The organism is Pseudomonas sp. GW456-L12, assembly GCF_059424045.1.
The window spans coordinates 21073-134686 of the sequence record NZ_JBWKZA010000015.1 but is presented as its reverse complement, the minus strand read 5'-3'; the positions used below and the strand labels follow the sequence as shown (position 1 = coordinate 134686).

The 113614-nt window shown below is 62.5% G+C and carries 103 protein-coding genes, 1 other RNA gene and 4 pseudogenes (1 of these 108 cut by a window edge); 43 read left to right on the top strand and 65 right to left on the bottom strand.

Translation table 11 applies throughout. The annotated features are described in order from the left end of the window. Positions 1 to 1691: the 3' portion of a penicillin acylase family protein gene (locus AC07Y9_RS19525; RefSeq protein WP_102678879.1), read on the top strand. Its footprint begins 721 nt before the window's first position; the window shows 1691 of its 2412 coding nt (coding positions 722-2412); the start codon falls outside the window, past its left edge; it ends in the stop codon at positions 1689 to 1691. A 153-nt stretch (positions 1692 to 1844) separates the two neighbouring features. On the opposite strand, the gene AC07Y9_RS19520 is transcribed toward AC07Y9_RS19525, so the two are convergent. From AC07Y9_RS19520 to AC07Y9_RS19485, 8 genes are all read right to left on the bottom strand, one after another. Then, complete coding sequence (locus AC07Y9_RS19520; RefSeq protein ID WP_023967929.1) at positions 1845 to 2735, bottom strand: ABC transporter permease subunit; 891 nt, start codon at positions 2733 to 2735, stop codon at positions 1845 to 1847. Further along, complete coding sequence (locus AC07Y9_RS19515) at positions 2732 to 3613, bottom strand: ABC transporter permease subunit (RefSeq protein ID WP_169916015.1); 882 nt, start codon at positions 3611 to 3613, stop codon at positions 2732 to 2734. Before AC07Y9_RS19515 ends, AC07Y9_RS19520 begins: the two co-directional genes overlap by 4 nt. A gap of 35 nt (positions 3614 to 3648) precedes the next feature. Then, complete coding sequence (locus AC07Y9_RS19510; RefSeq protein ID WP_007928322.1) at positions 3649 to 4791, bottom strand: ABC transporter ATP-binding protein; 1143 nt, start codon at positions 4789 to 4791, stop codon at positions 3649 to 3651. A gap of 74 nt (positions 4792 to 4865) precedes the next feature. Beyond that, positions 4866 to 5960 (bottom strand): polyamine ABC transporter substrate-binding protein, encoded by a 1095-nt coding sequence (locus tag AC07Y9_RS19505; RefSeq protein ID WP_009051375.1) that lies wholly within the window; start codon positions 5958 to 5960, stop codon positions 4866 to 4868. Between the two features lie 186 nt (positions 5961 to 6146). Continuing rightward, positions 6147 to 7241, bottom strand: coding sequence for a polyamine ABC transporter substrate-binding protein (locus tag AC07Y9_RS19500; protein WP_053263034.1), 1095 nt, complete (start codon positions 7239 to 7241; stop codon positions 6147 to 6149). A 186-nt stretch (positions 7242 to 7427) separates the two neighbouring features. Then, positions 7428 to 8792, bottom strand: coding sequence for an aspartate aminotransferase family protein (locus AC07Y9_RS19495; protein ID WP_087092489.1), 1365 nt, complete (start codon positions 8790 to 8792; stop codon positions 7428 to 7430). A 57-nt stretch (positions 8793 to 8849) separates the two neighbouring features. After that, the gene (locus AC07Y9_RS19490) at positions 8850 to 10208 is read right to left on the bottom strand and encodes a glutamine synthetase family protein (protein ID WP_007928318.1); all 1359 of its coding nucleotides are present in this window, start codon (positions 10206 to 10208) and stop codon (positions 8850 to 8852) included. A gap of 30 nt (positions 10209 to 10238) precedes the next feature. After that, on the bottom strand, positions 10239 to 11036 hold the full coding sequence (locus tag AC07Y9_RS19485; RefSeq protein WP_053263036.1) for a gamma-glutamyl-gamma-aminobutyrate hydrolase family protein: 798 nt from the start codon (positions 11034 to 11036) through the stop codon (positions 10239 to 10241). 268 nt (positions 11037 to 11304) lie between these two features. Here AC07Y9_RS19485 and AC07Y9_RS19480 point away from each other — a divergent pair, with 268 nt between their 5' ends. Both AC07Y9_RS19480 and AC07Y9_RS19475 read left to right on the top strand, forming a co-directional pair. Beyond that, a complete protein-coding gene (locus AC07Y9_RS19480) occupies positions 11305 to 12681 on the top strand; it encodes a glutamine synthetase family protein (protein ID WP_087092490.1) in 1377 nt (458 codons plus the stop codon). Between the two features lie 211 nt (positions 12682 to 12892). Then, positions 12893 to 13528 carry a TetR/AcrR family transcriptional regulator gene (locus AC07Y9_RS19475; protein ID WP_102678880.1) on the top strand — a complete coding sequence of 212 codons (636 nt, stop codon included), beginning with the start codon at positions 12893 to 12895 and terminating at the stop codon, positions 13526 to 13528. A 65-nt stretch (positions 13529 to 13593) separates the two neighbouring features. Here AC07Y9_RS19475 and AC07Y9_RS19470 read toward each other — a convergent pair whose 3' ends face one another. The 10 genes from AC07Y9_RS19470 to argE all read right to left on the bottom strand — a co-directional run bounded on the left by AC07Y9_RS19470 (position 13594) and on the right by argE (position 24045). Further along, positions 13594 to 13809: a TOBE domain-containing protein gene (locus tag AC07Y9_RS19470; RefSeq protein ID WP_007928303.1), complete on the bottom strand. Its 216-nt coding sequence runs from the start codon at positions 13807 to 13809 to the stop codon at positions 13594 to 13596. A 107-nt stretch (positions 13810 to 13916) separates the two neighbouring features. After that, complete coding sequence (gene ssuB / locus AC07Y9_RS19465) at positions 13917 to 14723, bottom strand: aliphatic sulfonates ABC transporter ATP-binding protein (protein ID WP_102678881.1); 807 nt, start codon at positions 14721 to 14723, stop codon at positions 13917 to 13919. After that, positions 14720 to 15508 carry an aliphatic sulfonate ABC transporter permease SsuC gene (ssuC, locus tag AC07Y9_RS19460; RefSeq protein WP_102678882.1) on the bottom strand — a complete coding sequence of 263 codons (789 nt, stop codon included), beginning with the start codon at positions 15506 to 15508 and terminating at the stop codon, positions 14720 to 14722. Before ssuC ends, ssuB begins: the two co-directional genes overlap by 4 nt. A 9-nt stretch (positions 15509 to 15517) precedes the next feature. Next, complete coding sequence (ssuD, locus tag AC07Y9_RS19455) at positions 15518 to 16666, bottom strand: FMNH2-dependent alkanesulfonate monooxygenase (protein WP_102678883.1); 1149 nt, start codon at positions 16664 to 16666, stop codon at positions 15518 to 15520. Positions 16667 to 16691: 25 nt separating this feature from the next. Then, positions 16692 to 17660 carry a sulfonate ABC transporter substrate-binding protein gene (locus AC07Y9_RS19450; RefSeq protein ID WP_009046094.1) on the bottom strand — a complete coding sequence of 323 codons (969 nt, stop codon included), beginning with the start codon at positions 17658 to 17660 and terminating at the stop codon, positions 16692 to 16694. Between the two features lie 89 nt (positions 17661 to 17749). Continuing rightward, complete coding sequence (gene ssuE / locus AC07Y9_RS19445) at positions 17750 to 18343, bottom strand: NADPH-dependent FMN reductase (protein ID WP_102678884.1); 594 nt, start codon at positions 18341 to 18343, stop codon at positions 17750 to 17752. Between the two features lie 316 nt (positions 18344 to 18659). Then, entirely contained in the window at positions 18660 to 19298 is a 639-nt protein-coding gene (locus tag AC07Y9_RS19440; protein WP_007928285.1) for a peroxiredoxin, read from the bottom strand. 272 nt (positions 19299 to 19570) lie between these two features. Beyond that, the gene (locus tag AC07Y9_RS19435; protein WP_087092494.1) at positions 19571 to 20944 is read right to left on the bottom strand and encodes an OprD family porin; all 1374 of its coding nucleotides are present in this window, start codon (positions 20942 to 20944) and stop codon (positions 19571 to 19573) included. A gap of 508 nt (positions 20945 to 21452) precedes the next feature. Then, a complete protein-coding gene (gene argA, locus AC07Y9_RS19430; RefSeq protein ID WP_007928273.1) occupies positions 21453 to 22751 on the bottom strand; it encodes an amino-acid N-acetyltransferase in 1299 nt (432 codons plus the stop codon). 145 nt (positions 22752 to 22896) lie between these two features. Next, positions 22897 to 24045, bottom strand: coding sequence for an acetylornithine deacetylase (gene argE, locus AC07Y9_RS19425; RefSeq protein ID WP_037035237.1), 1149 nt, complete (start codon positions 24043 to 24045; stop codon positions 22897 to 22899). A gap of 159 nt (positions 24046 to 24204) precedes the next feature. Between argE and AC07Y9_RS19420 the strand changes: the two genes are divergently transcribed. Further along, positions 24205 to 25572 carry a CYTH domain-containing protein gene (locus AC07Y9_RS19420; RefSeq protein WP_102678885.1) on the top strand — a complete coding sequence of 456 codons (1368 nt, stop codon included), beginning with the start codon at positions 24205 to 24207 and terminating at the stop codon, positions 25570 to 25572. An 85-nt stretch (positions 25573 to 25657) separates the two neighbouring features. Here AC07Y9_RS19420 and AC07Y9_RS19415 read toward each other — a convergent pair whose 3' ends face one another. Beyond that, entirely contained in the window at positions 25658 to 26128 is a 471-nt protein-coding gene (locus AC07Y9_RS19415; protein WP_007928270.1) for an Lrp/AsnC family transcriptional regulator, read from the bottom strand. Between the two features lie 124 nt (positions 26129 to 26252). Between AC07Y9_RS19415 and AC07Y9_RS19410 the strand changes: the two genes are divergently transcribed. The 4 genes and pseudogenes from AC07Y9_RS19410 (at position 26253) to AC07Y9_RS19395 (ending at position 30158) form a co-directional block, all read left to right on the top strand. Further along, entirely contained in the window at positions 26253 to 26573 is a 321-nt protein-coding gene (locus tag AC07Y9_RS19410) for an ACT-like domain-containing protein (RefSeq protein ID WP_009046101.1), read from the top strand. A gap of 126 nt (positions 26574 to 26699) precedes the next feature. Beyond that, on the top strand, positions 26700 to 28478 hold the full coding sequence (gene tfpB / locus AC07Y9_RS19405; protein ID WP_102678886.1) for a type IV pilus assembly ATPase TfpB: 1779 nt from the start codon (positions 26700 to 26702) through the stop codon (positions 28476 to 28478). Positions 28479 to 28550: 72 nt separating this feature from the next. Then, a pseudogene (locus AC07Y9_RS19400) lies at positions 28551 to 29303 on the top strand (HAMP domain-containing protein); the annotation flags it as partial. Next, entirely contained in the window at positions 29295 to 30158 is an 864-nt protein-coding gene (locus tag AC07Y9_RS19395) for a methyl-accepting chemotaxis protein (protein WP_404943233.1), read from the top strand. The pseudogene AC07Y9_RS19400 and the gene AC07Y9_RS19395, both read left to right, overlap by 9 nt. A 56-nt stretch (positions 30159 to 30214) precedes the next feature. Here AC07Y9_RS19395 and AC07Y9_RS19390 read toward each other — a convergent pair whose 3' ends face one another. Beyond that, positions 30215 to 30664, bottom strand: coding sequence for a hypothetical protein (locus AC07Y9_RS19390; RefSeq protein ID WP_256580873.1), 450 nt, complete (start codon positions 30662 to 30664; stop codon positions 30215 to 30217). Positions 30665 to 30690: 26 nt separating this feature from the next. Continuing rightward, the gene (locus tag AC07Y9_RS19385; protein WP_256580874.1) at positions 30691 to 31194 is read right to left on the bottom strand and encodes a hypothetical protein; all 504 of its coding nucleotides are present in this window, start codon (positions 31192 to 31194) and stop codon (positions 30691 to 30693) included. Between the two features lie 187 nt (positions 31195 to 31381). On the opposite strand from AC07Y9_RS19385, the gene AC07Y9_RS19380 reads away from it, so the two are divergent. Further along, entirely contained in the window at positions 31382 to 31696 is a 315-nt protein-coding gene (locus tag AC07Y9_RS19380) for a DUF2388 domain-containing protein (protein WP_007928261.1), read from the top strand. 77 nt (positions 31697 to 31773) lie between these two features. On the opposite strand, the gene gcvP is transcribed toward AC07Y9_RS19380, so the two are convergent. Then, a complete protein-coding gene (gene gcvP, locus AC07Y9_RS19375; protein WP_102678888.1) occupies positions 31774 to 34647 on the bottom strand; it encodes an aminomethyl-transferring glycine dehydrogenase in 2874 nt (957 codons plus the stop codon). A 174-nt stretch (positions 34648 to 34821) separates the two neighbouring features. On the opposite strand from gcvP, the gene AC07Y9_RS19370 reads away from it, so the two are divergent. The 3 genes from AC07Y9_RS19370 to AC07Y9_RS19360 all read left to right on the top strand — a co-directional run bounded on the left by AC07Y9_RS19370 (position 34822) and on the right by AC07Y9_RS19360 (position 37950). Further along, the gene (locus AC07Y9_RS19370) at positions 34822 to 35964 is read left to right on the top strand and encodes a DegT/DnrJ/EryC1/StrS family aminotransferase (protein WP_101336234.1); all 1143 of its coding nucleotides are present in this window, start codon (positions 34822 to 34824) and stop codon (positions 35962 to 35964) included. 384 nt (positions 35965 to 36348) lie between these two features. Next, positions 36349 to 37032, top strand: coding sequence for a hypothetical protein (locus tag AC07Y9_RS19365; protein ID WP_007928255.1), 684 nt, complete (start codon positions 36349 to 36351; stop codon positions 37030 to 37032). 210 nt (positions 37033 to 37242) lie between these two features. Then, positions 37243 to 37950 (top strand): hypothetical protein, encoded by a 708-nt coding sequence (locus tag AC07Y9_RS19360; RefSeq protein WP_102678951.1) that lies wholly within the window; start codon positions 37243 to 37245, stop codon positions 37948 to 37950. 98 nt (positions 37951 to 38048) lie between these two features. Here the strand turns inward: AC07Y9_RS19360 and gcvH are convergent, their stop codons facing one another. The 8 genes from gcvH to AC07Y9_RS19320 form a co-directional block, all read right to left on the bottom strand. Beyond that, entirely contained in the window at positions 38049 to 38432 is a 384-nt protein-coding gene (gene gcvH, locus AC07Y9_RS19355) for a glycine cleavage system protein GcvH (protein ID WP_009046109.1), read from the bottom strand. Between the two features lie 51 nt (positions 38433 to 38483). Continuing rightward, positions 38484 to 39566: a glycine cleavage system aminomethyltransferase GcvT gene (gcvT, locus tag AC07Y9_RS19350; RefSeq protein WP_085532918.1), complete on the bottom strand. Its 1083-nt coding sequence runs from the start codon at positions 39564 to 39566 to the stop codon at positions 38484 to 38486. A gap of 156 nt (positions 39567 to 39722) precedes the next feature. Continuing rightward, complete coding sequence (locus AC07Y9_RS19345) at positions 39723 to 41339, bottom strand: ABC transporter permease (protein ID WP_102678889.1); 1617 nt, start codon at positions 41337 to 41339, stop codon at positions 39723 to 39725. Between the two features lie 94 nt (positions 41340 to 41433). Next, positions 41434 to 42435 (bottom strand): extracellular solute-binding protein, encoded by a 1002-nt coding sequence (locus tag AC07Y9_RS19340; RefSeq protein WP_053263050.1) that lies wholly within the window; start codon positions 42433 to 42435, stop codon positions 41434 to 41436. Positions 42436 to 42635: 200 nt separating this feature from the next. Continuing rightward, on the bottom strand, positions 42636 to 43853 hold the full coding sequence (locus tag AC07Y9_RS19335; protein ID WP_173679762.1) for a 2-octaprenyl-3-methyl-6-methoxy-1,4-benzoquinol hydroxylase: 1218 nt from the start codon (positions 43851 to 43853) through the stop codon (positions 42636 to 42638). Between the two features lie 121 nt (positions 43854 to 43974). Next, positions 43975 to 45162 carry a 2-octaprenyl-6-methoxyphenyl hydroxylase gene (gene ubiH, locus AC07Y9_RS19330; RefSeq protein ID WP_007926748.1) on the bottom strand — a complete coding sequence of 396 codons (1188 nt, stop codon included), beginning with the start codon at positions 45160 to 45162 and terminating at the stop codon, positions 43975 to 43977. Beyond that, on the bottom strand, positions 45159 to 46493 hold the full coding sequence (pepP, locus tag AC07Y9_RS19325; RefSeq protein WP_087092504.1) for a Xaa-Pro aminopeptidase: 1335 nt from the start codon (positions 46491 to 46493) through the stop codon (positions 45159 to 45161). The genes ubiH and pepP overlap by 4 nt, the downstream gene beginning before the upstream one ends. A 27-nt stretch (positions 46494 to 46520) precedes the next feature. After that, positions 46521 to 47078: a YecA/YgfB family protein gene (locus tag AC07Y9_RS19320; protein ID WP_007926743.1), complete on the bottom strand. Its 558-nt coding sequence runs from the start codon at positions 47076 to 47078 to the stop codon at positions 46521 to 46523. A gap of 140 nt (positions 47079 to 47218) precedes the next feature. On the opposite strand from AC07Y9_RS19320, the gene AC07Y9_RS19315 reads away from it, so the two are divergent. The 4 genes from AC07Y9_RS19315 to AC07Y9_RS19300 all read left to right on the top strand — a co-directional run bounded on the left by AC07Y9_RS19315 (position 47219) and on the right by AC07Y9_RS19300 (position 48692). Next, positions 47219 to 47428: a TIGR02449 family protein gene (locus AC07Y9_RS19315; RefSeq protein WP_007911197.1), complete on the top strand. Its 210-nt coding sequence runs from the start codon at positions 47219 to 47221 to the stop codon at positions 47426 to 47428. Further along, entirely contained in the window at positions 47425 to 47748 is a 324-nt protein-coding gene (locus AC07Y9_RS19310; protein ID WP_007926742.1) for a cell division protein ZapA, read from the top strand. Before AC07Y9_RS19315 ends, AC07Y9_RS19310 begins: the two co-directional genes overlap by 4 nt. 24 nt (positions 47749 to 47772) lie before the next feature. Continuing rightward, positions 47773 to 47951, top strand: a non-coding RNA gene (ssrS, locus tag AC07Y9_RS19305) — 6S RNA. 135 nt (positions 47952 to 48086) lie between these two features. After that, positions 48087 to 48692 carry a 5-formyltetrahydrofolate cyclo-ligase gene (locus AC07Y9_RS19300; RefSeq protein ID WP_102678891.1) on the top strand — a complete coding sequence of 202 codons (606 nt, stop codon included), beginning with the start codon at positions 48087 to 48089 and terminating at the stop codon, positions 48690 to 48692. A 34-nt stretch (positions 48693 to 48726) separates the two neighbouring features. Here the strand turns inward: AC07Y9_RS19300 and AC07Y9_RS19295 are convergent, their stop codons facing one another. After that, positions 48727 to 48873 (bottom strand): hypothetical protein, encoded by a 147-nt coding sequence (locus tag AC07Y9_RS19295; protein WP_007926740.1) that lies wholly within the window; start codon positions 48871 to 48873, stop codon positions 48727 to 48729. A gap of 195 nt (positions 48874 to 49068) precedes the next feature. Between AC07Y9_RS19295 and AC07Y9_RS19290 the strand changes: the two genes are divergently transcribed. The 4 genes from AC07Y9_RS19290 (at position 49069) to AC07Y9_RS19275 (ending at position 54593) form a co-directional block, all read left to right on the top strand. Then, entirely contained in the window at positions 49069 to 49518 is a 450-nt protein-coding gene (locus AC07Y9_RS19290; protein WP_053263055.1) for an EVE domain-containing protein, read from the top strand. Positions 49519 to 49795: 277 nt separating this feature from the next. Beyond that, entirely contained in the window at positions 49796 to 50761 is a 966-nt protein-coding gene (locus AC07Y9_RS19285) for an HlyD family secretion protein (protein ID WP_102678893.1), read from the top strand. After that, positions 50758 to 53478 (top strand): ribosome-associated ATPase/putative transporter RbbA, encoded by a 2721-nt coding sequence (gene rbbA / locus AC07Y9_RS19280; RefSeq protein WP_102678894.1) that lies wholly within the window; start codon positions 50758 to 50760, stop codon positions 53476 to 53478. The genes AC07Y9_RS19285 and rbbA overlap by 4 nt, the downstream gene beginning before the upstream one ends. Continuing rightward, positions 53478 to 54593: an ABC transporter permease gene (locus AC07Y9_RS19275; RefSeq protein ID WP_102678895.1), complete on the top strand. Its 1116-nt coding sequence runs from the start codon at positions 53478 to 53480 to the stop codon at positions 54591 to 54593. Before rbbA ends, AC07Y9_RS19275 begins: the two co-directional genes overlap by 1 nt. Before the next feature lie 118 nt (positions 54594 to 54711). Here AC07Y9_RS19275 and AC07Y9_RS19270 read toward each other — a convergent pair whose 3' ends face one another. Further along, a complete protein-coding gene (locus tag AC07Y9_RS19270) occupies positions 54712 to 55119 on the bottom strand; it encodes a flagellar basal body-associated protein FliL (RefSeq protein ID WP_007926735.1) in 408 nt (135 codons plus the stop codon). Positions 55120 to 55277: 158 nt separating this feature from the next. On the opposite strand from AC07Y9_RS19270, the gene AC07Y9_RS19265 reads away from it, so the two are divergent. Together AC07Y9_RS19265 and glpT are read left to right on the top strand one after the other, a co-directional pair. Beyond that, positions 55278 to 56255, top strand: coding sequence for an NADPH:quinone oxidoreductase family protein (locus tag AC07Y9_RS19265; protein ID WP_092419266.1), 978 nt, complete (start codon positions 55278 to 55280; stop codon positions 56253 to 56255). 274 nt (positions 56256 to 56529) lie between these two features. Beyond that, on the top strand, positions 56530 to 57879 hold the full coding sequence (gene glpT, locus AC07Y9_RS19260) for a glycerol-3-phosphate transporter (protein WP_007926732.1): 1350 nt from the start codon (positions 56530 to 56532) through the stop codon (positions 57877 to 57879). Here the strand turns inward: glpT and AC07Y9_RS19255 are convergent. The 6 genes from AC07Y9_RS19255 to AC07Y9_RS19230 all read right to left on the bottom strand — a co-directional run bounded on the left by AC07Y9_RS19255 (position 57876) and on the right by AC07Y9_RS19230 (position 63972). Then, positions 57876 to 58523, bottom strand: a complete 648-nt coding sequence (locus tag AC07Y9_RS19255) for a gamma-glutamylcyclotransferase (protein ID WP_102678896.1) — start codon at positions 58521 to 58523, stop codon at positions 57876 to 57878. The two genes, glpT and AC07Y9_RS19255, sit on opposite strands and share 4 nt — an antisense overlap. Before the next feature lie 212 nt (positions 58524 to 58735). Further along, positions 58736 to 59704 (bottom strand): CDP-6-deoxy-delta-3,4-glucoseen reductase, encoded by a 969-nt coding sequence (locus AC07Y9_RS19250; RefSeq protein WP_007926728.1) that lies wholly within the window; start codon positions 59702 to 59704, stop codon positions 58736 to 58738. Then, on the bottom strand, positions 59704 to 61170 hold the full coding sequence (gene ubiD, locus AC07Y9_RS19245) for a 4-hydroxy-3-polyprenylbenzoate decarboxylase (RefSeq protein WP_053263060.1): 1467 nt from the start codon (positions 61168 to 61170) through the stop codon (positions 59704 to 59706). Before ubiD ends, AC07Y9_RS19250 begins: the two co-directional genes overlap by 1 nt. A gap of 140 nt (positions 61171 to 61310) precedes the next feature. Continuing rightward, positions 61311 to 62570 (bottom strand): transcription termination factor Rho, encoded by a 1260-nt coding sequence (rho, locus tag AC07Y9_RS19240; protein ID WP_007926725.1) that lies wholly within the window; start codon positions 62568 to 62570, stop codon positions 61311 to 61313. Positions 62571 to 62817: 247 nt separating this feature from the next. Further along, positions 62818 to 63147 (bottom strand): thioredoxin TrxA, encoded by a 330-nt coding sequence (trxA, locus tag AC07Y9_RS19235; protein ID WP_003206727.1) that lies wholly within the window; start codon positions 63145 to 63147, stop codon positions 62818 to 62820. Positions 63148 to 63273: 126 nt separating this feature from the next. Continuing rightward, positions 63274 to 63972, bottom strand: a complete 699-nt coding sequence (locus AC07Y9_RS19230; RefSeq protein ID WP_016703203.1) for a FadR/GntR family transcriptional regulator — start codon at positions 63970 to 63972, stop codon at positions 63274 to 63276. A 254-nt stretch (positions 63973 to 64226) separates the two neighbouring features. Here AC07Y9_RS19230 and AC07Y9_RS19225 point away from each other — a divergent pair, with 254 nt between their 5' ends. The 5 genes from AC07Y9_RS19225 to ppx all read left to right on the top strand — a co-directional run bounded on the left by AC07Y9_RS19225 (position 64227) and on the right by ppx (position 68793). Continuing rightward, positions 64227 to 65012 (top strand): transporter substrate-binding domain-containing protein, encoded by a 786-nt coding sequence (locus AC07Y9_RS19225; RefSeq protein ID WP_025807077.1) that lies wholly within the window; start codon positions 64227 to 64229, stop codon positions 65010 to 65012. A gap of 21 nt (positions 65013 to 65033) precedes the next feature. Next, entirely contained in the window at positions 65034 to 65702 is a 669-nt protein-coding gene (locus tag AC07Y9_RS19220) for an amino acid ABC transporter permease (RefSeq protein WP_053263061.1), read from the top strand. Beyond that, positions 65699 to 66349, top strand: a complete 651-nt coding sequence (locus tag AC07Y9_RS19215; protein ID WP_007926721.1) for an amino acid ABC transporter permease — start codon at positions 65699 to 65701, stop codon at positions 66347 to 66349. The genes AC07Y9_RS19220 and AC07Y9_RS19215 overlap by 4 nt, the downstream gene beginning before the upstream one ends. Continuing rightward, positions 66336 to 67073, top strand: a complete 738-nt coding sequence (locus tag AC07Y9_RS19210) for an amino acid ABC transporter ATP-binding protein (protein WP_102678897.1) — start codon at positions 66336 to 66338, stop codon at positions 67071 to 67073. The genes AC07Y9_RS19215 and AC07Y9_RS19210 overlap by 14 nt, the downstream gene beginning before the upstream one ends. 217 nt (positions 67074 to 67290) lie before the next feature. Then, on the top strand, positions 67291 to 68793 hold the full coding sequence (ppx, locus tag AC07Y9_RS19205) for an exopolyphosphatase (RefSeq protein ID WP_007926717.1): 1503 nt from the start codon (positions 67291 to 67293) through the stop codon (positions 68791 to 68793). Between the two features lie 101 nt (positions 68794 to 68894). On the opposite strand, the gene ppk1 is transcribed toward ppx, so the two are convergent. Both ppk1 and hemB read right to left on the bottom strand, forming a co-directional pair. Then, positions 68895 to 71114 (bottom strand): polyphosphate kinase 1, encoded by a 2220-nt coding sequence (gene ppk1, locus AC07Y9_RS19200; protein WP_009046131.1) that lies wholly within the window; start codon positions 71112 to 71114, stop codon positions 68895 to 68897. 18 nt (positions 71115 to 71132) lie between these two features. Then, a complete protein-coding gene (hemB, locus tag AC07Y9_RS19195) occupies positions 71133 to 72146 on the bottom strand; it encodes a porphobilinogen synthase (RefSeq protein ID WP_102678898.1) in 1014 nt (337 codons plus the stop codon). A gap of 207 nt (positions 72147 to 72353) precedes the next feature. On the opposite strand from hemB, the gene AC07Y9_RS19190 reads away from it, so the two are divergent. After that, positions 72354 to 72986, top strand: coding sequence for a DedA family protein (locus AC07Y9_RS19190; RefSeq protein ID WP_007926712.1), 633 nt, complete (start codon positions 72354 to 72356; stop codon positions 72984 to 72986). Here AC07Y9_RS19190 and AC07Y9_RS19185 read toward each other — a convergent pair. Beyond that, positions 72967 to 73467: pseudogene (locus AC07Y9_RS19185) on the bottom strand (sterol desaturase family protein); the annotation flags it as partial. The gene AC07Y9_RS19190 and the pseudogene AC07Y9_RS19185 sit on opposite strands and share 20 nt — an antisense overlap. Positions 73468 to 73664: 197 nt before the next feature. On the opposite strand from AC07Y9_RS19185, the gene elbB reads away from it, so the two are divergent. Beyond that, on the top strand, positions 73665 to 74333 hold the full coding sequence (elbB, locus tag AC07Y9_RS19180) for an isoprenoid biosynthesis glyoxalase ElbB (protein WP_007926709.1): 669 nt from the start codon (positions 73665 to 73667) through the stop codon (positions 74331 to 74333). A gap of 47 nt (positions 74334 to 74380) precedes the next feature. On the opposite strand, the gene AC07Y9_RS19175 is transcribed toward elbB, so the two are convergent. The 5 genes from AC07Y9_RS19175 to AC07Y9_RS19155 form a co-directional block, all read right to left on the bottom strand. Further along, the gene (locus tag AC07Y9_RS19175; RefSeq protein ID WP_102678900.1) at positions 74381 to 74836 is read right to left on the bottom strand and encodes a YaiI/YqxD family protein; all 456 of its coding nucleotides are present in this window, start codon (positions 74834 to 74836) and stop codon (positions 74381 to 74383) included. Positions 74837 to 74940: 104 nt separating this feature from the next. After that, on the bottom strand, positions 74941 to 76839 hold the full coding sequence (locus tag AC07Y9_RS19170) for a cytochrome c/FTR1 family iron permease (protein WP_102678901.1): 1899 nt from the start codon (positions 76837 to 76839) through the stop codon (positions 74941 to 74943). 261 nt (positions 76840 to 77100) lie between these two features. Further along, complete coding sequence (locus tag AC07Y9_RS19165) at positions 77101 to 77733, bottom strand: LysE family transporter (RefSeq protein WP_007926706.1); 633 nt, start codon at positions 77731 to 77733, stop codon at positions 77101 to 77103. A 238-nt stretch (positions 77734 to 77971) separates the two neighbouring features. Continuing rightward, on the bottom strand, positions 77972 to 78553 hold the full coding sequence (locus AC07Y9_RS19160) for a mechanosensitive ion channel family protein (RefSeq protein WP_007926705.1): 582 nt from the start codon (positions 78551 to 78553) through the stop codon (positions 77972 to 77974). After that, positions 78553 to 80463, bottom strand: a complete 1911-nt coding sequence (locus tag AC07Y9_RS19155; RefSeq protein ID WP_053263068.1) for an ATP-binding cassette domain-containing protein — start codon at positions 80461 to 80463, stop codon at positions 78553 to 78555. Before AC07Y9_RS19155 ends, AC07Y9_RS19160 begins: the two co-directional genes overlap by 1 nt. Positions 80464 to 80513: 50 nt before the next feature. Here AC07Y9_RS19155 and AC07Y9_RS19150 point away from each other — a divergent pair, with 50 nt between their 5' ends. Continuing rightward, complete coding sequence (locus tag AC07Y9_RS19150) at positions 80514 to 80978, top strand: TIGR02444 family protein (protein ID WP_085532892.1); 465 nt, start codon at positions 80514 to 80516, stop codon at positions 80976 to 80978. On the opposite strand, the gene AC07Y9_RS19145 is transcribed toward AC07Y9_RS19150, so the two are convergent. After that, the gene (locus AC07Y9_RS19145) at positions 80975 to 82150 is read right to left on the bottom strand and encodes an AlgP family protein (RefSeq protein ID WP_102678902.1); all 1176 of its coding nucleotides are present in this window, start codon (positions 82148 to 82150) and stop codon (positions 80975 to 80977) included. The two genes, AC07Y9_RS19150 and AC07Y9_RS19145, sit on opposite strands and share 4 nt — an antisense overlap. A 193-nt stretch (positions 82151 to 82343) precedes the next feature. Here AC07Y9_RS19145 and AC07Y9_RS19140 point away from each other — a divergent pair, with 193 nt between their 5' ends. Further along, on the top strand, positions 82344 to 83009 hold the full coding sequence (locus tag AC07Y9_RS19140; RefSeq protein WP_102678903.1) for an FKBP-type peptidyl-prolyl cis-trans isomerase: 666 nt from the start codon (positions 82344 to 82346) through the stop codon (positions 83007 to 83009). 62 nt (positions 83010 to 83071) lie between these two features. Here AC07Y9_RS19140 and AC07Y9_RS19135 read toward each other — a convergent pair whose 3' ends face one another. From AC07Y9_RS19135 to AC07Y9_RS19100, 8 genes and pseudogenes are all read right to left on the bottom strand, one after another. Then, a complete protein-coding gene (locus AC07Y9_RS19135; protein ID WP_007926697.1) occupies positions 83072 to 83530 on the bottom strand; it encodes an Rsd/AlgQ family anti-sigma factor in 459 nt (152 codons plus the stop codon). 208 nt (positions 83531 to 83738) lie between these two features. Further along, positions 83739 to 84260 carry a disulfide bond formation protein B gene (locus AC07Y9_RS19130; protein ID WP_053263071.1) on the bottom strand — a complete coding sequence of 174 codons (522 nt, stop codon included), beginning with the start codon at positions 84258 to 84260 and terminating at the stop codon, positions 83739 to 83741. Positions 84261 to 84424: 164 nt separating this feature from the next. Further along, a complete protein-coding gene (locus AC07Y9_RS19125; RefSeq protein ID WP_102678904.1) occupies positions 84425 to 85663 on the bottom strand; it encodes a heme biosynthesis protein HemY in 1239 nt (412 codons plus the stop codon). Beyond that, complete coding sequence (locus tag AC07Y9_RS19120) at positions 85660 to 86799, bottom strand: uroporphyrinogen-III C-methyltransferase (RefSeq protein WP_053263073.1); 1140 nt, start codon at positions 86797 to 86799, stop codon at positions 85660 to 85662. The genes AC07Y9_RS19125 and AC07Y9_RS19120 overlap by 4 nt, the downstream gene beginning before the upstream one ends. 17 nt (positions 86800 to 86816) lie before the next feature. Then, on the bottom strand, positions 86817 to 87584 hold the full coding sequence (locus AC07Y9_RS19115; RefSeq protein ID WP_009046145.1) for a uroporphyrinogen-III synthase: 768 nt from the start codon (positions 87582 to 87584) through the stop codon (positions 86817 to 86819). Continuing rightward, positions 87581 to 88522, bottom strand: coding sequence for a hydroxymethylbilane synthase (gene hemC / locus AC07Y9_RS19110; RefSeq protein WP_007926692.1), 942 nt, complete (start codon positions 88520 to 88522; stop codon positions 87581 to 87583). The genes AC07Y9_RS19115 and hemC overlap by 4 nt, the downstream gene beginning before the upstream one ends. Before the next feature lie 140 nt (positions 88523 to 88662). Continuing rightward, on the bottom strand, positions 88663 to 89409 hold the full coding sequence (locus tag AC07Y9_RS19105) for a LytR/AlgR family response regulator transcription factor (protein WP_016703190.1): 747 nt from the start codon (positions 89407 to 89409) through the stop codon (positions 88663 to 88665). Beyond that, a pseudogene (locus AC07Y9_RS19100) lies at positions 89406 to 89810 on the bottom strand (sensor histidine kinase); the annotation flags it as partial. The gene AC07Y9_RS19105 and the pseudogene AC07Y9_RS19100, both read right to left, overlap by 4 nt. Positions 89811 to 90001: 191 nt before the next feature. On the opposite strand from AC07Y9_RS19100, the gene argH reads away from it, so the two are divergent. Continuing rightward, entirely contained in the window at positions 90002 to 91396 is a 1395-nt protein-coding gene (gene argH, locus AC07Y9_RS19095) for an argininosuccinate lyase (RefSeq protein ID WP_009046147.1), read from the top strand. Between the two features lie 71 nt (positions 91397 to 91467). Here the strand turns inward: argH and AC07Y9_RS19090 are convergent, their stop codons facing one another. Then, the gene (locus AC07Y9_RS19090) at positions 91468 to 92124 is read right to left on the bottom strand and encodes a glutathione S-transferase family protein (RefSeq protein ID WP_102678905.1); all 657 of its coding nucleotides are present in this window, start codon (positions 92122 to 92124) and stop codon (positions 91468 to 91470) included. Positions 92125 to 92249: 125 nt separating this feature from the next. Here AC07Y9_RS19090 and AC07Y9_RS19085 point away from each other — a divergent pair, with 125 nt between their 5' ends. The 3 genes from AC07Y9_RS19085 (at position 92250) to AC07Y9_RS19075 (ending at position 96004) form a co-directional block, all read left to right on the top strand. Further along, positions 92250 to 92546: a hypothetical protein gene (locus tag AC07Y9_RS19085; protein ID WP_007926685.1), complete on the top strand. Its 297-nt coding sequence runs from the start codon at positions 92250 to 92252 to the stop codon at positions 92544 to 92546. Between the two features lie 186 nt (positions 92547 to 92732). After that, complete coding sequence (locus AC07Y9_RS19080; protein ID WP_007926676.1) at positions 92733 to 92978, top strand: TIGR02647 family protein; 246 nt, start codon at positions 92733 to 92735, stop codon at positions 92976 to 92978. 176 nt (positions 92979 to 93154) lie between these two features. Continuing rightward, the gene (locus AC07Y9_RS19075) at positions 93155 to 96004 is read left to right on the top strand and encodes a class I adenylate cyclase (protein ID WP_102678906.1); all 2850 of its coding nucleotides are present in this window, start codon (positions 93155 to 93157) and stop codon (positions 96002 to 96004) included. Between the two features lie 17 nt (positions 96005 to 96021). Here the strand turns inward: AC07Y9_RS19075 and rnk are convergent, their stop codons facing one another. The 3 genes from rnk to cyaY all read right to left on the bottom strand — a co-directional run bounded on the left by rnk (position 96022) and on the right by cyaY (position 97153). Beyond that, on the bottom strand, positions 96022 to 96435 hold the full coding sequence (gene rnk, locus AC07Y9_RS19070) for a nucleoside diphosphate kinase regulator (protein WP_007926672.1): 414 nt from the start codon (positions 96433 to 96435) through the stop codon (positions 96022 to 96024). Positions 96436 to 96582: 147 nt separating this feature from the next. Then, positions 96583 to 96816 carry a DUF1289 domain-containing protein gene (locus AC07Y9_RS19065; RefSeq protein ID WP_062824264.1) on the bottom strand — a complete coding sequence of 78 codons (234 nt, stop codon included), beginning with the start codon at positions 96814 to 96816 and terminating at the stop codon, positions 96583 to 96585. 4 nt (positions 96817 to 96820) lie between these two features. Next, positions 96821 to 97153, bottom strand: a complete 333-nt coding sequence (cyaY, locus tag AC07Y9_RS19060; protein WP_007926670.1) for an iron donor protein CyaY — start codon at positions 97151 to 97153, stop codon at positions 96821 to 96823. 239 nt (positions 97154 to 97392) lie between these two features. Here cyaY and lptM point away from each other — a divergent pair, with 239 nt between their 5' ends. The 6 genes from lptM to AC07Y9_RS19030 are packed head-to-tail and all read left to right on the top strand — an operon-like array spanning position 97393 to position 101979. Then, complete coding sequence (gene lptM, locus AC07Y9_RS19055; RefSeq protein WP_007926668.1) at positions 97393 to 97545, top strand: LPS translocon maturation chaperone LptM; 153 nt, start codon at positions 97393 to 97395, stop codon at positions 97543 to 97545. A gap of 9 nt (positions 97546 to 97554) precedes the next feature. Continuing rightward, on the top strand, positions 97555 to 98802 hold the full coding sequence (gene lysA / locus AC07Y9_RS19050; RefSeq protein ID WP_007926666.1) for a diaminopimelate decarboxylase: 1248 nt from the start codon (positions 97555 to 97557) through the stop codon (positions 98800 to 98802). 4 nt (positions 98803 to 98806) lie between these two features. After that, positions 98807 to 99637: a diaminopimelate epimerase gene (dapF, locus tag AC07Y9_RS19045; RefSeq protein ID WP_102678907.1), complete on the top strand. Its 831-nt coding sequence runs from the start codon at positions 98807 to 98809 to the stop codon at positions 99635 to 99637. Positions 99638 to 99650: 13 nt separating this feature from the next. Then, entirely contained in the window at positions 99651 to 100376 is a 726-nt protein-coding gene (locus tag AC07Y9_RS19040) for a DUF484 family protein (RefSeq protein ID WP_009051448.1), read from the top strand. Positions 100377 to 100378: 2 nt separating this feature from the next. Continuing rightward, the gene (gene xerC, locus AC07Y9_RS19035) at positions 100379 to 101275 is read left to right on the top strand and encodes a tyrosine recombinase XerC (RefSeq protein ID WP_087087575.1); all 897 of its coding nucleotides are present in this window, start codon (positions 100379 to 100381) and stop codon (positions 101273 to 101275) included. Further along, complete coding sequence (locus tag AC07Y9_RS19030) at positions 101275 to 101979, top strand: HAD family hydrolase (protein WP_102678908.1); 705 nt, start codon at positions 101275 to 101277, stop codon at positions 101977 to 101979. Before xerC ends, AC07Y9_RS19030 begins: the two co-directional genes overlap by 1 nt. 102 nt (positions 101980 to 102081) lie before the next feature. Here AC07Y9_RS19030 and sutA read toward each other — a convergent pair whose 3' ends face one another. The 4 genes from sutA to glnK form a co-directional block, all read right to left on the bottom strand. Further along, positions 102082 to 102405 (bottom strand): dormancy-specific transcriptional regulator SutA, encoded by a 324-nt coding sequence (sutA, locus tag AC07Y9_RS19025; protein WP_007926654.1) that lies wholly within the window; start codon positions 102403 to 102405, stop codon positions 102082 to 102084. Positions 102406 to 102507: 102 nt separating this feature from the next. Next, the gene (locus AC07Y9_RS19020; RefSeq protein WP_007926650.1) at positions 102508 to 102933 is read right to left on the bottom strand and encodes a secondary thiamine-phosphate synthase enzyme YjbQ; all 426 of its coding nucleotides are present in this window, start codon (positions 102931 to 102933) and stop codon (positions 102508 to 102510) included. Positions 102934 to 103143: 210 nt separating this feature from the next. Further along, positions 103144 to 104481, bottom strand: a complete 1338-nt coding sequence (locus AC07Y9_RS19015) for an ammonium transporter (RefSeq protein WP_007926649.1) — start codon at positions 104479 to 104481, stop codon at positions 103144 to 103146. A 35-nt stretch (positions 104482 to 104516) separates the two neighbouring features. After that, complete coding sequence (gene glnK / locus AC07Y9_RS19010) at positions 104517 to 104855, bottom strand: P-II family nitrogen regulator (RefSeq protein ID WP_002555808.1); 339 nt, start codon at positions 104853 to 104855, stop codon at positions 104517 to 104519. 416 nt (positions 104856 to 105271) lie between these two features. On the opposite strand from glnK, the gene AC07Y9_RS19005 reads away from it, so the two are divergent. Together AC07Y9_RS19005 and AC07Y9_RS19000 are read left to right on the top strand one after the other, a co-directional pair. Further along, a complete protein-coding gene (locus AC07Y9_RS19005) occupies positions 105272 to 105532 on the top strand; it encodes an accessory factor UbiK family protein (protein ID WP_087087570.1) in 261 nt (86 codons plus the stop codon). A 189-nt stretch (positions 105533 to 105721) separates the two neighbouring features. After that, positions 105722 to 106573 (top strand): annotated as a pseudogene (locus AC07Y9_RS19000) (YifB family Mg chelatase-like AAA ATPase); the annotation flags it as partial. A gap of 499 nt (positions 106574 to 107072) precedes the next feature. On the opposite strand, the gene AC07Y9_RS18995 reads toward AC07Y9_RS19000, so the two are convergent. Continuing rightward, positions 107073 to 112427 (bottom strand): RHS repeat-associated core domain-containing protein, encoded by a 5355-nt coding sequence (locus tag AC07Y9_RS18995; protein ID WP_102678910.1) that lies wholly within the window; start codon positions 112425 to 112427, stop codon positions 107073 to 107075. Positions 112428 to 112438: 11 nt separating this feature from the next. Then, positions 112439 to 113614: hypothetical protein (locus AC07Y9_RS18990; protein ID WP_494990496.1), on the bottom strand; the 1176-nt coding region annotated here is incomplete at its 5' end.

Below are 113614 nucleotides of genomic sequence, written 5' to 3'. Positions count from 1 at the left end.
CCCTGGCCGACGCCGGCCTGCCGCAATTCGAGGGCAGCAACGCCTGGGCGGTGTCCGGCAGCCGCACCAAGAGCGGCAAACCGTTGCTGGCCGGCGACCCGCACATCCGCTTCGCGGTGCCGTCGGTGTGGTACGAGGCCCAGCTGTCGGCACCAGGCTTCGAACTCTACGGTCATCACCAGGCGCTGGTGCCCTTCGCCTTTCTCGGCCACAACCTGGACTTCGGCTGGAGCCTGACCATGTTCCAGAACGACGATCTGGACCTGATCGCCGAGAAGGTCAACCCGAACAACGCCAACCAGGTCTGGTACCGCGGCAAGTGGGTCGACCTGGTCAACAGCGAGCAGCAGATTGCGGTGAAGGGCCAGCCGCCGGTCACCCAGATCCTGCGCCAGTCGCCCCACGGGCCGATCATCAACGATGTGCTCGGGGCCAATGCCGGCAAGACGCCGATCGCCATGTGGTGGGCCTTCCTCGAAACGCCGAACCCGATCCTCGACGGCTTCTACCAGCTCAACCGCGCCGACACCCTGGCCAAGGCCCGCAGTGCCGCGTCCAAGGTCCAGGCGCCGGGCTTGAACATCGTCTGGGCCAACGCCAAGGGCGACATCGGCTGGTGGGCCGCGGCACTGCTGCCAAAACGCCCGATCGGCGCCAAGGGCACGTTCATCCTCGACGGCAGCACTTCGCTGGCAGATAAGGAGGGCTTCTACCCGTTCAGTGCCAACCCGCAGGAAGAAAACCCGGCGCGCGGCTATATCGTTTCGGCCAACTTCCAGCCGGTCTCACCCACCGGCATGGAGATTCCCGGCTACTACAACCTCGCCGACCGTGGCCAGCAACTGGACCGCCAGCTCGGCGACAAGAGCGTGAAATGGGATATCGACGCCAGCCAGAAACTCCAGCTGGGCACCACCACCGCCTATGGCCCGCGCCTGCTGGCGCCGCTGCTGCCAATCCTGCGCGAAGTAGTGAGCGACCCGCAGGAGCTCAAGCTGGTGGAGCAACTGGCGCAGTGGAAAGGCGACTACCCGCTGGACTCCACCAGCGCCACCCTGTTCAACCAGTTCCTGTTCAACCTCACCGACGCGGCCTTCCATGACGAGCTGGGCGACGCCTTCTTCGACACCCTGCTGTCCACCCGGGTGATCGACGCCGCGCTGCCACGCCTGGCCGCCTCCGCCGACTCGCCGTGGTGGGACAACCGCAACACCCTGGGCCACGAAAGCCGCGCCGACACCGTCAGGGTCGCCTGGCGCGCCAGCCTCGCTCATCTCAAGGCGACCTTTGGCGACGACTCGACGAAATGGCTGTGGGGCCAGGCGCATACCCTGACCCACGGTCATCCGCTGGGCCTGCAGAAGCCCCTGGACCGGGTGTTCAACGTCGGCCCGTTCGCCGCACCGGGCACCCACGAAGTGCCGAACAATCAATCGGCCAAGATCGGCCCGGCGCCCTGGCCGGTGACCTATGGTCCGTCCACCCGGCGCCTGATCGACTTCGCCGATCCGGCCCACAGCCTGAGCATCAACCCGGTCGGGCAAAGCGGCGTGCTGTTCGACAAGCACTATCAGGATCAGGCCGAGGCTTATATCGAAGGGGTGTACCAGCAGGCGCACTTCAACGAAGAAGAGGTCACGGCCAATACCCACAGCACTCTGAAGCTGTTGCCCGCGCGGACGGCGCAGTAACCCCTGTGGTGAACGACGCCTGACCCGCAGCAGCCAGCTTGGCTGGCGATCCAGTCGACGCGGCACTCAAGGCCGGGGCCACCCCCGAAAACGACATCGCCCCTGAACAGGGGCGATGTCTTGTCGCGGTCAACGCCTTGCGGCTGGCGCGTATCAGGCCGCTTCCGGGGCCTGTGCGCGGCGCACGTCCGGCTGTTTCCAGGAATCGGCCGCGGCCTCTTCGATGGCTTGCTGGATGGCGCGCTTGCGCCGCTCTTCGGCCTGGCGGCTGAAGTACCAGACCAGGAAGGTCACCAGCGACACCGCCAGCAGGATCAGGCTGGCCACGGCGTTGATCTCCGGTTTCACCCCCAGGCGCACCGCCGAGAACACTTCCATTGGCAAGGTGGTGGAGCCCGGGCCGGAGACGAAGCTCGCCAGCACCAGGTCGTCCAGGGACAGGGCGAAGGACATCATGCCGCCGGCCGCCAGCGATGGCGCGATCATCGGGATGGTGATCAGGAAGAACACCTTCCACGGCCGCGCGCCGAGGTCCATGGCCGCCTCTTCGATGGACAGGTCCAGCTCGCGCAGACGCGCCGACACCACGACCGCCACATAGGCCGCGCAGAACGTGGTGTGGGCGATCCAGATGGTGACGATGCCGCGTTCCTGCGGCCAGCCGATCATCTGCGCCATGGCCACGAACAGCAGCAACAGCGACAGGCCGGTGATCACTTCCGGCATCACCAGCGGCGCGGTGACCAGGCCGCCGAACAGGGTGCGGCCCTTGAAGTGGGTGATACGGGTCAGCACGAAGGCCGCCAGGGTACCCAGGGCTACCGCGGCGATCGCGGTGTAGCAGGCGATCTCCAGGGAGCGCACCACCGAGCCCATCAGTTGCGAGTTGTCCAGCAGCCCGACGTACCACTTCACCGACCAGCCGCCCCAGACCGTCACCAGCTTGGAGGCGTTGAACGAGTAGATCACCAGGATCAGCATCGGCAGGTAGATGAACAGCAGACCCACCACCAGCATCAGGTTCGAGAAACTGAAGCGCTTCATTCCTTGCCCTCCATTTCTTTGGCCTGACTGCGGTTGAAGAGAATGATCGGCACAATCAGGATCGCCAGCATCACTACTGCCAGGGCCGATGCCACCGGCCAGTCACGGTTGTTGAAGAACTCTTGCCAGAGCACTTTACCGATCATCAGGGTTTCCGGACCGCCGAGCAGTTCCGGGATCACGAACTCGCCCACCACCGGGATGAACACCAGCATGCAGCCGGCGATGATGCCGTTCTTCGACAGCGGCACGGTGATTTTCCAGAAGCTGTTGAAAGTGCTCGAACCCAGGTCCGAAGCGGCTTCCAGCAGGCTGGTATCGTGCTTCACCAGGTTGGCGTAGAGCGGCAGGATCATGAACGGCAGGTACGAATAGACCACGCCGATATACACCGCCAGGTTGGTGTTGAGGATCTGCAGCGGCTCATCGATCAAGCCCATGCTCATCAGGAAGCCGTTGAGCAGGCCGTTGTTGCTGAGGATGCCCATCCAGGCATAGACGCGGATCAGGATCGCGGTCCAGGTCGGCATCATGATCAGCAGCACCAGCACGGTCTGCAGCTCTTTGCGGGCGCTGGCGATGGCATAGGCCATCGGGTAGCCGATCAGCAGGCACAGCAGCGTGCTGAAGAACGCCATCTTCAGCGAACCGAGGTAGGCGGCGATATACAGTTCGTCGTCGCCGAGCATCGCGTAGTTGCCCAGGTTGAGCAGCACCTGCAGCTTCTGGTCGATGAAGCTGTAGATCTCGGTGTACGGCGGAATGGCCACGTCCGCTTCGGCGAAGCTGATCTTCAGGACGATGAAGAACGGCAGCATGAAGAACAGGAACAGCCAGAGGAACGGAACCCCGATGACCATCTGACGGCCACCGGGAATTATTCGATTGAGGCGGCGCTTGAGCTTTCGCATGTTCATGAGCGCAGTACCACGCCGCTGTCGTCTTCCCACCAGACGTACACCTGGTCGCCCCAGGTTGGACGCGCGCCGCGACGCTCGGCGTTGGCCACGAACGACTGCACCAGCTTGCCGCTCGGCAGCTCGACGTAGAACACCGAGTGACCGCCCAGGTAGGCGATATCGTGCACCTTGCCGCTCGACCAGTTGTATTCGCAGGTCGGCATGTCCGGGGTCACCAGGAGTTTTTCCGGGCGGATGGCGTAGGTCACCGACTTGTCCTGCACCGAGGTGCTGATGCCGTGGCCCACGTAGATGTTGCGGTCCAGGTCCTTGCAGGTGATGGTGGCGTGGCCTTCGGCGTCGTCGATCACTTCACCTTCGAAGATGTTGACGTTGCCGATGAATTCGCAGACCAGGCGGCTGGTCGGGGTCTCATAGATGTCGATCGGACTGCCGATCTGGGCGATCCAGCCCAGGTGCATGATCGCGATGCGCTCGGCCATGGTCATGGCCTCTTCCTGGTCGTGGGTCACCATCACGCAGGTCACGCCGACCCGCTCGATGATCTCCACCAGCTCCAGTTGCATCTGCGAGCGCAGCTTTTTATCCAGGGCGCCCATCGGTTCGTCGAGCAGCAGCAGTTTCGGTCGCTTGGCCAGGGAGCGGGCCAGGGCCACGCGCTGGCGCTGGCCGCCGGAGAGCTGGTGCGGCTTGCGCTTGGCGTACTGGCTCATTTGCACCAGCTTGAGCATCTCGGCCACGCGGGCATCGATCTCGGCCTTGGGAATCTTGTCCTGCTGCAGGCCGAAGGCGATGTTCTGCGCCACAGTCATGTGCGGGAACAAGGCATAGGACTGGAACATCATGTTGATCGGCCGCTCGTAGGGCGGCATGTCGGTGATGTCCACACCGTCCAGGTAGATGCGCCCCTCCGTGGGCCGTTCAAACCCCGCGAGCATCCGCAGCAGGGTGGACTTACCCGAGCCAGAACCGCCGAGCAGGGCGAAGATCTCGCCTTTCTTGATTTCCAGGGACACGTCGTCCACGGCAATCGTCTCGTCGAACTTCTTCGTGACCCGGTCGATCTTGACCAACACCTGCTTCGGTGTCTGGTCGCCCTCGAGGGCTTTCTTGTAGGCGCCGGAGGCAACTGCCATTTACGAAACTCCCAGAAAAAAAGAGTGCAGTTCGCCCAAGGCGGGCGAACCCAGGATAGTTTGAGCGATTGACGCTATTTGCCCGACTTGACCTTGGTCCAGCTGCGGGTCATGAGTCGTTGGATCTTGGGCGGCAACTCTGAGTTGACGTACAGCTTGTCGACAATCTCCTGCGCCGGGTAAACGGCTTCGTCCTTGCGGACCGACTGGTCCATCAGCTCGCCCGCCTTGGGGTTCGGGTTGGCATAACCGACGGAATCGCTGACCTGGGCGATCACCTCAGGCTTGAGCAGGTAATTGATGAAGGCATGGGCCTGCTTGACGTTACCGGCGTCCTTGGGAATGGCCAGCATGTCGAACCAGAGGTTGCCGCCTTCCTTGGGAATCACATAGGCGATTTCGATGCCCTTGCCGGCTTCGGCGGCGCGCGCCTTGGCCTGGAACACATCGCCGGAGAAACCCGCGGCCACGCAGATTTCGCCATTGGCCAGGTCGGAGATGTATTTCGAGGAGTTGAAGTAGGTCACATAAGGCCGCACTGCCAGCAACTTGGCTTCGGCCTTCTTGTAGTCGTCGGGGTTCTGGCTGTTGGGGTCCAGGCCCATGTAGTTGAGCACCGCCGGGAGCATTTCATCGGCGGAGTCGAGGAAGGCCACGCCGCAGCTCGACAGCTTCTTGATGTTTTCCGGCTCGAACAGCATGGCCCAGGAGTCGATCTTGTCCACGCCCAGCGCGGCCTTGACCTTCTCGACGTTGTAGCCGATGCCGTTGGTGCCCCACAGGTAAGGCACGGCGTACTGGTTGCCCGGGTCGTTTTTCTCCAGGCGCTTGAGCAGCACCGGATCGAGATTGGAATAGTTGGGCAGCTGTGCCTTGTCGAGCTTCTGGAACGCCCCGGCCTTGATCTGCTTGCCCAGGAAGTGGTTGGACGGCACGACCACGTCATAACCGGTACGACCGGCGAGCAACTTGCCTTCCAGGGTTTCGTTGGAATCGAACACGTCGTACAGCGGCTTGATGCCGGTGGCCTTTTCGAAGTCCGCCAATGTGCTCTGACCGATATAGTCAGACCAGTTATAAATATGCACGGTCGGCGCGGCATAAGCGCTGACGGCCAGCGTCAGCCCGGCGCCCACCAGCATGGCTTTGCGAAATAAAGAAATAGGCAAGTGGAGGTCCTCTCAACAATTGGGCCTGAGTTGCCCGCACTACATGACAGCCAAGAGCTGCCCAGCAACAAAACCGGCGCGCAACTTACCTTCGATAAACCGATCCAGCAAAACTTTCTGTCATTTAATTGCACCGCTGACCGCCCTCGCGGGGACGACAGCCAGCGGTTGCTGCCTCAAACCGGTTTATTTGCCGGATTTGATCTTGGTCCAGCTGCGGGTCAACTCACGCTGGGTGGCGGCCGGCAGATCGGCGATCGCATACAGCTTGGCCTGCACGTCTGCTGGTGGGTAGATGCCCGGATCGCTGGTGATGTCTTTTTCTACCAGTGCCGTTGCGGCGGCGTTGCCGTTCGGGAAACGCACGGCGTTGGTGATGCCGGCCATGACTTCAGGCTTCTGCAGGAAGGTCATGAACTTGTAGGCGCCCTCGACGTTTTCCGCATCCTTGGGGATAGCGACCATGTCGTAAAAGGTGCCGGCGCCTTCTTTCGGAATGACGTAGCTGACTTTCACCTTGTCGCCGGCTTCGGCGGCGCGGGACTTGGCCTGCTGCACGTCACCCGAGTAACCGACCGCTACGCAGATGTTGCCGTTGGCCAGGTCCGAGATGTACTTGGAGGAGTGGAAGTAGGTGATCGAAGGACGGATCTTGAGGAACAGCTCTTCGGCTTTCTTGATGTCGTCTTTCTTCTGGCTGTCGGTCGGCAAGCCCAGGTAATGCAGCGCGACCGGGATCATTTCGGTTGGCGAGTCGAGGAAGCTCACGCCGCAGCCCTTGAGCTTGGCGATGTTCTCGGGCTTGAGCAGGGTGTCCCAGGAATCGATCTTGTCGACGCCCAGCGCAGCCTTGACCTTCTCCGGGTTGTAGCCGATGCCGATGGAACCCCACATGTATGGGAAAGCGTGCTTGTTGCCCGGGTCACTGACCGAAACCGCCTTGAGCAGATCCTGGTTCAGGTTTTTCCAGTTGGGCAACTTGGAGACATCCAGCTCCTGATAAACACCGGCCTTGATCTGCTTGGCCAGGAAGTTGTTCGACGGCACGACCACGTCGTAACCGGACTTGCCTGCCAGCAGTTTGGCTTCCAGGGTCTCGTTGCTATCGAAAACGTCGTAGACCACCTTGATCCCGGACTCTTTCTCGAAGTTCGCGATGGTGTCAGGTGCGATGTAGTCGGACCAGTTGTAAACGTGCAGCACTTTGTCGTCTGCCTGGGCCACTGCCGCCATCGCGCCCATCAGGGACATGGCGAGGAGGGTCTTGCCAGCTTTCTTCATACCTATTGCCTTCATGCGTCATGCTCCAATTATTCTTTTTAACCTTGTGTTCAGCGACCGGTTGCCAGGCAACTAAAAACAGGCGGTAGTCTGGCAAGTTCCAAGGCGGGCTTTCAACAGAAGCCCCCATCCTTTATGGCCGCCCCGAGCGAAGTACCGCGGGGTACTCCGCTCAGAGCCTAGCACTTAGCCCTGTAACGCACTCAAGGTCAGGTCCAGGCACTTGCGGGCCTTGCTCACCAGCTCATCGATCTCCTCCTTGGTGATCACCAGGGGCGGAGCGATGATCATGGTGTCGCCCACGGCGCGCATGATCAGGCCATTGTCGAAGCAGAACTGCCGGCAGATCATGCCGACGCCTCTTCCGACATACCGCGCACGGGTGGCCTTGTCCTGAACCAGCTCGATGGCGCCCAACAGGCCGACTCCGCGAACCTCACCCACCAGCGGGTGATCGTTCAGTTCCCGCAGGCGTTTCTGCAAATACGGTGCCGTTTCTGCCTTGACGCGCTCGATAATTTTTTCGTCGCGCATGATGCGGATGTTTTCCAGGGCCACGGCGGCGGCCACCGGGTGCCCGGAATAGGTGAAACCGTGGTTGAAATCGCCGCCCTCGTTGAGCACCGCCACCACTTCGTCGCGCACGATCAGGCCACCCATGGGGATGTAGCCGGAGGTCAGGCCCTTGGCGATGGTCATCATGTCCGGCTTGAGGTCGTAGAAATCGCTACCGAACCACTCACCGGTACGCCCGAACCCACAGATCACCTCGTCGGCGACGAACAGGATGTCGTACTTGGCGAGGATTTCCTTGATCCGCGGCCAGTAGCTTTCCGGCGGCACGATTACGCCGCCCGCGCCCTGGATCGGCTCGGCGATGAAGGCACCGACGTTATCGACGCCGACTTCGAGAATCTTCTCTTCCAGCTGGTTGGCCGCCCAGATCCCGAACTCGTCCGGGGTCATGTCGCCGCCTTCGCCGAACCAGTAAGGCTGCGGGATATGCACGATGCCCGGGATCGGCAAGTCGCCCTGTTCGTGCATATAGGTCATGCCGCCCAGGCTCGCGCCAGCCACGGTGGAGCCGTGATAGCCGTTGACCCGGCTGATGATGGTTTTCTTCTTCGGCTGGCCCTTGATCGCCCAGTAGTGGCGAACCATGCGCAGCATGGTGTCGTTGCCTTCGGAGCCCGAGCCGGTGAAGAACACATGGTTCATGCCCTTGGGGGCCACATCGGAGATGGCCTTGGCCAGTTCCAGCGCCGGCGGGTGGGCGGTCTGGAAGAACAGGTTGTAGTACGGCAGCTCGCGCATCTGCTTGCTGGCGGCGTCGGCCAGTTCTTCGCGGCCATAACCGATGGCCACGCACCACAGCCCGGCCATGCCGTCGAGGATCTTGTTGCCCTCGCTGTCCCAGAGATAAACGCCCTCGGCGTTGGTGATGATCCGCGGGCCCTTCTCCTTCAACTGCTTGAAGTCGCTGAACGGGGCCAGGTGGTGCTCGCTGCTGAGGGTTTGCCACTCACGGGTTTGCGGGTTGTTGCTGGTCATTGGAACTCTCCTGATTTTCCGGTGAGGGCGCCGCCGGTGACGGCGGCGCCCCGCGCATCAGACGGCGAAGAGCAGGAATTCCCGCTCCCACGAACTGATGACGCGCTTGAAGTTTTCATGCTCGGCCCGCTTGACCGCGACGTAGCCAGTGATGAATTTCTTGCCCAGGTACTTCTCGATGGTCTTGCTGTTTTCCATGCGCTCCAGGGCGTCCTCGATGGTCAACGGCAGGCGCAGGTTGCGGCGCTCGTAACCGCGGCCGACCACCGGCGCGCTCGGGTTGTGGCCTTCGACCATGCCGATGAACCCGCACAGCAGGCTGGCGGCGATGGCCAGGTAAGGGTTGGCGTCGGCGCCCGGCAGGCGGTTTTCCACCCGGCGGTTCTGCGGCCCGGCATCCGGCACACGCAGGCCCACGGTGCGGTTCTCTTCGCCCCACTCCACGTTCACCGGTGCCGAGGTGTCCGGCAGGAAGCGGCGGAACGAGTTGACGTTAGGCGCGAACAGCGGCAGCAGCTCGGGGATGAACTTCTGCAGGCCGCCGATGTGGTTGAGGAACAGCTGGCTCATGGTCCCGTCTTCATTGGAGAAGACGTTCTTGCCAGTCTCGATGTCGATGATGCTCTGGTGCAGGTGCATGGCGCTGCCCGGCTCGCCGGTCATCGGCTTGGCCATGAAGGTGGCAGCCACCTCGTGCTTGAGCGCGGCTTCGCGCATGGTGCGCTTGAACACCAGGATCTGGTCGGCCAGGGACAGGGCGTCGCCGTGACGGAAGTTGATTTCCATCTGCGCCGTGCCGTCTTCGTGGATCAGCGTGTCGAGGTCCAGTTCCTGCAGTTCGCACCAGTCGTAGACGTCCTCGAACAGCGGGTCGAATTCGTTGGCCGCTTCAATGGAGAACGACTGGCGACCGGTTTCCGGGCGCCCGGAGCGACCGACCGGTGGCTGCAACGGGTAGTCCGGGTCGTCGCTGCGCTTGGTCAGGTAGAACTCCATCTCCGGCGCCACGATCGGCTGCCAGCCGTGGTCGGCGTAGAGTTTCAGGACCTTCTTGAGCACGTTGCGCGGCGACAGCTCGATCGGGTTGCCCTGCTTGTCGTAGGTGTCGTGGATCACCTGGGCGGTCGGCTCGATGGCCCAGGGCACGAGGAATACCGCGTTCTGGTCCGGGCGGCAGACCATGTCGATGTCGGCCGGGTCCAGCAGTTCGTAATAGATGTCGTCTTCGACATAGTCGCCGGTCACCGTCTGCAACAGCACGCTCTCGGGCAGGCGCATGCCTTTTTCGGCGATGAACTTGTTGGTCGGCGAGATCTTGCCCCGGGTAATCCCGGTCAGGTCGCCAATCATGCATTCGACTTCTGTGATCTTGTGGTCTTTCAACCAATCGGTGAGCTGGTCGAGGTTGTTACTCATAAATGCCTCTAGGCGTGAGTTTCCTGGCTCTTATAAGCCAGGTTTTTGTGACGCATTGGCGTCGCGTTGAATGACCCGCTTGCGACAGGCATCGCCAAATGCCTGGAAGATGGCGAGGTAGTGAGGGTTAGAGCTTACCTGCCATTCGGGGTGCCATTGCACCCCCAAAGCAAAAGCCTTGCCTCCCTCGATCGGCGCCCCCTCGACGGAGAAGGCTTCGATCAACCCGTCGGGTGCCAGGGCCTCTATCTTCAGGCCCGGCGCCAGACGTTCAACGCCTTGGCCATGAATCGAATTGACTTCAATCTGCGCCGGCAGGCCGAGCCCGGCCAGCACCCCACCCGGCTGCACATGCAGCGCATGGGCCGGAGCGTATTGCACTTCCACTGGCTGGCTATCGTCCTCACGGTGGTCCATGAACGGACCGGCTTCGTGGACCCGCTGATGCAGGCTGCCGCCGAAGGCCACGTTCATTTCCTGAAAACCGCGGCAGATCCCCAGTACCGGAACCCCGGCCGCCACCGCGGCGCGGATCAGCGGCAGGGTGCTGGCATCACGGGCAGGGTCATGCGCGGTTCCCGGCGCGCTGGCGGGACCGCTATAGTGAAAAGGTTCGATATTGGAGGGTGAACCAGTAAAGAGGATGCCATCCAGACCGTCCAGAATATCGGACGGGCTCAGAATATCGGCCAGGGACGGGAGGATCATGGGCACGCCCTTGGCTGCTACTGCCACTGCGCGGACGTACTTGTCGCCACTGATGTGATAAGCATGCAGACCGATCTGCCTGGAGCAGGCGGTGACGCCGATTAACGGCAGGCGAGACATGAAACACCCCGGTATTATTGCTGTTATGGGTTTAAATCGAGCTTAGCCTTGTTCATTTTTTTACACAACACCCCCGTAAAAAATACAACACGGCCCGCTCAAGGCTGCGGCGGCCAAGCCCTCCGAAGCCAGAAAAGCGCCCCAAAAATGCCCCACAGGCGCTTTTTTAGGGCAAAAAAGGCCTCGCTTGACTTCGGCATGCCGTTCGGGTTGACTGAAACCTGAAAAGATCAATGATTGATATTTTTAACAACAAAGGTGTTGCATCATGTCGGTACCCCCGCGTGCCGTTCAGCTTAACGAAGCGAACGCGTTCCTTAAGGAACATCCTGAGGTTCTGTACGTTGACCTTCTGATTGCGGATATGAATGGTGTGGTGCGCGGCAAGCGCATCGAACGCACCAGCCTCCACAAGGTTTACGAGAAAGGCATCAACCTGCCGGCCTCTTTATTTGCTCTGGATATCAATGGCTCGACGGTGGAAAGCACCGGCCTGGGCCTGGACATCGGCGACGCCGATCGAATCTGCTATCCAATCCCCGATACCCTGTGCAATGAGCCCTGGCAGAAGCGCCCCACCGCGCAACTGCTGATGACCATGCACGAACTCGAAGGCGACCCCTTCTTCGCCGACCCGCGCGAAGTGCTGCGTCAAGTCGTTGCCAAGTTCGACGAGCTGGGCCTGACCATCTGCGCGGCTTTCGAGCTGGAGTTCTACCTGATCGACCAGGAGAACGTGAATGGCCGGCCACAGCCGCCACGCTCGCCAATCTCCGGCAAGCGCCCGCATTCGACCCAGGTCTACCTGATCGACGACCTCGACGAGTACGTCGACTGCCTGCAGGACATTCTCGAAGGCGCGAAAGAACAAGGCATCCCGGCCGACGCCATCGTCAAGGAAAGTGCTCCGGCGCAGTTCGAAGTGAACCTGCACCACGTCGCCGACCCGATCAAGGCTTGCGACTATGCGGTACTGCTCAAGCGTCTGATCAAGAACATCGCCTACGACCATGAGATGGACACCACCTTCATGGCCAAGCCTTACCCAGGCCAGGCGGGTAATGGTCTGCACGTCCACATTTCGGTCCTGGACAAGGACGGCAAGAATATTTTTGCCAGCGAGGATCCCGAGCAGAACGCCGCACTGCGTCACGCGATCGGCGGTGTGCTCGAGACCCTACCGGCGCAGATGGCTTTCCTCTGCCCGAACGTCAACTCCTACCGTCGTTTCGGCGCGCAGTTCTATGTGCCGAACTCGCCGAGCTGGGGCCTGGACAACCGTACCGTGGCCATCCGCGTACCGACCGGTTCTTCCGACGCCGTGCGCATCGAACACCGTGTCGCCGGTGCCGATGCCAACCCGTACCTGCTGATGGCTTCGGTGCTGGCGGGCGTGCACCACGGTCTGGTCAACAAGATCGAACCGGGCGCGCCAACCGAAGGCAACTCCTACGAGCAGAACGAGCAGAGCCTGCCGAACAACCTGCGCGATGCATTGCGCGAGCTGGACGACAGCGAAGTCATGGCCAAGTACATCGATCCGAAATACATCGATATCTTCGTGGCCTGCAAGGAAAGCGAGCTGGAGGAGTTCGAGCACTCGATCTCCGACCTCGAGTACAACTGGTACCTGCACACCGTGTAAGCGGCTGCAGCAAAAAAACGCCACCGGCCGCAAAGGCCCGTGGCGTTTTTTTATGGCCGCCTTGCGGCGGATCGCGGGCAAGCCTCGCTCCTACAGGATCGGAGCGTATGCCATTTCCATCTTGCAGGAGCGAGGCTTGCCCGCGAAGGCGTCCTGGCAGACAACACCCGACACGCCTCGTACAATGCCCGCTGCCCCGCAGGAGACTCCCATGACACGCGTAGCCACCCCCCGCAAACCCCGCGCACGCAGCCAGGCCCGGATCGACTCGATACTCGATGCCGCCCGCACCCTGCTTGCCGCCGAGGGCGTGGCCAGCCTGTCGATCTACAGCGTGGCCGAGCGCGCGGAGATTCCGCCCTCCTCGGTCTACCACTTCTTCGCCAGCGTTCCCGCCCTGCTCGAAGCCCTGACCGCCGACATCCACGCCGCGTTCCGCGCCTGCCTGCAAGAGCCCATCGACCACACCGCCCTGAGCAGTTGGCACGACCTGTCGCGCCTGGTCGAACAGCGCATGCTCGCCATCTACAGCGCCGACGCCGCGGCCCGCCAGTTGATCCTGGCCCAGCATGGCCTCACCGAGGTCACCCAGGCCGACCGCCAGCACGACATCGAACTGGGCGACCTGATGCACAAGCTGTTCGACCAGCACTTCCAGCTGCCAGCGCTGCCCGCGGACGTCGATGTATTCGCCCTGGCCATGGAGCTGGGCGACCGCGTCTACGCGCGCTCGGTCCAGCAGCATGGGCAGATCACCGAGCGCATGGCCGAGGAAGGCATGCGGGTGTTCGATGCCTACCTGGGGCTGTACCTGCCGCCTTACCTGCCCAAGCGCCCTGCCCTGTAGCCGTCAGCGCCCACAAAAAAGCCCCGAAGGGCTCACGCCGTCCGGGGCCGGTTGTCGCGCACCGGTCACAACTTGGCGATCGATACCTCGGTGGATTTCACGAACGCGATCACTTCGCTGCCGATCGCCAGCTCCAGCTCCCGCACCGAACGGGTGGTAATCACCGACGTGACGATGCCGGAGGCGGTCTGCACGTCGATTTCCGAGAGCACGTCGCCTTCGACGATTTCCTTGATGGTGCCTTTGAACTGGTTGCGAACGTTGATGGCCTTGATAGTCATACGATTTCTCCTCGGGTCGAAATAAGCGGCACGTTTCAAGCGGCAAGCTGCAAGTAAAAGCACTCGACTCCTTCTTGCAGCTTGCAGCTAAAAGCTTGCCGCTGCTTTTATTGCGCCCAGCGCAATTGCGTGGGCAAGGGTGAAACGGGTTCCGGCTCGGGCGGCGACCCGGGCAGCGACAACACGCGGTTGAGTACTTCGGCTTCCAGCGCCGCCAATCGATGGGAGCCACGCACCCGTGGGCGCGGCAGCTCCACCAGCAGGTCGAGACCGACCTCGCCTTCTTCGATCAGGATCACCCGGTCGGCCACCGCCACCGCTTCGCTGACGTCGTGGGTCACCAGCAGGACAGTGAAGCCATGCTGCTGCCACAGGCGCTCGATCAGTTGCTGCATCTCGATCCGGGTCAGGGCATCCAGCGCGCCCAGAGGCTCGTCCAGCAGCAACAGGCGTGGCTGGTGAATCAGCGCCCGGGCCAGGGCCACCCGCTGCTTCTGGCCACCGGACAAGGCGGCCGGCCACTCGTTGGCGCGATCAGCCAGGCCCACCGCCTCCAGGGCTTCCAGGGCCTGGGGGCGCCAATCGCCCTTGAGGCCCAGGCCGACGTTGTCGATGACCTTCTTCCAGGGCAGCAGGCGCGCCTCCTGGAACATCAGGCGGGTGTCCTCGATGGCCTGGCCCAGCGGCGCGGCACCGGCCAGCAGTTCACCGCCGGTGGGTTTGTCGAGGCCGGCCAGCAAGCGCAGCAAGGTACTCTTGCCGCAACCGCTACGGCCGACCACCGCGACGAATTGCCCGGCCGGAATATGCAGGTCGATCTCGCGCAACACCTGGCGCGAACCGAAGGTCTTTTGCAGCTTGCGCACCGCCAGCGGAATACCGCGCAGCAGGCGTGGAGGTTGTTGAGCCGTCATTGCGCACCTCCCCTCGCCACTTGATAGGCCGGATGCCAACGCAGCCAGGCACGCTCCAGGCCGCGCGCGGCGAGGTCCGCCAGTTTGCCGAGCACGGCATACAGGACGATGGCCAGCACCACCACGTCGGTCTGCAGGAACTCCCGGGCGTTCATCGCCAGATAACCGATGCCGGAGCTGGCGGAGATGGTTTCCGCGACGATCAGCGTCAGCCACATAAAGCCCAGGGCAAACCGCACGCCTACCAGGATCGAAGGCAAGGCGCCCGGCAGGATCACCTGGCGGAACAGGGCGAAGCCGGACAGGCCATAGCTGCGCGCCATTTCCACCAGCGCCGGGTCGACGTTGCGGATGCCGTGGTAGGTGTTCAGGTAGATCGGGAACAGAGTGCCCAGGGCCACCAGGAAAATCTTCGCCGACTCATCGATGCCGAACCACAGGATCACCAGGGGAATCAGCGCCAGGTGCGGCACGTTGCGGATCATCTGCACCGAGCTGTCCAGCAGGCGCTCGCCCCACTTCGACAGGCCGGTGATAAAGCCCAGGGCCAGGCCAATGCCGCCGCCGATCAGGAAACCGATCGCCGCGCGCCAGCCGCTGATAGCCAGGTGGGTCCAGATTTCGCCGCTGCGCACCAGGCCGATCCCGGCTTCGATCACCGCGCTGGGTGCCGGCAGGATTCGCGTCGACAGCCAGCCGGCCGAGACCGACAACTGCCATACCGCCAGTAACAGCAGCGGCAGGGCCCAGGGCGCCAGGCGATGGAACAAGGTTTGTCTGTTCATGGCCACGCCTCAGCTCTGGGACGCAGCTTTGGGGATGATGTCGTTGGCGACCATTTCGCCGAACGGGCTGACGTAGCCGGCGCCCCTGGGCAGCTCGGGACGTTCGATATCCAGGTGCGGGAACAGCAGTTCGGCCACCCGGTACGACTCTTCCAGGTGGGGGTAACCGGAGAAGATAAAGGTGTCGATACCAAGGTCCGCGTACTCCTGCATCCGCGCCGCCACGGTCGGGCCATCGCCGACCAGCGCGGTGCCCGCGCCGCCCCGTACCAGGCCGACACCGGCCCAGAGGTTGGGGCTGACTTCCAGCTTGTCACGGCGCCCGCCGTGCAGGGCCGCCATGCGTTGCTGGCCGACCGAATCGAAGCGCGCCAGGGACGCCTGGGCGCGGGCGATGGTGTCGTCGTCCAGGTGGGAGATCAGGCGCTCGGCCGCCTGCCAGGCCTCGGCGTTGGTTTCGCGCACGATCACATGCAAACGAATGCCGAAGCGCACACTGCGTCCCTGCTTGGCGGCCTTGGCCCGGACCTGCTCGATCTTCTCGGCCACCGCGGCCGGTGGTTCGCCCCAGGTCAGGACCATGTCCACCTGCTCGGCGGCCAGGTCCTGCGCGGCTTCCGAGGAGCCGCCGAAGTACAGCGGCGGACGCGGTTGCTGGATCGGCGGGTAAAGCAATTTGGCGCCCTTCACGCTGATGTGCTGGCCGTCGTAGTCGACGGTTTCGCCTTCCAGCACCCGGCGCCAGATGCGGGTGAACTCCACCGAAGCCTGGTAGCGCTCTTCATGGCTGAGGAACAGGCCGTCGCCGGCCAGCTCGTCCGGATCGCCGCCGGTCACCAGGTTGAACAGCGCCCGGCCGCCAGACAGGCGATCCAGGGTTGCCGCCTGGCGTGCCGCCACCGTCGGAGAAATGATCCCGGGGCGCAGGGCGACCAGGAATTTCAGGCGCTGGGTCACCGGGATCAGCGAGGCCGCCACCAGCCAGGAATCCTCGCAGGAGCGCCCGGTGGGGATCAGCACGCCACCGAAACCGAGGCGGTCGGCCGCCTGGGCGATCTGCTGCAGGTAGCCGTGGTCGACGGCGCGAGCGCCTTCGGCGGTGCCAAGGTAGTGGCCGTCGCCGTGGGTGGGCAGGAACCAGAAAATATTGAGGCTCATGGAGTTGTCTCCTAAGGGGATCGAGTTACGGCGCTTTGGCAACGGCGGCTGGAGGCGTCCAGATCACGTCTTTGATGCTCAGGGGTTTGGGAATCAGCTTGAGCTGGTGGAAGCTGTCGGCGATTTTCTGCTGGGCCGCCACCACGTCCGGGGTCAGGAAGTGCGCGCCATAGCCCTGGCGTTTCACCGAGGTCAGGGTGATGTCCGCCGGCAGGCCGAGCAGTGGCGCCACCTGCTGGGTCACCTCGTCCGGGTTGGCCTTGGACCACTCGCCCACCGCGCGCACTTCTTCCACCAGGGTCTTGATCACTTCGGGGTGCTGCTGCGCGTAGGGTTTGGTCGCCAGGTAGAACTGGTGGTTGTCGACGATGCCGCTGCCGTCACGCAGGGTGCGGGCTTGCAGCTGCTTCTCGGCCGCCGCCTGATAGGGGTCCCAGATCACCCAGGCATCGACGCTGCCACGCTCGAAGGCGGCGCGGGCATCGGCGGGCGGCAGGAATACGGTCTGGATGTCGCTGTACTTGAGGCCGGCGTCTTCGAGGGCGCGGACCAGCAGGTAGTGCACGTTGGAGCCCTTGTTGAGGACCACCTTCTTGCCCTTGAGCTCCGCCACCGACTTGATCGGCGAATCCTTGGGGACCAGGATCGCTTCGCTGGTCGGCGCCGGTGGCTCGTAGGCCACGTACAACAGGTCGGCACCGGCGGCCTGGGCAAATACGGGAGGAGTCTCGCCGGTGACGCCGAAATCGATGGAGCCGACGTTCAGCCCTTCCAGCAACTGCGGGCCACCGGGGAACTCAGTCCATTGCACCTGCACGCCCTGCTCCGCCAGGCGCTTCTCCAGCGAGCCCTTGGCCTTGAGCAGCACCAGGGTGCCGTATTTCTGATAGCCGATACGCAGGGTTTCGGCCGCTTGGGCTTGAACGATGGCGCCGAAGGACACAGCCGCAGCAAACAGAGCGACCAGACCACGACGCAAAATCACAGGGCGCATGGCGCTCTCCTTTTTGCTGTTGGGTTTTGGCTGCACCTGCTAGGCCGTTGGCGGCTAAGTAAGGCCAGTACTTCAGATTCGGGTAGGACTCAAATGCTCCAGCGAGCACTCAACAAACGGTCATTCAACAGATTCGGGTCCAGCGGCTTGGGACGCCGCGCCATGGCGCTGTGGAACTGTTCCAGGGCTTCGCGCAGACGCTGCTCCAGCGCCGGCGCCAGCTGCGCCTGGGCGTTGCCTTCGCCGTAGGCGATCTGGCTGTCTTCGGCGAAGATGCCCTGGAGCATCTCCTGGGCCTTCAGGGCCGACAGCACCGGCTTGAGTGCGTAGTCCACCGCCAGCATGTGGGCGATGCTGCCGCCCGTGGCCATCGGCAGCACCACCTTGTGGTTCAGGGCGCGTTCCGGCAGCAGGTCGAGCACGGTTTTCAGCGCACCGGAAAACGATGCCTTGTAGACCGGGGTGGCGATCAGCAGGCCATCGGCCTGTTCGATCTGTTGCAACAGGTCGATCACCATCGGGCTGTCGAAGCGCGCGTGGAGCAGATCCTCGGCCGGGAAATCCCGGACCTGATAGTCGACCACTTCCACACCTTGTTGCTGCAACCAGCGTTTGGCGTGTTCCAGCAGCACCCCGGAGCGGGAGCGTTGGCTGGGACTGCCACCGAGTGAGACGACCAGCATGCAGAGGTTTCCTTTAGCGGTAATGGGCGATTCGCGGTTTGCGATCTCGCTGAGCTGAGCAGACCTTAACAGCCTATTTATATATCCATAAATCTTATTTTTTCATTTGTTTATTCTTTAAATGAATATAAGAAAAGCCATTTTCCAGGCAAAAAAATAGGCCGTCGAAACGGCCCAAAAACCCCTGCTTTGTGGATACATCAATCTTTGTAGGAGCGAGCTTGCTCGCGAAGCGGCGTACCTGACACGCCGTGTTGACCCCATCGCCAGCAAGCTGGCTCCTACAGCAACACGCCGCCGCGTAATCGAAAACGGCTTAGCGATTCGGCTGTGGAGTCAGGCGCAGGTAGGGTTTGACCGCGCGATAGCCTTTGGGGAAGCGTTTCTTGATTTCCTCTTCGTCCTTGAGCGACGGCACGATCACCACTTCATCACCGTCCTGCCAGTTGGCCGGGGTGGCCACCTTGTAGTTGTCGGTGAGCTGCAGCGAGTCGATCACCCGCAGGATCTCGTGGAAGTTGCGCCCGGTACTGGCCGGGTAGGTGATGGTCAGGCGCACCTTCTTGTTCGGGTCGATGACGAACAGCGAACGCACGGTCAGGGTGTCGTTGGCATTCGGGTGGATCAGGTCGTACAGGTCCGAGACCTTGCGGTCGGCGTCGGCCAGGATCGGGAAGTTGACGAGGGTGTTCTGGGTTTCGTTGATGTCCTCGATCCACTTGTGGTGCGAGTCCACCGGGTCCACCGACAGGGCAATGGCTTTCACGCCGCGCTGGGCGAACTGCTCCTTGAGCTTGGCGGTGAATCCCAGTTCGGTGGTGCACACCGGGGTGAAGTCCGCCGGATGGGAAAACAGCACGCCCCAACTGTCGCCGAGCCACTCATGGAAGCGAATCTTGCCGGCACTGGAATCCTGTTCGAAGTCGGGGGCGATGTCGCCAAGTCTGAGGCTCATGTTGCTGCTCCTGTGAGTGCGTTATGAGCCCTACTGTGCCTGCGCCTGGGAATATTTAAAAAGAATAAATATCGATTTATTTAGACTGTAAAGGAATATTAAAAATCTCTTCACTGGATTCGCGCACGCCCAGGGCACACCATCCTCGACAAGGTTCGAGAAGGCCTTGAGTAGCTGTAAAGAGGGGTTTCGGGGAGGACCTGCGGGGGTGGGTCCGACCTGGATGACAACACCTCGCCCGGCATTGCGCCGGGCGAGGTTTTAACGTCGGATTACAACAGCGGGATCGAGTAGCTGACGATCAGGCGGTTTTCGTCCTGCGAGCGCTGGCCCGGAATGTCGTTACGCCACATGGCGTTTTTCCAAGTCAGGCCGAGGTTTTTCAGTGGACCTTCCGGAATCACGTAGGCCACGGTCAGGTCGCGTTCCCACTCGCTGGCGTTGGTAACCGAAACGGAACGCTGAGGGGTAACGGAACCCTCTCGGCCAGTCGTATCGATGTTGTCGCCACGCAGATAGATCACGCCGGCGGTCAGGCCAGGCACGCCTACCTTGGCGAAATCGTAGGAGTAGCGAGCTTGCCAGGTACGTTCACCAGCACGGGCGAACTTGGCGATCTGCATGTCGGTAGTCAGGTAAGCCGACGAACCATCACCCTGGTTCAGCCAAGGGAAATCGCTGTCACCGTTACTGACCTGGTAGCCACCACCGAAGGTATGGCCGGCAACCGAGTACAGGAACAGGCCGCTGATCAGGTTGTTATCAACCTTGCCCTTGGTGATGCCGGTACCGTAGTCACCGGTGGTGTAGTAGGCCGAGTCATGGCCGTTGGCACCGTCGTCGCGGCTGTTGAAGTAGCGCAGGTCAGACTTCAATACGCCCGGGCCGATAGCCCAGTTGTGCAGCAGGCCAACGAAGTGCTGCTTGTAGAAGTCTTTCAGGTTGCCGTAGTAGTACTGAGCGGTCAGATCTTTAGTGATCTTGTAGTCACCACCACCGTAGATGAACTTGTTGCTGTCGCGACCAGCAGCGGTGTGCGCGTTGGCGCCGGCAATCGACAGTTCTTCGTTGTTGCTGGAGTTACGACCCTTGGCATGCTCGATCTGACCGCCAACCAGTGTCAGGTCCTTGATGTCGTTCGAGGTGATCTGACCGCCCTGGAAGGTTTGCGGCAGCATACGACCATCGTTGGTCACGATGACTGGCAGTTTTGGCTGCAGGGTACCGAGCTTCAGCTCAGTCTGAGAGATCTTGGCTTTGGCGGTCAGGCCCAGGCTGGAGTAGTTATCGACTGCTTTGCCGTTGGACTCGCTCGGGAAGACAGTGCCGCCATAAGAAGTAGCAGAGGCGCCGTTGGTGCCGCCGCCCGAGTCCAGCTTGATACCCAGCAGGCCGATGGCGTCGAGACCGAATCCAACGGTGCCTTCGGTGTAACCGGAAATGAAGTTGAGCTGGAAGCCTTGGCCCCACTCTTCCTGCTTGTTCTGTGCGCCGGACGCCTTGGTATCGGCATCACGGTTATCAGTATTGATATAGAAGTTACGCAGACCCAGAGTGGCCTTGCTGTCTTCGATGAAACCGGCGGCGCCTGCCTGCTGCGCCAGAACCCCAACGGCCACAGCCAGGGCCAAGGTGGACTTGTTCATGTTTCGCTCCTCTCGTTTCTAATTCTTGTGTACTCAGGCCCAGGGTCTGATGCCCCGGGTCCATCGGTGGGCGATTAGCGCCAGACCGTGACTCATAAGTCAATCGTAACCAACTGTGTCTACGACCAAGGTCTAATCGCGATGATTTGCTCCTTGCAGGGTAATGAGTTTTTCATAATCCCAAAAAGAATTATTTCATTCTTTTTCATACCGTTCGGGAATATCGCCAGGTATGCCTGCTCGAGCCGTGGCACAAGGTATCGGCGTACCGTCTGATTCCTGAATGGTATTTCCCCGCTGACCTTTAGATCGATCAGTTAAAACATAAGCCAGATACGTCAACCAGTATCAAAAAGGCGACGCAATAATGGCTTTGCGCCGATGGTCGCGTCAATTTGTTACAGTTTTTGTGTCAGGCGAATTTATTTTTCTGAAACACAAATCGCTTGCGCGCGGGCCCAGCAAAAACCCGCTCCTGTCAAGAGCGGGTTGCCGAAGGGAGTGATGCTCAGAGGGCTTTTTCGAAGATCTTCGAGTTGCGCTGGTAGTTGTACAGCGAGGCCCGCGCGGAAGGCAGGCGCTCGACACTGCTAGGTGCGAAACCGCGTTCGCGGAACCAGTGGGCGGTACGGGTGGTGAGGACAAACAGGGTTTTCAGGCCCTGGGCCCGGGCCCGGGTTTCGATCCTTTCCAACAGTTCGTCGCCGCGACCGCCGTGGCGGTATTCCGGGTTCACCGCCAGGCAGGCCAGCTCCCCGGCGTCGGAATCGGCGATCTGGTAGAGCGCGGCACAGGCGATGATCATCCCCTCGCGCTCGACCACGCTGAACTGTTCGATCTCACGCTCCAGCACCTCGCGGGAACGCCGCACCAGAATCCCCTGCTCTTCCAGCGGGCTGATCAGATCCAGCAGACCGCCGACGTCCTCGATGGCCGCCTCGCGGACCAGTTCGAACTGCTCCTGGGCCACCAGCGTACCGCCACCGTCACGGGTGAACAGCTCGGTCAGCAGCGCGCCGTCTTCGGCGTAGCTGACGATATGACTGCGCCCCACTCCACCCCGACAGGCTTCGGCCGCGGCATCCAGCAGTTCCGCCTGATAGTTGCCGCCCAGACGCTGCAAATGCGCCGGCACCTGCTGCGGACGCAGTTCGCGCACCAGGTTACCGCTTTCATCCAACAGGCCACGCTCGGCGCCGAACAGCAGCAGCTTGTCGGCAGCCAGGTCGATGGCCGCGCGGGTGGCGACGTCTTCGCAGGCGAGGTTGAAGATTTCCCCGGTCGGCGAGTAGCCCAAGGGCGACAGCAGTACGATCGAGCGCTCGTCCAGCAGGCGATTGATACCCTTGCGATCGACCCGGCGCACTTCGCCGGTGTGGTGATAGTCGACGCCTTCGAGCACGCCGATCGGCCGGGCGGTCACCAGGTTGCCGCTGGCGACCCGCAGCCGCGAACCCTGCATCGGTGAGGACGCCATGTCCATGGACAGCCGCGCTTCGATGGCGATGCGCAACTGGCCGACGGCGTCGATCACACATTCCAGGGTCGCCGCATCGGTGATGCGCATGCCGTGGTGGTAATGCGGGGTCAGGCCACGGGCGGCCAGGCGGGTTTCGATCTGTGGACGCGAGCCATGCACCAGCACCAGGCGCACACCCATGCTGTGCAGCAGCACCAGGTCATGGACGATGTTGCCGAAGTTCGGATGTTCTACGCCGTCGCCGGGCAGCATGACCACGAAGGTGCAGTCGCGGTGGGCGTTGATATAAGGAGAAGCGTGACGAAGCCAATTGACGTAATCGGGCATAACCTGAGCCTGTAAATAAGAAGCAGCCTATAAAAGGACGAAACGGGAAAACGCACAGCGGGCTGGTGGTTATCGTCGGAACAGGCTTGGCGACACGCTCGCTCTCCTTGAGGTACGGGCTTGGCCGTCGGTGATTTAGTAGAAATCAGGCCGGCGTCAGGCAGTAATGGTTAATCAGTTCACGTAGTAGATGCACGGTAGGCTGCAAGCGTGACATTTCGAGGTATTCCCCCGGCTGGTGAGCACAGGCGATGTCGCCCGGGCCCAGTACCACTGTCTCGCAGCCAAGGCGCTGAAGATAAGGCGCTTCGGTGCCGAACGCCACTGCTTCGGCGCGATGGCCGGTCAGGCGTTCGGCCACCCGCACCAGTTCGCAGTCTTCGGCCTGCTCGAAGGCCGGCGCTTCGGGGAACAGCGGCGCATAGTCGATCTTCACCTGATGCCGCTCGGCCACGGGCACCAGCTTCTGTCGGATGGCCGCGCGCAGCGCCTGCGGGTCCATGCCCGGCAACGGCCGCAGGTCGAACTCCAGCGAGCACTGACCGCAGATCCGGTTCGGGTTGTCGCCACCGTGGATACACCCAAGGTTCAGGGTCGGCTGCGGCACGCTGAACTGCGGATTGCGGAATTCGCGCTGCCACGCCAGGCGCAGGCCGCGCAGTTCGCCGATGGCATCGTGCATGGCTTCCAGGGCGCTATGGCCCAGGCTCGGGTCGGAGGAATGGCCGCTGCGCCCGAGAATATCGATGCGCTCCATCATCACGCCTTTGTGCATGCGGATCGGCCGCAGCCCGGTCGGCTCGCCGATCACCGCGGCGCGCCCCAATGGCCGGCCGGCTTCGGCCAGGGCGCGGGCGCCCGCCATGGAACTTTCCTCGTCACAGGTGGCGAGGATCAGCAATGGCTGCTTGAAAGGCTGGTCCAGCAGCGGCCGGACCGCCTCGATGACCAGGGCGAAAAAGCCTTTCATGTCGCAGCTGCCGAGGCCGACCCAGCGTCCGTCGACCTCGGTGAGCTTCAGCGGGTCGGTCTGCCACAACGCGCCGTCGTAGGGCACGGTGTCGCTGTGTCCGGCCAGCACCAGGCCACCGGGGCCGCTGCCGAAGCTGGCGAGCAGATTGAACTTGCCGGGGCTGACCTGCTGGATGTCGCAGGCAAAACCCAGGTCGCCGAGCCAGCTCGCCAACAGGTCTATGACCGCACGATTGGACTGATCCAGCGCCGGCTGGGTACAGCTGACCGAAGGTGTGGCAATCAGCGCAGCGAACTGCTCTTTCATGGACGGCAATGGCATGCGCTGGCTCCCGGGTTCCAAGATGAAGTCCATCATAGAGCCATCCTGCGACAGGAATAAACCGCCACGGCACCTCGACGCGGCGAGTCCTGTACACTGCACGGCCTTGGCAGCCACACATTTCCCCCGGCTGCGCTCCCGATCCTGGATTTTCCGGCCATGCAGAAAGAAACCGAAATCAAACTCCGCGTCAGCCGCGAAACCCTCGCCGCCCTGCGTGAGCACCCGCTCCTGAAAAAACGCAACAAAAGTGGCTGGGAACACCGCGAACTGATGAACCAGTACTTCGACACGCCCGAGCGCGACCTGGCCCGCGCCAAGGTCGCCCTGCGCCTGCGCCGCGACGGCGAAGAAGTGATCCAGACCCTCAAGACCCGCGGCCAGAGCGTCGCCGGCCTGTCGGAACGCAACGAGTACGACTGGCACCTGGCCAAAGCCAAGCTCGACCTGAAGAAACTCGACGGCGAATGCTGGCCCGAGCAACTGGCCGAGCTGGACAAGAAGACCCTCAAGCCGATCTTCACCACCGATTTCGTCCGCGAGCGCGCGGAAATCGCCTGGGGCCGCGGCAAGGCCAAGGTGGTGATCGAAGCCGCCCTGGACCTGGGCCACGTGATCGCCGGCAAGCAGAAGGAAGAGATCTGCGAGCTGGAACTGGAACTGCGCGAAGGCGAACCGGCCGCCCTGCTGGAGCTGGCCGCCGAGCTGGCCGCCACCCTGCCGCTGATGCCCTGCGATATCAGCAAGGCCGAGCGCGGCTACCGCCTGTTCGACGCCAACAGCTACTCCCTGAGCCTGCCCGCTCCGGAGCTGAGCGCGCAAACGCCGCTGGACGACGCCTTCGCGGCGCTGACCTGGCACCTGCTGGGCAGCAGCCAGCGCCTGGCCGAGCAATATCGCTTCAACGGTCACTGGCGCCTGCTGCAGGACTGGGTCGAGAACCTGGCGGAACTGCGCGCCCTGGTCAGCAGCCTGGGCCAGGCCGCGCCGCGCCAGGCGACCGCCGAGTTGCGCGCGTCGCTGGACGGCCTGCTGGAAGACTGGCGCCCGCTGGTACAAGCCGGCCTGGACGACGAAGACGTGCGCAAGGCCGCGCCCGAGCAGTTCATCGAAGAGCTGCAGGACGTGCGCTGGGGCCTGTTCTCGCTGAACACCTCGCGCTGGTTGCTGGCCCGCAGCTGGACCGCCGAGCGCAATACCCGTGGCAACCGCCAGGGTGCGGCGCAACTGGGCAGCTGGTTGCCGCGCCTGCTGGCCGACGAAGCCAGCGCCCTGCAACTGCCACGCTACCAGCAGCAACCGGAAGACCTGGCCGAGCAACTGCCGCGCATCGAACGCATCCAGTCCTGGTTGCATCACGCGCGCAGCGTGCTGGAAATCCCGGAGCTGGACCGCCTATACGGCGAGTTGAACAAGCTGGCGCAGCTGGCCAACGAGCCGATCACCGACGAAACCCTGGATGCCCGCAAGCAACAGGCGATCACGGTGTTCCAGAACCGCGCATGGAAAACCCTGCTGCGCATGTAACGGCCTGATCGCGAGCAAGCTCGCTCCTACAGGTTCGCGGTAACCCCTTGTAGGAGCGAGCTTGCTCGCGATAGCGCCAACTGCATCAACGCAGGACCGGCAGGCTGGTCGTGGACTTGATTTCCGACAGCGCCACGATCGAATTCACTTCCTGGATCCCCGGCACCATCGACAGTTTCTCGAAGAAGAAACGCTCGTACGCCTCGATGTCCGCCGTGACGATGCGCAACAGGAAATCCACCGCCCCCATCAGCACATAACACTCCAGCACTTCCGGAAAACCGCGGATCGCCTCGGTGAATTCGGTGAAGTTGGAACGGCCGTGAGCGTTGAGTTTGACCTCGGCGAAGATCTGCGTGTTGAGGCCGATCTTCTTGCGGTCGAGCAAGGTCACCTGGCCACGGATCACCCCCTCCTCCTTGAGCCGCTGGATCCGCCGCCAGCAAGGTGACTGCGACAAGCCCACCTGCTCGGCGATCTGCGCGCTGGACAGCGAAGCGTCCTCTTGCAGCAGCGCCAGGATGCGGCGGTCGTAAGCGTCCAGCTCGCTATGCATAGAAAACCCTCAATAATCTTTAAAGACGAATTATCCAATTCGATAATCCGGAAAATACGTTCATCTTAGATAAAAAATACCCGCAACCGAATGTAAAAATTTCTCCATTGATCTGGAGAACCCCATGCCCTCTCTCGAAGCCGTCAGTTCCCGCGCCGATGTGTGGAATGTCGCCAACACCCATTGCCGGGTGCATTACCAACTGGTCACCGACGCCGAAGCCGATGTGCTGTGCCGGGTGCTCAATCATTTCGCCCTGCAGTCCCTGCTGCCACAGCAAGTCCAGGTGCAACAGCAGGACGGCTCGTTGCTGATGGAAGTGCTGCTCGACGGCCTGAGCTGGCACCGCGCCCAGGTCATCGCGGAAAAACTGCGCAACCTGATCAGCGTGTGTTCGGTACAGCTGCAACTGGCCGAGCGCGAGCCGTTGCAGGCCGCCGGCTGAGGGCGCCAGGCAAAACCCTGCAACGCTTGGGCGACTGGCGGTCGTCATCCCGGGACTATTCTTGGCATTGCGTGGTCAGAGGCGCATCTAACCCGCCTGCTGCCGGATTGTTCACAAGGAGCCCGCATGTCCGTTCCTCTCGTTACCCAGGACCACTGGCTGGATCTCAACGACCTGCTGCGCGACCTGGTCGCCCAGGGTTTCATCAGCCAGGACTCGGCCGAACACGCCCTGACCACCCGTCGTAATGCCGCCAACAGCCAGCTGCATCCGCTGGAGTTTCTCGCCAGCCAGCACCTGGAAGACCTCAGCCGGCCCGGCAGGCGCCTGGACCTGGAAAGCCTGACCCTGTGGCTGGCGCAACAGGCCGGCCAGCCGTACCTGCGCATCGACCCGCTGAAAATCGACGTCGCCGCCGTCACCCCGCTGATGTCCTACGCCTTCGCCCAGCGCCACAAGATCCTCGCGGTGTCGATCGACGCCGAGGCCATCACGGTGGCCAGCGCCCAGCCTTACGTCAGTGCCTGGGAAGCCGACCTGACCCACGTGTTGAAACTGCCGATCAAGCGGGTGGTGGCCAACCCGGTGGAAATCCAGCGCCTGACCGTGGAGTTCTTCCGCCTGGCCAAGTCGGTCACCGGCGCCAGCGCCGACCAGAAAAGCCACGCCCCGGGCAATTTCGAACAACTGCTCAACCTCGGCGCCAGCGATCAGGAGCCCGACGCCAACGACGCGCACATCGTCAACATCGTCGATTGGCTGTTCCAGTACGCGTTCCAGCAACGGGCCAGCGATATCCACATCGAGCCGCGCCGCGAACAAGGCACCGTGCGCTTTCGCATCGACGGGGTGCTGCACAACGTCTATCAGTTCCCGCCCCAGGTCACCATGGCCGTGGTCAGCCGCCTGAAAAGCCTGGGCCGGATGAACGTCGCGGAAAAACGCAAACCCCAGGACGGCCGGGTCAAGACCAAGACCCCGGAAGGCGGCGAAGTGGAATTGCGCCTGTCGACCCTGCCCACCGCCTTCGGCGAAAAAATGGTCATGCGCATCTTCGACCCCGAGGTGCTGCTCAAGGACTTCGACCAGTTGGGGTTCTCCAGCGACGACCTGCGGCGCTGGCAGGAAATGACCCGCCAGCCCAACGGCATCATCCTGGTCACCGGCCCCACCGGTTCGGGCAAGACCACCACCCTGTACACCACCCTGAAGAAGCTGGCGACGCCGGAGGTCAACCTCTGCACCATCGAGGACCCGATCGAGATGGTCGAGCCGGCGTTCAACCAGATGCAGGTCCAGCACAACATCGAGCTGACCTTCGCCAGCGGCGTGCGCGCGCTGATGCGCCAGGACCCGGACATCATCATGATCGGCGAGATCCGCGACCTGGAAACCGCGGAGATGGCGATCCAGGCCGCGCTCACCGGCCACCTGGTGCTGTCGACCCTGCACACCAACGACGCGCCCGGCGCCATCAGCCGCCTGCTGGAACTGGGCGTCGCGCCTTACCTGATCAAGGCCACGCTGCTGGGAGTCATGGCCCAGCGCCTGGTGCGCACCCTGTGCCCGCACTGCAAGACCCCGCTGACCCTGGACGAAGGCGACTGGCAAAGCCTGACCCGGCCCTGGCAGGCACCGCTGCCCAGCCATGCCCACGGCGCCACCGGCTGCCTGGAATGCCGCGATACCGGCTACCGGGGCCGCGCCGGGGTGTATGAAATCATGCAGTTGAGCGACAGCCTCAAAGCCCTGATCAGCGCCGACGCCGACCTGCTCGCCATACGCCGCCAGGCCTTCTTGGAAGGCATGCGCAGCCTGCGCCTGTCCGGAGCGCAGAAAGTCGCGGCCGGGCTGACCACCCTCGAAGAAATATTGCGGGTCACGCCACAAAGCGAGCAGCGATAAGGCCCCTCGCCAGTGGCTTCCCGTGCCTCTGGACTACGCTTAGGCACACGTCCAAGCGAGCAGGGAACGGGCATGAACATCCGTCAGAAAATGATCGTCTCCGGAGCGGTCAGTGTGCTGGCCATCGCACTCGTCTCCAGCATCGGCTGGTGGGGCCAGGTGCGACTGGCGCAAGCGCTGGCGGACAGCCAGCTCAATGCCAGCGCGCTGCGCAATCACCTGGAAGCCGACATGATGCACGACGCGCTGCGGGCCGATGTGCTGGCCGCCTTCGCCAGCCAGCCCGGCACTGCCAGCGAGGGCGAGCAGATCAGAAGCGACCTGCGCGAACATGGCGAATGGTTCCGCAAGGCCCTCGCGGAAAATGCCGGGCTGCCCCTGGCGCCGGACATTCGCCAGGCCATCGGCGAGCTGCAGCCGGTGCTGGAAAACTACATTGGCGCCGCGCAACAGATTGCCGAACAGGCGCTGCGCGACCCTGTCGCCGCCCGCGCGGCAATGCCGGCGTTCGCCAAGAGCTTCAGCGAGGTGGAAAGCCGCAACGAGACCCTGAGCAGCAAGATCGAAACCAGTACCGCGCAGGCTCGCGAAGCCAGCGAAAAAGCCGTGCGCCAGGCCGGCTGGTGGCTGGTTGGCGGCAGCCTGCTGGCCGTATTGGCGCTCTGCCTGCTGACTCGCCGGTTATTGCACTCGGTACTGCGTCCCCTGGAAAAATCGGTTGCCACGGCCCGGGCCATCGCCCAGGGCAACCTCAGCCTGCCGATCAGCGTCGACAGCGACGACGAGGCCGGGCAGCTGCAAAAAGCCCTGGGCGAGATGCAGAACAACCTGCGGGACATGATCACCACCATTCGCCGCGAAAGCGAAGGCCTGCAAGGCACCTCCCACAACCTGAGCCAGACCTCCCAGGGCATTGCCAGCGGGGCCAACGAGCAGGCCCAGGGCGCAAACAGCATGGCCGCGGCCATGGAGCAGATGATCGGCAATATCGCCCAGGTGGCCGAGCATGCGCGTAACGCTCAGGACATCTCGGCACAGTCGGAATCCCTCGCCGGCAGCGGCGGCCAGGTCATCCTTGGGGTGGTCGATGGCATGGCCCATATTGCCGAGGCGGTCAATCAGTCGTCGCAAAGCATCACCGCCCTTGGCCAATCCTCGGAGGAAATCCACTCGATCATCCAGGTGATCAACAGCATCGCCGAGCAGACCAACCTGCTGGCCCTGAACGCCGCGATCGAGGCAGCCCGCGCCGGCGAGGCCGGGCGCGGGTTCGCCGTGGTCGCCGACGAAGTGCGCAGCCTGGCCGGGCGCACGGCGCAATCGACCCGGGAAATCACCGGCATGATCGAGCGCATCCGCGAAACCACCAGCCAGGCGGTGCGCAGCATGCAAACCGGGGTCAGCCGGGTGAACGACGGGGTGAGCATGGCCCAGCAGGCCGGCACCTCGATCAACGAAATCCGCGAAGGCGCGCAACGCTCGGCGCTGATGGTCGAGGAGATTTCCCACACCATCGGCGAGCAGTCCAAGGCCAGCAGTGAAGTGGCGCAACAGGTGGAGATGATCAATCAGGTTGCGCAACGCAACAGCCAGGCCATGCATGAACTGGCGACGACGGTCGAACACATGGAGCGCTCCGTCGCCACCTTGCAGACCTCGGTGACGCGTTTTCAGTTGTAAGAAGGGCCCGGGCCACCCGTGAAAAGATACCACCGACGACAGCCCGCAGCGGCCCGCTACCAGTCGGCGACACCCAATCCGGCATTGGGCTTGATCCACAGCACCGCTCCGTTATCACGGCGTTGCTGTATCGAGCGCCCGGCGTCGAGCGCTTCCCCCGTACGCAGGTTCTGCGCGCAGTCCGACTTGCTCGGGCTGAACATCAGGGTCCCCGGCGTGTCCTGGCGAACCCTCATGCCGCGGGGGTAGTGCCAATCGCCCAGGGTCAGGTCTTGCGCCAGTTGCCCGCGCCAACGTCCGGGTTGCCGCTGCTCGTCGAGGTCCAGGCTCAGGTCCGACAGCGCTATCCCCTGGATAACCACCGCCGGTGAAGCCAGACCGATGGTGTCGATGCTGAACCTGCCGTCGTACTGCCTGACCTCGCTGGAGTCCGGCCACTTCACCCCGGCCACATCGGCCCCGGTCACCAGGGTGCAGGCAGAGAAGCGCCAGCGACTGGGCTGCAAGCGGTCCGCGTCGGCAATGTCCAGCGTTACCCAGGTGCCGCCGGCGCAGGCCAGCCCGCAACGACCTGGTCACGGCTCAGCAGCATTTTTGAGAGAGGGCCGCTGCCGTACATCTGCAACTCTGTAACCTCCACACCGTTGATCCTGTGTGGTGCAGCGAATTCGGCGTAAAAGAGGCTGCGCAGTCCATGCGGTTGCGGCCGGCCTTGCGCATCCAGGGGTTCAAGTGTTCTCAGATTCAGCTTGGCACCTGCGGGCAATTGCAGGCCATCAAGCTGTACGTCCTGCTCAAGTTGCGGGTGGTGCGCCTTATTCAGTTGATTGTCCCGGTGGATTTTCCACAGTACGCAAACCACGATGATTACGCATACCCCTGCAAGCACACCGAAGTGCAGGGGCTGACGACGCATCCGGTGTCGGCAGGCCGGAATGAGCAAGGCAATCAACAGCAAGGGAAGTCCGATAAAGGACAGCAACACCAGGTTCAGCAGGGTTCCATACATCATCGCGCCAAAAATCAAGGCAAGCATCCGTGCAGTCGAGAAAGTCGCCCATGGTGACAAATGCGACTGCTGCGTTCCAGTGCGCCGACTCAACGCCGAAGTACCGCTCAGCCCCCGTCCACACAGGCGAAAGCTTGTTGGAGCAGCAGGGAACTCAATCGGGCCAACGCCTATCAAAGGGCTCAGTTTTCCCCCCTAGTTGGAGTCACCCACCATGCGTCTCAAAACAGCTGTCGCCACCCTGGCCCTGCTTTCCCTGCCTGTAGGTTCGGCAATGGCCGACAGCTTCTGGCGTAACATCCTTTCCACCGGCGCCACCACCGCGTCCACCTACCTGACTTCCAAGGATCACAAGCTGATCGGCGCCGCCCAGGACGACGCCAGCAGCTTCGTCGCCAGCGAAGGCAACATCCGCGGTCCGTACCTGGAAGCCGCGATGCAGAAAGTCCGGGCCGACAACCCAGGCCTGCAGGCCACCGACATGGAGCTGGCCAACGCGATCCTGGCGAAAAACGCCGTCGCCCAGTGACCGCCAGCCTGTAGCCAGGCTGACGCAACGAAAAATGCCGCTCACGAGAGCGGCATTTTTTTGCCCGCCGTTCGAGCTCAGCGATAGGCATCCACCGGTACGCAGGCGCAGAACAGGTTGCGGTCGCCGTAGACATTGTCGACCCGGTTCACCGTCGGCCAGTACTTGTGCGCCCTGGCGTGGGGGCTGGGGATCACTGCCTGCTCGATGCTGTAGGGCCGTTCCCAGACCCCAGCGATGTCCGCCAGGGTATGGGGCGAGCGCTTGAGCGGGTTGTCTTCGGCCGGCCAGTTGCCTTCCTGGACCTGGGCGATTTCGGCACGAATGCTCAGCATGGCCTCGATAAAACGGTCCAGCTCAGCCTTGGACTCGCTTTCGGTGGGTTCCACCATCAGCGTGCCCGGCACCGGGAACGACATGGTCGGCGCATGAAAACCGTAGTCCATCAGACGCTTGGCCACATCCTCTTCGCTGATGCCGGTCTGCGCCTTGAGCGGCCGCAGGTCGAGAATGCATTCGTGGGCGACCCGGCCATTGCGCCCGCTGTAGAGCACCGCAAAGGCCCCGCTCAGGTGTTCGGCCAGGTAGTTCGCCGAGAGGATCGCCACCTCGCTGGCATCCGCCAGCTGCGGGCCCATCAGGGCGATGTACATCCAACTGATCGGCAGGATGCTCGCGCTGCCCCAGGGCGCCGCGCTGACCGCGCCGTTCTGCGGCAGCGGCCCGTCGATGGCCACCACCGGGTGGTTGGCCACGAACGGCGCCAGGTGCGCCCGCACGCCGATCGGCCCCATGCCCGGGCCACCGCCGCCGTGGGGAATGCAGAAGGTCTTGTGCAAGTTCATGTGGGAAACGTCGGCGCCGATATCGGCCGGCCGCGTCAGCCCGACCTGGGCATTGAGGTTGGCGCCGTCCATGTACACCTGGCCGCCGTGACTGTGGATCACCTCGCAGATCTCACTGATGCCCTCTTCGTACACCCCGTGGGTCGAAGGATAAGTGGCCATCAGGCACGCCAGGTGTTCGCCCGCAATCTGCGCCTTGTCCTTCAGGTCTTGCAGGTCGACGTTGCCGGCGGCGTCGCAATCGACGATCACCACCTGCATGCCGGCCATCTGCGCCGAGGCCGGGTTGGTGCCGTGGGCCGAGGCGGGAATCAGACAGATATTGCGCTCTCCCTGCTGGCGGCTCTCGTGGTATTTGCGGATCGCCAGCAACCCGGCGTACTCGCCCTGGGCCCCGGAGTTGGGCTGCATGCAGATCGCATCGAAGCCGGTAATGGCGCATAACCAGCGCTCCAGCTCCTCGATCATCAGCGAATAGCCGAGGGCCTGTTCCGGCGGGACAAAGGGATGCAGGTTGGCGAAGCCGGGCCAGGTGATGGGGATCATCTCGCTGCTGGCATTGAGCTTCATGGTGCAGGAGCCCAGCGGGATCATCGACTGGTTCAGCGCCAGATCCTTGTTCTCCAGCTGCTTGAGATAGCGCAGCATCTCGGTTTCGCTGTGATGGCTGTTGAATACCGGATGGCTCAGGTAAGACGTGCTGCGCAGCAAGTCCTGGGGGATGCCCGGGACCAGGGTTTCAGCATCCAGTTGCGCGACGTCCAGCCCGTGGTCGGCGCCGAGGAACACATCGAACAGCCGGGCGACGGTGCTCTCGTCGCAGGTTTCATCCAGGCTCAGGCCCAGGTGCCCGCGTCCGAGGATCCGCAGATTGATCTGCGCGGCCTTGGCGCTCTCGATGATGGCCGTCTGGCTACCGCCGACCTCCAGCGTCAGGGTGTCGAAGAACTGCCGGTTCAGCCGCTCGATGCCCTTGCGCTCAAGGCCGGCGGCAAGGATGCAGGTCAGGCGATGGACGCGCTGGGCGATGCGCCGCAAGCCTTCCGGGCCGTGATAGACCGCGTAGAAACTGGCGATATTGGCCAGCAGCACCTGGGCGGTGCAGATGTTCGAGTTGGCCTTCTCGCGGCGGATATGCTGCTCGCGGGTCTGCAGGGCCATGCGCAGCGCCACGTTGCCCCGGGCATCCTTGGACACGCCGATGATCCGTCCCGGAATCGCCCGCTTGTACTCCTCGCGGCTGGCGAAGAACGCTGCGTGGGGCCCGCCGTAGCCCATGGGCACGCCAAAGCGCTGGGACGAACCGAACACTACGTCGGCCCCCAGCTCGCCCGGCGGCGTCAGCAGCAACAGGCTCAACAGATCGGCCGCCACGCAGGCCAGCGCCTGCTGCGCGTGCAGGTGATCGATCAGCGGCCGCAGGTCGCGAATCTCGCCGTGGGTGTCCGGGTATTGCAACAAGGCGCCGAACACCTGGTGCCGCTTGAGGTTGTCTAGGCTGTCGACCACCAGTTCGAAGCCGAACCCTTCGGCACGGGTCTGCACCACCGAGAGGGTCTGCGGATGGCAGTTCTGGTCGACGAAGAACAGATTGCTTTTCGACTTGGCCACGCGCTTGGCCAGGGCCATGGCTTCGGCGGCGGCCGTGGCTTCGTCCAGCAGCGAGGCGTTGGCCAGCTCCAGGCCGGTGAGGTCGATGGTCAGTTGCTGGAAATTGAGCAGGGCTTCGAGCCGGCCCTGGGCGATTTCCGGTTGGTAGGGCGTGTAGGCGGTGTACCAGCCGGGGTTTTCCAGCACGTTGCGCAGGATCACCGTGGGGGTCAGGGTGCCGTGATAACCCATGCCGATCAGGCTGGTCCAGACCTGGTTCTGCTCGGCGTAACCGCGCAGCTTGGCCAGGGCGGCCTGCTCGTCCAGCGCTGGCGGCAGGTCCAGCGGACGGTTGAAACGGATGCCCGGCGGCACGGTCTGTTCGATCAGCTCGACCCGGCTGCCCAGGCCCAGGCTGTCGAGCATCGCTTGCTGCTCGGCGGCGTCGGGCCCGAGGTGACGCCGCAGAAAGGCATTGGGATCGCGTAACTGACTCAAGGACGGCAACTGGGACATGACGGGCTCTCTCTCAGGCGGCGCTCGGCGTCGATGGAACACGGTCAAAGCAGCATAGCAGCCGATCCCGCACGCCGACGGTATGGCACCCCGGGCGAACCGGTAGCATGATGCTCGACTCCGGCGCGGCCCGCCGCCCTGCCTCGACCACTGTTTATCGAGTATCCCATCGTCATGAGCCAGCTGCCTTTCCTGCCGTTTTCCAAACCCACCATCGATGAAGCCACCATCGCCAGCGTAGGCGAAGTGCTGCGTTCGGGCTGGATCACCAGCGGGCCCAAGGTCCAGGCCTTCGAGGCGCAACTCTCGCAGTACTGCGGCGGGCGCCCGGTGCGCACCTTCAATTCCGGCACCTGCACCATGGAGATCGCCCTGCGTATCGCCGGCATCGGCCCTGGCGATGAAGTCATCACCACGCCGATCTCCTGGGTGGCCACGGCCAACGTGATTCTCGAAGTCGGCGCCACCCCGGTGTTCGCCGACATCGACCCGATCACCCGCAACATCGACCTGGCCCAGGTGGAAGCAGCCATCACGCCCCGGACCAAGGCCATCATCCCGGTGTTTCTCGCCGGCCTGCCGGTCGATATGGCACGCCTCTACGCCCTGGCGCGCAAGCACGGCCTGCGGGTCGTGGAAGATGCCGCCCAGGCATTGGGCTCAAGCTGGAATGGCGAGCGCATCGGCGCTGGCGGCGACCTGGTCTCTTTCAGTTTCCAGGCCAACAAGAACGTCACCTGCAGCGAAGGCGGCGCCCTGGTGCTGAACACCGCCGAAGAGGCTCGCCTGGCGGAGAAGTATCGACTGCAGGGCGTGACCCGACATGGCTTCGACGGCCTGGACGTGGACGTGCTGGGCGGCAAATTCAACATGACCGACGTCGCGGCCGCCATCGGCCTGGGCCAGTTCGCCCACCTCGAAACCCTCACCGCTCATCGCCGCGAACTGGCCCGGCATTACTTCGAATGCCTGGGCAGCGACTTCGAAACCCGCTACGGCGCCCAGCTGCCCCCGGCGGACTTCGGCAACAGCAACTGGCACCTGTTCCAGCTGGTACTGCCGGAGCGGCATGACGGCAAACCGGCGCGGGCGACCTTTATGGAGCAGATGCAGGAGCGCGGGATCGGCATCGGCTATCACTACCCGCCGATTCACCTGCTGAGCCTGTACCGCGAGCGCGGTTTCAAGGAGGGGATGTTCCCGGTGGCGGAACGGGTGGGACGCCTGATCGTCTCGTTGCCGATGTTCACGGCCATGAGCAAGGGTGATGTCGAGCGCTCGGTAGCGGCGGTGAAGGCGGTCTTGCAAGAGGCATAAACAGATACCGGCCCCTGAACGGCCAGCCCTTGCACTATTCAAGACGCTCAATGCCCTGCATTGGGCGTTTTTATTTCAGCGATAAAGATAGTTGCCAATCGCTATATATCAGCGCCACCGGCCAACTTCCTTGTGCCAAAAACCAGACTCCCGACAGAACTTTGTCTAACTGCGCACATAAACACATGATAAGCCAGCACGATTCAAAACATTGAATTTCCGCAATACAGACAGCACCAAAGACAATAGCCAATAGTTCTATAGTTCAATTTTTTGCATGCTATGTTTACTGATGACTGCGCAGTTGAGACAAAAGGCCACTACGTAGTTGCAAAGACCGTTACAAAATCCATGTTTCAATCTATTCGAAATGGAGTTCAAGAAATGAGCAGCCAACAAATAATTCTATACATCGAAGAACAGCAGTTGATTGCACAAAAAAACAACAACTACAGCCTTTATCTGGCCAAGAAAGTAAACAATGACTTCACTGTCATCTGGCAATCAAAAGGACCTATTGCCACCGTCAACAACCCTAGTTACCAATATAGAAACACTTTCGATGTCACCACCCCGTCGTTCATGGTCAACTACACCAATGACCCGGTCAGCAGTGGCGATGTCACCTTCACCTCCGGCGGCAAGAACCTGCCGATCAGTACCGGCCAGATCACCACCCTCGATGCCAATGGTGTGTTCACCCCGGCCAAGAATGGCGGCGTACCCTCGGACGTGCTGATCAACAACCTGCTGCAAGGCAATCCACATCAAATCCTGCTGGACTCCAACGGCAATAACATCTGGGTGAATCGCCAGAGCGGCATGAACATCGGTACTGCGACGCTGACACCAAAAAGCCAATACCAAGTCTGGTTCGGCAACATTCAGGAAACCGGTTCGTTGATCGCCACCAACCTGTCCAACCCCTATGTGGTGACCCTGCAGGATGGCGGCAGCATCACCATTACCTACACCGACAGTGGAACCTGGGTGACCGGCGAACCGGCCAAACGCCTGAGCGCTGCTGAAATCAAGGCACTTCACGCCAGGGCCGGGATCGCGGCATAGTCCGCGGGACGGGCTCGAGCATCGGTTGCGCGAAGGACGCAGAGCACCACGCGATACCCTTGGCAGTCTTTCGCTCGCAAACGCCGCTCAAACAAGAAAACCCTGTATATCGCCGATCTACAGGGTTTTTTTGTTGATGGCGTCGAACCCGGCCAGCAGGACTCGAGACTCTGCACCGAAATCATCCACGGGATGAACGTGAGATTAGCCATGAGCAAACAGACCATCATCATCTATATCGAAGAAGATCAACTTGTTGCCCAAAAGGTAAACAACTACAGCCTCTATCTGGCGAAGAAAGTAAACAGTACTTTCACCGTCATCTGGTTTGCAAAGCCCCCCTTCGCCGCACCCAACCAGCCGTCCTATCAATATAAGAACGTCTTCAATATCACCAATGACTCTTACATGGTCAACTTTACAAATACGCCCGTGCAAGAGGGAGATGTCAACTTTACTTCAGGCGGAAAGAACCTGCCCATCAACACCGGCCAGATAACCACCCTGACTAAGTACGGTGTATTCAGCCCTGCAAAGAACGGTGGCACGCCAGGAGATGTTTCAATAAATAACGAACTTTCGGCCAACCCCAGCGAAATATTATTGGACTCTACCGGACTCAATCTCTGGGTGAACTGTTCAGGCGGCATGAATATAGGTGTCGCTACCATGACACCCAAGAACGAGTTTCAATTATGGTTCGGCCCAGGCCAGACAGCGGGCTCGTTAATCCCCAGCACTCTGTCCAATCCTTACACCATCAGCGTGAACGACGGAGAAACCAAAACCGTCACCTACAACAACCAGGGCGCCTGGGTCAGCGGCGAACCGGCACGGAGCCTGACAACAGAAGAAATAGCCGAACTTCATGTCAGGGTAAGCAAAGCCGTGCTGCTGGCCAGATCGCTCCGTCGCTAGGCCAGTGACTTGAGTTGTCGCATTGTCTTAAACGAAAAACGCCGCATATCCGATAAGGGAACACGGCGCTCTTGTAACAGCTTGGCTTGCGGCAGCGGTTATTCGCCGATAGCGGCCTTATAACCGGCTGCGTCGAGCAGCTTCTCAAGATCAGCAGCGTTGGCCGGCTTGAGCTTGAAGATCCAGGCGCCGTACGGGTCGCTGTTGAGCAGCTCCGGGCTGCCGCTCAGGTCTTCGTTGACCGCGATCACTTCGCCGGCCACTGGCGCGTAAATGTCGGAAGCGGCCTTCACCGATTCCACCACACCGGCCTGGTCGCCAGCGCCGAAGACATTGCCGACTTCGGTCAGCTCGACGAACACCACGTCGCCCAGGGCTTCCTGAGCGTGGTCGCTGATGCCCACGGTCACGGTGCCATCGGCTTCCAGACGGGCCCATTCGTGACTTTCGGCAAAACGCAGGTCAGCAGGGATATCGCTCATGTTCTGTGTCCTCAAGAAGAAATGTCAGCGGTAGATCCCGCCGGAAATAAGTTAGATCAAGGTTTTGCCATGACGCACGAAGGTCGGTTTTACCACCCGGACCGGGTACCACTTGCCACGGATTTCCACTTCTGCGCGGTCGGCGGTAGCCATGGGCACCCGCGCCAGGGCGATCGATTTGCTAAGCGTAGGAGAGAAACTACCACTGGTGATCTCTCCTTCGCCAACATCGGCGATGCGAACCACCTGATGGGCACGCAGCACGCCGCGTTCTTCCAGCACCAGGCCGACCAGTTTGTGCTTCACCCCACCCGCGCGCTCGGCCTCCAACGCGGTGCGCCCGATGAACTTACGCGACGCCGGCTCCCAGGCGATGCTCCAGGCCATGTTGGCCACCAGCGGTGAAACCTCCTGGTGAATATCCTGGCCGTACAGGTTCATGCCGGCCTCCAGGCGCAAGGTATCGCGGGCGCCGAGGCCGATCGGCGAGATCCCCGCGCCCACCAGATCGTTGAAGAACGCCGGGGCCTGGTCGGCCGGCAGGACGATTTCCAGGCCATCCTCACCGGTGTACCCGGTGCGCGCGATGAACCAGTCGCCATCGGCCTGGCCTTCGAAGGGCTTGAGTTGCTGGATCAGCGTGCCGCGCGACTGGGTCACCAGCTCGGCGATCTTGTGGCGGGCGTGGGGCCCCTGGATCGCCAGCATCGCCAGCTCGGAGCGTTCGTGCAGTTGCACCTGGAAAGCGCCCAGCTGCGCCTGCATCCAGGCCATGTCCTGGTCACGGGTGGCGGCATTGACCACCAGCCGGTAGCCGGCTTCGGTGCGGTAGACGATCATGTCGTCGACGATACCGCCGTGCTCATTGAGCATGGCGCTGTACAAGGCCCTGCCGGGGCTTTGCAGGCGTTCGACATCGTTGGCCAGCAGGTGCTGGAGCCAGGCCTTGGCCTGGGGGCCGTCGACATCGATCACGGTCATGTGGGATACATCGAAAACCCCGCAATCGCGTCGCACCTGATGGTGCTCCTCGACCTGCGAGCCGTAATGCAGAGGCATATCCCAACCGCCAAAATCGACCATCTTCGCGCCCAGGGCGAGATGAAGGTCATACAGAGGCGTGCGCTGTCCCATGGGTTTCTCCTTCCGGGCGTGGCGAAGGTGCGGGCGGTCGCTGTATGAGCTGGAAGCCGTGAAATAGAAGGCTCTCAGATAATTCAAAAGACCCGATCAGAAAGATCGACCACACCGAATGCCGCGCATTGTAGCCGCAAGGTGTGACACTGGCACCTAACCGATTCGATGAGCGGAGCGTCGGATCAGTCCGATCACCGGCAGCAATCCCACCAGGACCAGGGTCAGGGCCGGCAACGCGGCACGCGCCCACTCGCCCTCGCTGGTCATCTCGAAGATCCGCACCGCCAGCGTGTCCCAGCCGAACGGGCGCATCAGCAAGGTGGCGGGCATTTCCTTGAGCACATCGACGAACACCAGCAGCGCCGCGCTCAGGGTGCCGGGCAGCAACAGCGGCAGATACACTTTGAAAAACAGTCGCGGTCCGCTGACCCCCAGGCTGCGCGCCGCCTCCGGCAACGACGGGCGGATCCGCGCCAGGCTGCTTTCCAGCGGCCCGTAGGCCACCGCGATAAACCGCACCAGATAGGCCAGCAGCAACGCCGCCAGGCTGCCCAGCAGCAACGGCTTGCCCGCTCCACCCAGCCAGCCCGACAGCGGGATCACCAGCTCGCGGTCCAGATAACTGAAGGCCAGCATGATCGACACGGCCAGCACCGAGCCCGGCAAGGCATACCCCAGGTTGGCCAGGCTGACGCCGGAGCGGATCACCCGGGTCGGCGCCAGCCGTCGGGCGAACGCCAGCAGCAGGGCCACGCTGACCGTGATCAGGGCCGCCATGGCGCCCAGGTACAGGGTGTGCAGGATCAGCCCGGCATAACGCTCGTCGAGGTCGAAACGGCCACGCTGCCAGAACCACACCACCAGCTGCAGCACTGGGATGACAAAGGCGCAGGCGAACACCAACGCGCACCAACTGGTGGCCGCCAGAGCCTTGATGCCATGCAGGTGGTACAGCGCCTTGCCCCGCGGCCGCTCGTTGCCAGAGCGACTGGCGCCACGGGCGCGACGCTCGCCGTACAGCACCAGCATCACCGCCAGCAGCAACAGGCTGGCCAGCTGCGCGGCGCTGGACAGGCTGAAGAAGCCATACCAGGTCTTGTAGATGGCGGTGGTGAAGGTGTCGAAGTTGAACACCGCCACCGCGCCGAAATCGGCCAGGGTTTCCATCAGCGCCAGGGCCACGCCGGCACCGATGGCCGGCCGCGCCATGGGCAGGGCCACGCGCCAGAACGCCTGCCAGGGCGTCTGCCCAAGCACCCGCGCGGCTTCCATCAGGCCTTTGCCCTGGGCCAGGAACGCGGTGCGCGCCAGCAGGTACACATAGGGATAGAACACCAGCACCAGGACCAGGATCACCCCGCCGGTGGAACGCACCCGCGGCAGGCGCAGGCCCGTGCCGAACCATTCGCGCAGCAGGGTCTGCACCGGGCCGGAAAAATCCAGCAGGCCGACGAAGACAAAGGCCAGCACGTAGGCCGGAATCGCAAAAGGCAGCATCAGCGCCCAGTCCAGCCAGCGCCTTCCGGGAAACTCGCAGAGGCTGGTCAGCCAGGCCAGGCTCACCCCCAGCAGCGTCACGCCGACGCCGACGCCCAGCACCAGGGTCAGGGTGTTGCCCAGCAGTCGCGGCATCTGGGTCTCCCACAGGTGCGACCAGATCTGCTGGTCGATCACCTGCCACGACAGCAGCAGCACGCTCAGCGGCAGCAGCACCAGGGCGGCGACGGCAAAAACCAGCGGGTACCAGCGACGTTGGGCGGGATGGGCCACGAAAGACTCTCGAACGAGATGGATCAATAAAAGGCAATTACGAACCGGTTAAACAAAACGCCCCGCAAAGGCGGGGCGCAGTATAACCAGCGGATCAGTTCCAGCCAGCACGGTCCATCAGGCGAATGGCCTCGGCCTGGCGCTTGCCGGCGACTTCCACCGGCAGGGTGTCGGCCACGAACTTGCCCCAGGCGGCCACTTCGGCGGACGGCGGCACGCTCGGGTTGGCCGGGAATTCCTGGTTCACGTCGGCGAAGATCTTCTGCGCTTCCTCGGTGGTCATCCATTCCACCAGGGCCTTGGCGGCTTCCGGGTGTGGTGCGTGCTTGGTCAGGCCGATGCCCGACAGGTTGACGTGCACGCCGCGGTCGCCCTGGTTCGGCCAGAACAGTTTGACCGGCAGATCCGGCTTCTGCTTGTGCAGGCGGCCGTAGTAGTAGGTGTTGACGATGCCCACGTCGCACTGGCCGGCGCTGATCGCCTCGAGCACCGCGACGTCGTCGGAGAACACGTCGGTGGACAGGTTGTTGACCCAGCCCTTGACGATTTCTTCGGTTTTCGCCGCGCCGTGGGTTTCGATCAGGGTCGCGGTCAGCGACTGGTTGTAGACCTTCTTCGCCGTGCGCAGGCACAGGCGGCCTTCCCACTGCTTGTCAGCCAGGGCTTCGTAGGTGGTCAGTTCGGACGGTTTCACCCGCGCAGTGGAGTAGGCGATGGTCCGCGCCCGCAGGCTCAGGCCGGTCCAGGCGTGCGAGGCGGCGCGATATTGCAGGGGGATGTTGGTGTCGATCACCTTGGAGGTGAACGGCTGCAGGATACCCATCTGCTCGGCTTGCCACAGGTTGCCGGCATCGACGGTGAGCAGCAGGTCGGCGGTGGCGTTCTCGCCCTCGGCCTTGATCCGCTGCATCAGCGGCGCTTCCTTGTCGGTGATGAACTTCACCTGGACCCCGGTTTTCTGGGTGTAGAGATCGAAGACCGGCTTGATCAGCTCGTCGATACGCGAGGAGTAGACCACCACTTCGTCGGCTGCCTGGACAGTGCCGCCAATGAGGGTGAGGGCCAGGGCGGTCAGTAGACGCTTCGGTGCCAACATGGGAGCGGTCTCTCGAAATCAAAGGGGAGTAAATGATAAGGACTACTATTTAGCTTCTCAAACTGAACCGGAGGGCGAGGCGTTACGAGATGTTGCTGATGCATCGCCAGCGTGGGTTCAGAGCAGACGCGCGCCCACACATGTCCGCGCGGCCCCTGCGGGAGCCGCCGGTTGAGCGGTTCGACCACTCGCGAGAACGGTCAGGCCTTGGCCAGTTCCGGCAGATCCCCGCTGAGGCCCAACGCCTGGCGCACGAACAGCGCCTTGGCCTCGGGCATCTGGTCGACCATTTTCAGCCCGGTATTACGCAACCAGCGCAGCGGCAGCGGATCGGCCTGGAACAACCGTTCGAAGCCTTCCATCGCTGCCATCAACGCCAGGTTGTGCGGCATGCGCCGCCGCTCGTAACGGCTGAGCACCTTGGTGTCGGCCAGGCGTTCGCCGCGGCTGGCCGCCTGCAGCAGCACCTCGGCCAGCACCGCGGCATCAAGGAAGCCCAGGTTGACCCCCTGCCCGGCCAGCGGATGGATGGTATGAGCCGCGTCGCCGATCAGGGCCAGGCCCTCTGCCACGTAACGCTTGGCATGACGCTGGCGCAACGGCACGCAGAGCCGCGGGTCGGCGCTCAACACCGCGCCCAGGCGCCCTTCGAAGGCGCGTTCCAGCTCACGGCAGAAGTCGCTGTCGTCCAGCGCCATCAGGCGTTCGGCCTCGCTGGGCGTGGTCGACCAGACGATCGAACACCAATCGTGCAGCCCGTCGCGCTCTAGCGGCAGGAACGCCAGCGGGCCGTTGTCGGTGAAACGCTGCCAGGCGGTCCTCTGGTGCGGCTCGGCGCAACGCACGCTGGTGACGATGGCGTGATGCAGGTAATCCCATTCGCGGGTAGCGCAGCCGGTCAGGCGCCGCACCGCCGAATTGGCGCCGTCGGCGGCGATTACCAGCGGGGCGCGCAGGCTGCGGCCATCGGCCAGGGTCAGCAGCCAGTCGTCGCCAGATCGGCGCATCTGCTCCAGGCGGGCATTGGCCAGCAGGCCGATGTCGCAGTTATGCAAGCGCTCCAGCAACGCGTCCTGGACCACGCGGTTTTCCACAATGTGGCCCAGCACCTCGGCATGCACGCTGGCAGCCGAGAAGTGAATCTGCCCGGTGCCGCTGCCATCCCAGACCTGCATCTCGGCATACGGGCTGCTGCGCCGCCGGGTCACCCCTTCCCAGACACCCAGGCGCTCGAGAATCCGCTGGCTGGCCACCGACAATGCGCTCACCCGCGGCTCGAACGGTGCTTCGTCGTCGAAGGGCTTGACCTTCAGCGGGCTGCCATCGAGCAGCAGCACTTCCAGGCCGCTGTCCTGCAACGCCAGCGCCAGGGCGCTCCCGACCATTCCGGCCCCGACAATCAGCAGATCTGCACGCATTTCCATGCTTTAAGCCTGTCTCGCTTGCGGCTTGAGCCGCACGTAAAGGGTTTTGTCGAACCGCGCTACCTGGCTGCCGACACTGTGCTGGATTTCCATGCCCGGTCGCGGGCTCAACCACTCACGCATCGGGACGGGTACCCAGGCCCATGGCTTGCCGCGCGAACCAGCGTTTGGCCGGTGGCAGCAGGTCCAGGCCCAGCAGCCCGATATTGCGCCCCAGGGACACCAGCGGCAGCTTGCTGCCGAACAGCCGGGTGACCTGGTCGGAGAAGCCCACGGTCAGGTCCTGGTCCAGGCGCTGCCGCTCGCGGTAGGCCTGCAAGATACTGAAATCGCCCGGCGGCGTCGGGCTGACCAGCAAGGCATCGGCCAGCGCCTGGGCGTCGCGCAACGACAGGTTGAAACCCTGCCCGGCAATCGGGTGCAGGCTATGGGCAGCGTTGCCCAGCACCACCAGGTGAGGACGCACCTGCTCCTCGGCCTCCACCAGCGCCAGCGGGTAAAGATGCCGCGCGCCGACCTGTTTCAGGGTGCCCAGGCGATAACCGAATACCCCCTGCAGTTCGCTGAGGAAGCTGCGTTCGTCCAGCGCGGCCAGGCGCTGCGCGTCCATGCCCAGGCGGGTCCAGACCAGTGCGCAGCGGTTGTCCGGCAGCGGCAGCAGGGCCATCGGGCCGTCGTCGGTGAAGCGCTCGAAGGCCATGCCGTTATGGGCTTCGCTCGGGGTGATATTGGCAATCAGCGCGCTCTGGTTGTAGGGGCGCTTTTTCACCCCGATCCCCAGTTGCTCGCGCAGCCCCGAGCGACCGCCGTCGGCCAGCACCGCCAGCTCGCAATCCAGGCTGGTTTCATCGTTGAGAGTCAGGCGGTAGCCATCTTCCAGCGGCTCCATGCGCGTGACTTCGGCCGGGCAGCGCCAGCTCACCACGTCCTTGTCCAGCCCCTGCCACAGGCATTGGCCGAGCCAGGCGTTTTCCACCACATAACCCAGGGCGGGAACGCCCTCCTCCATGGCCGACAGCCGCGCGGTGGAAAACCGCCCACGGTCGGAGACATGGATCTGTTTGATCGGCTCGGCGCGGCGGGAGATTTCCTGCCACACACCCAGCCGTTGATAGATCTGCCGCGCGCCGAACGACAGCGCCGAAGAGCGCGCATCGTAGCTGGGCTGGTAGGTATCGCCCGGAGCGAACGGCTCGATCAGCACGATCTTCCAGCCGCGCTCCTTGGCGCCGGCCTGCAAGGCCAGGGCCAGGCTGGCACCGACCAGGCCACCACCGATGATCGCCAGATTGACCCGGTTCATGCTGCGCAGCTCCGGGCGGCGGCCATCAGGGCCTCGATCTCGGCCACGGTCTTGGGCACGCCACCGGTGAGAATTTCACAGCCTTGCTTGGTTACCACCACGTCATCCTCGATGCGCACGCCAATGCCGCGCCATTTCTTCGCCACGTTCTGATTGTCCGGCGCGATGTAGATGCCCGGCTCGACCGTCAGGGCCATGCCGACTTCCAGTACCCGCCATTCGCCGCCGACCTTGTACTCGCCGACATCATGCACATCCATGCCCAGCCAGTGGCCGGCGCGATGCATGTAAAACGCCTTGTAGGCTTCGCTGGCGATCAACTCGTCCACCTCGCCTTCGAGCAGACCCAGCTTGACCAGCCCGGTGGTGATCACCCTGACGGTCGCTTCATGGGCCTGGTTCCAGTGCTTGTTCGGCGCGATCTCGGCAAAGGCGGCTTCCTGGGAGGCCAGCACCAGCTCGTAGATCGCCTTCTGCTCGGCGGAAAACTTGCCGTTCACCGGCCAGGTGCGAGTGATATCGCTGGCATAACAATCGATCTCGCAACCGGCGTCGATCAGCACCAGGTCGCCGTCCTTGAGCAACGCGTCGTTCTGCTGGTAATGCAGGATGCAGCTGTTGCGCCCAGCGGCGACGATCGAGCCGTAGGCCGGCATCTTCGCCCCGCCCCGGCGGAACTCGTAGTCCAGCTCGGCTTCCAGGCTGAACTCGTACAGGCCGGCGCGGCTGGCCTGCATGGCTCGAATATGGGCCTGGGCGGAAATCCGCGCGGCCTCGCGCATCACCTTCACTTCCGCCGCCGATTTATACAGACGCATGTCGTGCAGCAGATGATCCAGGGCAACGAATTCGTTCGGCGGCTGGGCGCCCAGGTGTGCCTTGGAGCGAATCACGTTGATCCATTCCATCAGGTGGCGATCGAACTCGGGGTTGCTGCCCATGGCCGAATACACCCGGTCGCGGCCTTCGATAAGGCCCGGCAGGATGTCGTCGATGTCGGTAATGGGGAAGGCATCGTCGGCGCCATAATCGCGGATCGCGCCCTCCTGGCCAGCCCGCAGGCCATCCCAGAGTTCGCGCTCGGCATTACGCTCACGGCAGAACAGGATGTACTCGCCATGCTCGCGACCGGGCATCAGCACGATCACCGCCTGGGGTTCCGGGAAGCCGCTTAGGTACTGGAAATCGCTGTCCTGGCGGTAGACATGCTCGACGTCGCGGTTGCGGATCGCCACCGCGGCAGCCGGCAGGATCGCGATGCTGTTGGGTTCCATCTGCGCCATGAGCGCCTTGCGGCGGCGGGTGTATTCCGATTTCGGGATATGGATCATGGGCAGACGGATTTCCCTATCGAGCGATCAATGCAGAGAAGGCTTGGCGGCCGGTTCAACCGTCTTGTTGGTCTCGGTGAACAGCAGCAGCGGGGCGACCCGCAGGTATTCCATCACTTCCATGTAGTCGCTTTCGCCGTCGTCGGACTCTTCCAGCGCATCCTGTACCTGGGCGATCGCCGCCAGGTCCTGCAGCACTTCCGTGGCCTCGGTGCTCAGGGCACTGCTGTCGCGGGAGTTCAGGCCGAAGCCGGTGAGGAAACCCTGGCACCACTGACCCAGGGCCGCGGCGCGCTCGGCCAGCGGGGCATCGTCGGTAGGCAGCAACAGGACGACGGTCATGTCGTCGCTGGTCAGCTCGCCCTTGACCATTTCCTGCAGGCCGATCAAGGCGTTGCGAACATTGTCCTGCGGCTCGCCTTCGAGCAGCTCGGCGGCGTCGATCAGCCAGCCGTCGACTTCGAAGCCGGCGCCGGCGCAGCTGCGACCCAGCAACAGGCCATGCAATTCGGCGGGCGAGACAGGGTGACCGCTGCTGCTGAGCAGGGTGGCGAAGGCGTTGTACGGGGAATTCTGAATGGGCATGGGCAGCTAGGCGCCAAGCGGCGCAATGTCTAGAATGGAGGCCTTGTATCCTAGCATCGGCAGACGCGCCAAGACCATCGAGGCCGTCAACTCGTTTGCCCAGGCAGTTGCCACTCATCAGACAAATCCAGTGGGATCCAATGGAAGACACCGATCTGCAAGCGCTGATGGCTAGACTCGAACTGCTAATTGGCCGGGTCGAGCAACTAAAGAGTCAAAACGCACTCTTATTAGCTCAGGAAAAGACTTGGCGCGAGGAACGCGCGCACCTCATTGAAAAAAACGAAATCGCCCGGCGTAAGGTCGAATCGATGATTTCGCGCCTCAAGGCCCTGGAGCAAGACTCATGAGTTCAAGCAATAGCGTTACCGTGCAGATCCTCGACAAAGAGTACTCGATCATCTGCCCCCAGGAAGAGCGTAGCAATCTGGTGAGCGCCGCCCGGTACCTGGATGGCAAGATGCGCGAGATCCGCAGCAGCGGCAAAGTCATTGGCGCCGATCGTATCGCGGTGATGGCCGCCCTCAATATCACCCACGATCTGCTGCACAAGCAGGACCGCCCTGACGTGCAAGCCAGCGGTTCGACCCGCGAACAGGTGCGCGACCTGCTCGAGCGCGTGGATCTGGTGCTCGCCACCGACACCGATACAACCAAGGCTGATTCCTGAGGGTGGTTGCGGTATAATCCCCACCACTCCCTGGGGTGCTTGCCAGTTGGCGATGTCCCTGAGCCGATTCGCACTACCCTGGAAGTTGCACGTTGGGCCGGTGTGCATGTCCGCTAGACGGAAAGCCTTAACGCCTACTGCATCTTCCGCCTTGAACTTTCGGGTTCAAGGGCTAAGTCGACAGCGGTTCATCCGGGGAGCCTGAATTCCATGCCAATGCCAGCTATGCAAATAGCTGGCATTGTTTTTTTGGGGCTCCGTTTTTTCGGCTCCGTTTTTTTCGATCAGGGGTTATTTGGTACGCTGTCCTGCCGTACTCCTCCCGGACCCGAGCGACCATGACCGAACCGGCGCCGCTTTCCCGCCCGCAACTTCGACGCATACTGCGCAAAGCCCGCCGCGCCCTCACCGCCAGCGAACAACGCCAGGCCTCTCGTGGGCTGTATCGACAACTGGCGCAGCATCCGTTGTTCCGCCGCGCCAAACACATCTCCCTTTACCTGCCCATGGACGGTGAAATCGACCCGCGCCCGCTGCTGCTGGCCGCGCAACGCCGGGGCAAGGCGACTTATCTGCCGGTGCTCAGCGCCTGGCCACGGACCAAGATGGTGTTTCAGCGCGTTCGCCCCGGCGAAAAGCTGCGCCCCAACCGCTTCCGCATTCCCGAGCCACAGGTGAGTCTGGCCCGGCAACGCAAGGTCTGGGCCCTGGATCTGGTGCTGTTGCCGCTGGTCGGCTTCGATGAGGCGGGCGGACGCCTGGGAATGGGTGGTGGTTTCTATGATCGCAGCCTGGCCTATCTGGCCCGGCGCAAAAGTTGGCGCAAGCCGACGCTACTGGGGCTGGCCCACGAATGTCAGAAAGTCGTGAAACTGGACCAGGCGAGCTGGGATGTACCGCTGCAAGGAACGGTGACTGACAAGAAATGGTATTTCGCGAAATAGGCGCCACCAGGAGAGAGCGGCGCCTTGGAAGGAATCAACGCTTGTAAGGCTGCTGCTGTTGCGCGAGCTCGACCGGTGCGTCGGTCTTGTTGGCCCACAGGCTCTGCGCATAACCGGTTGTCACTACGCCCAAACCGAACAAAATAACCAAAATCCATAGTAAATCCGGTTTGCGTTGCATCGATTGCCCCCCTCAGGCAAATCCCACACGATGACAGCGACGGTTTCCATAACAGGCCGTGCAGCAGCGTCAAGCTTAAAATCCCGGCATTCTGCGATAACGTGAACCGACACGCAAATGCTGGCGTCAACCGACTGTCGGTTTGTCATAAAATTGCCCGACAACTTGCCCACGTCCCTCTGGAGAGCACAGAAAATGGCCTATTGGCTGATGAAATCCGAACCGGAAGAACTCTCGATCGAGGGCCTGGCGCTCAAGAAACAGGCGCGCTGGGACGGCGTACGCAACTACCAGGCACGAAACTTCCTGCGCAACATGGCGGTGGGTGACCAATTCTTCTTTTATCACTCCAGCTGTCCCGAACCGGGCATTGCCGGGATCGGCCAAATCATCGAGGCCGCCTACCCCGACCCGACCGCCCTGGAACCGGAAAACCCGCATTTCGATCCCAAGGCCAGCGCCGAGAAAAATGCCTGGAGCGCCGTCGACGTCGCCCATGTCGAAACCTTCCCCAAGGTGCTGCGCCTGGATTATCTGAAGCAGCAAACCGCCCTCGCCGAACTGCCCCTGGTGCAGAAAGGCAGCCGGCTGTCCGTGATGCCAGTGACCGCCGAACAGTGGGCGGCGGTGCTCGCGCTGCGCTGAACAGACCGCAAGCGATACTCAGGCAGGCATCCCGCGCACAACGTACTAGGCTTGCCCGTTCATTTGACGGACATCAAGTCGCCCAACGGCTTGAACCGCCAGACTGGGGCCTGTACGAAAAGTAGGCGAGCGAAGGTCAGGCAAGGCAAAAACAGGCGAGGAAGCGGAGTGTAGGGACCTACATGAGCATTCCGAGCCTGTTTTTAACGCAGCATGGCCGAGCGCAGCCACTTTTCATACAGAGCCCAAGACGCTATAGCCGCAGGGATGCCCCCCAATGCCGACGAATCACCGTTCCTCCCGCCTTTTTGCCTTCGCCTTGCTGGCATTGCTGCTGATCGCGGGCGGCTTTGGTTACTGGAAGTCCACCCTGGACCGCCTGCCCGAAGGCCTGAGCATGGGCAACGGCCGGCTTGAAGCCACCGAAGTGCAGATCGCCAGCAAGACGCCCGGACGCCTGGCCGAAGTGCTCGTCGACGAAGGCGACAGAGTGTCCAAGGACCAGCTGCTGGCCCGCATGGACACCCGCACCCTGGAGGCCCAGCGCGCCCAGGCCGAGGCCGACGTGGTGCGCACCCGGGAAAACCTCGCGGCGGCCGAAGCCAATGTGCAGCTGCGCCAGAGCGAACTGCTGCTGGCCAACCAGGAACTCAAGCGTTCCCGGGAACTGTTCAACCGTGGTTACGCCAGCCAGCAGATCATCGACCAGCAGCAGGCGCGCCTGAACACCGGCAACGCCGCCGTCCAGGCAGCCCAGGCCCAGGTCGCCGCGGTGCGCGCCGCCATTGGCTCGGCCAAGGCCATGGTCGCCCAGCTGACCAGCGAGATCGACGACAGCAGCCTGCGCGCGCCCATCGACGGCATCATCCAATTGCGCCTGGCCGAACCGGGCGAAGTGCTGGGCGCCGGCGGCCGGGTGTTGCTGCTGATCGACCCGAGCGACCAGTACATGAACCTCTACCTGTCCGCCTCGGTGACCGGGCGCCTGGCTGTCGGCAGCGAGGCGCGGATCCTGCTCGACGCCCTGCCCGATCAGCCACTGCCGGCGAAGATCAGCTTCGTCGCGGCCAAGTCCCAGTTCACCCCCAAGGAAGTGGAAACCCGCGATGAGCGCCAAAAGCTGGTGTTTCGCGTCAAGCTGCGACTGACCCAGCCCAGCGCCGTACCGCAGGCCAAGCCGGGCATGCCCGGCGCCGGTTACGTGCGCACCGCGACCGTGGGCTGGCCGGCCAACCTGCAATGAACGAACTGGCGCTGCAGGCCACAGGCATCAATCATCACTATGGCTCGCAGCAGGCCCTGGTCGACCTCGCCTTCAGCCTGCCCGGCGGTACCCGCTGCGGATTGATCGGCCCGGATGGCGCCGGCAAGTCGAGCCTGCTGGGCTTGATCGCCGGGGTGAAGAAGCTGCAGCAGGGCCAACTGCAGGTGCTCGGCGGCTCCATCGAGCAACGCCGCCATCGCAACAGCCTGTACGCGCGGATCGCCTTCATGCCCCAGGGCCTGGGTGGCAACCTGTATCCCGAGCTGTCGATCGAGGAAAACATCCGCTTTTTCGCCACCCTGTTCGGCCTGTCGAAAAGCGAATGCGAACAGCGCATGCACAACCTGTTGCTGGCCACCGACCTACTGCGTTTCGCCGAACGGCCCGCGGGCAAGCTGTCCGGCGGGATGAAGCAGAAGCTCGGGCTGTGCTGCGCATTGATCCATGAGCCGGACCTGCTGATCCTCGACGAACCCACCACGGGCGTCGATCCGCTGTCCCGCCGGCGCTTCTGGGAACTGGTGGACGAGGTTCGCCGCCAGCGCCCGCAACTGACGCTGCTGGTGGCCACCGCCTATATGGAGGAAGCCGAGCAGTTCGAGCACTGCCTGATGCTCGACCGCGGCCGGCTGATTGCCCAGGGCTTGAGCCGGGAACTGGCCATCGCCACGCCCAGCGGCAAGCTCGACGATGCCTTCACCCACTTTCAAGGCGACAGCGGGCACGGCAACCAGCCGCTGGTGATCCCGCCAAGAACCACGGACAACCAGCAAATTGCTATCGAAGCCCATGAGCTGACCCTGCGTTTCGGCGATTTCACGGCCGTGAACAAGGTCAGCTTCGCCATTGGCCGGGGTGAGATTTTCGGCTTTCTCGGCTCCAACGGCTGCGGCAAGACCACCACCATGAAGGTCCTGACCGGGTTGATGCCGGCCACCGAGGGCAGCGCCAAACTGCTGGGCAACCCGGTGGACGCCAGGGACCTGGCCACCCGCAAGCGCGTGGGTTTCATGTCCCAGAGCTTTTCGCTGTACGGCGAACTCAGCGTGCGCCAGAACCTGGTGCTGCACGCCCGGCTGTTCGACCTGCCCAAGGCCGAGAGCGGCCCGCGGATCGAAGAACTGATCCGCCGCTTCACTCTCCAGGAGATCGCCGATCAACCCTCCGGCGCCCTGCCCCTGGGCTTGCGTCAACGCCTGTCCCTGGCGGTGGCGGTGCTGCACCGCCCGGAAGTGCTGATTCTCGACGAGCCGACCTCGGGCGTGGACCCGGCGGCCCGCGACGACTTCTGGCGGCTGTTGATCGAGCTGTCGCGGGAACAGGGGGTGACGATCTTCCTGTCCACCCACTTCATGAACGAAGCCCAGCGCTGCGACCGCATCTCGCTGATGCACGCCGGCAAGGTACTGGCCTGCGATACACCGGCCGCCCTGCAGCAACAGTTCGCCGGCGAAACCCTGGAAGCCGCTTTTGTCCGCTGCCTGGAAGACGCCCAGGGCGCGCCGGAACCTGCTCCCCCGGCGACCGCCCAGCCCGAAGTCAGCAGCGCCATTCACAGCGACAGTCGGCGCTTGCGCCTGGCGCGCCTGATCGCCGTGGCCACCCGCGAAGGCAAGGAACTGTTGCGCGACCGGGTGCGCCTGGGGTTCGCCTTGCTCGGGGCGCTGTTCATGATGGTGATCTTTGGCTACGGCATTTCCCTGGACGTGGAAAACCTCGCCTTCGCCGTCTACGACCAGGACCAGACCCCGCAAAGCCGCGCTTACCTGGAAGCCTTCCGCAGCTCCCGCTACTTCAAGGAGCAGCAGCCGATCCGCGACGCCGCCGAACTGCATCGGCGCCTGCAACGCTCGGAGATCAAGCTGGCCCTGGAGATTCCCCCAGGTTTCGGTCGCGACCTGTACGCCGGGCGCCAGCCCGCGGTGGCCGCCTGGCTCGACGGCGGCATGCCGTTTCGCGCCGAGACCAGCCGCAACTATGTCGAGGCGGTGCATCAGGCCAATATCGAATTGCTCGCCGAACACAGCAGCCCGGCCCTGGGGCGAGCACCCGCGGCCCGCCTGGAAACCCGCTTTCGCTACAACCAGGACGTGGTCAGCGTGAATGCCATCGGCCCTGGCGTGATGGCGCTGATCCTGGCGTTCATCCCGGCGATGCTCACGGCGCTGGGCATCGTGCGCGAGAAGGAGCTGGGCTCGATCACCAACTTCTACGCCACGCCACTCAAGCGCCTGGAGTTTCTCCTGGGCAAACAGGCGCCTTACCTGGGCCTGAGCCTGATCAACCTGGCGCTGCTGGTGGCCATGAACCGCTGGCTGTTCGGCGTGCCCTTCAAGGGCAGCGGCCTGACCCTGGCCTTCGGCGGCCTGCTGTATGTGCTCGCCACCACCAGCCTGGGCCTGCTGATTTCCGCGTTCACCCGTACCCAGATCGCGGCGATCCTCGGCACCATGATCATCACCAGCCTGCCGACCATCCAGTTCTCCGGGCTGATCGTGCCGCGCTCGTCGCTGGACGGCGCCGCGGCGCTGATGGGGCAGCTGTTCCCCGCTGGTTACTTTCTCGACATTGCCGTCGGCACCTTCACCAAGGCCCTGGACCTGCGCCAGCTGTGGCCGCAGTGCCTGGCGCTGTTCGGGTTCTTCCTCGGGTTCACCGGGCTGAGCCTGGCGATGCTGAAAAAACAGGAGGCCTGATGCACCGGTTCAGCCACATCCTGCGCCTGGGCCTCAAGGAGCTCACCAGCCTGCGACACGACAGCGTGTTGCTGCTGTTTCTGCTGTACGCCTTCACCGTGGCCATCTACATGCCGGCGGCCGGTTCGGTGATCGGCGTGCACAACGCCAGCGTGGCGCTGGTGGACGAAGACCACAGCCAGCTCTCGCGCCAGCTGGCCGAGGCCCTGCAACCACCGGAATTCCAGAGCCCGGTGCAGTTGCCCTACAACCAGTTGGACCAGGTCCTGGACAGCGGCCAGTTCACCTTCGTCATCAATGTGCCGGCCAACTTCCAGAGCGATCTGCTGGCCGGGCGCCAACCCAGCGTGCAAGTGAATGTCGACGCCACGGCCATGAGCCAGGCCTTCATGGGCGCCGGTTATATCGGGCGGATTTTCCAGCGCGAACTGCTCAACTACAGCCAGGCCGACCCGGCGAGCCGGATGCCCGCACTGTTGACCAGTCGCGCGCTGTTCAACACCAATCTGCAGGGCGGCTGGTTTCTCGCGGTGATCCAGATCGTCAACAACATCACCATCCTGGCCATTGTCCTGACCGGCACGGCGCTGCTGCGCGAGCGCGAGCACGGTACCCTCGACCATCTGCTGGTGCTGCCGCTGACAGCCCTGGAGATCATGCTGGCGAAGATCTGGAGCAACATGCTGGTGGTGGTGCTCTGCACCTGGATGTCGCTGGAGGTGATCGTCAAGGGTGTGCTGGGCGTGCCGCTGGCCGGCTCGCAGGCGCTGTTCCTCGCGGTGACCGGGCTTTACCTGTTCGCCAGCACCGCGCTGGGGATCTTTCTCGCCACGCTGGCGCGCTCGACCCCGCAATTCGGCCTGCTGGCGATTCCGGTGATCATCCCGATGTTGCTGCTATCGGGCGGCAGTACCCCGCTGGACAGCATGCCCCAGTGGCTGCAATGGGTGATGCAGGGCTCGCCGTCGACCCACTTCGTCAGCCTCAGCGCCGCGATCCTGTTTCGCGACGCCGGCATCGAGGTGGTCTGGCCAGACCTGCTGGCCCTGGCAGTGATCGGCCTGCTGTTCTTCGGCATCGCCTTGGCGCGGTTCCGCAAGAGCTTGGCGTCCTGAGGTGATCTCGATGACTTCTTGTAGGAGCGAAGCTTGCTCGCGATCAGCCGCCAGGCTGGAACTGGGCGGGGCTCGCCCTATTGCTATCGCGGGCAAGCTCGCTCCTACAGATCCAGCATTACTGGATGATCAGGTTGTTGAACAGCAGGTCTTCCACCACCGGCTTGCCGGTTTCGTCGTTCATCACCTGCTGGGTCTGCTTCAGGGCTTCCTGACGCAGTTTTTCCTTGGCTTCGACGTTGTTCATGGTTTCCGTGGTCTGCTGGGCGAACAGCGCCACCAGTTGGTTGCGGATCAACGGCTCGTTGGCCTTCACCGCCTGGGCGGCGGCATCGCCGGTCACCCGCAGGGCGACGTCGGCCTTGTACACCTTGAGCTTCGGGCCACCATCCAGACCGTAGTTGCCCACGAACGGCGGGTTCAGGCTGATGTAACTGACTTTCGGTGCTTCGCCCTCTTTGGCTTCCTCGGCCATGGCTGCCATCGGCAGAGACAGGGCCAGCATCAACATGATCCACGCTTTCACAGTTCGCTCCTTATCCGGTAGACGGTCTAGCATAAAGGCCCCTGCGCCTGTGCCCAAGCACAAAGCTTATGGCTGGCTATCAGGCCGGGGCATGCTCGTTGACCGCGTTATTCACCCACCTACACTTATCGGCCATCACTCCCAAAGGAATAGCCCTGATGAAAGCCGTGCTGTGCAAAGCCTTCGGCCCCGCCGAAACGCTGGTGCTGGAAGACGTCGCGAGTCCTGTGCCGAAGAAGAACGAGATCCTGCTGCAGGTGCACGCGGCCGGGGTGAACTTCCCGGACACGCTGATCATCGAGGGCAAATACCAGTTCAAGCCGCCCTTTCCGTTCTCGCCCGGTGGCGAAGCCGCGGGGGTGGTCGGCGCCGTCGGCGAGAAGGTCGGCCACCTCAAGGTCGGCGACCGGGTCATGGCGCTGACCGGCTGGGGCAGCTTCGCCGAGGAAGTGGCGGTACCAGGCTACAACGTGCTGCCGATTCCACCGTCGATGGACTTCAACACCGCCGCCGCCTTCAGCATGACCTACGGCACCTCGATGCATGCCCTCAAGCAACGCGGCAACCTGCAGCCGGGTGAAACCCTGCTGGTGCTCGGTGCTTCCGGCGGTGTCGGCCTGGCGGCGGTGGAAATCGGCAAGGCCATGGGCGCCCGGGTCATCGCCGCCGCCAGCAGCGCCGAGAAACTCGCGGTGGCCAAGGCCGCCGGCGCCGACGAGTTGATCAACTACAGCGAAACCAGCCTGAAGGACGAGATCAAGCGCCTGACCGACGGCCAGGGCGCCGATGTGATCTACGACCCGGTCGGCGGCGACCTGTTCGACCAGGCCATCCGCGCCATCGCCTGGAACGGCCGGCTGCTGGTGGTGGGTTTCGCCAGCGGGCGCATTCCCGAACTGCCGGTCAACCTGGCGCTGCTCAAGGGCGCCGCGGTGATCGGCGTGTTCTGGGGTTCGTTTGCCCAGCGCCAGCCCCAGGACAACGCGGCGAACTTCCAGCAGCTGTTCGGCTGGTTCGCCGAAGGCAAGTTGAAACCGCTGGTCTCGCAGGTCTACCCGCTGAGCAACGCCGCCAGCGCCATCAACGATCTTGGCCAGCGCAAGGCGGTGGGCAAGGTGGTGGTCCAGGTTCGCTGAACCTCCCCCTTTTCTTTATGTAGGAGCGAGCTTGCTCGCGATAGCGGTGTGACAGTCGACTTCATTGCTGACTGTCGGATCGCCATCGCGAGCAAGCTCGCTCCTACACAGAAGCATCAGGTACGTCCTCCACTTATCTTTAAGCGACATGTTCGTAAAAGAACATGCAAATGCTCCAGCGTTGCGTGCTCCCAGATAAGATGCAGTGCTATTTTCGGTAACGAAACTGTAACATTCGCATCCGCAGTCAAAACAAGAAATTTGGAGCTCTTGAATGTTTGCTTTCTTTCGACCTGCCGCACATCAGGCGCCCCTGCCTGACGAAAAAATAGACAGTACCTACCGCCGCCTGCGCTGGCAGATCTTCGCCGGGATCTTCATCGGCTACGCCGGCTACTACCTGCTGCGCAAGAACTTCTCCCTGGCCATGCCGTACCTGATCGAAGAGGGTTACACCCGCGGTCAGCTGGGCCTGGCCATGTCGGCGATCGCCATCGCCTACGGCCTGTCCAAGTTCCTCATGGGCCTGGTGTCCGACCGCTCCAACCCGCGCTACTTCCTGCCCTTCGGCCTGCTGGTGTCAGCCGGGGTGATGTTCATTTTCGGTTTCGCACCCTGGGCCACGTCCAGCGTGACCATGATGTTCATCCTGCTGTTCATCAACGGCTGGGCCCAGGGCATGGGCTGGCCGCCAAGCGGACGGACCATGGTGCACTGGTGGTCGCAGAAGGAACGCGGCGGCGTGGTTTCGGTATGGAACGTGGCGCACAACGTCGGCGGCGGCCTGATCGGCCCGCTGTTCCTGCTCGGCATGGGCTGGTTCAACGACTGGCACGCGGCGTTCTACGTCCCGGCCGCCGTGGCCCTGATGGTGGCGCTGTTCGCCTTCGTCACCATGCGCGACACCCCGCAATCGGTCGGCCTGCCGCCGATCGAGAAGTACAAGAACGACTACCCCGAAGGCTACGACGCCAGCCACGAAGAAGAATTCAGCGCCAAGGAAATCTTCGTCAAATACGTGCTGCGCAACAAAATGCTCTGGTACATCGCCATGGCCAACGTCTTCGTCTACCTGCTGCGCTATGGCGTACTGGACTGGGCGCCGACCTACCTCAAGGAAGCCAAGCACTTCACCGTGGATAAAACCTCGTGGGCGTACTTCTTCTACGAGTGGGCGGGGATCCCGGGCACGCTGCTGTGCGGCTGGATGTCGGACAAGATCTTCCGTGGCAACCGTGGCCTGACCGGCATGGTGTTCATGGCCCTGGTGACCGTGGCGACCCTGGTGTACTGGCTGAACCCGGCCGGCAACCCGACCATCGACATGATCGCGCTGTTCTCCATCGGCTTCCTGATCTATGGCCCGGTGATGCTGATCGGCCTGCAGGCCCTGGAACTGGCGCCGAAGAAAGCCGCCGGCACCGCCGCGGGCTTCACCGGTCTGTTCGGCTATTTGGGTGGTTCGGTCGCGGCCAGCGCAGCAATGGGCTACACCGTGGACCACTTCGGCTGGGACGGCGGTTTTGTCCTGCTGGTAGGCGCCTGCCTGCTGTCGATGGCCTTCCTGGCCCCGACCCTGTGGCACAAACAGGTCGCCAGCCAGAGTCGCGAAGCCATTGCCTAGTGGGTGGCTGACTTACAGCGCTTGAGCCGCGCCTCCAGATTACGGTCTGGCATGGCGTGGCTACGCAGGGCGTGCACGGTCTGCTCGACATAATCGCGAGTGGTGCCGTAGCGCCCGCAGGCGTTTTCAAATACCTGGCTCAGCACATGGTCCGGCAGGTTGCCGGCATAGCTGGGCAGGTGTCGCTCCAGAACGAACCCCAGGGCCTGAACCCGGCTACCGTCTTCGAGACGGCAGTTGAGCCAGTGCGGGCGATAGGACGGGTATGGCATCTCGCGCTGCCACAGCGCATACAGCGAGGTTTCCAGCTGCTCTTGCGGCAAACGGTAGGCGAAGCCGCTGCAGGAACCACCACGATCCAGGCCAAAGACCAGCCCCGGCTTCTCCGGCGTGCCACGGTGTTCGTGGGACCATAGGTACAGACCGCGATGGTAGCCATGCACCCGCCCGCGCATGCGCTCGACCGCCGAACATTCAGGGCGCCAGATCAGCGAACCGTAGGCAAACAGCCAGACCGGCCCGCCCTTGTGGCGCGCCATGGTGGATTGCATCGAGCTGATAAGCTGTTCGTGGGTGAGCTGCGGCCCCAGGTCGAGCCGCGGAGGGTAAGCCAGATTCAAAAAACTGGATTCAATGGCTGTCATGGCGAATAGCGTTCGGCTCCCCGCGGATAAAGAATTACTTAATAGAACGCACGGCTGTAACTCCAAGACACATATGTTTCAAGGCAAGTTAAGTGCCATCGAAGAGTTTTAACTTTCAATAATGCGTGACATATAACCTACCGGCATTTATCTAATTAAATAAATACCGATGGGCTATATAGGAAGTTATAACGAGGGACAGCCCCGAGAACTCAGGACCGAGGAGCGTAGGCAAATACATCCGCGCGCATCTGATGCGCATCCATGCCCGCTTCGACCAGCGCGTCGAGGGTCGCGTAGATCATCGCTGGCGAGCCGCTGGCATAGACATGCACCGCCGACAGGTCGGCAATGTCCTCGCTCACCGCCTCGTGCAGCATGCCGCAGCGCCCTTCCCAGCCACAGAGGTCGCTGACCACCTTGTGCAGGAACAGGTTGGGCAGCTTCTTCCATTCGTCCCAGTGTTCGATCTGATAGAAGTCGTCCGGCCGGCGCACGCCCCAGTACAGGTGCACCGGGTATTTGAAGCCCTTGGCCCGGCAATGCTCGATCAGGCTGTGCATCTGCGCCATGCCGGTACCGGCGGCGATCAGCACCAGCGGTCCGTCCGGCAGCTCGGCCAGGTGGGTATCGCCAAACGGCAGCTCGACGCGCACGTTGCCGTTGCGTTGCAGCTGTTCGATCAGGCTTTGTGCACTGCTTTCGCGCACCAGTACGTGCAGCTCCAGCTCGCGCCCGGCGTGCGGCGCCGAGGCCAGGGAGAATGCCGACTTCTCGCCATTCTCCCGCTCGAGCATCAGGTACTGGCCAGCGTGATAACGCGGTGGCTTGCCGGCGGGCGCCCGCAGGCGGACCCGCCAGACATCGCCGCCGACTTCCAGACACTCGGTGACCTGACACGACAGACTGCGCACCGGCAGTTCTCCCAGCGCAAGGACGCCATCCCACAGCACGATGCAGTCTTCCAGCGGCTCTGCAATGCAAGTGTAGAACTCGCCATGATCGCGCACATCGCCGGCCTGCAGGACACGGCCCTCCACCAGCAGGGCGCAGCACACATGACAGTTGCCATTGCGGCAGCTTTGCGGGCATTCATAGCCCAGGCGCCGCGCCGCATCGAGAATCCGCTCGCCGGGCAGCGTCTCAAGCACCGCTCCGGAGGGCTGCAAGGTTACACGCATCAATCTATTCCTAACTGATTCCAGATGGCATCGATCCGGCGGGTCACTGCCTCATCCTTGACGATCACCCGGCCCCACTCGCGGGTGGTTTCACCGGGCCATTTATGCGTGGCATCGAGCCCCATCTTCGAGCCCAGGCCGGAGACCGGCGAGGCGAAGTCAAGGTAGTCGATCGGCGTGTTGTCGATCATCACCGTATCGCGCTTGGGGTCCATGCGCGTGGTAATGGCCCAGATCACGTCGTTCCAGTCGCGCGCGTTGATATCGTCGTCAGTGACGATAACGAACTTGGTGTACATGAACTGTCGCAAAAACGACCAGACACCGAGCATTACCCGCTTGGCGTGGCCGGGGTACTGCTTCTTCATGGTCACCACCGCCATGCGGTACGAGCAGCCTTCGGGCGGCAGGTAGAAGTCGGTGATTTCCGGGAACTGTTTCTGCAGGATAGGCACGAATACTTCGTTCAGCGCCACGCCGAGAATCGCCGGCTCATCCGGCGGACGGCCGGTGTAGGTGCTGTGGTAGATCGGCTTGATCCGGTGGGTGATGCGCTCGACGGTGAACACCGGGAAGCTGTCGACTTCGTTGTAGTAGCCAGTGTGGTCGCCATACGGGCCTTCGTCGGCCATCTCGCCCGGATGGATCACCCCTTCCAGGATGATTTCCGCGGTGGCTGGCACTTGCAGGTCGTTGCCGCGGCATTTCACCAGTTCGGTGCGGTTGCCCCGCAGCAGGCCGGCGAAGGCGTATTCGGAGAGGCTGTCCGGCACCGGCGTCACGGCGCCGAGGATGGTCGCCGGATCGGCGCCCAGGGCCACGGACACCGGGAACGGCTGGCCCGGGTGCTTCTCGCACCACTCGCGGTAATCCAGCGCGCCGCCACGGTGGCTCAACCAGCGCATGATCACCTTGTTGCGGCCGATCACCTGCTGGCGATAGATACCGAGGTTCTGCCGATCCTTGTTCGGCCCCTTGGTGACGGTCAGGCCCCAGGTGATCAGCGGACCGACATCGCCCGGCCAGCAGGTCTGCACCGGCAGCATCGCCAGGTCGACGTCATCGCCTTCGATGACCACTTCCTGGCAGATGGCATCCTTGACGACTTTTGGCGCCATGGAAATGATCTTGCGAAAGATCGGCAGCTTGGACCAGGCATCCTTGAGCCCCTTGGGCGGCTCGGGCTCCTTGAGGAACGCCAGCAGCTTGCCGATTTCCCGCAGTTCGCTGACCGCCTCGGCGCCCATGCCCAGCGCCACGCGCTCCGGGGTGCCGAACAGGTTGCCCAGCACCGGAATGTCGTAGCCGGTGGGGTTTTCAAACAGCAGGGCCGGACCTTTGGCACGCAAGGTGCGATCGCAGACCTCGGTCATTTCCAGCACTGGGGACACCGGAACCTGGATGCGCTTGAGTTCGCCGCGCTGTTCCAGACCGCTGATAAAGTCGCGCAAGTCGCGATACTGCATGCGTGAGCCTCGTTTTGGCCGTGGCGTTCGGGGCTGGCAGTTTAGCGCCGAACCCGACTGTTCAGAACAGTGAACTGCCGTTCCTCAATAATCAGATAGCAAAAAGCCGGGTTTCCCCGGCTTTTGCGGTCCCGCTCGACTTACTTGCGTTTCATCGACAGGAAGAACTCATCGTTGGTCTTGGTCTGTTTCAGCTTGTCGACCAGGAACTCGATGGCGGCGACTTCATCCATCGGATGCAGCAGCTTGCGCAGGATCCACATGCGCTGCAGCTCGTCGTCGGCGGTCAGCAACTCTTCGCGGCGGGTGCCGGAACGGTTGATGTTGATGGCCGGGAATACGCGCTTCTCGGCGATCTTGCGGTCCAGGGGCAGCTCCATGTTGCCGGTACCCTTGAACTCTTCGTAGATCACTTCGTCCATCTTCGAGCCAGTCTCGACCAGCGCGGTGGCGATGATGGTCAGCGAGCCGCCTTCTTCGATGTTCCGCGCGGCACCGAAGAAACGCTTCGGTTTTTCCAGGGCGTGGGCATCGACACCACCGGTCAGCACCTTGCCGGAGCTCGGGATCACGGTGTTGTAGGCACGGGCCAGACGGGTGATGGAGTCGAGCAGGATCACCACGTCCTTCTTGTGTTCGACCAGGCGCTTGGCCTTCTCGATCACCATCTCGGCAACCTGCACGTGGCGGGTTGGCGGTTCGTCGAAGGTGGAGGCGACCACTTCGCCGCGCACGGTGCGCTGCATCTCGGTCACTTCTTCCGGGCGTTCGTCGATCAGCAGCACGATCAGATGAACTTCAGGGTTGTTACGGGTGATGTTCGACGCGATGTTCTGCAGCATGATGGTCTTGCCCGCTTTCGGCGGAGCAACGATCAGACCGCGCTGGCCTTTACCGATCGGGGCGCACAGGTCGATGACACGACCGGTCAGGTCTTCGGTGGAACCGTTGCCGGCTTCCATCTTCATGCGCACGGTCGGGAACAGCGGCGTCAGGTTTTCGAACAGGATCTTGTTCTTCGCGTTCTCGGGACGATCGTAGTTGATCGTGTCGACCTTCAGCAGTGCGAAGTAACGCTCGCCTTCCTTTGGAGGGCGGATCTTGCCAACGATGGTGTCACCGGTGCGCAAGTTGAAACGACGGATCTGGCTCGGGGAGACGTAGATATCGTCTGGGCCGGCCAGATAGGAGGCGTCGGAGGAGCGAAGAAAGCCGAAGCCGTCCTGGAGGATCTCCAGCACGCCATCACCGGAGATTTCCTCGCCGCTTTTAGCGTGCTTTTTCAGCAGGGAGAAAATCACGTCCTGCTTGCGCGAACGGGCCATATTTTCTATGCCCATCTGTTCGGCCAATTCGAGCAGTTCGGTAATCGGCTTTTGCTTGAGTTCAGTCAGATTCATATAGGAATGACGTAATCATTTATGGAGGGGGGAAATTAAGCTTTTGGCTTAATGATGCCGCGCCGCGGAGAAGGCGACAGGATCGCGTACTTATTCGAAAAGGAGAGCGTCGGCGACGGCTTGCAGGGGGCAGAGGAGAAACCAGTGCGGGGCCGAATGTAACACCTGAGTTTCTGAGCGTCTAGCCCTGAATAATGAAAAAGCCCCGCTATTTACGGGGCTTTTTTGATGCGATTTACAACGACGCTTAGATGTTGGCGTCGAGGAAAGCAGCCAGTTGCGACTTGGACAGTGCGCCGACCTTGGTGGCTTCGACGTTGCCGTTCTTGAACAGCATCAGCGTCGGGATACCACGCACGCCATGCTTGGCCGGGGTTTCCTGGTTTTCGTCGATGTTCAGCTTGGCAACGGTCAGCTTGCCTTTGTAGGTTTCAGCGATTTCGTCCAGGACCGGAGCGATCATTTTGCATGGGCCGCACCACTCAGCCCAGTAGTCGACCAGTACAGCGCCTTCGGCCTTGAGTACGTCAGCCTCGAAGCTAGCGTCGCTAACGTGTTTGATAAGATCGCTGCTCATGGAAGTCTCCAGGTTGTAAGCAAAAAAACGTGGCCCATCATAGCCGCCCTTCCCGCGTTCAGGAAGCCGGAGTTGATTGACTCTCGCTATGGTGCCCGATGAATTTGGGTATAGCTCAACTGGAAACTATGCGGGGGTGACGAAGGCGATTCCGGTGCGCAGGGCCGCGCCGCGCACATGCTCCTGCATGGCCTTCTGCGCCGCCCCAGAGGCATGCCGGGCCAGCCCGCGGAGGATCTTGCGGTGCTCCTGCCAGGTTTCCATGGCCCGCTCGGGCCGGATGAACGGTAGTTTCTGGCTCTCCAGGAATATCTCGGCGCTGGTGCTGAGAATGCTCACCATTGCCTGATTGCCGCTGGCCTGCAGGATCTTCTGGTGAAACTCGAAATCCAGCCGCGCCGCCGCCTCGAAATCCGCGGCCCGCAGCTCGTTGCGCATGGCCTCGACATTATCCTGCAGCGCATCCAGCTCGTCGGCGGTCAGCGTCACGGCCGCCAGCCCCGCAGCGAAGCCTTCCAGGGCGTAGCGCAATTGGAAGATATCCGTCGGCGACGCCTGAGCCGCGAACGGCCAGCTCAGCCCCGCGCCATTGACCGGCGATTCCGCGGCCTGCACGAACACGCCTTTGCCGGGCTGCACGCTGATCACCCCCAAGGCGCTCAAGGACGACAGCGCCTCGCGCAATGAAGCCCGACTGACCCCTAGTTGCACGGCCAGATCGCGCTGCGACGGCAGCGCATCGCCCGGGCCGAAGCCGCGCTCGTTGATCAATTGGCGGATGGCTTGCAGCGCCACCTCGGGTACGGCGCGGGAGATCGAGTTCATAGAATGCAGGCTGGCCGGTCCAGGAAAAGGCTAGTTGTAAAGCTATTCGCCGAGCCCGGCAAGTCGTGCCCCAAGGGGGTTCGGGCGCATCTCCGGACGCTCGATAAGGGGGCAGGAAAGCCATCAACTGTTCAGACCAGTAAGACCGAAGGACGCCAGCAAAACCCGGCGCTCCAGGGCTTTTTCCGGCGTTTGGCACGGGCTGTGCTGTGTCGCTGCGCAGAAATCACTTCCCGTGAATCCGGAGATTTGCCATGACCAAGCGTTTCAGCGCCCTGCTCTCTGCCCTGTTTGCCAGTCTGATGCTGAGTCAGACGCCCGCCCACGCCAGCGGCCTGGACGATGTCGTCGCCCGTGGCACCCTCAAGGTGGCCGTGCCCCAGGACTTCCCACCCTTCGGCTCGGTCGGTCCGGACATGAAACCCCGCGGCCTGGATATCGATACCGCGAAACTGCTGGCCGACCAGCTCAAGGTCAAGCTCGAACTGACCCCGGTCAACAGCACCAACCGCATTCCGTTCCTGACCACCGGCAAGGTCGACCTGGTGATCTCCAGCCTCGGCAAAAACCCGGAGCGCGAGAAGGTCATCGACTTCTCCCAGGCCTACGCGCCCTTCTACCTGGCGGTATTCGGCCCACCCGAAGCACCAGTCGCCACCCTCGACGATCTCAAGGGCAAGACCATCAGCGTCACCCGTGGCGCCATCGAAGACATCGAATTGACCGCCGTGGCCCCGCAAGGCGTGACCATCAAGCGCTTCGAGGACAACAACTCGACCATCGCCGCCTACCTGGCCGGCCAGGTCGACCTGATCGCCAGCGGCAACGTGGTGATGGTCGCCATCAGCGAACGCAACCCGAAACGCATCCCGGCGATGAAGGTCAAGCTCAAGGATTCCCCGGTCTATGTCGGCGTGAACAAGAACCAGCCGGAGCTGCTGGACAAGGTCAACCAGATCCTCACCACCGCCAAGGCCGACGGCAGCCTGGAAAAGAACGCCCAGCTGTGGCTCAAGCAGCCATTGCCGGCTGGCCTCTGATCGCGGTCGCGGAGGTTATCCATGGCTTATCAGTTCGACTTTCTACCGGTGCTGGAAAACACCAGCCTGCTGCTGCGCGGCGCCCTGTTCACCCTTGAGCTGACCGCCATCGGCGCATTGCTCGGGGTCGGCCTGGGCATAGTCGGCGCGGTGGTGCGGGCCTGGAAGATCCAGCCCTTCTCGGCCCTCTTCGGCGTCTACGTCGAACTGATCCGCAACACCCCGTTCCTGGTGCAGCTGTTCTTCATCTTCTTCGGCTTGCCATCCCTGGGGCTGCAGATCTCCGAGTGGCAGGCGGCGGTGCTGGCGATGGTGATCAACCTGGGGGCCTACTCCACGGAAATCATCCGCGCCGGCATCCAGGCCATCCCCCGCGGCCAGCTGGAGGCCGCGGCGGCCCTGGCCATGACGCGCCTGGAGGCCTTCCGCCATGTGGTGTTGCTGCCGGCGCTGGGCAAGGTGTGGCCGGCCCTGAGCAGCCAGATCATCATCGTCATGCTCGGTTCGGCGGTGTGTTCGCAGATCGCCACCGAGGAGCTGAGCTTCGCCGCCAACTTCATTCAGTCGCGCAACTTCCGCGCCTTTGAAACCTACGCCCTGACCACGCTGATCTACCTGTGCATGGCCCTGCTGATCCGGCAGCTGCTGAACTGGGTCGGGCGCCGCTATATCGCGAGGAGCAGCCAATGAGTGATTTCAGCTTCTGGGACATCGTGCGCAACCTGCTGACCGGCCTGCAATGGACCCTGCTGCTGTCGCTGGTGGCCTTTGTCGGCGGCGGGCTGATCGGTTTGCTGATCATGACCCTGCGCATTTCCAAGAAGGCTTTCCCCAGCGGTTTCGCCCGCCTGTACATCGAGCTGTTCCAGGGCACGCCGCTGTTGATGCAGCTGTTCCTGGTGTTCTTCGGCATCGCCCTGCTGGGGGTGGATATCTCGCCCTGGCTGGCAGCGGCCATCGCCCTGACGCTGTTCACCAGCGCCTACCTGGCGGAGATCTGGCGCGGCTGCGTCGACTCGATCCCCAACGGCCAGTGGGAAGCCTCCTCCAGCCTGGCGCTCAACCCTTATGAACAGCTGCGCCATGTGATCCTGCCGCAGGCGCTGCGGATTGCCGTGGCGCCTACCGTGGGCTTCTCGGTGCAGGTGGTCAAAGGCACCGCGGTGACCTCGATCATCGGCTTCACCGAGCTGACCAAGACCGGCGGCATGCTCGCCAATGCCACCTTCGAGCCCTTCATGGTCTACGGCCTGGTGGCGCTCGGTTACTTCCTGCTGTGCTACCCCCTGTCCCTCAGTGCGCGCTACCTGGAAAGGAGACTGCATGCCTCTGCTTAGAATTTCCGCCCTGCATAAATATTACGGCGACCATCATGTGCTCAAGGGCATCGACCTCAGTATCGAGGAAGGCCAGGTGGTGGCGATCATCGGCCGCAGCGGCTCGGGCAAGAGCACCTTGCTGCGCACCCTCAACGGCCTGGAGTCAATCAACGACGGGGTCATCGAAGTCGACGGCGAATACCTCGATGCCGCCCGCGTCGACCTGCGCAGCCTGCGGCAGAAGGTCGGCATGGTGTTCCAGCAGTTCAACCTGTTCCCGCACCTGACTGTCGGCGAGAACGTCATGCTCGCCCCGCAGGTGGTGCAGAAGGTGCCCAAGGCCAGGGCCGCCGAGCTGGCGCGGGAGATGCTGAAGCGGGTCGGCCTGGAGGAGAAGTTCGACGCCTTCCCCGACCGCCTGTCCGGCGGCCAGCAACAGCGAGTGGCGATCGCCCGGGCGCTGGCCATGTCGCCCAAGGTGCTGCTGTGCGACGAGATCACCTCGGCCCTGGACCCGGAGCTGGTCAACGAAGTCCTGAGCGTGGTGCGCCAGCTGGCCAAGGACGGCATGACCCTGATCATGGTGACCCACGAGATGCGTTTCGCCCGGGAAGTGGGCGACAAGCTGGTGTTCATGCACCAGGGCAAGGTGCATGAAGTGGGCGACCCGAAAGTGCTGTTCGCCAACCCGCAGACGCCGGAACTGGCGAATTTCATCGGGACCAATGAGGCGGCGGGCTGAGACTCTGCGGCGCCTGCCAGATTATTTCGCGAGCGAGCTCGCTCCTACAGTGGCCCGCATTCCCCTGTAGGAGCGAGCTCGCTCGCGATCGAACCCGCAGGGTTCGGCGCTTTTGCCTGCCTTGCATCAAGGATCGCGCCTTCGGCCACTGCTGCGCGTTGGCGCGAGCGATTGATCGTGGCAGGATGGCAAGGTTATCGACCGAGACCCCCAAACCATGCCGCAATCCCAAGCCAAGAATCTGTCCCTGATCGCCGCCATCGACCTGGGCTCCAACAGCTTTCACATGGTCGTGGCCAAGGCTCACCATAATGAAATCCGCATTCTCGAGCGGCTCGGTGAAAAGGTTCAGCTGGCCGCCGGGATCGACGAAGACCGTCAACTCAACGAAGAATCCATGCAACGCGGGCTCGATTGCCTGAAGCGCTTCGCCCAACTGATCAACGGCATGCCCCTGGGCGCGGTGCGCATCGTCGGCACCAACGCCCTGCGCGAAGCCCGCAACCGCGGCGAATTCATCCGCCGCGCCGAGGAAATCCTCGGCCACCCGGTGGAAGTCATCTCCGGTCGTGAAGAAGCCCGCCTCATCTACCTGGGCGTGTCCCATACCCTCGCCGATACCCCGGGCAAGCGCCTGGTCGCCGACATCGGCGGCGGCAGTACCGAATTCATCATCGGCCAGCGCTTCGAGCCGCTGCTGCGCGAAAGCCTGCAGATGGGCTGCGTCAGCTTCACCCAGCGCTATTTCCGCGACGGCAAGATCACCCCGGCGCGCTACGCCCAGGCCTACACCGCGGCGCGCCTGGAAATCATGAGCATCGAACACGCCCTGCATCGCCTGACCTGGGATGAAGCCATCGGCTCCTCGGGCACCATCCGCGCCATTGGCCTGGCGCTCAAGGCCGGCGGCCACGGCAGTGGCGAAGTCAACGCCGAAGGCCTGGCCTGGCTCAAGCGTCGGCTGTTCAAGCTGGGCGATGCCGAGAAAATCGACTTCGAAGGCATCAAGCCGGATCGCCGGGCGATCTTCCCCGCCGGCCTGGCGATTCTCGAAGCCATCTTCGACGCCCTCGAACTGCAGCGCATGGACCATTGCGAAGGCGCCCTGCGCGAAGGCGTGCTCTACGACCTGCTGGGCCGTCATCACCACGAAGACGTGCGCGAGCGCACCCTGGGCTCGCTGATGGAGCGTTATCACGTCGACCTGGAACAGGCCGCCCGGGTCGAGCGCAAGGCGCTCCACGCCTTCGACCAGGTGGCCGAGGACTGGGACCTGGAGGACGGCGTCTGGCGCGAACTGCTGGGCTGGGCCGCCAAGGTCCATGAAGTGGGCCTGGATATCGCCCACTACCACTACCACAAGCACGGCGCCTACCTGATCGAGCACTCCGACCTCGCCGGCTTCTCCCGCGAAGACCAGCAAATGCTCGCGCTACTGGTACGCGGTCACCGCCGCAACATTCCCAAGGACAAGTTCGCCGAATTCGGCGAGGAAGGCAGCAAGCTGATCCGCCTGTGCGTGCTGCTGCGTTTCGCCATCCTGTTCCACCACATCCGCGGCACCCAGGAAATGCCCCAGGTGAAGCTGCACGCCGCCGGCGACAGCCTGGAGGTGATGTTCCCGGCAAACTGGCTCGACGAGAACCAGCTGACCCAGGCCGACTTCGCCCTGGAAGCGGAATGGCTGACCCGGGTCGGGATCACCCTCAACGTGCACTGAAACGCCCCGCACAAAAAAGCCGGCTTGCCGGCGATGGGCTCCTTCTAAAGGGCACCATCGCCGGCAAGCCGGCTTTTTCATGGGCTGAATAAGCCCCGGGCTCAGCGCACCGCCAGCACCGGATTGCTCAGGCGCTCCAGCAATGTGGCCTGGGCGCTGCGCGGGTTCTGGTTGCCGGTCGGGGTGTTGCGGATGTAGCGACCGTCCGACTGCAGGCTCCAGCTGTGGGTGTTATCGGTGAGATAACTTTCCAGCTCCTTCTTGACCCGCAGGATCAGCTTCTTGCCCTCGACCGGGAAGCAAGTCTCGACGCGCTTGTCGAGGTTGCGCTCCATCCAGTCGGCACTGGAGAGGAACATCTGCTCCTCGCCGCCATTGAGGAAGTAGAACACCCGGGTGTGCTCCAGGAAGCGGCCGATGATCGAGCGCACATGGATATTGTGCGACACGCCGGCGATCCCCGGACGCAGGCAGCACATGCCCCGCACCACCAGGTCGATGCGCACGCCCGACTGGCTGGCCTTGTACAGCGCGCGGATGATCTTCGGATCGGTCAGCGAGTTGAACTTGGCGATGATGTGCGCCGGCTTGCCGTCCAGGGCGAACTGGGTCTCCCGGGCAATCATGTCGAGCATGCCCTTCTTCAGGGTGAAGGGCGCGTGCAGCAGTTTCTTCATGCGCAGGGTCTTGCCCATGCCGATCAACTGGCTGAAGAGCTTGCCGACGTCTTCGCACAAGGCGTCGTCGGAGGTCAGCAGGCTGTAGTCGGTATACAAGCGGGCGTTGCCAGCGTGGTAGTTGCCGGTGCCCAGGTGGGCGTAGCGCACGATCTCGCCGGCTTCGCGCCGCAGGATCAACATCATCTTGGCGTGGGTCTTGAAGCCGACCACGCCGTAGATCACCACCGCGCCGGCCGCTTGCAGGCGGCTGGCCAGTTGCAGATTGGACTCTTCGTCGAAGCGCGCGCGCAGCTCGATCACCGCGGTGACTTCCTTGCCGTTACGCGCCGCATCCACCAGCGCATCGACGATTTCCGAGTTGGCGCCGGAGCGGTACAGGGTCTGGCGCACCGCCAGCACGTGCGGATCCTTGGCCGCCTGACGCAGCAGGTCGACCACCGGGGTGAAGGACTCGAACGGATGCAGCAGCAGGATGTCCTGCTTGCTGATCACGCTGAAGATGTTCTCGCTGTTCTGCAACAGCTTGGGAATCTGCGGGGTGAACGGCGTGTATTGCAGCTCCGGGTGGCTATCCAGGCCGGTGATGCTGAACAGGCGCGTCAGGTTCACCGGACCGTTGACCTGGTACAGCTCGGTCTCGCTCAGGTTGAACTGCTTGAGCAGGTAGTCGGACAGGTGTTTCGGGCAGGTGTCGGCCACTTCCAGACGCACCGCATCACCGTAACGACGGGAGAACAGCTCGCCGCGCAGAGCGCGGGCCAGGTCTTCGACGTCCTCGGTATCCACCGCCAGGTCGGCGTTGCGGGTCAGGCGGAACTGATAGCAGCCCTTTACCTTCATGCCCTGGAACAGGTCATCGGCGTGGGCGTGGATCATCGACGAGAGGAACACATAGTTGTCGCCAGGGCCGCCGACTTCTTCCGGGACCTTGATGATCCGCGGCAGCAGGCGCGGCGCCGGGATGATCGCCAGGCCGGAGTCGCGACCGAAGGCGTCGATCCCTTCGAGTTCGACGATGAAGTTCAGGCTCTTGTTCACCAGCAGCGGGAACGGGTGCGTCGGGTCGAGACCGATCGGGGTGATGATCGGCGCGATCTCGTCGCGAAAGTAACGACGGACCCAGGTCTTGAGCTTGGTGGTCCAGTAACGGCGACGGATGAAGCGGACCTGATGTTTCTCAAGCTCCGGCAACAGGATGTCGTTGAGGATCGCGTACTGGCGGTCGACGTGACCGTGCACCAGGTCGCTGATGCGCGCCAGGGCCTGGTGCGGCTGCAGGCCATCGGCACCGGCCTGTTCACGGGCGAAGGTGATCTGCTTCTTCAGGCCGGCGACGCGGATCTCGAAGAACTCGTCCAGGTTGCTGGAGAAGATCAGTAGGAACTTCAGGCGCTCCAGCAACGGATAGGACTCATCCAGCGCCTGTTCCAGCACGCGGATGTTGAACTGCAGTTGCGACAGCTCGCGATGGATATACAGGCTGCTGTCATCCAGGCTCGGGATGACCAGGGTCGGCATCGCCACATGCGGTGCGTCCGCTTGCACCGGCGGGGCTTCCAGCTCCGGTGGTGTTTCAACGACCTGCTCGACCACGGGTTGAGCTTCTTTTACGGCAACTTCAGTGAGTCCTTCGGTATTCATCGCGTGTTCCTGGGAGGGCTATTTTTGCTCTCGTAACAATTGAGCAGCACGAACGGCAAAGTAAGTCAGGATGCCATCGGCACCCGCGCGTTTAAAGGCGGTCAAGGATTCGAGAATAACCCCTTCGCTCAACCAGCCATTCTGGATCGCCGCCATGTGCATGGCGTATTCGCCGCTGACCTGATAGACAAAAGTCGGCACCTTGAATTCATCCTTGACCCGCAAAAGGATGTCCAGATACGGCATACCCGGCTTGACCATGACCATGTCCGCGCCTTCGGCGAGGTCGGCGGCTACTTCATGCAGGGCTTCGTGGCTGTTGGCCGGGTCCATCTGGTAGGAGGCCTTGTTGGCCTTGCCCAGGTTCAGCGCCGAGCCGACCGCATCGCGGAACGGACCGTAATAGGCGCTGGCGTACTTGGCCGAATAGGCCATGATCCGCACGTTGACGTGCCCGGCCAGCTCCAGGGCTTCGCGGATCGCCTGGATGCGGCCGTCCATCATGTCCGAAGGCGCGACCACCTGGGCGCCGGCTTCGGCATGGGACAGGGCTTGCTTGACCAGTGCATCGACGGTGATGTCGTTCTGCACATAGCCTTCTTCGTCGAGGATGCCGTCCTGACCGTGGGTGGTGAACGGGTCGAGCGCCACGTCGGTGATCACGCCCAGTTCAGGGAAACGCTCACGCAGCGCGCGGGTGGCGCGCTGGGCAATGCCTTCCGGGTTCCAGGCTTCGGCGGCGTCCAGCGACTTGAGCTGCGCCGGGGTCACCGGGAACAAAGCCAGCGCGGGAATCCCCAGCTCGACCCACTTCGCCGCTTCCTCCAGCAGCAGGTCGATGGTCAGGCGTTCGACGCCCGGCATCGAGGCCACCGCTTCCCGACGATTCTCACCGTCGAGCACGAATACCGGCAGGATCAGGTCATCGGTGGTCAGGACGTTTTCACGCACCAGGCGACGAGAAAAATCATCACAGCGATTGCGACGCAGGCGAGTGGCGGGAAACAAACGGTTGGCTGGGGTAAAGCTCACGACAGACTCCTGAGCCCGCACAGGCGGGCGAGCGTGACAGTTATAAGCGCCCATTATGACGAACGGATGACAGTTGTGCTTAACCCTGTGACCGGTAGTCGCAGCTATTGTCCAGCCAGCATTTGTTCACGTCGAGACACATTTGGATACTTTCCTCCATGGGCCCGAAGGGTTAGGCTGCGCGTTCATTTCGCCAGCATCCAGACAATGCTCCAACAATTTCTTCAGGAATTCGGCTACTTCGCCCTCTTTCTCGGCACATTCTTCGAAGGCGAGACCATCCTGGTCCTGGCCGGCTTCCTCGCGTTTCGCGGATACATGGACATCAACCTGGTGGTGGTCGTGGCGTTCTTCGGCAGCTATGCCGGCGACCAGCTGTGGTACTTCCTGGGACGCAAGCACGGGCGCAAGCTGCTGGCGCGCAAGCCGCGCTGGCAATTGATGGGCGATCGGGCGCTGGAGCATATCCGCAAGCATCCGGACATCTGGGTGCTGAGTTTCCGCTTCGTCTACGGCCTGCGTACCGTGATGCCGGTGGCCATCGGCCTGTCGGGATATCCGCCGGGACGTTATCTGTTGCTCAACGGCATTGGCGCGGCGATCTGGGCCGCCGCCCTGGCCGCCGCGGCCTATCACTTCGGCGCCGTGCTCGAAGGCATGCTGGGCAGCATCAAGAAGTACGAACTGTGGGTACTCGGCGCCTTGCTGGTCCTGGGTTTTGCCCTGTGGCTGCGCCGCCGCTTCAAGAATGCGCGACTGGCCAAGGCGATCTACGAAGCCGAACAGGTCAAGCAGAACGAACAGAGCGATTGCTGCAAGTCTAAGACGCCAGTCGAGTAAGACGACCCCGGCAGCAGTAAAGCGCAATGCCACTGAGCAGGCTGTAACTGATCAGGCCGACCCAGCCCAAGGCGCTGGCCGGCCACAGCCCGACCAGAGGCGCCAGCCACACCAGCGGCAGGTTCGACGCCAGCCGCAGCAGCTCCCTCTTCAGCGCCCACGGGCGATTCTCCAGCACCACCCCCAATACGAACAGACCAAAGGCCACGGCGCTCCAGCCCAGCATCAGGGCCGCGACCGGCAGGCTGTCGCCCAGGTTCATCAGGTAGCTGCCAAGAGCCGCGTACACCGCGCATCGTCAGCAACCGGGCATAGAACTGCAGATTGGCCCACACCGGGTTCCAGCTGGCCAGGGGCGTGGTGACGCCGAAGACACCGGCTCGTTATCGTCCGCCTCCTGAAAGGTGCCGAACAGCCGGTCCCAAATAATGAACACGCCGCCGTAGTTGCGATCCATGTAGAGAGCGTCCGCGACCCGATAGTTGTTCCCCCGCCAGCGGTCGGCCAGCAGCTCGAGGACTATCAGCACGAAGAAGAACTGCGCTGCATACAGAATGAAATTCATCACACGACCTGATCGCAATCCTGATCGAAGATTAGGTCGGGCGGCGGGATAACCCTATGGCAACGGGCAACAAATTAGTGGACATTTAACGCCATGAATCTGGAGAAAAAACCATGAGCAAAAAAGTTGCAGTGATCCTTTCCGGCTGTGGCGTCTACGACGGTGCCGAGATCCATGAAAGCGTCATTACCCTGCTGCGCCTGGACCAGCGCGGCGCCCAGGTGCAGTGCTTCGCCCCGAACATCGCCCAGTTGCATGTGATCAACCACCTGACCGGCGAAGAGATGCCCGAATCGCGCAATGTCCTGGTGGAGTCGGCGCGCATCGCCCGCGGCCAGGTCAAAGACATCCGCGAGGCCAACGCCGAAGACTTCGACGCGCTGATCGTGCCGGGCGGCTTTGGCGCGGCGAAAAACCTTTCCAACTTCGCCGTGGAAGGGGCCGGCTGCACGGTCCAGCCGGATGTCCTGGCGCTGACCGAAGCCTTCGCCGAAGCCGGCAAGCCGGTGGGCCTGATCTGCATCTCGCCGGCATTGGCGGCGAAGATCTATGGCCCGGGCGTCACCTGCACCATCGGCAACGACGCCGACACCGCGGCCGCCGTCAGCAAGATGGGCGCGACCCATGCAGAGTGCACCGTCGGCGACATCATCGAGGACAAGGCGCGCAAGCTGGTCAGCACCCCGGCCTACATGCTCGCGCAGTCCATCAGCGAAGCCGCGGCCGGCATCAATAAGCTGGTGGATCGGGTGCTGGAACTGACCCACGAAAACGACGAGTAACCCAAAAGCCGTGGCGAGCGGCAAGCGCCCTCGCCTCGCGGGAATTGTCAGGCCTGACGCGCCAGCCGCGTCAGGATCCGGTCCAGGGCATTGGCGAAGGCCTGCTTCTCGCGATCCCCATAAGCGCCTTGCCCGCCACCGACCTGCCCCTGCTCGCGCAGATCGGTAAACAGGTTACGCACCGCCAGCCGCTCGCCCATGTTCTGCGCATCGAACTCCTTGCCCCGCGGGTCGAGGGCGGCGACGCCCTTCTTCACCAGCCGGTCGGCCAGGGGTACATCGCTGCAGATCACCAGTTCGCCCGGCACCGCGTGTTCCACCAGATAATCGTCAGCCGCATCCGGGCCGCTGGGCACCACGATCAGCTTGACGCAGGCAAAGGCCGGCTTGATCTGCAGCTGCCCCGCCACCAGCACCAGCTCGAACTGGCGCTTGAGGGCAAACCTCACCACCTGATCCTTCGCCGCCTTGGGGCAGGCGTCGGCATCGATCCACACACGCATTGCGTGACTCCTCCTGAAAAGCATCGCGGGCAAGCCTCGCGCCTACAGTTCTCGATGAACCGTAGGCGCAAGGCTTGCCCGCGATAATGAGCGAAACGGATGCCTCAGGAAACCTGGGTCCGCCGTTTCTCGGCGATGCGGCTGCGACTGTAGAGCACGATGATCGCCACGATCGCCACCGCCTGTGCCGTCAGCGAGTAGGCATCGGCGTGAATGCCCAGCCAGTCGAAGTCGAAGAACGCCACCGGCCGCGTACCGAAGATTCCAGCCTCCTGCAGCGCCTTGACGCCATGCCCGGCAAACACCACCGACAAGGCGCACAGCAACGCCGCGTTGATGCCGAAGAACAGCGCCAGCGGCAGCTTGGCCGAACCGCGCAGGATCACCCAGGCCAGGCCGACCAGCAGCACCAGCGCCGTGGCGCCGCCGGCCAGCACTGCGTTGTGGCCTGCCGGGCCGGCCTGCAGCCACAGGGTTTCGTAGAACAGGATCACTTCGAACAGCTCGCGATAGACCGAGAAGAACGCCAGCACCGCAAAACCGAAACGGCCGCCACCGCCCACCAGGCTGCTCTTGATGTAGTCCTGCCAGGCCGCGGCGTGCCGGCGGTCGTGCATCCACACCCCGAGCCACAGCACCATGACACTGGCGAACAAGGCCGTGGCGCCTTCCAGCAACTCGCGCTGGGAGCCGCTGACGTCGATCACATACGCCGCCAGCGCCCAGGTCGCCAGGCCGGCCAGCAACGCCAGCCCCCAACCGACGTTGACGCTGCGTACCGCCGATTGCTGGCCGGTATTGCGCAAGAAGGCCAGGATCGCCGCCAGCACCAGAATCGCTTCCAGGCCTTCGCGCAGCAGGATCAGCAGGCCGGAAATGTAGCTCAGGGACCAGCTCAGGCCATCGCTGCCCAGCAGGCCCGCCGACTCTTTCAGCTTGGCCTTGGCGGCATCCAGGCGCTGCCCGGCCTGCTCTGCCGGCAAGCCGTCCTGCAACGCCTGCCGATAGGCCATCAGGGCTTTCTCGGTGTCCTTGCGCACGTTGGCGTCGACGTTGTCGAGGGAGCTTTCCACCAGCTCGAAGCCTTCCAGGTACGCCGCCACCGACAGGTCGTAGGCCTGTTCGCGGTCACCGGCGCGGTAGGCGGCCAGGCTCTTGTCCAGGGTCGAGGCGGTGTAGTCGAGCAGTTGCGCCGGGCCGCGCTTGACCTGTGGCGGCTGGGCGCGCTGGGCACGGAAGGTGGCCGCGGCCTGCGGGCCTTCGGCGGCCTGCACTTCGCTTGGGGTCTGGCGGGCCAGGTCGGCGAGGTTGTAGCTCTTGTCACCCTTCGCCGCGGCCGGGTCGGCGGTGAAGCCGGCGATATAGGTCGCCAGATCCCAGCGCTGGCGGTCATCCAGCTGATCGGCGAAAGACGGCATGTCGGTGCCTTCGACACCCAGGCCCAGGGTGTTGTAGATCGCGTAGAGGCTCAGGTGATCCAGGCGCGCCGCATCCCGCAGGTTGGCCGGTGGCGGCGTCAGGCCGACGCCGGCCGGGCCATCGCCGGCACCGGTATCGCCATGACACACCGAGCAATGCTGGGCATACAAAGGCACGCCACGGCTCGGGTCCGGGGTGATGATCGGCGCCTGGCTGACCTCATAGGCCACCGCTAGCTTGGCACCCAGCTGCCGCGCCTGACGGGCGACGAGGGCGCCGTCCGCCTTGGCCTTGACCGCGTCGTTCAGGCTGGCGATGCCCTGCTCCAGCTCGGCCTTCTCCGGCTTGGCCGGCAAATCGGCGATCAGCCCCTGCAACACGCCGAGAAACTCGACCTGCTCACGGTACTCGGAGTCGTCAATGACCTTGCCCGCCTCGACCGTCGGTGGATAGTCCGCGCCAATGTAGTCGAGCAGGTGCAGCGCCTTGGGCGCGCCTTCTACGGTGTCCGCCAGCAGGTTGGCACTGCACAGGGCCAATACCGGCAGCACGAGCCACGCCAGGAAACGGGAGGGGGCAGTCATGAACGAATCTCAAATGGAAATACGAAGTAACACATTGTTCACTTCCAATGAGTTTCACTCAAGCGTTGTCACACGCGACACCCAGGCGCAGTCGTGCCTCGTGCCGGGCCAAAGCCTTGAATCGCCTGGGGTCCGGGGTTTCCTGAACAAAGATGAAATAAATCCGGGCGTGGTCGGGACTAGCCCATGCTCTCGGATCCCCTGAGGCGCACATACAAAAAAGGCGCCCCCGATGGGCGCCTTTTTGCTGTGACCAGCCTCTTAGACCGGCGCTTTGCGAATGGTCGCCAGCAACCCGGCGGCGCCGAGGAACAGACCGGCGAAGGTGCGGTTCATGCGCCGTTGCTGGGTAGGCGTGCGCAGCAGGCGCAGGACCTTGGAGGCCAGGCCGGTGTAGCCGGCCATGACGATCAGGTCGACGGCAATCATGGTCGCGCCGAGGATCAGGTACTGCTTCACCAGCGGTGCGTGGGGATCGATGAACTGCGGCAGGACCGCCAGCATGAACACCAGCGCCTTGGGGTTGCTGATGTTGACCAGGAACCCGCGGAACACCAGCGCCAGGGGTTTGCCGATCGGCCGGATCGCGGCGTCGTCGCTCAGGTCGCTGGGCAGCGCGCGCCACTGTTTGACCGCGAGGTAGACCAGGTAAGCCACGCCGAACCATTTGATCGCGTAAAAGGCGGTCGAGGATGCCGCGAGAATCGCCCCCACGCCGGCGGCGACAATCGCAATCTGCATGGCCAGGCCCAGTTGCAGGCCCAGGGCGTTCCAGTAACCGCGCCAGAAACCGTATTGCAGACCGCAGGACATTGACGCAATCGCGCCGGCCCCCGGGGAAAGGCTGATCACCCAGCAGGCGGCAAAAAACGCCAGCCATGTCTCAAGAACCATCGCACACCTCGGCTCGAATTCGTCGTAGACGCCTAAGCTAATGCGCCGGCGGGCGGATGACCATAGATTTTTGTCGGACAGGCATCGCCGACCGACTGTAGCCACTGCCGAAGGCTGCGATAGGCCGGGGTCGCGCTCGACACGCAGGAGCTTCCTGCGATCTCAAGAGCACGTCTGCATCGCAGCCGATCGCAGCCTTGCGATGCTCGGCAGCGGCTACAGAGACGGCGCAGCAGGACTATTTCTCGCCGGAGCCTATCGACAGCGCATCGCTACCGCGCCAGCGGCGCACCGAACGCTGGAAGAACAGACTGTTGGGCACTTGCACCATGACGCCGCCGGTGCCGGCTTCCTCGGCCTCGATCAACGAGGTGTACAGCAGGTTGATTGCCACCACCCGGCCCTTGATGCCAGGTTTGTCGAGGGTATCCACCAGTTCGACCACATCGCCGATGCGGAACGGGCCCACGGTGAAGATCAGGATGGCGCAGAGCAGGTTGGACAGCACGCTCCACATGGCGAAGAAGGCCACCGCAGCCACGGCGACAAAACCGGACAGGGCAGTCCAGAGCACCGTCGCCGACACCCCGAGCCGCTCCAGGACGAAGATCAGCGCGCTGCCCATGATCAGCCAGCGCAAGCCGCCGCGCAGCGGCATCAGCAACTGCGGCGGGAACGGGTAACGTTCACCCAGGCGGGTCAGGCAGCGGGCGACAAACCGCTGGGTGACGTAGCCAGCCAGCAGGATCAGCAGGATTTGCACGGTGACCCACAGCGGCTCGACCCACGTGATAGGCACAGGCAACTTGAACGCTTCCATCAGGACAAGGCTTCCAGTTCCGCCTGCATGCTTTCCAGCAGTTCCAGGGCTTCCATCCAGGCCTCTTCCAGTTCGCCTTCGCGCACCTTCAGCCTGGCCTGCTCGGCCAGCAGATCACGCAACTCGTCCTTGCGCGCGGCTTCGTAGATACCACTGTCGCCGAGGCTGGCTTCGATTTTCGCCAGCCGCTCGTGGACCTTGCCCAGCTCGGTTTCCAGCTTGTCGGCTTCGCGCTTGTGCGGGGCCAGCTGCTGGCGCAGGGCCGCGGCGGCCTGGCGCTGGGCCTTCTTGTCGGTTTTGTCCGGATTGACCGTGGTCGTGCTGACCGGCGCGTTGCGCTGGCGGTAGTCCACCAGCCAGCGCGCGTAGTCGTCCAGGTCGCCGTCGAACTCTTCGACCTTGCCGTCGGCCACCAGGTAGAAGTTGTCGGTGGTGCTTTTCAGCAGGTGACGGTCGTGGGAGACCACCAGCACCGCGCCGCTGAACTCTTGCAGGGCCATGGTCAGGGCCAGGCGCATCTCCAGGTCCAGGTGGTTGGTCGGTTCGTCGAGCAGCAGCAGGTTCGGGCGGTCCCAGGCAATCAGGGCCAGGGCCAGGCGCGCCTTTTCGCCACCGGAGAAATTCAGCACCGGCTCGTCGATACGCGCGCCGCGGAAGTCGAAACCACCGAGGAAGTCGCGCAGGGTCTGCTCGCGCTCGGTCGGCGCCAGGCGCTGCAAATGCAGCAACGGGCTGGCCTTGGCATCGAGCGAGTCCAGCTGGTGCTGGGCGAAGTAGCCGACCACGGTATTCTCGCCGCGAGTCAGGCGACCGCCCAGCGGCGACAGCTCGCCGGAGAGGTTCTTGATCAGGGTCGACTTGCCCGCACCGTTGGGGCCGAGCAGACCGATGCGCGCACCCGGGGTCAGTTGCAGCTTGACCTTCTCCAGCACGGTCTTCTCGCCGTAACCCAGACGGGCATCGGACAGGTCGAGCAGCGGGCTGGAGATCTTTTCCGACTCGCGGAAAACGAAGTCGAACGGCGAGTCGACGTGGGCGGCGGACAGCTCTTCCATCCGCTCGAGGGCCTTGATCCGGCTCTGGGCCTGGCGGGCCTTGGTGGCCTGGGCCTTGAAGCGCGCAATGTACTTTTCCATGTGCGCGCGTTGCGCCTGCTGCTTCTCGTAGGCTTGCTGCTGTTGCGCCAGACGTTCGGCACGGGCGCGCTCGAAGGCGCTGTAGCCACCGCGATAAAGGGTGATCTTGCGCTGATCGACGTGAGCCACATGGTCGACTACGGCATCGAGGAAATCGCGGTCGTGGGAAATCAGCAGCAAAGTGCCGGGGTAGCCCTTGAGCCAGTCCTCCAGCCAGAGGATCGCATCGAGGTCCAAGTGGTTGGTCGGTTCGTCGAGCAACAGCAGGTCCGACGGACACATCAGCGCCTGCGCCAGGTTCAGGCGCATCCGCCAGCCACCGGAGAAGTCGCCGACCTGGCGGTCCATCTGCTCGTTGCTGAAACCCAGGCCAGCCAGCAGCTTGCGCGCCCGGGCGTCGGCGGTATAACCGTCGGCGCTGTCCAGCTCGGCATGCAGGCGCGCCAGGGCCGCACCGTCATGGGCCGCTTCGGCGGCGGCCAGCTCACGCTGCACCTGGCGCAGGCGCAGGTCGCCATCGAGCACGTAGTCGACCGCCAGCCGCTCGAGGGTATCGACCTCCTGGCGCATATGGGCGATGCGCCAGTCGGCGGGCAGGAAGCAGTCGCCCGAATCCGGGTGCAACTCGCCACGCAGCAAGGCGAACAGGCTGGATTTGCCGGCGCCGTTGGCACCTATCAGGCCGGCTTTCTGGCCGGCGTGCAGGGTCAGCTCGGCGTCTTCTAGCAGACGTTGCGGACCACGCTGTAAAGTCAGGTTCTGAAGTCGAATCATAATGGCGGCGGAGTCTACCAGCTTCGTTCGCAACTGGCGCGAGTAGCACTATGTCCTCTGACCTGTGGAGCTTCACCCTCAAGACCTACGCCCGCCCGGGCGTCGAAGAAGCCTGCCTGAACCTTCAGGCGGCCGGGGCCAATGTCTGCCTTCTACTCTGCGCGGCCTGGCTCGGCGTACGCGGGGTGGCCTGCACTTCGCAGCGCCTGCAACAGCTGCGAACCCTGGGCCAGCCCTGGCACGACGAAGTCGTCAGGCCGCTACGCCAGCTGCGCACGCAATGGCGCCCGGCCGCGAGCGCGGATCCAGAACTGGCGATCTTGCGCGAACAGGTCAAGGCATTGGAGCTGGAGGCCGAGCGGCAACTGCTGCTGCGCCTGGAGGCGCTGGCGGGAGAATGGTCGGAGGGTGAAGCGCAGGATCTGACGGACTGGCTGGAAGGACTGGCGGCCGAAGCCGCCAACCTCAACCGCGACGCGCTGCAGGCGCTGCGCGTCGCGGTGACCGGCGCTTAGGAAGCGCTGGTTGGCGTGGCGCTGGCGGGAGCGGCAGTCGGCGCCGAAGCTGGCGCAGCAGTCGCCGCTGGAGCTGGCGAAGAGACCGGTGCCGCAGGCTTGGCTGCCGGAGTTGCCGGGGTGGCTGGTTTGGCGGCCGCAGGAGCAGTGGCCGGTTTGGCTGCAGCAGGTTTGGCGGCGACTGGCTTCTTCGCGGCAGGTTTTGCAGCCGGCTTGGCAGCAGGTTTCACCGCAGGCTTGGCGGCTGGTTTTGCTGCAGCCGGTTTAGCGGCTGCTGGCTTGGCAGCAGTGGAAGCCGCTGGCTTGGCGGCTGCAGGTTTAGCTGCCGGTTTGGCCGCGGGTTTCGCTGCTGCCTTCACCGGAGCTTTGGCCGCAGCCGGTTTGGCGGCCGGCTTCGCAGCAGTTTTTGCCGCTACCGGTTTAGCCGCAGGTTTGGCAGCAGAAGGCTTGGCCGCTGCGGTTTTAGCCGCTGGCTTGGCGGCGGGTTTTGCTGCTGGTTTTGCTGCTGGCTTGGCAGCCGGTTTCGCTGCAGCCGGTTTGGCAGCCGCCGTTTTCGCAACGGGTTTCGCAGGTGCTTTTGCAGCAGCCGGTTTAGCCGCTGGCTTGGCAGCTGCAGGTTTGGCTGCGGCGGTTTTTGCCACTGGCTTGGCGGCAGGTTTGGCAGCCGGTTTGCTGGCAGCTTTTGCCGGTGCTTTAGCGGCAGGTTTGGCCGGGGCTTTTGCCGTCGGCTTGGCTGCGGCTTTCTGCGCTGGAGCGGCGGCCGGTTTGGCGGAGCGAGTGCTCAGCACCTTGGCTGCGGCTTCTTTCACACGACCGACGCCCTGGGCCAGTTTCAGGCTTTCCTGAGCGTCGCGCTTGAGTTGCAGAATATAGGCGCGGGTTTCGGATTGACGTGCCTTGAGTGCATCGAGCAGGTCTTCAAGTTCTTTCACTGCGTCCTTGGCTTTGGCTTGTGCCTTGGCCTTGCCGGCCGCCGCGGCGTCCTGCAATTTGGTGCGCGATTTGTGCAGTTTTTCCTGTGCCTTACCGCGTTGCTTTTCCAGTTTGGCGAGCAGTTTTTCAGCATCAGCCAAGGCTTGGGAACAAGCGTTTTCCAAATGTTCGAGCAGGCTGCTCGAAAGCTGTTGGAGCAAATGCAACGGAGTGTTTACAGGCTTCTTATTGGCCGACATGGTTTACCTCCTGGCTGACGTGAGTTGCGGCTCATACTAGACCTCTGCTGCTACCGCCGCTAGGGCATGTTGACAGTATCGAATGCCATGCGTTGCAGAGGATCGAAAATGTTCTTCGCGCGCAAGAAAGTTACTCACCAGCCGCCACATCCACGCTGGCATAATCCACCTCGTCTCAGGCCGGAGAACGCCCATGTCGCGTTACCTTTTTTTATCCTTATGTGTGTTGTTGCCACTGGCTCAGGCCGCCGAAGATTCGCAGAAAAACGATGCTCACGATCTCGCCTACAGCCTGGGCGCCAGCCTCGGTGAACGCCTGCGCCAGGAGGTGCCGGACCTGCAGATCCAGGCATTGGTGGAGGGCTTGAAACAGGCCTACCAAGGCAAGCCCCTGGCACTCAAGGACGAGCGTATCGAACAGATCCTCGCCCAGCATGAAGCACAGGTCGGCGAGCAAGCGGACAAGCCGCGAATCGAAGTGGCGCTGGAAAACGAACAGCGTTTTCTCTCGGCCGAAAAGGCCAAGCCGGGTGTACGCGAACTGGACAACGGCATCCTGCTGACCGAGCTGGCACCCGGCAACGGAGTACGGCCGGGAGCCAATGGTTCGGTACAGGTTCGCTACACCGGACGCCTGCCTGATGGCACGGTGTTCGATCAGAATCAGCAGCCGCAGTGGTTTCGCCTGGACAGTGTGATTGCCGGATGGCGCAGCGCCTTGCAACAGATGCCGACAGGGGCGAAGTGGCGCCTGGTGATTCCTTCGGCCCAGGCTTACGGCGCCGATGGCGCGGGCGACCTGATCGCGCCTTACACGCCACTGGTGTTTGAAATCGAGCTGCTGGGGGCTACCGGTTAGGGGGCGCAGAAACGAAAAACGGTGCGCAATGCGCACCGTTTCGGTAAAGCTTTCGCGGCAAGTCAGGCCTGAACGGCGGCCTCTTCCTTGTGAGCGTTGTGCAGCACTTCGATCAGGCAATCTTCCAGCTCGAAGCGTTCATGCAGCAGACCACCCAGCTCCTTGAATTTCTCCGCCACGCATTTTCCTTCGTCGCACAGATCGTTGAACGCCAGCAGCTTTTCAGTGATGACATCGATCCGTGGATAAATGGTTTCGGCCAGTTCGAGCCCGCGCTGGTCATTGAAGGCCTTGGCCTCGCCAGTCAGCTGCTCGTAGATTTCAAAGTGGCCGGCGGAGACGTAGTCCACCAGGATTGCGCAGAACTCCTGCAGCGGCTGTCGATTTTCAGCCAGCGTCTCAGGCTCCGCGCCGAGAGCATCATAGGCCCGAACCAGTTCGTGACGCTCCTGCAACCAACGATCGATCAGCAGATGCACTCCACCCCAGCGTTCCTGAGCATTCTGACAACTTTCGAGCATGGCGATCTCTCTTCCCTTATGGGTCATGCCGCTCTGAATCCGCCACTGGACTGAACATCAGCATCCGGCCAGGCAGAACAGCATCGAGCAACGTAATTGCGGTGACACGTGCGGGCCAGATTATGCCCGCTCGACAGCCGCTTCAAGGTACGCAGGAGATAAAGTTCATACAAGTGTTTAATCTTGCGCCCCATCGCAAATCGACGACTCAGGTCGCGGCCGCCCTGCGCCGGCCCCATGGCAGAAGCCGCGCCAGACGATAGGCGCTCAAAATCATCACAGCGATGAAAAACAGCAGGCTCCACTCCGCGGCACTCATGTCCAGCAACGTCCAGGTGACCTCCGCGCACTGCGCGGTCCCGGTGAAAACCAGCTGCAAGGCACGCCCCCAGGACAGGTTGCCGAGCATGAACGGCATGTCCGGCAAGCACGCCAGCAACTGATCCGAAGGAATGTTCTGCAATAGCACATGGCGCCCTGCCGTAACGACACCCGCCAGGCTGCAGAGCAGCTCCAGCATCCAGTACAGGGCACTCGCCGGGTATTGTGGCCCCTGCAGGGCCGCGACCAGGCTGATCGAGGTCAACAGCAACGCGAAGAAACGTTGCGCCACCCACAACAGGCAAGGCTCGAGCCCAACCCCGAACTCCAGGTGAAACGAAGCCCACAGGGCCAAGGCACCGGTAAAAAACACAAGGGAGAACAGCAAGCGTGAGCCGGCCAGCGACATGGTGTATCCACAACGGAAGAAACAGGCTGCCACGGTAGAGAAAGCGCTCGGCCCTTTCAAGGCGCGCCATGACAAGATCGAGCGCGGCAAACCGGCACAGAGGCCAGATCGGGGGGGAGTCGCGGGACGGGCCGCCCCTCCGGGGACGGCCCAGCCTTGCGGGTTTATACCCTGGCGGGCACCGGCAGCGGCGATGCCAGGAGGCGCTCGTCCAACAGCCCCAGACCTTCCTGGAACAGCTGGTTGCTGCGCTCGGTATCGCCCAGCTGCGCCAGCAACCGGGCCAGCTCGGCACAAGCTTCAGGGTTGCGCTGCAGGCGCAGGCTGCTTTCCAGGTAGTCCCGCGCCTTGCCCCAGAGACTGGTTTGCAGGCACAGGCGGCCCAGGGTCAGCAGCAGGCTCGGGTCGTTCGGGTGGTCTTTGAGGCACTGCTCGGCGAACTGCAGTTGCCGCGCCGGGTCACTGCCCCGCAGCAAGCCGTAAAGCCGCGCCAGATGGCTGTCGTACTTGCGCTTGAGAGCGACGCGCAGCACTTCTTCGGCCTCGGCCCCGGCGCCCAATTGCCGCAGTTGCTCGGCGTAGGCCAGCACCAGCTGCGGTTCCTGACGCTGAGCCGCGGTCAGTTGCTGCCAAGCGCGGTTGAGCGATTGCAGGCCGACCGTACCGTCCTCTTCGCGATGTGCCGCAAGGGTCAGGTTCTCGCCCCAGGCCCGACGTTCCAGCTCGGCCAGTTCATTAGCGGGCAGGACCTTGTCCTTGCGCAGCTCGGGCAACAGGCGAATCACCGCCGACCAGTCGCCCCGCTGTTGATGCAGACGCTGCAACTGCCGCAGCACCTGGACACTGTGCGGATGACGCTCGTGCATGGCTTGCAGGGTACTCAGGGCGCCTTCGGTATCACCGCGATCGGTCTGCAGTTGGGCATGACTCAAGGCCACCGCCAACTCAGCCTGGGGCTGGCGCTCGAGGGCACGCTCCAGCAGGCTGTCGCACTGCTCGTAATTTCCCAGCTCGTTCGCCGCCCGCGCCGCGCCGAGGTAGTAAAGGAGAGGCTGGCGCTCGGCTTCTGCGGCACGATGCAAGTGCTTCTGGGCGCTGGCCCAGCGGCCTTCGGCAAGATCCATCTGGCCTTGTTCGATGGCAATCTGCACGCGACGGCTGCGGTTGCGCCGCGACCAGGGATTGACCACGCCGCTGGAGGCCATCACCAGTTCGATCAGTGCCTTGATACCCCAGATCACCAGCCAGATCACCGCGATCAGTGCCAGGGTCGCCCATAGGCTCGACTCATAGCGGAAGCTGTCGTAGGCAATCAGGATGTACCCGGAATGCTCGGCAATCGCCAACCCCAGCAATCCCGAGGCGGCGATCACCAGGAACAGAATCACGTACAGGCGCTTCATGGGCTGGTCTCCTGCGGGGCATTCGCAGCAGGTTTGGCCAGTGGTTTCACCGACTCTTCAGCGCTCAGGTTGCGTCGCTCCAGGTAGGCCTGAACGGCGCTCAGGGTCTTGGCCAAGTCCGGCGTCTGCACGGTGACCGGCTGTTTGCTCAGCTCGGACACGCGCTCGAGCATGAGTTTGCTCTGCGGATTGTCCTGATTGAAGTTGCCCTTCAACACGTCGCGAGCTTCCGCCAGAGCCTGGGTGTACACCGGCGCCTGGCCGTTCAGGGCCGCCCATTGCGCCTGCTCCAGGGCCAGGCTCAAGGCCAGGCGCACCTGCGTCAGGCTTTGCCCGGCGAGCAGCGGCCGCACATTCTTGTCCGCGTTGAAGTCGATACGAATGTAACGCGAGATCTGGTCCCACCATTGCGCCCAGCGGCTGGCGCCGTCACCGTCGGCGGTCAGGCCCAGCAACGAATCGCCACGGTCGCGGTACTCGGGGGCCAGCTCGGTGAGCTCGGTCACCTGGTCGCGCAGTGCGCCCAGTTGCAGGAACAGCCCGGTGCGATCCGGTTGTTCGGTACTGCGCAGCGCCGCGAGGCTCTTGGCCAGCTGTTCGCGCGCGGCGAAAGAACCGGGATCGTTCTGCTCGCGCAGGATCTCGTCGGCCCCCTGCACCAGAGCCTGGGCGCTGCTGATGTCCTGCAAGGCCGAAAGACGCAGGCTGGCCAGACGCAACAGATGTTCCGCCTCGGCCAGACGCCAGTCCTTACGGCTGGCACCCAGCACGCTCTCCAGCTTCTGACTGAGTCGCTGCTGGTCGCCTTGCAACTGCGCGACCAGACGGCGGCGCTCTTCCAGCTCATCGGCCGCCGGCAACTGCTCCAGACGCGCCGTCAGGCGCTGCTCGTTGAGCTTCAGGCTCTGCGCCTCGTCACCCAGGGCCTGCAACTGCCCCAGCTGCTGTTGATTGTTGGCCTGCAGGCTGCGCACCTGCCAGACACCCCAGCCGCCGGCAGCGACGCCGGCCGCCCCCAGCAGCAGGGCGAGGATCGCCAACCCGTTGCCACGGCGCTGCGGAGCAGGGGTTGCGGGTTCAGCCGGTGCATCGACTACCGGCTGGACATCATCTTTAGGCAAGGCTGTTTCGCTCACGTATCCATCCTTTGCATTTAGAGAACGGGCACGGGTTGCTCCCGTAGCGCCGTTAGCAAGGCCGCGGCGCTGGCGCCACGACAATCCACAACTTTCTCGGCCCCGGCGGCACGCGCCATCTCGGCAACCCGGGGGCTCGGTACAAACAACGGCAGCCGCGCCACCTGTGGCCAGGCCTCGCCGGCCAACTGCTGCAAGTGCTCGAAACCCTGCCCACTGCTGACCACCAGCCCATTCAAGCGTTCCGCCTGGATGCATTGCATCAGGACCCCGTCGGCATAGCGCGGCAGGTCGCGGCGGTACAGCTCCAGATAATCGACACTAGCACCTTGGCCGCGCAAACGCTCAGCCAGCAGCTCGCGGCCACCCTCCCCGCGCACGATCAGCACCCGCGGGTCGGGCCGTGCAATAGCCTCGCGCAACTGGGGAAGTTCAAGCAAGGCTTCGCTGTCATCGCCTTGCTCGGGGAAAAAAACATCCAGGCCGTGATCGGCCAGAATCTGCGCCGTGCCGGCGCCCACACTGAACCAGCGCTGGCTCGGCGGCTGCGGCCAGAACTGCTCGAGCAGTTGCACGGCCATTCGCGCGGCCGGCTTGCTGACCACGATCACCGCGCAGTACAGGTGCAGATCAAGCACTTTGGCGCGTTGGGTATCGCCAAAAGGCAGGGCTTGGATTTCCAGCAACGGCAGGCTGCTGCTGAACACCCCCGCTTCGCCCAGAACCTCAGCCAGCAGTGCCGACTCGTCCGTGGGCCGGGTCAGCAGCACACGCCAGTCGCTCACTCTTCGCCAGCCTCGCCATAGACCGCGCGCAGAATATCGTCGGCGCCCTGGGCCAGCAGATCCTCCGCGACCTGCACGCCGAGCGCCGCCGCAGCGCTACGTGGAGCACGGGCCTCGGCGCTGAGCAGCACACCGCCGCTCGGTTCGCCGACCAGGCCACGCAGCCACAGCTGATCGCCTTCGAGCACCGCATAGCAGGCGATCGGTACCTGGCAACCGCCATTCAGATGCTTGTTGAGGGCCCGCTCGGCGGTGACTCGATCCGCGGTATCGACATGATGCAGCGGCGCCAGCAGCTTATGGATCTCGCTGTCGGCCGTGCGGCATTCGATGCCCACCGCGCCCTGGCCGCCAGCCGGAAGGCTGTCGTCGACGCTGATCGAAGAGCTGATGCGATCTTCGAAACCAAGACGGATCAAGCCCGCAGCGGCCAGGATGATGGCGTCGTACTCACCGGCGTCGAGCTTGGCCAGGCGAGTGTTGACGTTGCCACGCAGGAAGCGGATCTGCAGGTCCGGACGACGAGCCAGCAACTGCGCCTGGCGACGCAGGCTGGAGGTGCCCACCACGCTGCCCACGGGCAGATCGTCGAGACTGGAATAGGTATTGGAGACAAAGGCATCGCGCGGGTCTTCACGCTCGCAGATGCAGAACAGGCCCAGGCCTTCGGGGAAGTCCATGGGCACGTCTTTCATCGAATGCACGGCGATATCCGCTTCGTTTTCCAGCAGCGCGGTTTCCAGCTCCTTGACGAACAGTCCCTTGCCGCCGATTTTCGACAACGGCGAGTCGAGCAGCTTGTCGCCGCGACTGACCATGGGCACCAGCGTCACGATCAACCCCGGGTGAGCGGCTTCCAGACGAGCTTTGACGTATTCGGCTTGCCACAAGGCCAAGGCACTTTTGCGGGTAGCGATGCGGATTTCGCGAGAGGACATGGATCAATCCGTACTGATGAAAATACGGCAGATGATAACAGCTCAGCCAAATCAGCTTTGACTTGTATCAGGAACTACAGCCCCTCCCTGGCTGCAGGAACATTGCGGGCGGGGCGCATGACCCGCCCGGCCGCCCGGATCTAGAGCTGCTGCATCATCTTGCGCACGCCGGCCACATGCCGTCGGCTGACGATCAACGCATCGCCATTGAGGCCTTTGAGGAACAGCTGGAAATGCCCCAGCGGCGTACGCTGCAGGCGTTCGATGCGTTCACGGGCCACCAGGGCGTTGCGATGGATGCGCACGAAGCGCTCGCCAAACTCGTCCTCCAGCGCCTTCAGGGGTTCGTCCAGCAGGACTTCGCCGCTTTCATGGCGCAAGGTCACGTATTTGTGGTCGGCAATGAAATAGACGACCTGATCCAGCGGGATCAGCTCGATGCCTTTACGGGTCCGCGCACTGATATGGCTGCGAGGGCCGCTGCCGCTTTCCGCGGCAGGCCGGGTCAGGGCCGCCAGCTGGACCCGATTGGGGCGATCGGCCTTTTTCAGCGCCTCGAGCAGATGCTCGGAACGCACCGGTTTGAGCAGGTGACCTACCTCGCTGACATCAAAAGCCTCGAGGGCGAATTCATCAGGGGCGGCACAAAACACCACGGCTGGCGGCGCTTCGCGCTCACACAAACGGGCGGCAACCTGCAGGCCATCGAGACCCGGCATGCGGATGTCGAGAAGCACGATATCCGGCTTCAGGCTGTCGATCAGGGCCAATGCCTCTTCGCCATTGGTGGCGCTGGGCTCCAGGACACTGTATCCCTCAAGCTCACTGACCATGCGGCTCAGTCGCTCGCGGGCTAGGGGTTCGTCATCAACGATCAGGACATTCATATTGCGCTGGATTCCTGCGTGAGTCTCGCACAAGGATAGCGTAGACAGGTGAAGTGACGTCCGTCACGGCGATCCACGCTAAGACTAGTGCGAGGGCCAAAAAGTGCCCCACGACGGGCACCATTATTTACCCGGGCCTGCTCGATGCCGTTCAAGGCCCGCCACTGCACGACATGGTCATGGGGACTGCTGATACAGGACACAAACACCCCCTTTCTTATAGTCGGCTTCCACCCCGACCGCCTCCCTCGCGAATCGCGAGGTGGCGGCGGGACCGGAGCGCATGCGACAACGGTTGCGTGATCAGCGACCAGACTCGATGAAACATCCGGGATTGCGCTGTTCCTTCAGTCCAACTGTAGACGGTTGCCAAGACGATATTGCTCTATCGATAAATATCGTTACATCACTCCTCGCACCCCGCCTTCGCTCGCCTAGTCTCTGCGCGCTCGAGGTCGGCGACAAGCGCCCACGCCCTCCATGGCAGAAATAAAAACCTGCCGACCGGCGCCAGCTACAGGATTGGCAACCCTGTTATTATCCGCGGCAACTTTTCACCTCATTTCCCTTCCAGCCGATCACGAGCGAATTCATGAGCACTGACAAGACCAATCAGTCCTGGGGCGGCCGCTTCAGTGAGCCCGTCGACGCCTTCGTCGCCCGCTTCACCGCCTCCGTCACCTTCGACCAGCGCCTCTATCGTCACGACATCATGGGCTCGATCGCCCACGCCACCATGCTGGCCAAGGTCGGCGTACTGACCGATGCCGAACGCGACAGCATCATCGACGGCCTGAAAACCATCCAGGGCGAAATCGAGGCCGGCACCTTCGACTGGCGCGTCGACCTGGAAGACGTGCACATGAACATCGAAGCACGCCTGACCGACCGCATCGGCGTCACCGGCAAGAAGCTGCACACCGGCCGCAGCCGCAACGACCAGGTGGCCACCGATATCCGTCTGTGGCTGCGCGACGAAATCGATCTGATCCTGGCGGAAATCACCCGCTTGCAAAAAGGCCTGCTAGAACAGGCCGAGCGCGAAGCCGGCACCATCATGCCGGGCTTCACTCACCTGCAAACCGCGCAGCCTGTGACCTTCGGTCATCACATGCTGGCCTGGTTCGAGATGCTCAGCCGCGACTACGAGCGCCTGGTCGATTGCCGCAAGCGCACCAACCGCATGCCGCTGGGCAGCGCCGCGCTGGCCGGCACCACCTACCCGATCGACCGCGAGCTGACCTGCCAGCTGCTGGGCTTCGACGCCGTCGGCGGCAACTCGCTGGACAATGTGTCTGATCGCGATTTCGCCATTGAGTTCTGCGCCGCCGCCAGCGTGGCCATGATGCACCTGTCGCGCTTCTCCGAAGAGCTGGTGCTGTGGACCAGCGCGCAGTTCCAGTTCATCGATCTGCCCGACCGTTTCTGCACCGGCAGCTCGATCATGCCGCAAAAGAAAAACCCGGACGTTCCGGAGCTGGTTCGTGGCAAGAGCGGCCGCGTGTTCGGCGCCCTGATGGGCCTGCTGACCCTGATGAAGGGCCAGCCCCTGGCCTACAACAAGGACAACCAGGAAGACAAGGAACCGCTGTTCGACGCCGCCGACACCCTGCGCGACTCACTGCGGGCCTTCGCCGACATGATCCCGGCAATCAAGCCCAAGCACGCGATGATGCGCGAAGCCGCACTGCGCGGTTTCTCCACCGCCACCGACCTGGCGGACTACCTGGTGCGCCGTGGCCTGCCATTCCGCGATTGCCACGAGATCGTCGGCCACGCCGTGAAGTATGGCGTGGAGACCGGCAAGGACCTGGCGGAAATGAGCCTGGAGGAACTGCGCAAGTTCAGCGACCAGATCGACCAGGACGTGTTTGCCGTGCTGACCCTGGAAGGCTCGGTCAACGCCCGTGACCACATCGGCGGCACGGCCCCGGCTCAAGTCAAGGCGGCGGTGGTTCGCGGCCAGGCGTTGCTGAGCAGCCGCTAAAAGCTAGTGCGGGCAAGCCACGCTCCAGCTTAAGAGCGCGGCTTGCCCGCAGTCAGTGACCTGAAACCTTCCTACTTCTTGCTGGCGATCATCGCCAGGAACTGCGGCATCGCCGCGTCCTTGTCCGCCGCGACCCGCTGCACATTGGGCATCTGCTCCAAACGCGCCATCAAGGCCTTGGCTGCCGGTATCTCGGCCAGATAATCCACACCGAACAGCTTCTGCCCTACCGCGCATGCCAGGCTCACGCTGTACAGGAAATACAGGTCCGCCACGCTCAGGCTGCTGCCCGCCACATAAGGGGCGAACTTGCCGTGCCTGGCCAACGAGGCGAACCCCTGCACCAGCTCGTTGCGGGACTTCTCCTTGATAGCCTCGGGGACCGCCATACCGAAGAACGCCTCGCCATAACAGGCCCGCGCCGGCAACTCGATGTAAAGCTCGATCTCCTTGGCCAGCGCCAGCACCTGGGCACGCGCGAACGGGTCACTGGGCAGCAGCGCCGGCCCAGGCTGGCTTTCAAGGTATTCGAGGATCACGCTGGTTTCATTGATAAAGCCCTGCGCCACCCTTAGCACCGGCACCTTGCCGCGTGGGCTGATGGCCAACGCCTCAGGGCTTTGCCCGGCGTAGAACGGCACTTCTTCGAAAGGCAGATCTTTTTCCAGCAATGCCAGTTTCACCATGTTGTAGTAATTGCTGACGGCGAATCCATAAAGCTTGAGCATCACATAGCCTCCAGGCCGGGTGCGGGGTTGGCAGCCACTCTTATAGATCCTCGACAGCCGACTGGCCAGCAGCATCAGGCTCCTGAATACGGGTAAACTGGCGACCTTTCCTTGAGGAGCCTGCCATGAGCGAACCAACCCCCGGTACCAGCAACGACGACAGCGACGAAGAAGCGTTCGCCGAAAACACCCTGATCGAAGCGATCGAAAACCAGATCGAAAGCGACAACCCGCCCGCGGCCAAGGCCACCTTCAACAAGCTGACCCTGGTCGGCTATGAGCGTGACGAAATCCTCAACCTCATGGCTCACGTCCTGGCAGTGGAAATCGACGCGATCCTCGAAGAAGACCGCGCGTTCGACACCCAATGGTACGAAGCCGCGCTGCGCGCCCTGCCCGAGCTGCCGCCCGAGAAGAAATAAGCCCGCCACGCCTCGCGTCCGCCCCTGGCCGGCGCGATGGCGAGCCTTGACTACACTGGTACGCGCCCTGCGGCCAAATACCGCCGCCCAAGGGCGTAAAAGTCCGCAGCGGACACTGGACAGGCTGCCCAACTGCGGTCACCTTAAGGACGCTGTCGTCTAATTCCTAGAAAGTCTGGAGTCCTTATGTCGTATACCCCTGAGTTGGTTGCCGAACTGGAAATCCTTGCACTCTTCAACCTGGACAGTTCCCAGGAAGGCCTGAAAATCCATCAGACCGCTGCCCCCCAAGCTATCGCCGCCGCACGACGCCTGTTCGAAAAAGAGCTCATTACCCAGCCCGATGGTGGTTACCTGACCAGCCTGGGCCGCGATGCCGCCGAGCATGCCCAAGGCCTGCTGACCATTCTGACGGTCAAAGAAGCCGCCTGAACGCTTTCCCCTACGGCCCTCGGAATCCCCGCCTGTCGGATTCCGCGGGCAAGCTCCAGTTGTCCGCTGGAAATCTGACGTCAAAAATAAAATTCAGCTTAAAGCTCGCCCTCGACTGGCTGTAAACTCCTCCACCTATAAGACCTCCCACGTTCAAGCTTCGCGAGCCTGTTTGAATGACCCGCACCCATGAAATCCGCCCAGATCTGGACGAGGGAATCGATCGCAAGGTTCTCAGCCAGCTGCGTGCGCGCTTTCTGAAGCTCAACGAAGGGCGTCTGGATCGGGCCATGGAGGGGTTATCGCCGCGCCAGCAACTAGTGCTCAACCTGTTGCCGCTGTTCTTTCACGTCAACCACCCGTTATTGCCGGGTTATGTGTCGGGCGGCACACCCGCCGGGCTGTCGAACTACGAACCCGACACCTCAACGCTCAACGAAGCCCAGCGCCTGACCCGCTCGTTTTCCTACAAGGTCCGGCCCGGCAATGCACCGCGACCTATCCATGGCCTGTTCCTGATGGGCAGCCTGGGCACCCTGGCCCAGGCTGACCAGAGCGATATGGATGTGTGGGTCTGCCATGCGCCCGATCTCGGCGAAAACGAACTCGCCGAACTGCGCAAGAAATGCCTGCTGCTGGAAACCTGGGCCGCCAGCCAGGGTGCCGAGGCGCACTTCTTCCTGATCGACCCGAGCCGCTTTGTCCGTGGCGATCGCGACACCCAGCTGAGCTCGGACGATTGCGGCACCACTCAGCACTATCTGCTGCTGGACGAGTTCTATCGCACGGCCATCTGGCTGGCCGGGCGTACGCCGCTGTGGTGGCTGGTGCCGGTGTACGAAGAAGCCCGCTACCAGCAGTACACCCATACGCTGCTGTCCAAGCGCTTCATCCCTGCCGACGAAAACCTCGACCTTGGCCATCTGGCCCATATTCCGCCGGGCGAATTCATCGGCGCCGGGCTCTGGCAGTTGTTCAAGGGCATCGAGTCGCCGTACAAGTCGGTGCTCAAGCTGCTGCTGACCGAGGTCTACGCCAGCGAACACCCGCGGGTGGAATGCCTGAGCCTGCGCTTCAAACAGGCGGTGTTCGCCAATCGCCTGGACCTCGACGAGCTGGATCCGTACATCGTGGTCTACCGGCGCATCGAGGAATACCTCAAGGCCCGTGGCGAACCGGAGCGCCTGGAGCTGGTACGGCGCAGCCTGTACCTGAAGGTCAACCGCAAGCTCACCGGCAATAACGGCGCGCGCAACCCGAGCTGGCAGCGCTCGCTGCTCGAACGGCTGGCCCACGAATGGGGCTGGGATCAACGCCAGCTGGCAATGCTCGACAGCCGCAGCCAGTGGAAAGTCCGCCAGGTCAGCGCCGAACGCCGGGCCCTGGTCAATGAGCTGAACTACAGCTACCGCTTCCTGACCCAGTTCGCCCGTACCGAGCAGACCCTCGGCCTGGTCAACAAGCGCGACCTGAATATCCTCGGCCGCCGCCTGTACGCGGCCTTTGAACGCAAGGCCGGCAAGATCGAATTCATCAACCCCGGCATCGCCCCGGACCTGGCCGAAGACACCCTGACCCTGGTGCAGTCACCCAACAAGAAAGAACCGGGGCAAACCCACTGGGGCCTGTACAACGGCAGCCTGAATGCCCTGGAGTGGGAACACTTCGCGCCGATCAAGCGCAGCCGCGAACTGCTGGAGCTGCTGACCTGGTGCCATCGCAACGGCGTGATCGACAGCAGCACGCGCCTGGCGCTGCACCCGGGCAGCAGCGACTTGAGCGAGTTCGAGCTGTTCAATCTGCTGGGCAGCCTGCAACAGACCATCGCCCTGCCCCTGGGCACCGTCAGCGAAGAACGCCTGCTGCACAGCAGCGTGCCCAGCGAAGTGCTGATCCTGGTGAATGTCGGCCGCGACCCGCTCAAGCATCACCGCGACCTGAACATCCTGATGACTACCGAGCGCACCGACTCTTTGAGCTACGCCGGGGTGCGGGAGAACCTGGTGCTGACCCTCGACCAGGTGACGCTCAACAGCTGGAACGAGGTATTAGTCGGCCGTTACGACGGCGCCCATGCCCTGCTCGACTGCCTGCGCGACTACCTCAACAATCTGCCGCGCGGCCCTGAGCAACCGAAGCTGCGAGTGCGCTGCTTCTGCCACAACCGCGCGCAGTTCATCGCCCAACGGGTCGAAGAGCTGTTCGACACGGCGCAGAACCTGTTGCTCAGCCAGCTCAACCACCGCTACCTGATCCAGGTCCAGCAGCATTACCACGTGCTGGAGTTGGTGCCGGGCCAGGCCAATCATGTGGCGCTGGCAAGCCTGCCGGCGCTGATCGACTACCTCGGCGAAGAGCAGTCGAGCTACAGCCCGCTGCACCTGGACCCGATGGCCCTGGAAGAACACGACCTGGCGCTGATCCTGCCGATGGGCCAGCCCGACTGCATCCAGGTGTTCTACCGTGTCGTCGAGGCTCAGGCCGAGCTGTACGTGCTGGATGAATTCGATGCGCTCTGGCAGCAACGCCTGCCCTACCACGACGAACAGAGCCTGTTGGTCCCCCTGCAACGCTTCCTGCAGTCGATCCTCTACCGGCGCGATGCCCAACTGCCGATGGAGGCCTCCCAGGCTCTGGTGCCGCTGGATATTTTGTATTACCAGATATTGCCCTCAGGCAGCACAAGAGCCCGTCGAATCGAGCCACGCCCGGCACCCCAGACACCAGCGAACAAAGCCTTTTATGACGTGCAGGGCATCATCGGCAAAGCCGCACCGGGGCAGGTGCAGGTCACTCTGTATTGCAATCAACGGGAGTTTTCCGAGCTGGAGCATGGCGACCAGCTGTTCGCCGCGGTCGCCCAGGAGATTGTCGGCCAGCGTCGCGAAACCGAGCGCTATCGCTGCTATATCACCGACCTGGACCTGTCCGGCTTGCTCGGCGACCACCATGGCTCAAGCAATCTCTACCTGCGCTACAAGGCCGACCTGGAGCGCGCCTTGAACGACGCGCTCGAGCAGGTCTAGCCGGTCAGCGGCGCCCTTCAGAGGTGAAAGTCGCCAGCCGCTTCGGGTTGGTATTCCACTTCCAGCAGAGTCAGCTTCAGGGTCTTGCCGCCGGGCGCCGGCCAGTCGATGTACTGCCCGACCTGCAAACCGAGCAAGGCGCTGCCCACCGGCGCCAGGATAGAGATCCGGCCCTCGTCGGCGTTGGCGTCCTGCGGATACACCAGGGTCAGGTGATAGTCCTTGCCGCTGCCCTCTTCGCGGCAATGCACACGCGAATTCATGGTCACGACACCAGGCGGGACTTCATCGTGGCCCACCAGGGTTTCGGCGCGATCCAGCTCGGTCTGCAACGCAATGACGCCAGGCAGCGTGTCGTCCAGGCTGTCGATCAGGCGCTCCAGACGCTGCACGTCGAGGCGGGTGAGAATGATGGAAGGTGCGGTGCTCATGATCCAGGCAGACTCCTTTTTTCGGCACAAAAAAGCAAAACCCCGTCCAGATAAGACGGGGTTTTCACTGGCCTCGATGTGGCGAGGCGTAACCGGACACTACCACAGCAGCACAAATAAACAAGCCGCAGGGCTTTTGTGCCCGGGCTAGCCCATACCGGGCGCCGCCGCCCGCTTGCGCTCCAGCGCCTGGCGACAGATGACACGCCGTCGCTCATCGTCCGCCGAGCGCCATTCGCGAATGTCTTCGACATGCCGGAAACAGCCCTTGCAGACTTTTTCCTCATCCAGCCGACACAGGCTGATGCAAGGCGAGGCCACTGCCGGGCTGACATTGCTGTACAGCGGCTTGGGCGGGCGCACCGGGGCGGTTGGCGTCACGGTCTCAGAGCCCTTCGAACTCGAGCTTGATATCGGCCTGCTCGAGGACGATGCGCTCGAGCATTTCGCCCAACTGCTCTTCGCTCTTGTCGCACATCCAGCGCTCGCTTTCTTCGTCGTAGTCGAAGTGGAAACCACCGGAGCGCGCGGCCAGCCACAGCTGACGCAGCGGCTCCTGGCGGCTGAAGATCACCTGGCTGCCGTTTTCGAACTTGACGGTGAGCACACCGGCGGAGCTCTCCAGATCGATATCCAGGTCACTCTCCTCGAAAATGTCCTCCAGCGTCTGCTGGGTGGCATCGACCAGGTCGTGGAAACGGGCTTCAGTCAAACTCATTGCGGGAACCTCGAAAAGTGTCTACTCACGCTCAAGCGCCGCAAGATACGGGCGCATCCGGGCGAATGCAAAGGATACCGTCCAAGGGCGCGGGCGGCAGAGAAAATATCCCCGCGGCCGCCACGCCCAGCCCCTGCGCCCGAGGCAAAGGCCCGCCAGACGGGTGTTCCAGCGCATAGGCAAGCCGTCGGGTGGCCGGTATACTCGGGCGCAATTAACGCATTCTCAAGGATTTCGCCATGAAGCGCCTGATCTCTTCCCTTGCTGCGCTCGTCGCGGTTGCCTGCCTTGTCACGGCCTGCGGTCAAAAAGGCCCGCTGTATCTTCCCGATGACAGCAAATCCCCTGAAGACCAAGGTCACTCGCAGTCGCACAAGCACGACACCAACTAAGGGAACCCCATGGACGCTTTTAACTACCGCGACGGGCAGCTGTTCGCGGAAGGTGTAGCGTTGTCCGCCATTGCCGAACGTTTTGGCACGCCGACCTACGTCTATTCCCGAGCGCATATCGAAGCGCAGTACCGCGCGTACGCCGATGCCCTCGCCGGCATGCCGCACCTGGTCTGCTTCGCGGTAAAGGCCAACTCCAACCTGGGTGTACTGAATGTCCTGGCGCGTCTGGGCGCCGGTTTCGACATCGTCTCCCGGGGCGAGCTGGAACGCGTCCTGGCCGCTGGCGGCGCGGCCGACAAGATTGTCTTCTCCGGTGTCGGCAAGACCCGTGACGACATGCGTCGCGCCCTGGAAGTCGGCGTGCACTGCTTCAACGTCGAGTCCAGCGACGAGCTGGAACGCCTGCAACAGGTCGCCGCCGAACTCAAGGTTCGCGCGCCGGTTTCGCTGCGGGTCAACCCGGATGTCGATGCTGGCACCCACCCGTACATTTCCACCGGCCTGAAGGAAAACAAGTTCGGTATCGCCATCGCCGATGCCGAAGACGTGTACATCCGCGCGGCACAGCTGCCGAACCTGGAAGTGGTCGGCGTCGATTGCCATATCGGCTCGCAACTGACCACCCTGGCCCCCTTCATCGATGCCCTCGACCGTCTGCTGGACCTGGTCGACCGCCTGGGCGAGTGCGGCATCTACCTGCGCCACATCGACCTCGGTGGCGGCCTGGGCGTGCGTTATCGCGATGAAGAGCCACCGCTGGCCGCCGACTACGTCAAGGCCGTGCGCGAACGCCTCGACGGCCGCGACCTGGAACTGGTCTTCGAACCCGGCCGTTTCATCGTCGCCAACGCCGGGGTACTGCTGACCCGGGTCGAGTACCTCAAGCACACCGAACACAAGGACTTCGCCATCGTCGACGCGGCGATGAACGACCTGATCCGCCCGGCCCTGTACCAGGCCTGGATGGACGTCAGCGCCGTACGCCCGCGCGATGGCCAGGCACGTACCTACGACATCGTCGGCCCGATCTGCGAAACCGGCGACTTCCTGGCCAAGGAACGTCAGCTGGCCCTGGAAGAGGGCGACCTGCTGGCCGTGCATTCGGCCGGTGCCTACGGTTTCGTCATGAGCTCCAACTACAACACCCGCGGTCGCGCTGCTGAAGTGCTGGTCGATGGTGAACAGGCTGTTGAAGTGCGTCGCCGCGAGACGGTAGCCGAGTTGTTTGCTGGCGAAAGCCTGCTGCCGGAGTAAAACCATGCTGCTGCGTTTTACCAAGATGCACGGCCTGGGCAATGACTTCATGGTCCTCGACCTGGTCAGCCAGCACGCGCACATCCTGCCCAAACATGCCAAGCAATGGGGCGATCGCAACACCGGAGTCGGTTTCGACCAGTTGCTGATCGTCGAGGCACCGAGCAACCCGGATGTGGATTTCCGCTACCGGATCTTCAATTCCGACGGCTCCGAAGTGGAGCAATGCGGCAACGGTGCGCGCTGTTTCGCCCGTTTCGTGCTGGACAAGCGCCTGACCACCAAGCGCCAGATCCGCGTCGAGACCAAAAGCGGCATCATCGAACTGGATGTGCGCAACGACGGTCAGATCAGCGTCGACATGGGCGCGCCGCGCCTGGTGCCCGAGCAGATTCCATTCGTGGCACCGGCCCAAGCCCTGAGTTACCAGGTCGAAGTCGATGGCCAGACCGTCGAATTGGCCGCGGTGTCCATGGGCAACCCCCATGCGGTGCTGCGGGTCAACGACATCAACACCGCGCCGGTGCATGAGCTGGGACCGAAGATCGAACATCACCCGCGCTTCCCGGCCCGGGTCAATGTCGGCTTCATCCAGGTCATCGACCGTCAGCGCGCGCAGCTGCGGGTCTGGGAACGTGGCGCCGGGGAAACCCAGGCCTGCGGTACCGGCGCCTGCGCCGCCGCAGTGGCCGCGATCAGCCAGGGGTGGATGGATTCGCCGCTATTGATCGACCTGCCGGGCGGGCGCCTGTCCATCGAATGGGCAGGCCCTGGCCAACCGGTGAAGATGACCGGCCCGGCAGTGCGCGTATACGAAGGACAGGTGCGTCTTTGAATGAGCGAAAACCATGACTGATCAGCCTCAGGTTCCAGCCGAACAACCCGACGAATCTCCTGCCGAAAACCTCGAGGCGGCGGCGATCGCCGCGTACCTGGAGGCTCATCCGGACTTCTTCGTCGAGCATGAAGAACTGCTCCCGGCGTTGCGCATTCCCCATCAGCGCGGTGACACCATCTCGCTGGTGGAGCGGCAGATGAAGATCCTGCGCGAGCGCAACATCGAGATGCGCCACCGGCTTTCGCAGTTGATGGACGTGGCCCGGGACAACGACCGGCTCTTCGAGAAGACCCGGCGCCTGATTCTCGCGCTGATGGATGCCAACAGCCTGGAAGACGTGGTGATGAGCGTCGAAGACAGCCTGCGCCAGGACTTCCAGGTGCCTTTCGTGAGCCTGATCCTGTTCAGTGACAGTGCCATGCCCGTGGGCCGCTGGGTCACCGCGGCCGATGCCCAGACCGCCATCGGCGGCTTGCTGACCGAAGGCAAGAGCGTCAGCGGCAGCCTGCGCGAGCATGAGCTGGACTTCCTGTTCGGCGAAGAGCAGCGCCAGCAGATCGGCTCGAGCGCCGTGGTCGCCATCGCCCATCAGGGCATTCACGGCGTGCTGGCCATCGCCAGCCGCGACCCGCAGCACTACAAAAGCTCGGTGGGGACGCTGTTCCTCAGCTATATCGCCGAAGTCATGGGCCGCGTGCTGCCGCGCTTCACTCACTCGCTACGCTCGGTTCGCTGACCATGGAACGACAACTGGACGCCTACTGCGAGCACCTGCGCAGTGAGCGCCAAGTGTCGCCCCATACGCTGCAAGCCTACCGCCGCGACCTGGAAAAAGTGCTGGCCTTCTGCGCCAAGCAGCAGGTTTGCAGCTGGTCCGACCTGGACATCCAGGGCCTGCGCAGCATGATTGCGCGCCTGCACCAGCAGGGCCAATCCTCTCGCAGCCTGGCGCGCCTGCTCTCCGCCGTACGCGGCCTGTACCACTACCTGAATCGCGAAGGCCTGTGCAATCACGACCCGGCCAACGGCCTGGCGCCACCCAAGGGCGAGCGCCGCCTGCCCAAGACCCTGGACACCGATCGCGCTCTGCAATTGCTCGATGGCGCGGTGGAGGATGATTTCCTCGCGCACCGCGACCAGGCGATTCTCGAGCTGTTCTATTCCTCCGGGCTGCGCCTGTCGGAGCTGACCAGCCTCGACCTCGAACAATTGGACCTGGCCGATGGCCTGGTGCAGGTCCACGGCAAAGGCAGCAAGACCCGGGTCCTGCCGATTGGCAAGAAGGCCCGCGAGGCGCTGCAGCTGTGGCTACCGCTGCGGGCGCTGAGCAATCCGCCGGACGACGCGGTGTTCGTCAGCCAGCAGGGCCGGCGCCTGGGCCCCCGGGCGATCCAGCTGCGGGTCAAGGCCGCCGGCGAGCGCGAGCTGGGACAGAACCTGCATCCGCACATGCTGCGACACTCCTTCGCCAGCCACCTGCTGGAATCCTCCCAGGACCTGCGCGCGGTACAGGAACTGCTGGGGCACTCGGATATCAAGACCACCCAGATCTATACCCACCTGGACTTCCAGCACCTGGCAGCGGTCTACGACAGCGCCCACCCACGGGCCAAACGCAACAAAGGCGGTGAGTAATGACGATCAAGCTGATCACCTTCGACCTCGACGACACGCTGTGGGATACCGCGCCCGTGATCGTCAGCGCCGAAGCCGTGCTGCGCCAGTGGCTGACCGACCACGCTCCGCAACTGGGCGGCGTACCGGTGGAGCATCTCTGGACCATCCGTGAGCGGGTGCTGAGCAACGAGCCGGGGCTCAAGTACCGCATCAGCGCGCTGCGCCGACGGGTGCTGTTTCATGCACTGGAGGAAGCCGGCTACGACCAGGGCCAGGCCAATGCCCTGGCCGACCAGAGTTTTGAAGTGTTCCTGCATGCGCGGCATCAGCTGGATATCTTTCCCGAGGTGCAGCCGACCCTGGAAGCGCTGGCCAACCACTTCGCGCTGGGCGTGGTCACCAATGGCAACGCCGACGTGCGCCGCCTGGGGCTGGCGGATTACTTCAAGTTCGCCCTGTGCGCCGAAGACATCGGCATCGCCAAGCCCGATTCACGGTTGTTTCACGAAGCCCTGCAACGGGGCGAGGCGACACCGGACACCGCCGTGCACATCGGCGACCACCCGGGCGACGACATCGCCGGGGCGCAGCAGGCCGGCTTGCGGGCCATCTGGTTCAACCCGGCCGGCAAGGCCTGGGAGGCGGACCGGTTACCGGATGCGGAAATCCGCAGCCTGACCGAGCTGCCGAAACTGCTGGCGCGCTGGCACAACGGCGCCTGATAGCACGCTCGCAATCACCGCAACACCGCACTCTCGCCAACAAGCGCCCATGAAAAAGCCCGCAGCGACGGCGGGCTTTTTCAGCAAGCAAGTGGCAGGCGCTCAGATAGGCCGGCTACCGTACTTGTTATCAGGCTTCTTGGGCGGATCGGCAACCACATTGGCCTCGACTTCCTGCACTTTACCGCCACGGGCCAGGAACTCCTCCATGGCGCGCGCCAGTGCATCACGCTCTTTGTTCTTGGCTTCGACACTCGGCAGCTCGTCTACCGAGACGGCAGCCTTGGCCTTGCCTTTGGCGGTCGGGGCAGGAACATCACTGCCATCGTCTTCCGCCACATCGTCGGCGGCCGCTTCAAGACCTTCTTCGGTTTCGTCTTCGTCGCCTACTTCGAGGTCGTCGTTTTCCAGATCATCGTCGCTCATGTTCTACCTCATGACTTGCGAAAAGCAGATTAGTTATAGCCCAGCTGAGCCGACTGTCGAAGGCCGCTGGAAAAAAATCAACATCCACTGATAACCAGCGGCTTATGCCTTATCACCGTGCAAGGTGGCAAGGACTTTGCGGGCACCGCCATGATCGCGATGCTCGCCCAGATAAACGCCTTGCCAGCTGCCTAACGCCAAGCGACCCGCCGATACCGGCAAGCTCAATTGACAGCCTAGCAAACTGGCCTTGAAGTGCGCCGGCAGATCATCGGGCCCTTCGTCGTCATGTTCATACCCGGCCATGCCTTGAGGCACCAGGGAGTTGAAGAAACGCTCGAAGTCACGACGAACCGCAGGGTCGGCATTCTCGTTGATGGTCAACGAGGCCGAGGTATGCTGCAGCCACAAATGCAACAGACCGACCCGACATGCCTTCAGTTCAGGCAGGCCGGCGAGTAACTCGTCCGTTACCAGATGAAAGCCCCGGGGCCTTGCCCGCAGGGTAATCAGAGTCTGTTGCCACATACAGTTCTCCGCACATTCGGCGCGCATTCTAGCGCGCTCTGGGAAAAAACAAAGTGCCGAATATTCCTCCAATGCTGTAAGTCATTGACCCGAAAAAAAAGCAGTCATCAAACTGGCTGACAAGCTCTGGAAAAAACCTTTCAGCCGTCTCTCAATGACAAAACGCAGACAAAAAAATGCCCGGCAAGCCGGGCATTTTTTCTGGCGAGATTACAGGTTGTAACCGCGCTCGTTGTGTTGCGCCAGGTCGAGGCCGACCGACTCTTCTTCCTCGGTGACACGCAGCCCGATGACCACATCCAGCACCTTGAGGATGATGAAGGTCACGATCGCGGTGTAGATCACCGTGAAGCCCACGCCTTTGCACTGGATCCACACTTGCGCGGCGATGTCGGTCACGGTGCCGAAGCCGCCCAGCGATGGCGCGGCGAACACACCGGTGAGGATCGCGCCGAGGATACCGCCGATACCGTGCACGCCGAAGGCGTCCAGGGAGTCGTCGTAGCCCAGCTTGCGTTTCAGGGTGGTGGCGCAGAAGAAGCACACCACGCCCGCTGCCAGGCCGATCACCAGGGCGCCCATCGGGCCTACGGTGCCAGCGGCAGGCGTGATCGCCACCAGGCCGGCAACCACACCCGAGGCGATGCCCAGGGCGCTTGGCTTACCGTGGGTCAGCCATTCGGCGAACATCCAGCCCAGCGCCGCGGCGGCGGTGGCGATCTGGGTTACCAGCATCGCCATGCCGGCGGTGCCGTTGGCGGCGGCGGCGGAACCGGCGTTGAAGCCGAACCAGCCGATCCACAGCATGGCCGCGCCCATCAGGGTGTAACCCAGGTTGTGCGGCGCCATCGGGGTGGTCGGGAAGCCTTTACGCTTGCCCAGCACCAGGCAGGCCACCAGGCCGGCGATACCGGCGTTGATGTGCACCACGGTGCCGCCGGCGAAGTCCAGCACGCCCCAGTCCCACATCAAGCCGCCGTTGCCGGACCAGACCATGTGCGCGATCGGCGCGTAGACCAGGGTGAACCAGATGGCCATGAAGATCAGCATGGCGGAGAACTTCATCCGCTCGGCGAAGGCACCGACGATCAGCGCCGGGGTGATGATGGCGAAGGTCATCTGGAAGGTGATGAACACCGCCTCGGGGAACAGCGCCGCCGGGCCGGTCAGGCTCGCCGGGGTGACGCCGGCCAGGAAGGCCTTGCCCAGGCCGCCGACGAAGGAGTTGAAGTTGACGACGCCCTGCTCCATGCCGGTGGTGTCGAACGCAATGCTGTAGCCATAAATGACCCACAGGATGCTGATCAGACCGGTAATGGCGAAGCACTGCATCATCACGGAAAGAATGTTTTTCGAACGCACCATGCCGCCGTAGAACAGCGCCAGGCCGGGAATGGTCATGAACAGCACCAGGGCCGTCGAGGTCAGCATCCAGGCGGTGTCGCCGGAGTTGAGGACTGGGGCTGCCACTTCGTCCGCCGCCATGGCCAGGCCAGGCATTACGAGGGACAACAGGGCTCCTAGCCCTGCGATTTTACGCAGAGTCATATTGTTTTCTCCTGGGGCGTTGGGTTTGGGGCGGCTTAGATGGCGTCGGTATCGGTTTCGCCGGTACGGATGCGAATAGCCTGTTCCAGATTGACCACGAAGATCTTGCCGTCACCGATCTTGCCGGTGTTGGCGGCCTTGGTTATCGCCTCGATGACCCGATCAAGATCCTTGTCGTCGATGGCGACGTCGATCTTCACCTTGGGCAGGAAGTCGACTACGTACTCCGCGCCGCGATACAGCTCGGTGTGCCCCTTCTGCCGGCCGAAGCCTTTGACCTCAGTAACGGTAATGCCCTGCACGCCGATCTCGGACAGCGACTCGCGCACGTCGTCCAACTTGAACGGCTTGATGATGGCAGTGACTAGCTTCATGAAACTTTCTCCCGAATTGGTGGACTTGCCCCAGGAAAACAAACCCGACTCAAGTCTAAGCGCAGTGCCTGGCTTTGTAACGCATCGTCGGCCTTCCTCGACCAGACCGACGCCAGCTAACCGCTCCTGACGAAACACTTCCCCGCTCCGCCTGCCGCACTGCATTCGTCACAGCGACTGCATCAGTGCATGGGTCATCGGGGACTAAGCAGAAACCTTGCCATCTCGCGAAAACCCACTGATTTCAGTCCCTTGGCCGCCACGACAGAAACCACTTCGCCATCATCGCCACGGATACGCACAACAACAGTGCGCCACTGCCCGGCGCTATGCGCGAAAAGCGTGCATCCCCGCCTGCCGATTGACTATAGACAGTGCGTGATACACTGCCCGCCATTGTTTTCAGGACACTCCCCATGCTCGCGCCCAAAGACCTCCTCGATGCCCTGAGCGGCCATGCCGCCCGCCTGTTCAGCGGCGATACCCCACTGCCCCGCGCCGAAATCGAAAGCCAGTTCAAGGCCCTGCTGCAAAGCGGCTTCAGCAAGCTGGACCTGGTCAGCCGGGAAGAATTCGACAGCCAGATGGTCGTCCTGGCCCGCACCCGGGCCCGCCTGGAAAGCCTGGAGGCGAAGGTCGCCGAGCTGGAAGCCAAGCTGACACCGTCCGCCGAGTAACCTGACCTACACATCGTGAACAAGCTCGTTCCTACCCAGGCCATATCAAACCTGTAGCAGTGAGCTTGTGCGCGTCAGCCCTGCAATAAACGACACATCCTGTCTGCATTCCCCCCCTATCCAGTCCCTGCCACCTGACTATCCTTCCAAGACCGCAGGAAGCGGTAAGCGCATCTCAAGGAACGAGTCATGTCTCTGGCCATTGTCCACAGCCGTGCCCAGACCGGCGTGCAAGCGCCGGCCGTGTCGGTCGAAGTCCATCTGGCCAACGGCCTGCCGGCCCTGACCCTGGTGGGCCTGCCCGAAGCGGCGGTCAAGGAAAGCAAGGACCGGGTGCGCAGCGCCATTCTCAATGCCGGCTTCGATTTTCCGGCCCGGCGCATCACCCTCAACCTCGCCCCGGCCGACCTGCCCAAGGACGGCGGGCGCTTCGATTTGGCCATTGCCCTGGGCATTCTCGCCGCCAGCGTGCAGGTGCCGACCCTGGCCCTGGAGGAAGTCGAATGCCTGGGCGAGCTGGCGCTTTCCGGCGCGGTTCGTCCGGTGCGCGGTGTGCTGCCGGCAGCCCTGGCCGCGCGCCAGGCCGGACGTACGCTGATGGTGCCGCGCGCGAATGCCGAGGAAGCCTGCCTGGCGTCGGGACTGAAGGTGATCGCGGTCGAGCACTTGCTGGAAGCCGTTGCGCATTTCAACGGCCATACACCGATCGAACCCTATGTTTCGGACGGTCTGCTCCACCAGAACCGGCCCTACCCCGACCTGAATGAAGTACAGGGCCAGCTGGCCGCCAAACGCGCGCTGCTGGTAGCCGCGGCCGGTGCGCACAACCTGCTGTTCAGTGGTCCGCCGGGCACCGGCAAGACCTTGCTGGCCAGCCGCCTGCCTGGCCTGTTGCCGCCGCTGGAGGAGCAGGAAGCCCTGGAAGTGGCCGCCATCCAGTCGGTCACCAGCCACACTCCGCTGAGCCATTGGCCGCAGCGGCCGTTTCGCCAGCCGCACCACTCTGCGTCAGGGCCAGCCCTGGTGGGCGGAGGCTGTAGGTTTTCGAATTAAATGCGAAATTTTCGAAATTAATGCGACTGGAAAATCTCGTAGGCCCTAGCTGTCCTTGCAGCAGCCCTAGGGGGCATCCGTCAAGGATGGGGTTTGCCAGCAACATAGGCGTAGAGGTTTATTCTCCATCTAGTTAATGGAGCGACAACAAATACCACCATACTGTAATTACTACAAGGAATACAGGTGCGAGAACGCTTATGTGCCTCCGTAATCCGAACCAAATGCCGACACCGAGAATCCCATATAGGAAGATGTTTGCGACCAGCGACATTAAGAACAGCTTAGTTTCAAATCCGGATTCATCGCTTGCCGGAAGTGACATAAGTGACGTCGGCCATAACATCAACATCAGCTTCTGAACAAATCCATGAATGCCAAGATCAGTGATTTTAAAGTACTGAAACGACCACCAAAGCCACCGAAATACTAATGGGATAGTAAGCCCAAGAAGAGCGAATAAACCTGTAAAGCGGAGCAGTGTCATTTACGGTCTCCCATCAAATTGCTGTTTCAGATTTCGCATCAAAGTTTTAGGAAAAATCGTCTCTGGCGTGTTGATTCCACCAGCCTTAAGCGCATCATGGACTGTGGTAGTGCAGTTGCGATTATTCAGCTCGTAGCTGCCTGGATTACGCGTTAGTTTATCAATAAACTCTTGGATAGCTTTGTCCTGTGCAGGGGTTGTTGGAATAGTGATGCTAGTTTCAGGTATCCTGGTGTCTGGGAGCATTATTCCGGGCACGGGTTGACCAGTTGCAACATCCCAAGTCGACGAATCCGGTGCGGGGTAGAAACCTCTTGTCTGCGGGGAATTGACCCCGGTACCAACATGGCCGAAGCCGCTTGCGCCTGGATAGAGAGTAACTGTAACGTCTAAGCCGAACGGATCGGTAAAGCTAATAGGATTACTGAGAACATAGGCGTATGTATTCATCCCTCCTGCAAGGCCAATCGGATCTACCGAAATAAACCTCCCAAAACCTGGAGAGTAATACCGTGCCCGATAATAATAGAGGCCCGAGCCATCATTTTCCCGACCGGTGTATTGCTGGCTGTTAGTACTCGCGGGTCCGCTGATACTGGTTTGGCCATAAGGGTCATAAGTGTATTGGGTAGTGGATGCTCCGGTGCTGTCGGTGAGCGCTTGGGTTGAACCCAGCGCATCAGTCAGGTAGCTGTAGGTGCTACCACTGGCCTCGGTGCGACTGAAGACTTCATCCAAACCGCCCGTTAGAAGGTTGGCCTGTACTGTGGGGGTGACGGAACCGGTCAGTTCTTGCACCAGGTTGATACCGTCGAACACATAGCCGGTGGTTTGTCCGACAATCGTCTTCTGACTGCGTCTGTTGGCCGCGTCATAACTGAAGCTCCCGGATACGGTGCCCGTGAGTGTGCTCAGACGCTGGCGTGAGTCCCAGGTGTAGGTATTGCTGCCGTCACTGGTCATGTTGCCGTTGGCGTCATACAGCAAGGTGGCACCACCCCATGCCGTCAACTGGTTAGCAGCGTTGTAGCTGGTAGTGCTCACTACGCTGGGAAGAGTGGTGCGAGCCAGGCTGCCGCCAAGCTGCACTCGCTGACCAACGTTATCGTAGCCATAACTCAAATTACCCAGGCTGCTGCCACCCTTCGTGTAATTGAGGTTGACCAACTGGCCGGCGAAATCGTAACCGTAACTGACGGTTACCCCGTTGGGCAGGGTTAAGGTGGCACGACGGTTGTCCGCATCATAGGTGAACGCCGTGTTCTGGCTGCCGTTGCCGAGATTGGTCAGGCGATTGCCGGCGTCGTAGGTGTAATTTACGGCGGGCTGCCCCGTCACCGTCATGCTGGTACGACGGTCAGCGGCATCGTAGGCATAGGAGACGGTGCCTTGGGGCGTGGTTTCGCTGAGCAGGTGATCCAGATTGTCATAGCCGCGGGTGATTGTGCCGCCTTGGGTATCCACGATCTGTGTCAGACGGTTACCCCCATCGAAGGTGTAGCCCACGGTGGCATCTGGCGCTGTCAACGAGGGACCACTGCCAATCAAGGTTTGCCCGAAGGCCGATTGCGTGCGCCGATTCAAGGCGTCATAAGTGTAAGTGGCGATGACGCCATTGCGGGCGGTCCACTGCGTCACATTATCTAGGCCATCAAGGCCATAGCTTTGTGTCGCGTTCAACGGGTCGGTGTAAGACACGCGGCGATCGCGAGCGTCGTAGCTATACGCATGCACTCCGTTCTTGGCATCGGTGACACTCAGAAGATTGCTATTCGTGTCGTAAGCAAAGCTGGTGATGTTTCCTAGCGGGTCCGTAACCTTGGTTTTACGATCCAACGGATCATAGTCCATCAGGGTACGGCGCCCCACAGCATCAGAGATTGCCAGGACCCGACCCACGCTGTCGGTGTAGTAATTGGTGGTTCGCCCCAAAGGATCGCTAACGCTGGCAACATCCCCCAAAACATAGCTAATGGCCGTAGTTGCTCCGATGGGATCGGTGATCTGCGTCACCCGACCTTGGTCATCCGATGTGAATTTCACGGCATTGCCTAAGGGATCGATAATCTGTGTCAGACGTCCCAAACTGTCATAGCTGTAGTTAGTGGTATGGCTCAGACCATCGGTATGACTGGTCAGTTGATTGAAGGTGGGGTCGTAGGTATAGCTGTCCGTCACGGCTTGCGACGTTCCTTGTAGCCGAGTCACGCTGGTGAGGTTGCCCACGCCATCGTGTGTGTATCCGGCCACTCGCCCCATGGCATCGGTGACGGAGGTCACCTGATTGGTGGTGGCGTCACGCTGGAGGCTATAGCTTTGTTGCTCGGGCAAACCTAGGCCATAGGTGTTTGTTGTGACATAGCCAGCGCCATTGAATGCCAAACGCTCGATATTGCCGCGAGGATCCGTAATGTCCGTCTGGGTGACTTGGCTGCCGCTGAGGGTGTAGGCGAATTGATAGGTACCTGCCACGGTGCTGCCATAACCCAGGGTTTGTTGGGAGACCCGGCCGTTGGCATCATAACTGTTGCTGAGGAGTACATTGCCATTGGGCCGCGTGATGGTCAGCATGTGATGGGCGCTGTCGTAGGTATAGGTTTCCACGCCACCATTCGCGTCGGTTACTGTCTGAAGATTCCCATTACTGTCATATGTGTAGCTGACCGTACGCCCCATATTGTCACTGGCCTGAGTAATACGATTGCTTGAGTCATAGGTAAAGCTTATCCAGCGTCCATTAGGCGATATCACTTGTTGCAAATTTCCGTTGGAGGCTCGCGTCAACGAGATCGTATTACCCACACGGTCCTTGATTTGAGTCATGGCTGCTTTTGCTGGCACGTTATTGTCTTGTGCATTCGGGAACCACATTTGGTAGCCATCTTTTAGCTTGAGCAGCCACGGCGAAGCACCGCCGACCCATGAGATGGTCGCCCCCTGATACCGATCAAACGGCGAGCCGTTGTGCAGGTACACCGCAGTCGCGTAATTCGTACCTGATGAGATCCGGTTGAAGTGAATACGCTCGCCATTCGACAGAATCAGATCTTGATAGGTCCAGGGGTTGGTATCGCCCACCATGAAAATGTCATACACGTGATTGGTACCGACACCGAAGGCACGCGACCGCGTGTCTTCAGAGAGGTAGGTGCGTGTCAAAGTCAGCGGGAGGGTGTCAGCAACCGTCAGATCGGTGTGCGGATAGGTGAACAATCCCGTAGACGTATCCACCGGCTCGCCTTTGTCGCTCGAAGCAACCTCCAGCCCTTGATAACCGCCGCCGGCAGTGGGGTTTTTGGCGGGTGCTAGGGACGGCAAGCTGACCATGGCCCCAGTGAACTCATAAATACCCACACCGTCCCCAGGTATAACCTGTTTACCGTTCGTGGAAACTAGCCCCTCACCATAAACGTACCAGCCTTTATAGACGGGATCGTAGGTCCAGAAGTCCATCGTAGAGCCAGAGGGGCGGCCGTTGTAATTGGGATAAATGATCCGTGCTGCCTGAAAACTCTTCGGATCGATGGCTTGTAGATTCGCACTGCCTGGTTGGATGGTGAAGTACACAGGGATGCCATGCGTGGGGAGCGGAAATGGCGTCCGATCAACAGGAATGGGGGTGATACTGACGGAGGTGACAACCTTGCCGTCGACATCGCGAATGACTGTTCCTTTGGGGATATGCAACTCCAAACCTGGAATATGAGGTGTGGTGACAGTCACCTCACTTGTTGTCGGGGACGGCAGGCTCACGGCATGTTGCGTATCGGTATGGGGCAACCAAATGGTGTATTGAAGGGACTGCGTTTTGCCATCCTGAAAAATGACGACCAGATCATCAAAAAATCCATATTGACGACCTGGCTTGTTGGCACCGGAGCCATCGATTCTCAGCGTTTGATTTCCGGTGTTGATACCGCTCAGCAGAAAGCGCCCGGTCGGGTCTGTGGTGGCGATTTTTTCGCCCATTTTCAAAGTCACACCCACCGCCGCTTTGCCGTTCATCAACAGTACTTGACCTGCCAGCGCAGTCACCCCCAAGGGTGCCTGCAAGGGTGGCAGATCCTGCAATGGAGAGGGTGGGCGTTTGGCACGCCAGTCTCCGCTGAAATGCTCCGGGCCCGGGATCCAGTCTTCAGGGCCGGTGTTGGCCATGTCGAGACCAGGCGGAGTAGTCAGCGGCCTTGCTTGGCCCTTGAGGGCGTCGGAGGAGTTGGTGTTGGTACTAGTTGACGCGACGTTGACGGTCAGGGCTTTCGTAGTAAAGCTGTAACCTGTGAGCGGGAGTTGAGTGCCACTTTCATCTGTAGCGCCGCTGACAAAGACGTTGTAGTACGTATCCGGCAGCAACTCCCGCGTTGGTACAAAAAACACTGCTTGCCCGCCCTCCACGGGAGTTACCGTGCCGGCAGTTTGGCCGGTCGGGCCGATCACTGTCACGGTGTTGCTGCTCAGTGACGTCACCGCCATCGGCTTGGAAAAGCGCAGGCTGATCCAACTGCTGACAGCAACTGTATTGGCATTTGCAGCAGGCAGACTGGATTGCACTTGCGGCGGACTTTGCAAGGATTGTGACGTCGCTAGTAAGCTGGATTGGTTCTCCTCCTGCGGTGAGAAAACTTGCCGAGATGGGTCAAAAAGCTCACCACGCGTCACCAATTGATCACTTTGGTCTTTGCCGCCCTGAATCAGAATGAGGTCCGTGGGCAAAGTCTGCGCAGTATGCCCATAGCGAGCACTCAATAATCCGGTGGGCATTTGATTCACCGTTCCCGTCTGGGAATCCCACAGTTCTGCACTGGACAGCGCTTCGTGTTGCGCCGATAGGCCACCAGCCAACAGAACACGACCATCCAGTAATAGGGTCGCCGTATGCTGAGTGCGTGCAGTAAAAGTGGCATCAGTAACAGGCTGCGACTGCTGTGTCTGAATATTAAGACGCTCTGCCTGTGCGAGAGGGCTGCTGCTTGCGTCAACACCGCCAACGATAAGCACTGTGCCATCCGGCAACAAAGTGGACGTATGGCCTTGGCGTGGCATGCTCAGGCTGCCCGCAAAGTGCGTATCAGTGTTTGTCACGGGATCAACCAAGGTAAGTGTCGCCAGTGTCACGCCGTTTTCTGTGCCTCCGCTGAGCAACCAACGGCCATCAGGCAACAACGTGGCGGTTTCACCTGCGTGACGCGTGGGCGCCACGCTTCCAGTAGTGCCACCAATTACCGAATCGGCGATCACTTGGGAACTCACTATGGTTAGAACTAGCCAGGTAATCAGCAGTAACGAGCAGTGTGTCACCTGCCGTAACCAGATCTCAGTATTAAAGGATGCACCGCAACCGGAGTAATTCCCTTTCATGGCGCATTACCTCAAGGATTGGTCACGCTGACATTTATGGAACCCACATTGGCAGCTGATGGATCGATGTAGACCTTATAGGTGCCGGTGGTGGGGAGGGTCTGGGACGACAAGCTAAAGCTGGCACTGCTGGACGGGCTCGACGTCAGGGTCGTGTTGTCGGGTTTTTTCAAGGTCACCCACACCAAGCCCATGCTGTTGTTGGCCAAATGAACGGTTGCCGTCTGCCCCGAGGTTCCACTGAATGTCACGCTTGCATTCTGCCCCTCAGACGTTGTGGTGACGGTCAAGGCTGAGCCGTTGATTGTTACGGAACCTGTTGCGTCTGCCGGTACGCTGGTCAGATGGAAAGTCATGCTGCCGGTGTCGGCATTGCCCGGGTTGAGGTAGATGGTGTAGGTGCCTGAAGTCGGGAGTGTCAGGGTGTCCGTGTAGGAGCCTGTCGACCACATACCGTTGTAAATGAAGCCATTACTGGTGCTGGCGTTACCGCTGGCGTCCGGTTTGTAGAGGATGACCGACTCGCTGCGGGTAGAGGGATAGGTGGAGTTGGGAGCGCTGAGATAGATGCGTTGACCGTTGGTGCCGCTGAACGTGAGGCTGCCGTTCTGGCCGATGGCGGTGGTGGTCAGGGTGACATCGGCTCCATCGATACTGATCGTACCTGCTGCATCTGCCGGTACGCTGATCAGGTGGAAGGTCATGCTGCCGGTGTCGGCGCTGCCGGGGTTGAGATAGATGGTATAGGTGCCCGTGGTTGGAAGCGTCAGAGTGTCGGTGTACGAACCTGTCGACCACATGGCGTTATAGATATAGCCATTGCTGGTGCTGGCGTTACCACTGGCATCCGGTTTGTAGAGGATGACCGACTCGCTGCGGGTAGAGGGATAGGTGGAGTTGGGCGTACTGAGGTAAATACGCTGACCGGCGGTACCGCTGAAGGTGAGACTGCCATTCTGGCCGATGGCCGTGGTGGTCAGGGTGGCATCGGCACCATCGATGCTGATCGTGCCCGTGACATCTGCGGGCACGCTGATCAGGTGAAAGGTCATGCTGCCGGTGTCGGCGCTGCCGGGGTTGAGATAGATGGTATAGGTGCCCGTGGTCGGGAGCGTCAGAGTGTCGGTGTACGAACCTGTCGACCACATGGCGTTATAGATATAGCCATTGCTGGTGCTGGCGTTACC

Coding starts and splice junctions, on each gene's coding strand:
- AC07Y9_RS19075 (WP_102678906.1), top strand. CDS start 93,155: ATGACCCGCACCCATGAAATCCGCCCAGATCTGGACGAGGGAATCGAT.
- ssuB (WP_102678881.1), bottom strand. CDS start 14,723: ATGACGGCTCAACAACCTCCACGCCTGCTGCGCGGTATTCCGCTGGCG.
- AC07Y9_RS19510 (WP_007928322.1), bottom strand. CDS start 4,791: ATGGCAGTTGCCTCCGGCGCCTACAAGAAAGCCCTCGAGGGCGACCAG.
- AC07Y9_RS19160 (WP_007926705.1), bottom strand. CDS start 78,553: ATGGAAGCGTTCAAGTTGCCTGTGCCTATCACGTGGGTCGAGCCGCTG.
- AC07Y9_RS19255 (WP_102678896.1), bottom strand. CDS start 58,523: ATGACAGCCATTGAATCCAGTTTTTTGAATCTGGCTTACCCTCCGCGG.
- hemC (WP_007926692.1), bottom strand. CDS start 88,522: ATGTCCTCTCGCGAAATCCGCATCGCTACCCGCAAAAGTGCCTTGGCC.
- ppx (WP_007926717.1), top strand. CDS start 67,291: ATGCCGCAATCCCAAGCCAAGAATCTGTCCCTGATCGCCGCCATCGAC.
- AC07Y9_RS19090 (WP_102678905.1), bottom strand. CDS start 92,124: ATGCTCAAGCTTTATGGATTCGCCGTCAGCAATTACTACAACATGGTG.
- AC07Y9_RS19435 (WP_087092494.1), bottom strand. CDS start 20,944: ATGAACAAGTCCACCTTGGCCCTGGCTGTGGCCGTTGGGGTTCTGGCG.
- AC07Y9_RS19170 (WP_102678901.1), bottom strand. CDS start 76,839: ATGACTGCCCCCTCCCGTTTCCTGGCGTGGCTCGTGCTGCCGGTATTG.
- cyaY (WP_007926670.1), bottom strand. CDS start 97,153: ATGAGTTTGACTGAAGCCCGTTTCCACGACCTGGTCGATGCCACCCAG.
- AC07Y9_RS19005 (WP_087087570.1), top strand. CDS start 105,272: ATGCTCGCGCCCAAAGACCTCCTCGATGCCCTGAGCGGCCATGCCGCC.
- AC07Y9_RS19500 (WP_053263034.1), bottom strand. CDS start 7,241: ATGAAGAAAGCTGGCAAGACCCTCCTCGCCATGTCCCTGATGGGCGCG.
- gcvT (WP_085532918.1), bottom strand. CDS start 39,566: ATGGGACAGCGCACGCCTCTGTATGACCTTCATCTCGCCCTGGGCGCG.
- AC07Y9_RS19415 (WP_007928270.1), bottom strand. CDS start 26,128: ATGCATAGCGAGCTGGACGCTTACGACCGCCGCATCCTGGCGCTGCTG.
- AC07Y9_RS19135 (WP_007926697.1), bottom strand. CDS start 83,530: ATGCTCGAAAGTTGTCAGAATGCTCAGGAACGCTGGGGTGGAGTGCAT.
- ubiD (WP_053263060.1), bottom strand. CDS start 61,170: ATGCAGTATCGCGACTTGCGCGACTTTATCAGCGGTCTGGAACAGCGC.
- argH (WP_009046147.1), top strand. CDS start 90,002: ATGAGCACTGACAAGACCAATCAGTCCTGGGGCGGCCGCTTCAGTGAG.
- AC07Y9_RS19485 (WP_053263036.1), bottom strand. CDS start 11,036: ATGTCTCGCCTGCCGTTAATCGGCGTCACCGCCTGCTCCAGGCAGATC.
- AC07Y9_RS19450 (WP_009046094.1), bottom strand. CDS start 17,660: ATGCGCCCTGTGATTTTGCGTCGTGGTCTGGTCGCTCTGTTTGCTGCG.
- AC07Y9_RS19395 (WP_404943233.1), top strand. CDS start 29,295: ATGCAGAACAACCTGCGGGACATGATCACCACCATTCGCCGCGAAAGC.
- AC07Y9_RS19295 (WP_007926740.1), bottom strand. CDS start 48,873: ATGCAACGCAAACCGGATTTACTATGGATTTTGGTTATTTTGTTCGGT.
- lptM (WP_007926668.1), top strand. CDS start 97,393: ATGAAGCGCCTGATCTCTTCCCTTGCTGCGCTCGTCGCGGTTGCCTGC.
- AC07Y9_RS19470 (WP_007928303.1), bottom strand. CDS start 13,809: ATGACTATCAAGGCCATCAACGTTCGCAACCAGTTCAAAGGCACCATC.
- AC07Y9_RS19040 (WP_009051448.1), top strand. CDS start 99,651: ATGACTGATCAGCCTCAGGTTCCAGCCGAACAACCCGACGAATCTCCT.
- AC07Y9_RS19175 (WP_102678900.1), bottom strand. CDS start 74,836: ATGCGTGTGTGGATCGATGCCGACGCCTGCCCCAAGGCGGCGAAGGAT.
- dapF (WP_102678907.1), top strand. CDS start 98,807: ATGCTGCTGCGTTTTACCAAGATGCACGGCCTGGGCAATGACTTCATG.
- AC07Y9_RS19145 (WP_102678902.1), bottom strand. CDS start 82,150: ATGTCGGCCAATAAGAAGCCTGTAAACACTCCGTTGCATTTGCTCCAA.
- AC07Y9_RS19495 (WP_087092489.1), bottom strand. CDS start 8,792: ATGACCAGCAACAACCCGCAAACCCGTGAGTGGCAAACCCTCAGCAGC.
- AC07Y9_RS18995 (WP_102678910.1), bottom strand. CDS start 112,427: ATGAAAGGGAATTACTCCGGTTGCGGTGCATCCTTTAATACTGAGATC.
- AC07Y9_RS19275 (WP_102678895.1), top strand. CDS start 53,478: ATGCACCGGTTCAGCCACATCCTGCGCCTGGGCCTCAAGGAGCTCACC.
- tfpB (WP_102678886.1), top strand. CDS start 26,700: ATGTCCGTTCCTCTCGTTACCCAGGACCACTGGCTGGATCTCAACGAC.
- AC07Y9_RS19230 (WP_016703203.1), bottom strand. CDS start 63,972: ATGAACTCGATCTCCCGCGCCGTACCCGAGGTGGCGCTGCAAGCCATC.
- glnK (WP_002555808.1), bottom strand. CDS start 104,855: ATGAAGCTAGTCACTGCCATCATCAAGCCGTTCAAGTTGGACGACGTG.
- ssuC (WP_102678882.1), bottom strand. CDS start 15,508: ATGAACAGACAAACCTTGTTCCATCGCCTGGCGCCCTGGGCCCTGCCG.
- trxA (WP_003206727.1), bottom strand. CDS start 63,147: ATGAGCAGCGATCTTATCAAACACGTTAGCGACGCTAGCTTCGAGGCT.
- AC07Y9_RS19250 (WP_007926728.1), bottom strand. CDS start 59,704: ATGCGTGTAACCTTGCAGCCCTCCGGAGCGGTGCTTGAGACGCTGCCC.
- AC07Y9_RS19015 (WP_007926649.1), bottom strand. CDS start 104,481: ATGACTCTGCGTAAAATCGCAGGGCTAGGAGCCCTGTTGTCCCTCGTA.
- AC07Y9_RS19080 (WP_007926676.1), top strand. CDS start 92,733: ATGTCGTATACCCCTGAGTTGGTTGCCGAACTGGAAATCCTTGCACTC.
- AC07Y9_RS19480 (WP_087092490.1), top strand. CDS start 11,305: ATGTCGGTACCCCCGCGTGCCGTTCAGCTTAACGAAGCGAACGCGTTC.
- AC07Y9_RS19225 (WP_025807077.1), top strand. CDS start 64,227: ATGACCAAGCGTTTCAGCGCCCTGCTCTCTGCCCTGTTTGCCAGTCTG.
- AC07Y9_RS19335 (WP_173679762.1), bottom strand. CDS start 43,853: ATGCGTGCAGATCTGCTGATTGTCGGGGCCGGAATGGTCGGGAGCGCC.
- ssuE (WP_102678884.1), bottom strand. CDS start 18,343: ATGCTGGTCGTCTCACTCGGTGGCAGTCCCAGCCAACGCTCCCGCTCC.
- AC07Y9_RS19360 (WP_102678951.1), top strand. CDS start 37,243: ATGAGCAAACAGACCATCATCATCTATATCGAAGAAGATCAACTTGTT.
- AC07Y9_RS19290 (WP_053263055.1), top strand. CDS start 49,069: ATGGCCTATTGGCTGATGAAATCCGAACCGGAAGAACTCTCGATCGAG.
- AC07Y9_RS19220 (WP_053263061.1), top strand. CDS start 65,034: ATGGCTTATCAGTTCGACTTTCTACCGGTGCTGGAAAACACCAGCCTG.
- pepP (WP_087092504.1), bottom strand. CDS start 46,493: ATGATCCATATCCCGAAATCGGAATACACCCGCCGCCGCAAGGCGCTC.
- rnk (WP_007926672.1), bottom strand. CDS start 96,435: ATGAGCACCGCACCTTCCATCATTCTCACCCGCCTCGACGTGCAGCGT.
- lysA (WP_007926666.1), top strand. CDS start 97,555: ATGGACGCTTTTAACTACCGCGACGGGCAGCTGTTCGCGGAAGGTGTA.
- rbbA (WP_102678894.1), top strand. CDS start 50,758: ATGAACGAACTGGCGCTGCAGGCCACAGGCATCAATCATCACTATGGC.
- AC07Y9_RS19140 (WP_102678903.1), top strand. CDS start 82,344: ATGTCGCGTTACCTTTTTTTATCCTTATGTGTGTTGTTGCCACTGGCT.
- AC07Y9_RS19520 (WP_023967929.1), bottom strand. CDS start 2,735: ATGAAGCGCTTCAGTTTCTCGAACCTGATGCTGGTGGTGGGTCTGCTG.
- AC07Y9_RS19085 (WP_007926685.1), top strand. CDS start 92,250: ATGAGCGAACCAACCCCCGGTACCAGCAACGACGACAGCGACGAAGAA.
- AC07Y9_RS19190 (WP_007926712.1), top strand. CDS start 72,354: ATGCTCCAACAATTTCTTCAGGAATTCGGCTACTTCGCCCTCTTTCTC.
- AC07Y9_RS19380 (WP_007928261.1), top strand. CDS start 31,382: ATGCGTCTCAAAACAGCTGTCGCCACCCTGGCCCTGCTTTCCCTGCCT.
- AC07Y9_RS19385 (WP_256580874.1), bottom strand. CDS start 31,194: ATGCTTGCCTTGATTTTTGGCGCGATGATGTATGGAACCCTGCTGAAC.
- AC07Y9_RS19320 (WP_007926743.1), bottom strand. CDS start 47,078: ATGCCCATTCAGAATTCCCCGTACAACGCCTTCGCCACCCTGCTCAGC.
- AC07Y9_RS19150 (WP_085532892.1), top strand. CDS start 80,514: ATGTCCTCTGACCTGTGGAGCTTCACCCTCAAGACCTACGCCCGCCCG.
- argA (WP_007928273.1), bottom strand. CDS start 22,751: ATGCCCGATTACGTCAATTGGCTTCGTCACGCTTCTCCTTATATCAAC.
- AC07Y9_RS19125 (WP_102678904.1), bottom strand. CDS start 85,663: ATGAAGCGCCTGTACGTGATTCTGTTCCTGGTGATCGCCGCCTCGGGA.
- AC07Y9_RS19340 (WP_053263050.1), bottom strand. CDS start 42,435: ATGTTGGCACCGAAGCGTCTACTGACCGCCCTGGCCCTCACCCTCATT.
- gcvP (WP_102678888.1), bottom strand. CDS start 34,647: ATGTCCCAGTTGCCGTCCTTGAGTCAGTTACGCGATCCCAATGCCTTT.
- AC07Y9_RS19155 (WP_053263068.1), bottom strand. CDS start 80,463: ATGATTCGACTTCAGAACCTGACTTTACAGCGTGGTCCGCAACGTCTG.
- AC07Y9_RS19420 (WP_102678885.1), top strand. CDS start 24,205: ATGCAGAAAGAAACCGAAATCAAACTCCGCGTCAGCCGCGAAACCCTC.
- elbB (WP_007926709.1), top strand. CDS start 73,665: ATGAGCAAAAAAGTTGCAGTGATCCTTTCCGGCTGTGGCGTCTACGAC.
- ppk1 (WP_009046131.1), bottom strand. CDS start 71,114: ATGAATACCGAAGGACTCACTGAAGTTGCCGTAAAAGAAGCTCAACCC.
- glpT (WP_007926732.1), top strand. CDS start 56,530: ATGTTTGCTTTCTTTCGACCTGCCGCACATCAGGCGCCCCTGCCTGAC.
- AC07Y9_RS19215 (WP_007926721.1), top strand. CDS start 65,699: ATGAGTGATTTCAGCTTCTGGGACATCGTGCGCAACCTGCTGACCGGC.
- AC07Y9_RS19020 (WP_007926650.1), bottom strand. CDS start 102,933: ATGTGGCAACAGACTCTGATTACCCTGCGGGCAAGGCCCCGGGGCTTT.
- AC07Y9_RS19475 (WP_102678880.1), top strand. CDS start 12,893: ATGACACGCGTAGCCACCCCCCGCAAACCCCGCGCACGCAGCCAGGCC.
- ubiH (WP_007926748.1), bottom strand. CDS start 45,162: ATGAACCGGGTCAATCTGGCGATCATCGGTGGTGGCCTGGTCGGTGCC.
- AC07Y9_RS19310 (WP_007926742.1), top strand. CDS start 47,425: ATGAGTTCAAGCAATAGCGTTACCGTGCAGATCCTCGACAAAGAGTAC.
- AC07Y9_RS19490 (WP_007928318.1), bottom strand. CDS start 10,208: ATGAGTAACAACCTCGACCAGCTCACCGATTGGTTGAAAGACCACAAG.
- AC07Y9_RS19210 (WP_102678897.1), top strand. CDS start 66,336: ATGCCTCTGCTTAGAATTTCCGCCCTGCATAAATATTACGGCGACCAT.
- AC07Y9_RS19300 (WP_102678891.1), top strand. CDS start 48,087: ATGACCGAACCGGCGCCGCTTTCCCGCCCGCAACTTCGACGCATACTG.
- AC07Y9_RS19410 (WP_009046101.1), top strand. CDS start 26,253: ATGCCCTCTCTCGAAGCCGTCAGTTCCCGCGCCGATGTGTGGAATGTC.
- gcvH (WP_009046109.1), bottom strand. CDS start 38,432: ATGAGCGATATCCCTGCTGACCTGCGTTTTGCCGAAAGTCACGAATGG.
- AC07Y9_RS19365 (WP_007928255.1), top strand. CDS start 36,349: ATGAGCAGCCAACAAATAATTCTATACATCGAAGAACAGCAGTTGATT.
- AC07Y9_RS19285 (WP_102678893.1), top strand. CDS start 49,796: ATGCCGACGAATCACCGTTCCTCCCGCCTTTTTGCCTTCGCCTTGCTG.
- AC07Y9_RS19440 (WP_007928285.1), bottom strand. CDS start 19,298: ATGAGCCTCAGACTTGGCGACATCGCCCCCGACTTCGAACAGGATTCC.
- argE (WP_037035237.1), bottom strand. CDS start 24,045: ATGCCATTGCCGTCCATGAAAGAGCAGTTCGCTGCGCTGATTGCCACA.
- xerC (WP_087087575.1), top strand. CDS start 100,379: ATGGAACGACAACTGGACGCCTACTGCGAGCACCTGCGCAGTGAGCGC.
- AC07Y9_RS19030 (WP_102678908.1), top strand. CDS start 101,275: ATGACGATCAAGCTGATCACCTTCGACCTCGACGACACGCTGTGGGAT.
- AC07Y9_RS19165 (WP_007926706.1), bottom strand. CDS start 77,733: ATGGTTCTTGAGACATGGCTGGCGTTTTTTGCCGCCTGCTGGGTGATC.
- rho (WP_007926725.1), bottom strand. CDS start 62,570: ATGAATCTGACTGAACTCAAGCAAAAGCCGATTACCGAACTGCTCGAA.
- AC07Y9_RS19265 (WP_092419266.1), top strand. CDS start 55,278: ATGAAAGCCGTGCTGTGCAAAGCCTTCGGCCCCGCCGAAACGCTGGTG.
- ssuD (WP_102678883.1), bottom strand. CDS start 16,666: ATGAGCCTCAATATTTTCTGGTTCCTGCCCACCCACGGCGACGGCCAC.
- AC07Y9_RS19105 (WP_016703190.1), bottom strand. CDS start 89,409: ATGAATGTCCTGATCGTTGATGACGAACCCCTAGCCCGCGAGCGACTG.
- AC07Y9_RS19130 (WP_053263071.1), bottom strand. CDS start 84,260: ATGTCGCTGGCCGGCTCACGCTTGCTGTTCTCCCTTGTGTTTTTTACC.
- sutA (WP_007926654.1), bottom strand. CDS start 102,405: ATGAGCGACGATGATCTGGAAAACGACGACCTCGAAGTAGGCGACGAA.
- AC07Y9_RS19315 (WP_007911197.1), top strand. CDS start 47,219: ATGGAAGACACCGATCTGCAAGCGCTGATGGCTAGACTCGAACTGCTA.
- AC07Y9_RS19370 (WP_101336234.1), top strand. CDS start 34,822: ATGAGCCAGCTGCCTTTCCTGCCGTTTTCCAAACCCACCATCGATGAA.